This window comes from Coprococcus sp. AF16-22, assembly GCF_003461545.1.
GTDB classification, from domain to species: Bacteria; Bacillota; Clostridia; order Lachnospirales; family Lachnospiraceae; genus Coprococcus; species Coprococcus aceti.
The window spans coordinates 37,618-152,960 of record NZ_QTXH01000006.1 but is presented as its reverse complement, the minus strand read 5'-3'; the positions used below and the strand labels follow the sequence as shown (position 1 = coordinate 152,960).

97 protein-coding genes, 2 tRNA genes, 3 pseudogenes and 1 riboswitch (1 of these 103 running past the window's edge) are annotated in these 115,343 nt (G+C 43.0%); of the genes and pseudogenes, 87 read left to right on the top strand and 15 right to left on the bottom strand.

Features of this window, described 5'->3' with window-relative positions:
- Window positions 1-75: the 5' portion of an Hsp33 family molecular chaperone HslO gene (gene hslO / locus DWW60_RS08565; protein WP_015533929.1), read on the bottom strand. The gene continues 810 nt to the left of window position 1, outside the view; only the first 75 of its 885 coding nucleotides appear in the window; the start codon lies at window positions 73-75; its stop codon lies off the left edge, out of view.
- Window positions 76-217: 142 nt separating this feature from the next.
- Entirely contained in the window at window positions 218-1,021 is an 804-nt protein-coding gene (locus DWW60_RS08560; RefSeq protein ID WP_117875043.1) for a class I SAM-dependent DNA methyltransferase, read from the bottom strand.
- Window positions 1,022-1,212: 191 nt separating this feature from the next.
- On the opposite strand from DWW60_RS08560, the gene DWW60_RS08555 reads away from it, so the two are divergent.
- Window positions 1,213-1,713 carry an NUDIX hydrolase gene (locus DWW60_RS08555; protein WP_055273312.1) on the top strand — a complete coding sequence of 167 codons (501 nt, stop codon included), beginning with the start codon at window positions 1,213-1,215 and terminating at the stop codon, window positions 1,711-1,713.
- A gap of 133 nt (window positions 1,714-1,846) precedes the next feature.
- Window positions 1,847-4,264, top strand: coding sequence for a leucine--tRNA ligase (gene leuS / locus DWW60_RS08550; protein ID WP_117875041.1), 2,418 nt, complete (start codon window positions 1,847-1,849; stop codon window positions 4,262-4,264).
- Between the two features lie 78 nt (window positions 4,265-4,342).
- Here the strand turns inward: leuS and DWW60_RS08545 are convergent, their stop codons facing one another.
- The 4 genes from DWW60_RS08545 to DWW60_RS08530 all read right to left on the bottom strand — a co-directional run bounded on the left by DWW60_RS08545 (window position 4,343) and on the right by DWW60_RS08530 (window position 6,043).
- Window positions 4,343-4,684 (bottom strand): helix-turn-helix domain-containing protein, encoded by a 342-nt coding sequence (locus tag DWW60_RS08545; protein ID WP_158565897.1) that lies wholly within the window; start codon window positions 4,682-4,684, stop codon window positions 4,343-4,345.
- 164 nt (window positions 4,685-4,848) lie between these two features.
- The gene (locus DWW60_RS08540; protein WP_117549296.1) at window positions 4,849-5,103 is read right to left on the bottom strand and encodes a hypothetical protein; all 255 of its coding nucleotides are present in this window, start codon (window positions 5,101-5,103) and stop codon (window positions 4,849-4,851) included.
- A gap of 2 nt (window positions 5,104-5,105) precedes the next feature.
- Window positions 5,106-5,588 carry a hypothetical protein gene (locus tag DWW60_RS08535; protein WP_015533924.1) on the bottom strand — a complete coding sequence of 161 codons (483 nt, stop codon included), beginning with the start codon at window positions 5,586-5,588 and terminating at the stop codon, window positions 5,106-5,108.
- A 167-nt stretch (window positions 5,589-5,755) separates the two neighbouring features.
- Window positions 5,756-6,043, bottom strand: coding sequence for a chorion class high-cysteine HCB protein 13 (locus DWW60_RS08530; protein WP_117549292.1), 288 nt, complete (start codon window positions 6,041-6,043; stop codon window positions 5,756-5,758).
- A 244-nt stretch (window positions 6,044-6,287) separates the two neighbouring features.
- On the opposite strand from DWW60_RS08530, the gene DWW60_RS08525 reads away from it, so the two are divergent.
- From DWW60_RS08525 to DWW60_RS08515, 3 genes are read left to right on the top strand one after another with little or no spacing between them, the layout of a single operon-like run.
- Window positions 6,288-7,271 carry a hypothetical protein gene (locus DWW60_RS08525; protein WP_187115852.1) on the top strand — a complete coding sequence of 328 codons (984 nt, stop codon included), beginning with the start codon at window positions 6,288-6,290 and terminating at the stop codon, window positions 7,269-7,271.
- Complete coding sequence (locus tag DWW60_RS08520) at window positions 7,272-8,147, top strand: TPM domain-containing protein (RefSeq protein WP_117875037.1); 876 nt, start codon at window positions 7,272-7,274, stop codon at window positions 8,145-8,147.
- 30 nt (window positions 8,148-8,177) lie between these two features.
- Complete coding sequence (locus DWW60_RS08515) at window positions 8,178-9,092, top strand: hypothetical protein (RefSeq protein WP_147341853.1); 915 nt, start codon at window positions 8,178-8,180, stop codon at window positions 9,090-9,092.
- A gap of 71 nt (window positions 9,093-9,163) precedes the next feature.
- On the opposite strand, the gene DWW60_RS08510 is transcribed toward DWW60_RS08515, so the two are convergent.
- Window positions 9,164-9,844 carry a hypothetical protein gene (locus DWW60_RS08510; protein WP_117875033.1) on the bottom strand — a complete coding sequence of 227 codons (681 nt, stop codon included), beginning with the start codon at window positions 9,842-9,844 and terminating at the stop codon, window positions 9,164-9,166.
- Window positions 9,845-10,016: 172 nt separating this feature from the next.
- On the opposite strand from DWW60_RS08510, the gene DWW60_RS08505 reads away from it, so the two are divergent.
- From DWW60_RS08505 to hisS, 4 genes are all read left to right on the top strand, one after another.
- Complete coding sequence (locus DWW60_RS08505; protein ID WP_015533920.1) at window positions 10,017-10,286, top strand: hypothetical protein; 270 nt, start codon at window positions 10,017-10,019, stop codon at window positions 10,284-10,286.
- A gap of 30 nt (window positions 10,287-10,316) precedes the next feature.
- Entirely contained in the window at window positions 10,317-12,095 is a 1,779-nt protein-coding gene (locus DWW60_RS08500; protein WP_117875031.1) for a MutS-related protein, read from the top strand.
- A 229-nt stretch (window positions 12,096-12,324) separates the two neighbouring features.
- Window positions 12,325-14,382 (top strand): hypothetical protein, encoded by a 2,058-nt coding sequence (locus DWW60_RS08495; protein WP_015533918.1) that lies wholly within the window; start codon window positions 12,325-12,327, stop codon window positions 14,380-14,382.
- Window positions 14,383-14,543: 161 nt separating this feature from the next.
- Entirely contained in the window at window positions 14,544-15,809 is a 1,266-nt protein-coding gene (gene hisS, locus DWW60_RS08490) for a histidine--tRNA ligase (RefSeq protein ID WP_015533917.1), read from the top strand.
- Between the two features lie 140 nt (window positions 15,810-15,949).
- Here hisS and DWW60_RS08485 read toward each other — a convergent pair whose 3' ends face one another.
- Window positions 15,950-16,456 (bottom strand): YqeG family HAD IIIA-type phosphatase, encoded by a 507-nt coding sequence (locus DWW60_RS08485; protein WP_015533916.1) that lies wholly within the window; start codon window positions 16,454-16,456, stop codon window positions 15,950-15,952.
- Between the two features lie 282 nt (window positions 16,457-16,738).
- Here DWW60_RS08485 and DWW60_RS08480 point away from each other — a divergent pair, with 282 nt between their 5' ends.
- The 14 genes from DWW60_RS08480 to DWW60_RS08415 all read left to right on the top strand — a co-directional run bounded on the left by DWW60_RS08480 (window position 16,739) and on the right by DWW60_RS08415 (window position 31,760).
- Window positions 16,739-17,911 (top strand): hypothetical protein, encoded by a 1,173-nt coding sequence (locus DWW60_RS08480; protein ID WP_117875029.1) that lies wholly within the window; start codon window positions 16,739-16,741, stop codon window positions 17,909-17,911.
- Window positions 17,912-17,938: 27 nt separating this feature from the next.
- Window positions 17,939-18,517 carry a hypothetical protein gene (locus DWW60_RS08475; protein WP_117875027.1) on the top strand — a complete coding sequence of 193 codons (579 nt, stop codon included), beginning with the start codon at window positions 17,939-17,941 and terminating at the stop codon, window positions 18,515-18,517.
- Between the two features lie 12 nt (window positions 18,518-18,529).
- Window positions 18,530-20,179: a vWA domain-containing protein gene (locus DWW60_RS08470; protein WP_117875025.1), complete on the top strand. Its 1,650-nt coding sequence runs from the start codon at window positions 18,530-18,532 to the stop codon at window positions 20,177-20,179.
- Between the two features lie 94 nt (window positions 20,180-20,273).
- Window positions 20,274-20,401: riboswitch (FMN riboswitch) on the top strand.
- Between the two features lie 186 nt (window positions 20,402-20,587).
- On the top strand, window positions 20,588-21,736 hold the full coding sequence (ribD, locus tag DWW60_RS08465; RefSeq protein ID WP_117875023.1) for a bifunctional diaminohydroxyphosphoribosylaminopyrimidine deaminase/5-amino-6-(5-phosphoribosylamino)uracil reductase RibD: 1,149 nt from the start codon (window positions 20,588-20,590) through the stop codon (window positions 21,734-21,736).
- Window positions 21,737-21,760: 24 nt separating this feature from the next.
- Window positions 21,761-22,444: a riboflavin synthase gene (locus tag DWW60_RS08460; protein WP_015533911.1), complete on the top strand. Its 684-nt coding sequence runs from the start codon at window positions 21,761-21,763 to the stop codon at window positions 22,442-22,444.
- A gap of 25 nt (window positions 22,445-22,469) precedes the next feature.
- Complete coding sequence (locus tag DWW60_RS08455; protein ID WP_117549269.1) at window positions 22,470-23,675, top strand: bifunctional 3,4-dihydroxy-2-butanone-4-phosphate synthase/GTP cyclohydrolase II; 1,206 nt, start codon at window positions 22,470-22,472, stop codon at window positions 23,673-23,675.
- Between the two features lie 56 nt (window positions 23,676-23,731).
- Window positions 23,732-24,193, top strand: coding sequence for a 6,7-dimethyl-8-ribityllumazine synthase (gene ribH, locus DWW60_RS08450; RefSeq protein ID WP_015533909.1), 462 nt, complete (start codon window positions 23,732-23,734; stop codon window positions 24,191-24,193).
- Between the two features lie 144 nt (window positions 24,194-24,337).
- Window positions 24,338-25,156, top strand: coding sequence for an HAD family hydrolase (locus DWW60_RS08445; RefSeq protein WP_117875021.1), 819 nt, complete (start codon window positions 24,338-24,340; stop codon window positions 25,154-25,156).
- 45 nt (window positions 25,157-25,201) lie between these two features.
- The gene (locus DWW60_RS08440) at window positions 25,202-26,023 is read left to right on the top strand and encodes a DUF1189 domain-containing protein (RefSeq protein WP_015533907.1); all 822 of its coding nucleotides are present in this window, start codon (window positions 25,202-25,204) and stop codon (window positions 26,021-26,023) included.
- A 37-nt stretch (window positions 26,024-26,060) separates the two neighbouring features.
- Window positions 26,061-26,591 (top strand): CYTH domain-containing protein, encoded by a 531-nt coding sequence (locus DWW60_RS08435; protein WP_015533906.1) that lies wholly within the window; start codon window positions 26,061-26,063, stop codon window positions 26,589-26,591.
- Window positions 26,591-27,136 carry a DJ-1 family glyoxalase III gene (locus tag DWW60_RS08430; protein ID WP_015533905.1) on the top strand — a complete coding sequence of 182 codons (546 nt, stop codon included), beginning with the start codon at window positions 26,591-26,593 and terminating at the stop codon, window positions 27,134-27,136. Before DWW60_RS08435 ends, DWW60_RS08430 begins: the two co-directional genes overlap by 1 nt.
- Window positions 27,136-29,604 (top strand): ATP-dependent DNA helicase, encoded by a 2,469-nt coding sequence (locus DWW60_RS08425; protein ID WP_117875019.1) that lies wholly within the window; start codon window positions 27,136-27,138, stop codon window positions 29,602-29,604. The genes DWW60_RS08430 and DWW60_RS08425 overlap by 1 nt, the downstream gene beginning before the upstream one ends.
- A 105-nt stretch (window positions 29,605-29,709) precedes the next feature.
- Window positions 29,710-31,077 (top strand): UDP-N-acetylmuramoyl-tripeptide--D-alanyl-D-alanine ligase, encoded by a 1,368-nt coding sequence (locus DWW60_RS08420; protein WP_117875017.1) that lies wholly within the window; start codon window positions 29,710-29,712, stop codon window positions 31,075-31,077.
- Window positions 31,078-31,307: 230 nt separating this feature from the next.
- Window positions 31,308-31,760 carry a DUF6465 family protein gene (locus DWW60_RS08415; RefSeq protein ID WP_117875015.1) on the top strand — a complete coding sequence of 151 codons (453 nt, stop codon included), beginning with the start codon at window positions 31,308-31,310 and terminating at the stop codon, window positions 31,758-31,760.
- A gap of 312 nt (window positions 31,761-32,072) precedes the next feature.
- Here DWW60_RS08415 and DWW60_RS08410 read toward each other — a convergent pair.
- Window positions 32,073-33,329 (bottom strand): annotated as a pseudogene (locus tag DWW60_RS08410) (ammonium transporter); the annotation flags it as partial.
- Between the two features lie 311 nt (window positions 33,330-33,640).
- Between DWW60_RS08410 and DWW60_RS08405 the strand changes: the two are divergent.
- Window positions 33,641-34,399: a helix-turn-helix transcriptional regulator gene (locus DWW60_RS08405; RefSeq protein ID WP_158565895.1), complete on the top strand. Its 759-nt coding sequence runs from the start codon at window positions 33,641-33,643 to the stop codon at window positions 34,397-34,399.
- 71 nt (window positions 34,400-34,470) lie between these two features.
- On the opposite strand, the gene DWW60_RS08400 is transcribed toward DWW60_RS08405, so the two are convergent.
- Window positions 34,471-34,809, bottom strand: coding sequence for a P-II family nitrogen regulator (locus tag DWW60_RS08400; protein ID WP_015533899.1), 339 nt, complete (start codon window positions 34,807-34,809; stop codon window positions 34,471-34,473).
- Window positions 34,810-35,112: 303 nt separating this feature from the next.
- Here DWW60_RS08400 and clpX point away from each other — a divergent pair, with 303 nt between their 5' ends.
- The 9 genes from clpX (at window position 35,113) to DWW60_RS08355 (ending at window position 43,561) form a co-directional block, all read left to right on the top strand.
- The gene (gene clpX / locus DWW60_RS08395) at window positions 35,113-36,600 is read left to right on the top strand and encodes an ATP-dependent Clp protease ATP-binding subunit ClpX (RefSeq protein WP_015533898.1); all 1,488 of its coding nucleotides are present in this window, start codon (window positions 35,113-35,115) and stop codon (window positions 36,598-36,600) included.
- A 276-nt stretch (window positions 36,601-36,876) separates the two neighbouring features.
- On the top strand, window positions 36,877-37,443 hold the full coding sequence (locus DWW60_RS08390; protein WP_015533897.1) for a manganese efflux pump MntP: 567 nt from the start codon (window positions 36,877-36,879) through the stop codon (window positions 37,441-37,443).
- 97 nt (window positions 37,444-37,540) lie between these two features.
- Window positions 37,541-39,379 (top strand): DUF885 domain-containing protein, encoded by a 1,839-nt coding sequence (locus DWW60_RS08385; RefSeq protein ID WP_117875011.1) that lies wholly within the window; start codon window positions 37,541-37,543, stop codon window positions 39,377-39,379.
- A gap of 138 nt (window positions 39,380-39,517) precedes the next feature.
- Window positions 39,518-41,179, top strand: a complete 1,662-nt coding sequence (locus DWW60_RS08380; protein ID WP_117875009.1) for a S8 family peptidase — start codon at window positions 39,518-39,520, stop codon at window positions 41,177-41,179.
- A 9-nt stretch (window positions 41,180-41,188) separates the two neighbouring features.
- A complete protein-coding gene (locus DWW60_RS08375; RefSeq protein ID WP_015533895.1) occupies window positions 41,189-41,599 on the top strand; it encodes a hypothetical protein in 411 nt (136 codons plus the stop codon).
- Window positions 41,600-41,700: 101 nt separating this feature from the next.
- Window positions 41,701-42,303 carry a bifunctional phosphoserine phosphatase/homoserine phosphotransferase ThrH gene (thrH, locus tag DWW60_RS08370; RefSeq protein WP_015533894.1) on the top strand — a complete coding sequence of 201 codons (603 nt, stop codon included), beginning with the start codon at window positions 41,701-41,703 and terminating at the stop codon, window positions 42,301-42,303.
- Window positions 42,304-42,317: 14 nt separating this feature from the next.
- On the top strand, window positions 42,318-42,812 hold the full coding sequence (locus DWW60_RS08365) for a hypothetical protein (RefSeq protein WP_015533893.1): 495 nt from the start codon (window positions 42,318-42,320) through the stop codon (window positions 42,810-42,812).
- Window positions 42,813-42,853: 41 nt separating this feature from the next.
- The gene (locus tag DWW60_RS08360) at window positions 42,854-43,207 is read left to right on the top strand and encodes a hypothetical protein (RefSeq protein WP_117549243.1); all 354 of its coding nucleotides are present in this window, start codon (window positions 42,854-42,856) and stop codon (window positions 43,205-43,207) included.
- A gap of 24 nt (window positions 43,208-43,231) precedes the next feature.
- The gene (locus DWW60_RS08355; protein WP_117549241.1) at window positions 43,232-43,561 is read left to right on the top strand and encodes a DUF308 domain-containing protein; all 330 of its coding nucleotides are present in this window, start codon (window positions 43,232-43,234) and stop codon (window positions 43,559-43,561) included.
- A 74-nt stretch (window positions 43,562-43,635) separates the two neighbouring features.
- Here DWW60_RS08355 and DWW60_RS08350 read toward each other — a convergent pair whose 3' ends face one another.
- The gene (locus DWW60_RS08350; RefSeq protein ID WP_117549238.1) at window positions 43,636-44,184 is read right to left on the bottom strand and encodes a hypothetical protein; all 549 of its coding nucleotides are present in this window, start codon (window positions 44,182-44,184) and stop codon (window positions 43,636-43,638) included.
- A gap of 140 nt (window positions 44,185-44,324) precedes the next feature.
- On the opposite strand from DWW60_RS08350, the gene DWW60_RS08345 reads away from it, so the two are divergent.
- From DWW60_RS08345 to DWW60_RS08220, 26 genes are all read left to right on the top strand, one after another.
- Window positions 44,325-45,206: a polysaccharide deacetylase family protein gene (locus tag DWW60_RS08345; RefSeq protein WP_238051350.1), complete on the top strand. Its 882-nt coding sequence runs from the start codon at window positions 44,325-44,327 to the stop codon at window positions 45,204-45,206.
- Between the two features lie 19 nt (window positions 45,207-45,225).
- Window positions 45,226-46,530, top strand: a complete 1,305-nt coding sequence (locus DWW60_RS08340) for a bifunctional folylpolyglutamate synthase/dihydrofolate synthase (RefSeq protein ID WP_243002937.1) — start codon at window positions 45,226-45,228, stop codon at window positions 46,528-46,530.
- A complete protein-coding gene (locus tag DWW60_RS08335) occupies window positions 46,530-47,021 on the top strand; it encodes an HD domain-containing protein (RefSeq protein ID WP_117875005.1) in 492 nt (163 codons plus the stop codon). Before DWW60_RS08340 ends, DWW60_RS08335 begins: the two co-directional genes overlap by 1 nt.
- A gap of 59 nt (window positions 47,022-47,080) precedes the next feature.
- A complete protein-coding gene (folP, locus tag DWW60_RS08330) occupies window positions 47,081-47,890 on the top strand; it encodes a dihydropteroate synthase (protein WP_117875003.1) in 810 nt (269 codons plus the stop codon).
- A 19-nt stretch (window positions 47,891-47,909) separates the two neighbouring features.
- Window positions 47,910-48,728: a 2-amino-4-hydroxy-6-hydroxymethyldihydropteridine diphosphokinase gene (gene folK, locus DWW60_RS08325; protein WP_117875001.1), complete on the top strand. Its 819-nt coding sequence runs from the start codon at window positions 47,910-47,912 to the stop codon at window positions 48,726-48,728.
- A gap of 34 nt (window positions 48,729-48,762) precedes the next feature.
- Complete coding sequence (locus tag DWW60_RS08320) at window positions 48,763-49,740, top strand: prephenate dehydratase (protein WP_117874998.1); 978 nt, start codon at window positions 48,763-48,765, stop codon at window positions 49,738-49,740.
- Between the two features lie 26 nt (window positions 49,741-49,766).
- Window positions 49,767-51,299, top strand: coding sequence for a Ppx/GppA phosphatase family protein (locus DWW60_RS08315; RefSeq protein WP_117874996.1), 1,533 nt, complete (start codon window positions 49,767-49,769; stop codon window positions 51,297-51,299).
- A 3-nt stretch (window positions 51,300-51,302) separates the two neighbouring features.
- A complete protein-coding gene (locus tag DWW60_RS08310) occupies window positions 51,303-53,423 on the top strand; it encodes an RNA degradosome polyphosphate kinase (RefSeq protein WP_015533883.1) in 2,121 nt (706 codons plus the stop codon).
- Window positions 53,424-53,719: 296 nt separating this feature from the next.
- The gene (gene infC / locus DWW60_RS08305; RefSeq protein ID WP_015533882.1) at window positions 53,720-54,214 is read left to right on the top strand and encodes a translation initiation factor IF-3; all 495 of its coding nucleotides are present in this window, start codon (window positions 53,720-53,722) and stop codon (window positions 54,212-54,214) included.
- Between the two features lie 39 nt (window positions 54,215-54,253).
- Window positions 54,254-54,451 (top strand): 50S ribosomal protein L35, encoded by a 198-nt coding sequence (gene rpmI / locus DWW60_RS08300; protein ID WP_004849138.1) that lies wholly within the window; start codon window positions 54,254-54,256, stop codon window positions 54,449-54,451.
- Window positions 54,452-54,473: 22 nt separating this feature from the next.
- Entirely contained in the window at window positions 54,474-54,830 is a 357-nt protein-coding gene (gene rplT / locus DWW60_RS08295; RefSeq protein ID WP_004849136.1) for a 50S ribosomal protein L20, read from the top strand.
- Window positions 54,831-55,004: 174 nt separating this feature from the next.
- Entirely contained in the window at window positions 55,005-55,310 is a 306-nt protein-coding gene (locus tag DWW60_RS08290) for a hypothetical protein (RefSeq protein WP_015533881.1), read from the top strand.
- 83 nt (window positions 55,311-55,393) lie between these two features.
- Window positions 55,394-55,477: transfer RNA gene (locus tag DWW60_RS08285), tRNA-Leu, on the top strand.
- Window positions 55,478-55,548: 71 nt separating this feature from the next.
- Window positions 55,549-55,632, top strand: a tRNA-Leu gene (locus DWW60_RS08280).
- A 139-nt stretch (window positions 55,633-55,771) separates the two neighbouring features.
- Window positions 55,772-56,803, top strand: coding sequence for an efflux RND transporter periplasmic adaptor subunit (locus tag DWW60_RS08275; RefSeq protein ID WP_117874994.1), 1,032 nt, complete (start codon window positions 55,772-55,774; stop codon window positions 56,801-56,803).
- Window positions 56,803-59,253, top strand: a complete 2,451-nt coding sequence (locus DWW60_RS08270; RefSeq protein ID WP_117874992.1) for a biotin/lipoyl-binding protein — start codon at window positions 56,803-56,805, stop codon at window positions 59,251-59,253. The genes DWW60_RS08275 and DWW60_RS08270 overlap by 1 nt, the downstream gene beginning before the upstream one ends.
- Window positions 59,254-59,268: 15 nt before the next feature.
- Complete coding sequence (locus DWW60_RS08265) at window positions 59,269-62,100, top strand: ABC transporter permease (protein ID WP_117874991.1); 2,832 nt, start codon at window positions 59,269-59,271, stop codon at window positions 62,098-62,100.
- 3 nt (window positions 62,101-62,103) lie between these two features.
- Window positions 62,104-62,784, top strand: coding sequence for an ABC transporter ATP-binding protein (locus DWW60_RS08260; RefSeq protein WP_015533878.1), 681 nt, complete (start codon window positions 62,104-62,106; stop codon window positions 62,782-62,784).
- Window positions 62,774-63,892, top strand: coding sequence for an ABC transporter ATP-binding protein (locus DWW60_RS08255; protein WP_308936782.1), 1,119 nt, complete (start codon window positions 62,774-62,776; stop codon window positions 63,890-63,892). Before DWW60_RS08260 ends, DWW60_RS08255 begins: the two co-directional genes overlap by 11 nt.
- A 76-nt stretch (window positions 63,893-63,968) precedes the next feature.
- A complete protein-coding gene (locus DWW60_RS08250) occupies window positions 63,969-65,540 on the top strand; it encodes a hypothetical protein (RefSeq protein ID WP_055146884.1) in 1,572 nt (523 codons plus the stop codon).
- A gap of 233 nt (window positions 65,541-65,773) precedes the next feature.
- Entirely contained in the window at window positions 65,774-66,109 is a 336-nt protein-coding gene (locus tag DWW60_RS08245; RefSeq protein WP_022216248.1) for a metal-sensing transcriptional repressor, read from the top strand.
- 65 nt (window positions 66,110-66,174) lie between these two features.
- Entirely contained in the window at window positions 66,175-68,727 is a 2,553-nt protein-coding gene (locus DWW60_RS08240) for a heavy metal translocating P-type ATPase (protein WP_117874989.1), read from the top strand.
- Between the two features lie 13 nt (window positions 68,728-68,740).
- Entirely contained in the window at window positions 68,741-70,273 is a 1,533-nt protein-coding gene (gene cls, locus DWW60_RS08235; RefSeq protein ID WP_117874987.1) for a cardiolipin synthase, read from the top strand.
- A 15-nt stretch (window positions 70,274-70,288) separates the two neighbouring features.
- Complete coding sequence (locus DWW60_RS08230; protein WP_117874985.1) at window positions 70,289-72,070, top strand: O-antigen ligase family protein; 1,782 nt, start codon at window positions 70,289-70,291, stop codon at window positions 72,068-72,070.
- Window positions 72,071-72,216: 146 nt separating this feature from the next.
- On the top strand, window positions 72,217-73,437 hold the full coding sequence (gene tyrS, locus DWW60_RS08225) for a tyrosine--tRNA ligase (RefSeq protein ID WP_117874983.1): 1,221 nt from the start codon (window positions 72,217-72,219) through the stop codon (window positions 73,435-73,437).
- 107 nt (window positions 73,438-73,544) lie between these two features.
- Window positions 73,545-74,867, top strand: coding sequence for an MFS transporter (locus tag DWW60_RS08220; RefSeq protein ID WP_117874980.1), 1,323 nt, complete (start codon window positions 73,545-73,547; stop codon window positions 74,865-74,867).
- 4 nt (window positions 74,868-74,871) lie between these two features.
- Here DWW60_RS08220 and DWW60_RS08215 read toward each other — a convergent pair whose 3' ends face one another.
- Entirely contained in the window at window positions 74,872-76,902 is a 2,031-nt protein-coding gene (locus tag DWW60_RS08215; RefSeq protein ID WP_117874978.1) for a hypothetical protein, read from the bottom strand.
- Between the two features lie 334 nt (window positions 76,903-77,236).
- Here DWW60_RS08215 and DWW60_RS08210 point away from each other — a divergent pair, with 334 nt between their 5' ends.
- The 19 genes from DWW60_RS08210 (at window position 77,237) to DWW60_RS08120 (ending at window position 103,784) form a co-directional block, all read left to right on the top strand.
- Complete coding sequence (locus DWW60_RS08210) at window positions 77,237-77,971, top strand: LytR/AlgR family response regulator transcription factor (protein ID WP_158565893.1); 735 nt, start codon at window positions 77,237-77,239, stop codon at window positions 77,969-77,971.
- Window positions 77,968-78,936 carry a DUF5050 domain-containing protein gene (locus DWW60_RS08205; RefSeq protein ID WP_055273363.1) on the top strand — a complete coding sequence of 323 codons (969 nt, stop codon included), beginning with the start codon at window positions 77,968-77,970 and terminating at the stop codon, window positions 78,934-78,936. The genes DWW60_RS08210 and DWW60_RS08205 overlap by 4 nt, the downstream gene beginning before the upstream one ends.
- Window positions 78,937-79,061: 125 nt before the next feature.
- Window positions 79,062-79,787 (top strand): PP2C family protein-serine/threonine phosphatase, encoded by a 726-nt coding sequence (locus tag DWW60_RS08200; protein ID WP_158565891.1) that lies wholly within the window; start codon window positions 79,062-79,064, stop codon window positions 79,785-79,787.
- 26 nt (window positions 79,788-79,813) lie between these two features.
- Window positions 79,814-81,910 (top strand): serine/threonine-protein kinase, encoded by a 2,097-nt coding sequence (locus DWW60_RS08195; RefSeq protein WP_117874972.1) that lies wholly within the window; start codon window positions 79,814-79,816, stop codon window positions 81,908-81,910.
- A 21-nt stretch (window positions 81,911-81,931) separates the two neighbouring features.
- A complete protein-coding gene (locus DWW60_RS08190) occupies window positions 81,932-84,898 on the top strand; it encodes a PASTA domain-containing protein (RefSeq protein WP_117874970.1) in 2,967 nt (988 codons plus the stop codon).
- Window positions 84,899-84,921: 23 nt separating this feature from the next.
- Window positions 84,922-87,258, top strand: coding sequence for a PASTA domain-containing protein (locus DWW60_RS08185; protein WP_117874968.1), 2,337 nt, complete (start codon window positions 84,922-84,924; stop codon window positions 87,256-87,258).
- Between the two features lie 15 nt (window positions 87,259-87,273).
- Window positions 87,274-87,642, top strand: a complete 369-nt coding sequence (locus DWW60_RS08180) for an FHA domain-containing protein (protein ID WP_117874966.1) — start codon at window positions 87,274-87,276, stop codon at window positions 87,640-87,642.
- A gap of 26 nt (window positions 87,643-87,668) precedes the next feature.
- Entirely contained in the window at window positions 87,669-89,123 is a 1,455-nt protein-coding gene (locus tag DWW60_RS08175; RefSeq protein WP_117874964.1) for an FHA domain-containing protein, read from the top strand.
- A 5-nt stretch (window positions 89,124-89,128) separates the two neighbouring features.
- Window positions 89,129-90,445 carry an FHA domain-containing serine/threonine-protein kinase gene (locus DWW60_RS08170; protein ID WP_117874963.1) on the top strand — a complete coding sequence of 439 codons (1,317 nt, stop codon included), beginning with the start codon at window positions 89,129-89,131 and terminating at the stop codon, window positions 90,443-90,445.
- Window positions 90,442-91,290 (top strand): PP2C family protein-serine/threonine phosphatase, encoded by an 849-nt coding sequence (locus DWW60_RS08165; protein ID WP_117874961.1) that lies wholly within the window; start codon window positions 90,442-90,444, stop codon window positions 91,288-91,290. Before DWW60_RS08170 ends, DWW60_RS08165 begins: the two co-directional genes overlap by 4 nt.
- Before the next feature lie 50 nt (window positions 91,291-91,340).
- Window positions 91,341-91,994: an FHA domain-containing protein gene (locus DWW60_RS08160; RefSeq protein ID WP_022216231.1), complete on the top strand. Its 654-nt coding sequence runs from the start codon at window positions 91,341-91,343 to the stop codon at window positions 91,992-91,994.
- Between the two features lie 2 nt (window positions 91,995-91,996).
- Window positions 91,997-92,905 (top strand): FHA domain-containing protein, encoded by a 909-nt coding sequence (locus DWW60_RS08155; protein ID WP_055146854.1) that lies wholly within the window; start codon window positions 91,997-91,999, stop codon window positions 92,903-92,905.
- Between the two features lie 26 nt (window positions 92,906-92,931).
- Window positions 92,932-93,873: an FHA domain-containing protein gene (locus DWW60_RS08150; protein ID WP_022216229.1), complete on the top strand. Its 942-nt coding sequence runs from the start codon at window positions 92,932-92,934 to the stop codon at window positions 93,871-93,873.
- 109 nt (window positions 93,874-93,982) lie between these two features.
- A complete protein-coding gene (locus DWW60_RS08145; protein ID WP_055146851.1) occupies window positions 93,983-96,757 on the top strand; it encodes a leucine-rich repeat domain-containing protein in 2,775 nt (924 codons plus the stop codon).
- A gap of 48 nt (window positions 96,758-96,805) precedes the next feature.
- Window positions 96,806-99,034, top strand: coding sequence for a leucine-rich repeat domain-containing protein (locus DWW60_RS08140; RefSeq protein WP_158565889.1), 2,229 nt, complete (start codon window positions 96,806-96,808; stop codon window positions 99,032-99,034).
- A gap of 103 nt (window positions 99,035-99,137) precedes the next feature.
- The gene (locus DWW60_RS08135) at window positions 99,138-100,127 is read left to right on the top strand and encodes a hypothetical protein (protein WP_055146845.1); all 990 of its coding nucleotides are present in this window, start codon (window positions 99,138-99,140) and stop codon (window positions 100,125-100,127) included.
- A 197-nt stretch (window positions 100,128-100,324) separates the two neighbouring features.
- Window positions 100,325-101,680, top strand: coding sequence for a hypothetical protein (locus DWW60_RS08130; protein WP_055146842.1), 1,356 nt, complete (start codon window positions 100,325-100,327; stop codon window positions 101,678-101,680).
- A 182-nt stretch (window positions 101,681-101,862) separates the two neighbouring features.
- Window positions 101,863-102,780 (top strand): hypothetical protein, encoded by a 918-nt coding sequence (locus DWW60_RS08125; RefSeq protein ID WP_055146841.1) that lies wholly within the window; start codon window positions 101,863-101,865, stop codon window positions 102,778-102,780.
- A 29-nt stretch (window positions 102,781-102,809) separates the two neighbouring features.
- The gene (locus DWW60_RS08120) at window positions 102,810-103,784 is read left to right on the top strand and encodes a hypothetical protein (RefSeq protein WP_117874957.1); all 975 of its coding nucleotides are present in this window, start codon (window positions 102,810-102,812) and stop codon (window positions 103,782-103,784) included.
- A gap of 256 nt (window positions 103,785-104,040) precedes the next feature.
- Here the strand turns inward: DWW60_RS08120 and DWW60_RS08115 are convergent.
- The 3 genes and pseudogenes from DWW60_RS08115 to DWW60_RS08105 all read right to left on the bottom strand — a co-directional run bounded on the left by DWW60_RS08115 (window position 104,041) and on the right by DWW60_RS08105 (window position 106,128).
- Window positions 104,041-105,262: pseudogene (locus DWW60_RS08115) on the bottom strand (IS256 family transposase).
- Window positions 105,263-105,379: 117 nt separating this feature from the next.
- The gene (locus tag DWW60_RS08110) at window positions 105,380-105,754 is read right to left on the bottom strand and encodes a hypothetical protein (protein ID WP_147341852.1); all 375 of its coding nucleotides are present in this window, start codon (window positions 105,752-105,754) and stop codon (window positions 105,380-105,382) included.
- Between the two features lie 113 nt (window positions 105,755-105,867).
- Window positions 105,868-106,128 (bottom strand): hypothetical protein, encoded by a 261-nt coding sequence (locus DWW60_RS08105; protein ID WP_117874953.1) that lies wholly within the window; start codon window positions 106,126-106,128, stop codon window positions 105,868-105,870.
- A gap of 337 nt (window positions 106,129-106,465) precedes the next feature.
- Between DWW60_RS08105 and DWW60_RS08100 the strand changes: the two genes are divergently transcribed.
- The 9 genes and pseudogenes from DWW60_RS08100 (at window position 106,466) to DWW60_RS08065 (ending at window position 115,106) form a co-directional block, all read left to right on the top strand.
- The gene (locus DWW60_RS08100) at window positions 106,466-108,151 is read left to right on the top strand and encodes a hypothetical protein (protein ID WP_117874951.1); all 1,686 of its coding nucleotides are present in this window, start codon (window positions 106,466-106,468) and stop codon (window positions 108,149-108,151) included.
- A 39-nt stretch (window positions 108,152-108,190) separates the two neighbouring features.
- Window positions 108,191-108,313, top strand: a complete 123-nt coding sequence (locus DWW60_RS13795; RefSeq protein WP_255415663.1) for a hypothetical protein — start codon at window positions 108,191-108,193, stop codon at window positions 108,311-108,313.
- Between the two features lie 86 nt (window positions 108,314-108,399).
- Complete coding sequence (locus tag DWW60_RS08095; protein WP_199414452.1) at window positions 108,400-108,927, top strand: CinA family protein; 528 nt, start codon at window positions 108,400-108,402, stop codon at window positions 108,925-108,927.
- A 23-nt stretch (window positions 108,928-108,950) separates the two neighbouring features.
- A pseudogene (locus DWW60_RS14040) lies at window positions 108,951-109,085 on the top strand (AAA family ATPase); the annotation flags it as partial.
- 108 nt (window positions 109,086-109,193) lie between these two features.
- Window positions 109,194-110,315 (top strand): hypothetical protein, encoded by a 1,122-nt coding sequence (locus tag DWW60_RS08085; RefSeq protein WP_055146832.1) that lies wholly within the window; start codon window positions 109,194-109,196, stop codon window positions 110,313-110,315.
- Between the two features lie 58 nt (window positions 110,316-110,373).
- Entirely contained in the window at window positions 110,374-111,324 is a 951-nt protein-coding gene (locus DWW60_RS08080; RefSeq protein WP_055146829.1) for a DUF3137 domain-containing protein, read from the top strand.
- A gap of 249 nt (window positions 111,325-111,573) precedes the next feature.
- On the top strand, window positions 111,574-112,083 hold the full coding sequence (locus tag DWW60_RS08075) for a CinA family protein (RefSeq protein WP_117874949.1): 510 nt from the start codon (window positions 111,574-111,576) through the stop codon (window positions 112,081-112,083).
- Between the two features lie 26 nt (window positions 112,084-112,109).
- Entirely contained in the window at window positions 112,110-112,829 is a 720-nt protein-coding gene (locus DWW60_RS08070) for a metallophosphoesterase (protein ID WP_117874947.1), read from the top strand.
- 168 nt (window positions 112,830-112,997) lie between these two features.
- The gene (locus DWW60_RS08065) at window positions 112,998-115,106 is read left to right on the top strand and encodes a glutamine synthetase III family protein (protein ID WP_015535089.1); all 2,109 of its coding nucleotides are present in this window, start codon (window positions 112,998-113,000) and stop codon (window positions 115,104-115,106) included.
- The last annotated feature ends 237 nt before the right edge of the window (window positions 115,107-115,343 follow it).

Sequence of the window (115,343 nt, the reverse complement as noted above, 5' to 3'; positions counted from 1 at the left end):
GATATCTCTTGTTGTACCGGCGAAGAATCTTACCTGATTGTTCGCTGCCATACCTCTTATTATATGATCGCTCATGTTGTATACCTCGCTATTCTATGTTGATTAGTTTTGTTACATTTTGAAATCTGTCCGGTTATCTCTATATATAATCGCATTATAATAATGATATATTGGACAATCTTCACCATTTTATATTATGAATGATGATAAGACAAGCCTATTCATAGTGTTTGTTATCCTGTCGTGTCTCCCTCGCAACCACGTACACCCGCTCACTTGAATCTGTGGCGGGCTCAAATGTAAATGCATCGTACATGGCGACAAGTTCCATACCTGAATCAGCAACGCATTTCCTCATGTCATCAAGGGTCAGGCCTCGCTGATAATGGAATTCCTGATACTTCCTGTAAAGAGGACACTCATCATCCGGTTCAATGCCTGATTCTGGGTATTCTGGGAGAAACAGGCTGAGAGCCAGCTCATTTATATCGGTTTCCGTATCGTAGTAGTTATCCCAGATAAAGCTCACGTCGTCCCTGTCCTCGGCTATGGTGCTGTCGGCAACCACATCCTTGAAATAGTGGCGGGTCTTGAAGTCGCAGATAAATATACCCTGAGATTCGAGATAGTTATTTGCCAGCCTGAATACGTGGGTTATGTCGGCAAGCTCCGTAAGATAGTTGATGCTGTCGCACACGCACACGATGGCATTCACCGTGCCGAAGAGCTCAAACTCCCTCATGTCCTGCATGAGATATAAGATGGATTCATGTCCTGTATCCAGCTTTTTCTCATTTGCCACCTCAAGCATCTCATATGAATTGTCGATACCGATCATGTCGTATCCGGCATCCGCAAGCCTTTCCGTTATCTCTCCGGTGCCACATCCAAGCTCACATATGAGCCCTTCGTCCACTCCGTATTTTCTCAAAACTTCTATTATATATGTGCACCAGTCATCATATGGAATGTTGTCCATCAGTTCATCATAGACACTGGCAAATACCTCATAAGCGTTCATGCTTCCTCCTTCAGCCTGCGCTGGTCAAATCTCTTGATAACAGTTTGAATTGTACCACAGCTTAAGTTTTATAGTAAACTGCAATAAATAATTATGCATAAAATTCGAATGATTGTTGAAGAAACTTAAAATAGCATTTATTATGTTACTGGGCAGAACAAATATAAAAATCAGAAAGAGGACAAGCAGAGATGGAATACTGGGATATTTACGATGTGAACAAGCAGCCTACAGGACGCACTATGAAGAGAAATGACTGGAATATGCAGCCGGGGGATTATCACCTCACAGTGCTCGGTGTGCTCCAGAACAGAGAGGGAAAGTATCTAATTACCAAGCGTGTCATGACAAAGGCGTGGGCAGCAGGCTGGTGGGAGGTATCCGGCGGCGGAGTGCAGGCAGGAGAGTCATCCATAGAGGCTGTCAGACGAGAGGTGATAGAAGAGACAGGCATAGACGTAAGTGATTTCGATGGAGGCTTGCAGTTTACATATAGGAGAGATAACCCGGATGAGAAGGACAACTACTTTGTGGATGTCTATAAGTTTACTGGAGATTTTTCGGAAATAGATATCAGGCCTCAGGAGGCGGAGACCGATGGTTTTAAACTGGCAACGCTGGATGAGATAAAAGAATATGCAGAGCAGGGAATCTTCCTTCATTATGACAGTATCAAGAAAGTGTTTGAATAAGCCGGGCTGCTTATACCAAAAAACAGTTTGAAAAACACAGCATATATGCTAATATAGTTAAGATTAGAGAGGAATCGGGCGAAAAAGCGTTATAAAGCCTGAAAAGATAAATTTCAAGGAGGCATTTTCAAAAATGGCTGAGACATACAACCACAAAGTCGTTGAAGGAAAGTGGCAGAAGGTCTGGGATGACAACAAGGCATTTGCTGCTACAGATGATTATTCAAAACCAAAGTATTATGCGTTAGTTGAGTTCCCATACCCATCAGGACAGGGACTTCACGTAGGTCACCCAAGACCATACACAGCGCTTGATATAGTAGCAAGAAAGAGAAGAATGCAGGGCTACAACGTTCTGTATCCAATGGGCTGGGATGCATTTGGTCTCCCTACAGAGAACTATGCGATCAAGAACAAGATCCATCCAAAGGAAGTAACCAAGACCAATGTTGCAAGATTCAAGAAACAGCTCCACTCACTTGGATACTCATTCGACTGGGACAGAGAGATCAACACAACTGATCCTGAATATTACAAGTGGACACAGTGGATATTCCTCAAACTCTTCAAGGCTGGTCTCGCATACAAGAAGGAGATGCCTATCAACTGGTGTACATCATGTAAGGTTGGTCTTGCAAATGAGGAGGTTGTCAACGGCGTATGTGAGCGTTGTGGCAGCGAGGTTGTCCGCAAGGTTAAGTCTGAGTGGATGCTCAAGATCACAGATTACGCAGACAAGCTCATTGAAGGACTTGACGGCGTGGATTACATCGAGCGTGTAAAGGTTTCACAGAAGAACTGGATCGGACGTTCAACAGGAGCTGAGGTAGATTTCTCAGTAAAGGGCAAAGAGGACAAGCTCCGCATATATACAACAAGATGCGATACATTATTCGGAGTAACATACATGGTTGTTTCACCAGAGCATCCAATCCTTGACAAGTACAAGGACGAGATCGGCAACTGGTCAGACATCGAGGCATACCGTGAGCAGGCAGCGAAGAAGAGCGACTTTGAGCGTTCAGAGCTTGCAAAGGATAAGACTGGTGTATGCATAGACGGACTCACAGCCATCAACCCTGTAAATGGCAAGGAGATCCCTATATACGTATCAGACTATGTACTCATGAGCTACGGAACAGGTGCTATCATGGCGGTTCCTGCACATGATGACAGAGACTGGGAATTTGCAAAGAAGTTCGGACTTCCACTCATTCAGGTTGTTGCAAAGGATGGCGAGGAAGTAGATATAAATGAGGCTGCATTTACAGACGTGGCAACAGGAGTGCTCATCAACTCAGATTTCCTCAACGGCCTTGAGGTAAAGGATGCAAAGGAGAAGATGATAAAGTTCCTGGAGGAGAAGGGTATCGGTCAGGCAAAGACAAACTACAAGCTCCGTGACTGGGTATTCTCACGTCAGAGATACTGGGGTGAGCCAATTCCTATCGTTCACTGCGATAAGTGTGGTTATGTACCTATCGACGAGAGCCAGCTTCCGTTGCTTCTTCCAGAGGTAGACAGCTACATGCCGACAGACAACGGCGAGTCACCACTTGCAGCTATGACAGACTGGGTAAACACCACATGTCCATGCTGCGGCGGTCCTGCAAAGAGAGAGACGGATACTATGCCACAGTGGGCTGGATCATCATGGTATTTCCTCAGATATACAGATCCTCACAACACAGAGGCTCTTGCAAGCAAGGAGGCACTCAAGTACTGGCTTCCTGTTGACTGGTACAACGGAGGAATGGAGCATACAACACTCCACCTTCTGTATTCAAGATTCTGGCACAAGTTCCTGTACGATCAGGGCGTAGTTCCTACACCAGAGCCATACCAGAAGAGAACATCACATGGTATGATCCTCGGTGAGAACGGCGAGAAGATGAGTAAGTCAAGAGGCAACGTTGTAAATCCTGACGACATCGTAGATGTATACGGTGCAGATACACTTCGTACTTACGAGATGTTCATCGGAGCATTTGACCTTGCAGCTTCATGGTCAGAGGATGGTGTCAAGGGATGTAGAAGATTCCTCGACAGAGTATGGAAGCTTCAGGACAGTGTGACAGACGAGAAGGGCTACTCCAAGGATATGGAGACCAAGATGCACCAGGTTATCAAGAAGGTTTCAAATGACTTCGAGAACCTGAAGTACAACACAGCTATCGCAGCCATGATGGCACTTCTCAACGACTTCTACAAGAAGGGAAGCGTTACAGCAGATGAGTTCAAGACACTGCTCATCCTGTTAAACCCTGTTGCACCTCATATCACAGAGGAGCTGTGGTCTATCAAGAACTACGGCGGATATGTATATCAGCAGACATGGCCAGAGTTCGATGAGGCAAAGACAGTAGAGTCAACAGTAGAGATCGCTGTACAGATCAACGGTAAGACTAAGGCAACACTTGCGATCGGCAAGGAGGATCCAAAGGATGAGGTTATCGCAAAGGCTAAGGAAGTGATCGCCGACAAGCTCACAGGTAACGTTATCAAGGAGATCTATGTTCCTGGACGTATTGTGAATATTGTTATGAAATAAAAAAACTATAAACATGAGAAAGCCACATGGAGAAAAATCCATGTGGCTTTCTTGATGTTTAATATATCGGATTATCATTTATTTCAGATAAGGCAGCAGATTCTTGAGTGCGCTGTATGCACTGTCACGTTTGTACAGCGGTATCGATTCCACCAGTCTGTCAAGATCATCATGAGTGATATAATCCTTGTTCTCGGGGGTGGTGACGGGTTCCTTTCCGAATACCAGAAAATCCAGTGGCGCATCAAGAACAGTTGCGATATTGGCAAGAGTATATATACTCATACTTTTATATCCGTGCTCAATCTCGTACACGTAATGGGGAGACACTTTTATTTTCTCGGCAAGCTGTTCCTGAGTAAGATTATGAGCCTTTCTCACATTTCTTATCCGCAATCCCAAGTCAAAGATATCTATCACAATAACCTCCATCTTGCTGAAATAATATCTATCAGCTACATTTTATGCAAATAGTATCTGTCAATAACGGTATCGCCAGCCAGAAACTATCAGGTACAAAAATATGAAACTATAGCCGACAGCCACAAAAATATAATTGTGTTACATTTATTGAAATGCATTTTTTACAGCATGGACTTTATCATATTTATCTTTTGTTTTTCCTGTGGAGACATGCCTTCGCTCAGCACATCCAGAACGATCTCGGACTCTGCTCTGCTGAAGGAGAGATCCCTTTTCTGCAGTTCTTTGTTGATCTCCATTAGCTGGGGGAGCATCTGTTCCGGTGTCATGGTTGACTGGGAGTTGGATAATCTGAGAAGAATTTCCCTTTTTAGCGGGTGCATGCTTTTAAGTCTTGGGTCATTTTGAAGATTCATGTTTAATATCCCTCCATATCATATTTTTCAAACAGGTCTTTGACGGAGCTGTATATATCCTGGGATGACTGGGATTCAGTGTTGTCGTAGTTTTCTTCGCCCTCGGTTTCAGAGGCAGTTCTGCTTTGATAGTGCCGGTACAGAGAATCCGTGGATTGCTGTGTATTCATGGCCTCCATGGTCTTCATCATATCCATGGCTTTTTTCATGCTGGCAAACTGGTCCCTGATATCGGGAAATCCACACCCGGCAAGGGATGACAGTATATCATCCTGATTGTTTATATCTTTGTGGAGTCCACAGGAGTTTACATAATTTGTATCGCGCAGGGCATTCAATATGGTCTGAAGTTCCATGATCTTTATGTACATTGCCAGAGGAGCTTTCATACGGTCATCCACAAATGGGAGAATGGCCTCCATCATGAACAGGCGGTCATCTTTTATTAAGTTGTCCAGTGGATGATGGAAGTTGCCATTAAACATATGAAGCTCCGTTTCATGCAGTGATCACTTGGTAAGACAGCTATACTATATTCTATTGATTTTCAGTAAAAAAATACCAGCAGAATTGCTCCTGCTGGCCACTTTTTGCGGATATCGGACAGTCATTCTGCCCGATATCCCGTTTATAGATCGTGGTGAGTCCGCTTTTAGCAGCAGCCGCAATCATTGCCACCGCAGCCGCCGCAGCCACATCCGTTATTATTGCCACAGCCACCGCAGCAGAATAAGAGAAGGATGATCCAGATGCAGCTGTTGTCATTGCCACAACCGCCATTAAAACCGAAACCATCGCCGCCGCAGCCGCCACAGCAGAGGAGAAGGATGATGATCAGAGTGCAACTGTTGCATCCGCAGGAACCTCCGCAAGAAAGTCCATTTCTGCCGCCACAGCCACAACCGCCACAGGCACACTGTGTTGCCGATAAATCACTCATGGTAAGCCTCCATTATTTTGTTCATGGTTTAACATATTCGCATGAACATGATGTGTTACACATTTGTTCAAAAAATATTTTGTTTAATGTAAGATATCTAAAATGTGTTATAAAGCTGCCTTAAGGCATCCAATTCGATGTTCTAAAAACAGACTTACTATGCTATAATAAGCGCAAGTACGCTGGGAGATAGCGTAGGAAGTTTGGAAGGAAAAACGATAAAAAAGGACAGGGGGAAGATAACTTGCTGTATCGTTGTGTAAATTGTGGGGGTAACGTAGTGTACGATCCTGCAAAGAAAAAGATGGTGTGCCTCAGTTGCGGAGGGAGCGACTGTCAGGAGCTGGTTCCGTCACAGGAGCCTGTAATATGTATAAACTGTGGTTCGCAGATACCTTACACTGAGTATCAGTCTGCGGGAAGATGTCCTTCATGTGGAACATATCTGCTCAGGGATGACAAAGTAAATTATCCGTATGGGGCTGATGTGATACTTCCATTTAAGATATCAAAGCATGAGGCTGAGGAGAAGCTGAGGAATGAATTTGGTAAAAAGCTATTTATACCGGGAACATTCCTCTCACAGAAGACGCTTGAGGCGCTTAAGGGAGTGTATGTCCCATTCTGGATGTACGATTATGATTCGGATGTGGCTTATGAGGCCATAGGAACAAAGGTCAGATCATGGACGTCTGGAGACAAGAGATATACAGAGACTTCATATTTTGATGTCGGAAGAAGACTGCATGTGAATTATGAGGGCATACCGGTTGATGCATCCATAGCCATGGAGGATGGAATCATGGATCTCATGGAGCCGTACAACTACAAAGAGCTCATGCAGCATGACAACAAGTACCTCTCGGGATTCGATGCGGAGACTTACAATATGCCGCCGAATGAGGTGGAGCCGAGGGCTCAGGCAAAGGCAGAGAAGGCAAACAGAGATTGGGTGAGAAGCACCACAACCGGATATTCATCACTTACAAATGAGAGATTCAGGAACAACAACAGACTCACGGGAACAAAGTTCGGACTCATGCCGGTGTGGGTATATGAGTACCGTTTCCAGGGCAAAAACTATAAGTTCTATGTCAACGGACAGACTGGAAAATGTGTCGGAACAGAGCCGAAGAGCATGAGTAAGGCAGTTGGACTTACCGCACTTTTGTTTGGCGCAGCATTTGTATTGCTTGATGGCTTGTCTATGTTATTGGGGGTGTTGTAAATGAATGCAGTAAAGAAATTTATCGTGGCAATGCTCGTGGTACTTGGACTTGGAATAGTGTTCTTTATAGGATACTTTGTGAAATCAAATGCCAATCTCAAGCATGACGCCAGAAATAATACAGAATGTAAGACAAATGAGAGAGTGTTTGACTATGCAGATAAGCTGTCTGATTCGGAGGAGGAGACTCTCCGCGGGGAGATAGCAGAACTGGAAGATAAAGTGGGTATGGACTTTGTTGTCGTTACCATGGATCAGTACACAGATCTGTCAGAATATGATGCCGATGCAGTTTCATATGACATAGAGTCTAACACAAAGGATATAGCAGAGAAGATCTGTGATTATTACAGATTCGGCTGGGAAGAGTGGCCTGCAGGAACATATCTTGACGGCAGGGATGCCAGCACAAGCGTAGTTATAGTTGCCAACTGGCAGGAGAACGATGGATATGTTTATCTGTGCACAGCCGGCAAGGCGAAGAAGAGAATAAGTGATTCCAAGGCGACATCCATAACGGAATACGGTGGAAAGATACTCAGATCGGATACTCTTGGAGCATTTGAGAGAATGATGTCAAGAACAGAGACGGCTATGAAGAGCAGCACAGGAGGATTAAAGTTCCTGTCACCATTTATATGCTTCCTTGTATCTCTTGGAGCAGCCATCGCATTCTGCATCGTGAATCTGTCGAAGAAAGCAGGAAAAGATACCACAACAGCTTCTACATACAGCGATGGAAATGCCAAGGAGCTTGACAGAAGAGATATATTTATACGTAAGGAAGTAACCAGCGTGACTATCCAGAGCAGCTCAGGAGGTTCTGGTGGATCAGGCGGTGGCGGTGGTCATGGCGGTGGCGGAAGCCATTTCTAAAAATCTGACCGTACGCGGGAAAGACATATTATGAAGAACAGGAAGTTTGAAAGTTATATTCTAAAAAACAGAATACCCGGGATCATTCTATCACTGATCATGGTGGGATGCATGATCATCATGGCGTGGCATTTCAGTCTGCCGGACAGGATAAGGAGCAGGACATACAGGAGCATAGCTGATATAGAGTCCAGAGCGAATCCAAACGACAGGGATGTGACGATAACCGTGGATCGGGCGGATTATATCGGATACGATTATTTTGTGGACTCCGAGAGACAGGGCAGATATTACTACTGTCAGCAGGATGGCAGATATGCCATCCTGCTAATCAGGAGCAATGAGGATGTACTGCTGAATTATACGCTGAGAGGCAGAGTAGTCTCTGCGGATGATGTGTATACATCGATAGTTGATGGCCTTGCACAGGACATGGGGATACCATCCCAGCAGCTTGAGAGCAAGGTATACCCACTCATAATAAGTGAGGTGGATTTTCCGAGGATCTATTATAATATGATGCTGCTGGTTCTTGTGCTGACGGCTCTGTGGGCGTTATATAATATAGTCAGATGTATATACAGTGTGTGCTGTCCATGGAAGGTGTCAGGAATGCAGGTCGTATCGGGCGGAAAGGCAGACAGGAATACTGTCAGGGATATAGATGAACAGCTCAGATACAATCTCTACTATGATCAGGATGGTATAGCCATAACAGACAAATATCTGGTATATCACGGAACCTGGCATACGGATGTGGTGGAACTCAGCACCATAGAGACGTTCAAGAAGCTCAGAACATCGGCGAATATAGGGCCGGCAGACAAAAAGATATACAAACTACTCATGGTGGATGTGGACGGTGTGACATATGAGCAGGACTTCAAGACGGAGGCTGCCATAGATGAAGCATTGTCATATCTGAGAGATTCAGGGAAAAAATAAAACAGTATATGCGGTTCGTTATCAAACGGATCGCATATACTGTTTTTGTTTTGCCTATTATACCGTGCAGACTATACGTCAAGCTTGTCCTGATCGGAGAGCACTGATGGATCCTCAGATACATCTGAAAGTCCCATGTACTCATCGCCGATTACCTCTGAGGTCTCGGCGTCAGCGGCATTTGCAACGGCGCCGGTTGCCTCGGCGAGAACATCCTCAGCCTCAGCTACGGTCTCGGTTACGGCCTTTGCGGTTGTCTCATCCGGAATATCCGCTGTGGCTTCCGGGGTTACAGCATCCTCGGTTGCGGCTTCTTCGGATGTGGTTTCTTCTGCTCCGGTGGTGTCTTCGTGAAGTGTGAAATATTCACGGTCGCCATCTTCGGTGGAAGCAGCTTTTTCCTTAACCTTGTCCTTGAGCTTGTCATATGTGTCGGATACTGTATTCTTTGCTTTCTGGACTGTCTCGGAATCTTTTACTTTATTGTAGGTATCCTTGATCGTACCCTTTGCCTTTTGGACTGTCTCAGAGTCCTTTACCTTGTGGTATGTTTCAGAGTCCTTGATCTTTTTGACTGTCTCGGAGTCCTTTACTTTGTGGTAAGTATCTGTAGCTGTGGCTTTTGCCTTCTTTACAGTATCATTGTTCTCAACTGTCTGGTAAGCTTTCGTTGTCTTGATCTTGTCTTTGAATAAGTAGCAGACACTTCCTGCAGCGGCAAGAGTGAGCGCCATTTTTGCCAATTTGTTCATGATAAAAATCTCCTTCCCATAGAATATAACCTGTCCATTTATTTTAATATGTATTCGTGTCAAATGCAATAAGTGTGGTGGATTGATTCACAGGAATTAATATTTGCGAATGATATACCGTGTATGATATATTCATCTATAATGGAATGGATATGTGGAGGTAAAATGGAACATGAATAATAGTGGACAGGATTACAACAAAGAAGAACAGGCGATAAAGGCACTTCAGAAAAACTATTTTCTATGTGCGGCACTCACACTGGCAGTGGGAGTTGGAATGCTCGCATTTACATCATATAAGGTGATCGGAATAATATGCATCGTGCTGTGTGTGGTATTTGGGGTAATGGGTATCGTGCTCGTTGTCAAGCCGGACATGATAGATGTATCAGAGGATGGTGTGATGTCATATAAGAAGAAGGACAAGCCGGACAAAAAGTAAATATATTGTTTTTTATGAAAGGACGATAACATGAACGAATACAAGGACGAAAGGGACATTTTGGAGAAGGACATCAAGGCGCTTGAGGGGAAGTCTGCAACATATTCAGGGGTTAGATTTGTGATGTTCCTTGCAGCTCTGGCAGGGCTGATAATAGGCATATATGACAACAGAGTGACAGTGCTGATCCTGGGAATAATAGCCGCTGCGGCATTTGTCGCAATGGTGTTTATCCACGGAAAGCTTAGTGAGGAGCTGGAATATAAGAAAGCCAAGTCGGAGGTGCTCAGGAGGTATATAGAGAGATTCGGCGACGGCTGGAAGAAGTTTGAGGACAACGGTGCACAGTATCTCGGCGATGACGATCTGGTTGCAAGGGATATGGACCTTCTTGGACAGAGCTCTCTGTATCAGTTTATCTGTGTTGCGGGAACCGAGGAGGGAAAAAGGGCTCTCGCCGAGAGTATACGCGATCCGAAGTACGATATAGCAGACATAGAGAAGCGCCAGGAGGCGATAAAAGAGCTCACTTCAAAGAGAGAGTTCTCGATGGATTTTGAGACCCTCGGTGTGAAGACCGGAATGGGCAAAAAGAAGAAATATACCGCGGATGAATTTGTGGCATACTGCAATGGCGATGACCATATACCTGCGGTGTTCAACATATTGAGATTTTTACTGCCGGCGATAACACTGGTGGCATTTATACTTGGAATAATGGGTGAGATAAACATAGGCTGGACGCTTGTCTCATTCTTTGTTGTGCTTTTGTTCTCCTGGCTTTTTGGCGGAGTTGCGGGTCAGGCTGTCATGCCGATGATCTCATTTGGCTATGTGATAGAGGACTATATAAGAATGTTCGAGCTGATCTCCGGGGAGAATTTCGACAGTGAACTTTTAAATGATATCAAGTCGCATCTGTCAAATGACTCTGGTGCCCTGGCGGCTATAAGAAAACTGAGGACGATAAGTGCGGCGTTCAATATCAGATACAATCCTATAGTTCATCAGATACTGTGTGGACTTATAATGTGGGACTTCCACATAGGCAGGATGATGGACAAATGGAAACAGAAGAATGGACAGAGCGTTGAGGGCTGGATAAAGGCTGTCTCTGATATGGAGGAACTCATGTCATTTGCTGTCCTTTCAAGAACGAGGGAAGTGAGCTATCCACAGGTCGGCGCAAATGCCAGAGTTCATGTCACCGCCAGGGATATGAGACATCCTCTGATAAGCCCTGATACAGTCGTGGCAAATGATGCGGACTTCAAGGGCGGTGCCACGATAATAACCGGAAGTAATATGTCCGGAAAGACGACTTTCCTCAGAACACTGGGTATAAATCTGGTGCTTGCATATGCGGGCGCTCCAGTGTGTGCGGGCTATATGGAGGCTGACAGGATGAAGATATTCACATCCATGAGGGTGACCGATGATGTCAGCAATGGAATATCAACGTTCTATGCAGAGATACTCAGGATAAAGACGATGGTTGAGTACAGGAAAGAGAACAGACCTATGCTCTGTCTTATAGATGAGATATTCAAGGGAACAAATTCTGCTGACAGAATAGTGGGAGCAACACAGGTCATCAGAAAGCTTGCGGGAGCGGGTTCAATGACACTGGTATCGACACACGATTTTGAGCTGTGTGATCTCAAGGCGGAGGACGGAACACCTGCTGCGAACTATCATTTCGAGGAATATTACGAGGGAGACCAGTTGAAATTCGACTATAAGAAGAAGGATGGCAGGTGTACCACGACAAATGCCATGGCGATACTTCACATGGCAGGACTCGACTGATGCTGAAAAATGGCATTATCTGGCATAACAGTAAAAATGCACAAAAAATGCGATTTTTTTAGTGCTATAATTTTTGGGTAATTATGCACAATGACAGTTATCAGTAATAACCAAAAACTTTGTTGAATGATTTTACCAAATATGTTATATTTGGAGTAGTGATTTGAGGGGGATAGTACAAGAATATTCGTAAGCCAGACATACGAAAACAAAAGGAGGTAGACATATTATGTTACCAGCAAATATAGGACAGGCAGGGGATAACGCATTATCAATAGCGGCATCCAGTAATAAAGGAACACTTATTCGTTATCTGAATGATCAGGTTGAGGACGGATTCTATACATTGGTTATAGACAGCCTGAAGGATTCTAATTTTGATCTGTCGACCATGACAGTGGATGACGAGGTTCGTGCTCAGTGTACAAAGCTGTATGAGCTTGCAGAGTTTGTAGACTTCAATATAAAGGCGACCGGACACTATGCGATCGAAGAGTGGATAGAGCCTTTATTCAGATTTGTATATGGTGATATTGACCCTACTGATATAGATGCGCCTGTATCAGCTACAGGTGTTTATCGTTACAGTGTATGGCTGCTGTATCTCTTACAGCTTGAGAAGATACCGGAGTGCATGAGACTGATCGGGGATAAGATCGCTCCACTTCTCATCAACATTTCATACCAGATACTTGAGGATGATGACAGACCAAAGAACTTTGACAAGGCTCTGCTCGGATACCTGGATTTGATCAATGTGGTTATGGAGATGGATATCTCAGCCAAAGACATAGGATCTGATTCATATATCAACAACCTCGAGGTACTTTATGATTACGTCATCGAGGATGCACATGCACCTAACGATTACAAGATACAGTTATCTATCAATCTCTTCTCTATCTACATTGCGAACAAGCAGTATGAGAAGGCATTTCAGTTCTACGGACTGAACGCAGAGTACATACCTATAGATAACCTGTCAGTATACTCCAACTTCAAGGAGCTCATCAAGAATGTCACAAGCACAGAGGCAGCAAAGATCCTCAGCAGCAAGGTGGCTTCAGAGATCTCCAAGCAGGAGGTATACAACAAGAGGATAGATTCACTGCTTAATGAGACCTGCGCATTTACCAAGAAGGTATATCAGGCCATCGAGAATGAGCCGGAGGTCAAGAAGGTACTTCAGACACTTGGTTCAGGAGCACAGCTCAGCGGACGTCAGAACATTCCTGAGGGAGCATATGAGTACAACAAGCTCTTCATAGAGTGTGGAATCAAGGCATATGTTAACTCTGATATAACACAGAAGTCATATGAGGAGAAGTATGAGAGTCTGGAGATCCTCTCCAAGGCACTCAATGTACTGTTTGAGGGATACAGCTTGTATGAGGTATCGAACAAGATCGAGGATCAGTACATAGAGCTCACATGGTGCTGCAACTTCCTGAACGCCAATCCTTCAATGCTGAAGGCATTCTTCAGTGTAAAGGAGAAGGTAAAGGTATTTGATGTCAGAAAGAAGTCAATTGTTGAGAAGAACAACAAGAACAAAGAGGTTTACTCAATGCTTGACAATAGACAGAAGATCCTTCTGTTCATGGCTGCTGAGGATATGGTCGTTAACGGACTCAACAGTACCAAGAAGATGGTTCTTGCATCAAGCTACGATATCAACACAGCCAAGAAGTACCTGCATGAGACATATGTCAGAACAGCTCTTCCTGAGAAGTATAAGGAGGAAAATGAGCAGGGTGGCGGTGGTCTCTTCGGTAAGAAGCAGCAGGCTATGCCGGCTGATCTGGTATCACTGTGTAAGGTAGCTATTGTTGAGGAGATGCTGTGCAAGTCAGAGTACCTGTACCATCAGCACACTCTCAAGGGAATAGACAAGCCATCAAACGAGGAGATGACATACTCTGTAGCATGTCTGATCAAGTGTATCAACCATATGATCAACAAGAAGAGCAAGGCTGCTGCAGCTCCTAACAAGAAGGTCATCATAACCAAGACAGGTAAGGTTATAGAGCTCAACGATGAGTCAGGACAGGCACTAGAGAAGCAGGAGTCAGGAATCATCGAGGCTATAGACAATATAGTTGTCCAGCTCAAGGATAAGAGTGAGAGCAACGTCAAGTATGTAAAGGATTACATTGAGGATCTTATGAATACACTCATGAAGTACAACTGGGATATGAATGTACAGCTTGATGAATTCTCAGGTGAGGAACTCAGAAACAAGGCCTTCCTTGTTATCAAGAAGCTCAACTATGATCTTCTCAAGTAATCTGATATTACAGGACAATTAAAAATATCAATATATTATGTGAAAAGCACCGGAACAAACTATAAGTTTGTTCCGGTGTTCTTTTTAAGGGTGGAAAAATATAGTTGTATATGCTAGAATAGGTTGGATTTAATAAAGATATAAGATCAGGAGGATAAGAAATGGCAAAATTCATCAAGACACCGGTAAAAGGTATGTGTGATCAGCTCCCGGCTGATATGAGGCTTAGAGAGCATGTGCTTTCAATGATCAAGACAAGTTATTCCAGATTTGGATTTACACAGATAGAGACTCCTGTTATGGAACATATAGAGAATCTTACAAGCAAGCAGGGCGGTGACAATGAGAAGCTTATCTTCAAGGTGATGAAGAGAGGCGCAGACCTTGCGAGAGCCATCGATGCAGGTAAGGGAGAGTTGGCAGACAGCGGACTCAGATACGATCTTACACTTCCACTCTCAAGATATTATGCGAACAACAAGGAGCAGCTTCCAAGCCCATTCAAGGCACTCCAGATCGGACCTGTATTCCGTGCGGATCAGCCACAGAAGGGACGATTCAGAATGTTCACCCAGTGCGATATAGATATACTTGGTGACAATACAAACCTTGCGGAGATAGAGCTTGTGGCAGCCACATCCGATATGCTCTCAAGAATATTCTCTGAGGTGGGAATAACAGATTTTACTATCCACATCAACGACAGACAGATACTCCGTGGTGCTGCGAAGAATGCGGGATTTGCAGAGGAAGACATTGCTTCAATACTCATCAGCCTTGACAAGTATGACAAGATAGGTCTGGATGGCATAAGAGCAGAGCTCACAGAGAACGGATACGACGCAGAGATGGTGGACAAGTATCTTGAGATATACCAGAACCTTGGAGATATGAGCTGCGCTGAGTTCTGTAGGGACATAGACGCTGAGTGCCTTGATCCAAAGGTTATAACCAATATGGACGAGATCATATCAAGTGCAAAGACCATGGTTGCAGATGGCGTAAAGATCGTATTTGACCCTACTCTTGTGAGAGGTATGGGATATTACACAGGACCTATTTTTGAGGTTACAATAGATGACTACAACTTCTCCATCGCCGGCGGCGGAAGATATGACAAGATGGTTGGAAACTTCTGTGGACAGGATGTCCCTGCAACAGGATTTTCAATAGGTTTTGAGAGAATAATCACCATACTCAAGGACAAGCTTGAGAATGGATACAAGATAGATTCTGACAACGTGGCTATCCTCATTCACAAGGATGTGACACTGGACAAGAAGCTTGAGATCTTCAAGGAGGCAAAGGAACTTCGCCAGGCAGGTAAGACAGTGACTATCCAGATGATGAGAAAGAACATGAAGCAGCAGATAAACATGCTGGAGTCAGAGGGATACACAGAGTTCAAGAAGGTGTACAACGACTAACATACGTTCTGTGGATCACACAGATGTGTAACATCATGACAGAACGTATATGTTACTGAGATATTTAATAAAAGGCTGTATTCACATATCAGGCAGATATGTGAATACGGCCTTTTGTGTTGCGTTATGAATAACAGAAATTATCTTACCATGCCATGCTTTTTCCTGAAGTAGAAAATAAACGGCTTTTCAATGATCCTCTTGAGGGTGATCTGTATCTCCTCGTGGCTTGTGTCTATAGGCTTGACAAGGATAGTGTGTATGCCAAGGCTGGCACTTCCGATGATGTCAGTGTAGATCTGGTCGCCCACGGCGATCGTGTTGTCTATGTTGCAGCCTATCTCGTTCATGGCACGGATGTAGCCCTTTTTCGATGGTTTGCCGGCTTTGAATATGTAATTCACCTTCATCTTTTTGTTGAAAGCGGCAACCCTTGGCTCCTTGTTGTTGGATACCAGACATACCTTGAAGCCCATGGCCTTGAGCTGTTCCATGAGCTGGATCGCTCTGGATGTGGCCGGCTCATTATGTCTCACAAGAGTGTTGTCTATGTCGAACAGTATACCTCTGTATCCCATGTCGTAATACTTTTTGAAATCTATCTTGTATGTGGATGAATAGTATTCATCCGGCAAAAATCTGATCATAGATATCCTCCCAGTTTGTTGTCGATTCATTATACCACAGGTGGACAGACAGTTGTATAAACACTTAATAAAATAATAAAATACCATATCCCGTCACTTTTATGTTTTTAATTTGTGGCAAAACATGTATAATAAAAATGATTAAGTTCAGATATAAGTAAAAATGATGATGGGCATATCAGATATGTATGCCAGTTTGCATATTGGATTAAGAACTTATATAGAATGAGGTGTGAGATATTGCACAGGGCGTATGTTCTAAGAAAAGAAAATAATAAATATATGCTGGATGTTATCAGTCCGTATGAAGCACTGTACAGTTCTGTATTTGGGGTTCAGGCGGATACGCTGTCCTATTCACAGGATGGTATGTGCAGGCGGATGTTCGATGAACTCATAGACAAACTGAATTACAGGGAGAAGATAGTGATAGATAAGCTCTATGGCTACAGACATGACAGATGCAGTGTGCCGGAACTTGCCTGTGAGCTGGAGACCGATGAGGAAGGTGTGAACAGTCTGAAGAACAGTGCGCTGGACAGACTGAGGGATCCGGATAATTACAAATATCTGGAGAAACGGTGGTATTCAGGAACGGATATAACCAACACTGAGTACGAGCTTGATTTCAGGAGAAAGCTCAGAGCGGAGCTTCAGAGATATCTGGCCGGTCAGAAGTCAGATATTGACATTTTAAGTGCGATAATGAGGAGAAATAAGATCTCTGTACAAAGGATATACAGGAATGTGCAGGCGGCAGCTACGGATCAGGGACGGTTTGAGACCTCTATATCAGGGAAGAAGAGTATAGATGATGCTGTAAATGAGCTGAAGGCGTTCAAGATAGCTGCACGTCCTGTTGAGAGCATCAGGAAGAAAAAGTCTGTAAGGGGAAATGTAGAGACCGTGCTCATAACAAATGATGGGATTGAGCAGGCGTATAAATACAGCGGACTCAGCGATGAGGATATAGCGGAGTGCGTGTGTCATGTACTGACGGACAGTGACGAGGGACATGGCTGTATACTTGACTTCAATATGTCAGATGGACTTATGGGACTCCTGTTGCTGAAGGGCTATCTGTATCTCGACAGTCTCATGGAGGACAGAGACAGGATATTGGCGGAGCTTCAGAGTGGAGGCTTTCAGACTCAGGCGGAGGAATTTGCAAAATTTGCGGACAAGGCGGAGATATACATAGCGGATAAGACGCACACGTCCATGACGTTTATTGTTGTGCCGGAGGCTGTTGCGCTTCGAATATATGAGGATAGGCCGGTGGATTACCATGAACTGCTGTCCTGCGCGGAGGAGACGGACAGGGAGTTTGCGGTCATGCTCATAAGAAATGAGAAGAAGGAATTTGCTGACTTTTCGGGACTTACGGTCACCGATGCTGCAAAGCGAAGGCTCAGCGTATTGCAGAGAGACAATGAACATGCAGATGCGGTGTGATATATATTGACTTTAGGAGGAAAAACGATGGGATTGATAGCGGTCAATATCATAGGCTTGATAATGTTCATACTGGCAATAGTAATGTTTGTGCTGGCTGACAGTATGGTGGGAATAGCTATAGGTGTTGCAATCAGTGTAGTGTGGCTGACATTCACCATAACAGCAAATGTACATATACTCAAGGGAAGACGCTCGACGGAGAAGCTCAAGGACAGTGCCAGGGGACATTTGTTTGATGCACAGATAGAGAGACTCAACAGACAGTATGAGAGCATAATGTCCAGGGAGGAATACTTCCAGGAGAATGTGGAGGAGGGCAGTGGTATCCGCAATCTGTACGAGGATATAAAGCAGCAGGCACAGAGCAACATGGACAGTGCCATAGGCTTTATACAGACATACGATTATTACACTAGACCCCAGCCGGTATACCTCGACAATCTGTGCAGACAGGGCGACGAGCTGGTGAGAAAGTTCAATATTCTGGTGGAGAAGATGGTTGATATTGACACCAACCTGAGTTCGCTGGATATGAAATATGTGGATGATGTCATAGAGTGCATGAATGGCATGAGGCAGGATGTCCACAGTCAGGGAATGTAAAAGGAGGAAGAAATGGATAAGAGGACAAAAGGATTAGTGGTAGTCGGAGTGCTGGTGATAATTGCGATGATCGCGGTCATTATCGGAATAGTCGGCAGGAAGGTTATCAACATAGCAGGCGGTGGAAATGGAGGATCATCAAGATCGGATATGACTCTTGATGAGTTATATGCAGATCTCGATGTAAATGAAGCGACCCCTGTAAAGGGTACGGTCACTCTGGACACTCCGGATCTGTATGCGGAGCTGCCTGAGATAGACAAATATCCACTGGCAGTTGAGGGTAATGGAGACATAGATATAGAGATATTTACATCAGGTGAGAAGGCGGGAAAGGACAACGACTCATGGCTTATAGATGTGGCAAATTCCTTCAACGGTTCTGGTGTGAAGACAGCGGACGGCAAGTCGGTATCGATGAGCGTGAGATCAGTGCCATCCGGTACAGCCGCTGACTATATCATTTCCGGCAAATATCTCCCGGATCTGTACACCCCGAGCAACACCCTGTTCGGAGAGTATGCGATGTCGAACAGTGGCAGCCTTGAGCTTTACGCGGACAGGCTGGTTGGAAATACAGCGGGAATCCTTGTGAAGAAGGACAGCGGTTACACTACTGCTGCCGATGCCATAAAGGCCGTTCAGGATAACAAGATCACCATGGGATACACGAACCCACAGACAAGTGCCACAGGACTTAACCTCCTGCTCACGCTGCTTCAGGACGGAGAGGATAACTTTACAAAGTTTAACTCAAACATACCATACGTTGCATATACAACACAGCAGATGAGAGATAGTGCATCAAACGGAACACTCGATGCTATGCTGTCAGAGTATCAGGCATATATCAATGACAGCAATCTCGTGTCAATGTATGATTTCATTGCATTTGGCGTGAGACATGACAATCCTGTATACATATGTAACAAGTCGGGAAAGTCTGCATCAGAGCTTGAGGCCATACAGCTCGTTGTGGATTACTGCAAGAGTGATGATATGCAGACGATCGCGACAAAGAAGGGCTTCAATGCCAACGATGATTATACTGCGGCGGAAGAATTCTCCGGTGCACAGGTCACACAGGGACTCAAGACATACAAGAAGACAAAGGATAACGGCAAGGACATCATCGCGGTGTTTGTTGCGGACTGCAGCGGTTCCATGGACGGAGATCCTATGAACCAGCTCAAGAACAGTCTGACAAACGGTGCGCAGTATATCAATGACAACAATTATGTTGGGCTTGTCAGCTACTCAAGCTCAGTTACAGTGGAGGTTCCGATCGCCCAGTTTGACCTGAACCAGAGATCATATTTCCAGGGATCGGTCAACAATCTGATGGCTTCAGGAGGAACGGCTTCGTATGATGCCGTTGTGGTTGCGATGAAGATGATAACCGATGCAAAGGCAGAGCACCCGGATGCAAAGTGTATGCTGTTCCTTCTCAGCGATGGATATGCCAATGTGGGATATTCCATGGATGAGATAACAAGTGCGCTCAGACAGTCGAACATACCTGTATACACGATAGGTTACGGCGGAGATGCTGACACGGATGAGCTTGCAAAGCTCTCAGGAATAAATGAGGCGGCATCTATAAATGCGGACAGTGATGATATTATCTACAAGATAAAGAGCCTGTTCAATTCACAGCTTTAAAATTTATCGGTAAAATACATCATAAAAAACAGTTGCATTCCGTTGGCATATGGAATACAATATAGTCGTTTTTAAGAGACAACTGCATATGATGATAGATCTTCGGGGGTGAGTGCAATTCTCCACCGACGGTGTTAGGGAAACCTTAAGTCCGTGAGCCATGAGGCATGATCCGGTGTGATTCCGGGACCGACAGTATAGTCTGGATGAGAGAAGTATTATATATTCAGAACAGGGTATCTGATGGAAGTCCGTTGTGATGGATTTCGGTGATGGATACCTGAACAAGAGAAAACCCCGAAGTTATCTTCGGGGTTTTCTCTTGTGTTTCGAACAGATACTTCGGAGGCTTGAATGAGCAATATCCGATAGTCTGTCTGTAAAGGTATTAAGTAGGATGGTGGTCATATGGAAAAATATGATATAGATGATGGATTTGATCCGTCATATATGAGACGTGCCATAGAGCTTGCAAGGCGCGGCACTGGAGCAGTGAATCCAAATCCGCTTGTAGGTGCTGTCATAGTGAAGAATGGCAGGATCATAGGAGAGGGATATCATGTGAGATATGGAGAGCTCCACGCTGAGCGCGCAGCATTTGCCAGTCTTAAGGATCAGGCAGATGCCGAGGGCGCAGTCATGTATGTGACGCTTGAGCCGTGCTGCCATTTTGGCAAGCAGCCTCCATGTGTGGACGCGATCATAGAGCACAAGATCAGAAAGGTCTACTGTGGTTCCGATGATCCGAATGCTATGGTGGCAGGAAAAGGTTTTAAGAGACTGCGTGATGCCGGGATAGAGGTGTACACACACTGCCTCAAAGCCGAGTGCGATGCCATAAACGGCATTTTCTTTAAGTATATAGTAAATAAACAGCCGTATGTGACCATGAAATATGCCATGACCATGGACGGCAGGATCGCTACCCACACAGGGGCCAGCAAGTGGATAACCGGTGAGGCATCAAGGGCGTATGTCATGGAACTCAGAAACAGACATAAGGGTATTATGGCGGGCATAGGAACAGTGCTTGCGGATGATCCGATGCTGACATGCAGAATAGAGAAAAGCACGGACAGGGATACTGATAATGTCAGAAATCCGATCAGGATAGTTTGTGACAGCAAGCTCAGGATTCCGGAGGATTCACAGATCGTACAGACAGCCGGGGAGATAGAGACCATAGTTGCCACGACGGCAGCGGGAGCTTCAGACTCAGCAAAGTGTGAGAGACTCAAGGATAAAGGTGTAAGCATCATAGAGATTGAAGATGTGGATGGACAGGTGGATCTAAGGCAGCTCATGACGATCCTCGGCGGGAAAGGCATAGATGGAATACTGCTTGAGGGCGGCGGCGAGCTCAACTACAGCATGGTGTCTGAAGGTCTTGTGGATGAGGCATGTGTATTCATTGCTCCGAAGATATTTGGCGGCGAGGGCAAGTACAGTCCGGTATCCGGAACGGGTGTTGATGTGCCTGCGGATGCACATATGTTTGGACTTGACGAGGTCAGAAGATTTGATGAAGATGTGATGCTCAGATACAAAAAGGTTTAAGAACTTATAGAAAAGAGGTCATACATGTTCACAGGAATAGTAGAAGAGATAGGAACTATAAGAAAGATAGATAAAGGCGTAAGCTCCTGCAGCATCACGGTGCAGGCAGACAAGGTTCTCCATGGAAGCCAGGTTGGAGACAGTATAGCGGTAAACGGTGTGTGTCTTACTGCAACCGGCATATCGGGGAATATCTTTACTGCGGATGTCATGCCTGAGACTTTGAGACGAAGCGGACTTGGACAGCTTACCGGTGGCAGCAGGGTGAACCTTGAGCGTGCCATGGCGGCCGGAGGAAGATTTGGCGGACATATAGTGTCAGGACATATAGATGGAACCGGAACGATCAGAGAGCTCAAAAGGGAGGACAATGCAGTGTGGGTGACAATAGATTGTTCTCCGAAGATACTCAGATACATCATTGAGAAGGGCTCAATAGCCATAGACGGTATAAGCCTTACGGTTGCGTATGTCGATGATACATGCTTTAAGGTGTCGATCATTCCGCACACGGCGGGAGAGACGACGCTGCTGGATGGCAAGCCGGGCAAGGTGGTCAACCTTGAAAATGATGTGGTTGGAAAGTATGTTGAGAAACTGCTTATGCCATACAAAGGTGACGATACAGATGAAAAGCTTTCAAATGGAAATGCTTCAGATAGATCAGGACTTGATATGAAGTTTCTGGCAGAAAATGGATTTATGTAGACAGATATTTTAAGGAGGTAGAGTGATGAGTTTTGAATTCAACTCGATAGAGGAGATCGCTGCAGATCTTGCGGCGGGAAAGCCGGTTGTCATGCTCGACAACGAGGACAGAGAGAATGAGGGAGATGTAATCTGTGCAGCAGAATTTGCTACAACGGAGAATGTCAACTTCATGGCAAAGTGGGCGAGAGGTCTCATATGCATGCCTATGGATGCGTCGTATGCGGATAAGCTGAATCTCCCACAGATGTGTATAACCAATACAGATAACCACTGCACAGCATTTTCAGTATCAGTGGATCATGTGGATACAACCACAGGAATCTCAGCCGAGGAGAGAGGCTACACAGCCAGAAAATTTGTGGATGAGAATGCAAAGCCTGATGACTTCAGAAGACCGGGACATATGTTCCCACTTCAGGCAGTTGCAGGCGGAGTCATAGAGAGAAACGGCCACACAGAGGCTACAGTTGATCTTATGAAGGTTGCAGGACTTAAGCCTTGCGGACTGTGCTGTGAGATCATGAAGGATGACGGAACCATGGCGAGAAAGGATGACCTTGTGGAATTTGCAAAGGTTCATGACCTTAAGATATCGACCATAGAGAAGCTTGTGCAGTACAGAAAAGAGCATGAAGTATTCGTTGAGTGCGTAGCCAAGGCAAAGCTTCCAACAAAGTATGGTGAGTTTACGATCTGTGGATATATCAACAAGCTGAACGGTGAACATCACGTGGCACTCACAATGGGTGATATAGCTGACGGCAAGCCTGTTCTCTGCCGTGTGCACAGCGAGTGCCTCACAGGCGATTGCTTCGGCTCACAGAAGTGTGACTGCGGACAGCAGCTCGATGCGGCCATGAAGGCCATTGCCAAGGAAGGCAGAGGCGTGCTCCTGTACATGAGACAGGAGGGCAGAGGAATCGGCCTTATCAACAAGATCAGGGCATATGCGCTTCAGGATCAGGGGCTTGACACCGTTGAGGCAAACCTCAAGCTTGGTTTCCCTGATGATGCAAGGGATTACACCATAGGAACACAGATACTTGTGGATCTCGGAATCAGACAGATCAGACTCCTCACCAACAACCCACTCAAGGTATACGGCCTTGCAGGCTACAATCTTGAGATCGTGGAGAGAGTTCCTATAGAGATAGAGCCAACCAAGTTTGACGCATTTTATCTCAAGACAAAAAAAGAGAAAATGGGTCATATGTTACACGAAGTCTAATATTTCATAAGAAGGGGCTGGGTAAGCTCCGATATAGAATAAGGAGGATAAATCAGATGAATAAGGTAGAAGGAAAGTTAGTAGCAAATGGAGCAAAGATAGGTATAGTGGCAGCAAGATTTAATGAGTTCATAGTTTCAAAGCTCGTAAGCGGTGCAGAGGATGCACTTCTCCGTCATGATGTAAATGCTGACGACATCACAGTTGCATGGGTTCCGGGAGCATTTGAGATCCCTGTGATCGCAAAGAAGATGGCTGCAAGCGGCAAGTATGACGCTGTTATCTGTCTTGGTGCTGTTATCCGTGGTGCGACAAGCCACTATGATTATGTGTGCAACGAGGTTTCAAAGGGCGTTGCCTCAGTATCACTTGAGACAGGTGTACCTGTAATGTTCGGAGTTGTCACAACAGAGAATATCGAGCAGGCAATCGAGCGTGCAGGAACAAAGGCCGGCAACAAGGGTTATGACTGCGCTATGGGAGCTCTTGAGATGATCGACCTCATGAAGCAGTTGTAATGCAGACTGCAGAAAATGCGATATAATGAAGCATGCTGATGCATGCGCAGGTTATCAAGTGAAAATATAATGCGTACAGAAGATACAGGCACGTGTAGTTATAATACATGTGCCTGTAAATATATGACAGGATGGATATAATATATGAAAAGCACAGACAGGAAGATATTGTTCTTTGATATAGACGGAACGCTTATAACCGAGGACGGAAGGAGATACTTCCCGGACAGCGCAAGGCATGCGCTGGCGCAGGCGAGAGCCAACGGACATCTGGTGTTCATCAACACTGGCAGGGTTTACTGTAATGTCACTGATGAGATCAAGAATGCGGGTTTTGATGGCTTTGTGTGTGGCTGCGGAACATCCATTTACTATGACGGCAAAGAGCTGTTCCACAATGATGTCAGCAGGGATGTGTGCAGGGATATAGCTTATGCATGCCGCAGATATGACATGTTTGGAATGTATGAGCACAGAGACAAGGTGTACGTGGACGGTCAGAACATGGGAAATGAACTCCTTGCAGAGATGGTCAGATACTTCCGGGCAAATGGAATATTTGTTGGGGAGGATGTGGACTCGGATGACTTTGAATTCGACAAGTTCTGCTGCTGGTTCGCGGATGACAATAAAAATGTTCCTGAGTTCCGCGCGTATGTATCACAGCATTTTGACTATATCGACAGAGGTTCAAATTTCTGCGAGATAGTTCCCAAGGGATTCAGTAAGGCGACAGGTATACAGTATCTTCTGGATTATTTTGATATTCCGCTTGAAAATGCATATGCATTTGGTGATGGCAACAATGACGCACCTATGTTATTATATTGTCCGAACAGCATAATCATGGAGAAGGGGCCGGAGGAGCTCAAAAGACAGGTTATGATGGTCACAGACGATGCGGAGAATGATGGAATATATAAGGCTATGGTGAAGCTTGGGATCATAGAGCCGATGGAATAGCTGGTTCATTTTGCCGGTCAATAATTATTAGAGTTGGAGATTTATATGGAAGAACAGGAAGAGAACAAGAAGGTGACGCTGCTCGATCAGTTGTCGATAGCGGTCAGCAGTCCGAAGAATTACAAACAACTGGTTAAGCTGAAGACGGGACGCCTTGTGTGGTTTGTGGTGATCATATCCTTTTTACTGGCATTTATAGAGTTTGGAATAGACGCCATATTCTGGGTTGGCAAGGTCGGAGGTCTGAGGAATCTCATAACAAATAAGATCCCGGCATTCACATATCATGACAATAAGCTCGACATGGAACATGATATGCAGCTTGAGATAGGAAATGCTACTCTGTACATCAACACGGAGAATGCGTCAGTGAACCTTGACTCCATGGAAACGGATGGAGTGTACATCGCCATAGGAAGTGAGAATATAGTCATGGGAATGGTCTCAGATGGCAAGGGCTATGATTACATGGAGACACCGCTCAAATACATGTTCCTGCCGGATGGCTTCAACAATAGCAAGCTGGCGGTACTGACACCGGTATTTTATATGTACATGGTGATCATGTTCATTGCGGTGATGGTGGCATCGGCGGGCAGACAGCTTCTCCTTGCGCTGATATTCAGTATAGCGGGCAATAGACTTGCAAGAATTCTCAACACGGGACTGTCCTACGGCAAGGTATTTACGATATGTGTCTATGCACAGACTCTGGCGGTGTTCATAATGTCGGTCAACACTGCTCTTGGATATCTGTTATCCTCGTTTGTTGTATGGATCATCGCACTTGTCGTGTCCATGGTATTTATGAACAAAGCTATAGGAAGCTATGTGAGTGGAGATATACCGCCGGGAGATGTGTTCTGATAAGGCGGTCATTTGGTTTGAATAGGTGGAGGCATATATGGAGATAGAGAGAAAATACCTTGTACATGAGATACCTGTCGATCTGACAAAATATCAGGTGAAGCACATGGAACAGATGTATGTGTCCGTGAAGCCGGTCATAAGGATCAGGAGAACGGACGACAGACGTGTGCTCACGGTCAAATCCAAGGGACTGCTCAGCAGGCAGGAATTCGAGATGGATCTGGACGAGGATGAATACAGGAATCTCAGATGTAAGGCAGACGGCAATATAATAGAGAAGGACCGGTATATAATACCGCTTTCCGATACAGACGGAACCTGTGGTGACAGTGAAGTGGACAGGGAACTGAAGATCGAGCTGGACGTGTTCGACGGGATATTTGGCGGACTCACCTATGCTGAGGTTGAATTCCCGGAGGAGAAATTTGCAAATACATTTGTGCCGCCAACGTGGTTTGGCAGGGATGTGACTGAGGACGGTATCTATCAGAACAGCGCCCTGAGCGGCATGGACAGACGTGATATAGACAGTTTTGTAAAGAGTGCGAATAAGGAGGAAAAGTGATGAAGGCAAGAGTTTTATTTGCAACAGGTTATGAAGAGGTAGAGGCTCTCACGGTGGTGGATCTCTTGAGGAGAGCCGGAGTTGAGTGCCTGATGGTGTCGGCTGACGATCAGGATACAGTGACAGGAGCGCGCGGCATGGAGGTCACGATGGATGAGAAGTTATCAGAGATCGATGACCAGTGCGATCTTGTAGTTCTTCCTGGAGGTATTCCGGGGGTTCCGAACCTCAAGACAAATTCAAAGGTTCAGGCCATGGTCAAGGCACAGAATGACAGAGGCGGTTATGTGGCTGCTATCTGTGCGGGACCTACAGCACTTGGCGCATTTGGCGTGCTTGCGGACAAGAATGCAACATGTTATCCGGGATGTGAGGATCAGCTCATGGCGAAGCGCCACAGCACGGAGCCGGTAGTGGTGGACGGAAATGTGATCACCAGCAGAGGAGTGGGAACAGCCATAGAATTTGCACTTAAGCTGGTTGAGATACTCATAGACAGACAGACTGCGGACGATCTCGCAGAGAAGATAGTATATAAGAGATAATGAATATAAAAATATCAGTTAGGAGCCTGGTGGAATTCATCTTCCGCAGTGGCGATATAAGTGATAGCAGTAGTGGGACTCTGTCCAGAGAAGCGATGAATGCGGGTAGCAGGATTCACAGGAAGCTTCAGAAAAGGGCAGGGTCTCATTATAATTCAGAGGTGCCGCTCCGGTATACAGAGGAGCTTGGCGGACATCTGATAACTGTGGAGGGCCGGGCTGATGGAATCATAGACAGATGCGGTGGCGAACAGGAAGAGTCCGGGGATATTGACGACGGCTTTGACATGGCAGAGGGGTATGCTGTGGACTTCCATGACAGCGATGTGCTTATAGATGAGATAAAGGGCATATACAGGAACCTCGATGACATGGAGAGCCCGCAGCGCGTCCACGTGGCCCAGGCGATGTGCTATGCGTATATATATTCAAAAGAGAATAATTATAGCTGGATAGATGTAAGGATAAGTTATGTAAACCTTGACAGCGAGAAGGAGAAGTTCTTCAGGCGGAGATATTCATTTGGCTATCTGGAGAAATGGTTCAGCTCAATGATGGCGGAGCTTTGCAAATGGATTGATCTGGTGGAAAAGCATCAGCTCATGAGAAATCAGTCCATCTCGGACATGGAGTTCCCATTTGAGTACAGGAAGGGCCAGAAGGAGATGGCTCTGTATGTGTACAGGGCTATTGAGCAGGAAAAACATCTGTATGTCCAGGCACCAACTGGAATCGGAAAGACCATGGCGGCGGTGTACCCGTCCATAAAATCCATGGTTCAGGGACATGTGTCGAAAATATTCTATCTGACAGCCAAGACCATAGCCCACACTGTGTCGAGAAATGCGGTGGAGCTGCTGGAGGACAGAGGTCTCAGGCTTAAGACTGTAATACTCACGGCAAAAGAGAAGATATGCTGTCAGGAACAGGTGGACTGCAATCCTGCGGTATGTCCGTATGCCGAGGGGCATTTTGACAGGGTAAATGATGCGCTGTACGACGTGGTATTACATGAGACGGTGGTTGACAGAGATGTGGTAATACGGTACGCACAGGCTCACAGGGTGTGTCCGTTTGAGTTGAGCCTTGATGTGAGTCTGTTTGCTGACATGGTGATATGTGACTATAATTATGTCTTTGATCCGAGGGCGAGCCTCAAGAGGTTCTTTGCGGCGGAGGGCGGTAAGCCGGGAGATTATGTATTCCTTGTGGATGAGGCGCACAACCTTGTGGACAGGGCTTCGTCCATGTACAGTGCGGAGATTGTGAAGGAGGACTTTCTGGAGCTCAAGAAGCTCACAGCCCAGTATGGCGGCCGTATGGCAAGACATATAGGAAGCTGCAACAGAGAGCTGCTTACGATGAAGAAGGAGGTTCCTGAGGGGGGATACAGGGTGCTCTCGAGCATAGCACCTCTTCACCTGAAATTGCTCAGCCTCCATGAAGCAATACAGCTCTTTCTGGAGGAGCACAGGCAGATCCCGGAGAGAAAGGAAGTCCTGAACTTTTATTTTAATCTCACTTCATTTCTGAACATTGCGGAGATGATGGATGAGAATTATGTCGTGTATGACGAGATAAGGGATGACGGAAGATTTGTGGTGAGACTGTACTGCGTCAAGCCTGCAGTTAACATAAGAAACTGCTTGGACAAAGGGCTTGCCACGGTGTTTTTCTCGGCTACGATACTTCCTGTCAGATATTATATGGAGATGCTGTCGGACTGCCCGGAGGACAGGGCAATATACATCCCGTCTCCATTTTCTGCGGAGAACAGGAAGATAATGATAGCAAATGATGTCACGACCAGATACACGAACCGTAATGAGGCGATGTACAGGAACATTTACAGCTATATAGAGCGCGTGATAAGTGCGAGACCGGGCAACTATATGGTGTTCTTTCCATCGTATGCCATGCTGGAGAAGGTGCATGTGCTCACTGAAGAGCTTCCAGAGTCTCTTGGGGTGGAAGTTATAGCCCAGGAACAATACATGACGGAGAGCGACAGAGAGAGCTTTCTGAGGGCATTTGAGGAGAAGGACAATGTGCTGGCACTGTGTATCATGGGCGGAATATTCTCCGAGGGAATCGATCTGACTGGTGACAGGCTGATAGGAGCAATAATAGTCGGACCCGGTCTTCCCCAGGTGTGCACGGAGAGAAAGCTGATGATGGATTACTTCGACAGCAGAACCGCGGCGGACAAAAAAGAGGCTGCATCCGACAGGAATGGATTCAGATATGCGTACCAGTACCCGGGAATAAACAAGGTATTTCAGGCTGCCGGAAGAGTCATACGGACGGAGACGGATCAGGGGATAATACTTCTGATAGACGAGAGATTTGCCACCAGGCGTTACACGGAGCTGTTTCCTGTGGAATGGAATGACAGCGTGATATGCAACATGCAAAATGTGGACGGGATCCTTGAACAGTTCTGGGATTATAAAAGTAAAGAGATTTAAATATACAAAAGCATAATACAGTGCTATAATGGACACCTGATGAAGCCGGAGCGGCGGTAAAGCCCGGTTGTATATATTTTATCAATATGAAAAAAGGGGATAGTGATGGTAGATATAACAGTAAAAAATATTCTGGAAGCTACAGGAGGCGTACTCCTCTGCGGAGATGAGAACACTGTTCTCACTGACATCTGTATAAACTCTAAGGAGGCCAAGGAGGGCGATCTGTTCGTGCCGATCATAGGAACAAGAACCGACGGACACAGATTTATAGAATCAGCACTTCAGACTGCAGCAGCCACACTCACATCGGAGCATGACAATGTTGTGGTGTCGGACAAGGCGTATATCAGGGTGGATGATACTGTTAAGGCATTGCAGGCCATTGGAAAGTATATAAGGAACAGATACGATATGCCTGTTGTGGCGGTTACAGGAAGCGTGGGCAAGACCACGACAAGAGAGATGATCACAGCGGCTGTCAGTGCTGGAATGAAGTGCTTCCACACAGAGGGCAATTATAATTCGGTGTACGGCGAGCCTATCACGGTGTCAAGGATGACAGACGAGTACGATGCGGCTGTTCTTGAGCTTGGAATCGGCGAGCCGGGTGAGATGGACATCCTCACTGATATAGCTCAGCCGGATATATGCGTTATAACGACCATAGGCGTTGCACATATAGAATATATGGGTTCACTGGAGAACACCCGCAAGGAGAAGCTCAGCATCATCAATGGCATGGGCGAGAATGGAACACTGTATATCAACGGTGATGATCCTATGCTGTATGCGGTCAAGGATGAGATACCATGTAAGGTATACACATATGGCTGCGGCGAGGGCATGGACTTCAGAGCGACTAACATCCGCATGGAGGATGGATATTCTGTATACGATATGGTACATGGGGATGACGTTGTAACTGTCAAGGTAGGAGTGATGGGACTGCACAACGTGCGCAATTCATTGGTGGCCATGGCTGTGTCGCATCAGCTTGGAGTTCCATATGAGAAGTCGTCGAAGGCATTTGAGAATTTCAGAGGCCTCAGACAGAAGGTCATCAAGCTTCCTGGCAAATACACGATCATAGACGATACATACAATGCAAGCCCTGATTCCATGAAGGCCAGCACCGATGTCCTCTGTGACATGAAGTGCGAGGGCAAGAAGTATATCGTGCTCGGCGATATGCTTGAGCTCGGAGAGAAGAGCGATGAGTACCACTATGAAGTCGGAGAGTATCTCAGAGATAAGAAGATAGATGAGGTCATAGTCATCGGAGAGCATGCCCAGAAGATCAAGGAAGCTCTGGATGCCTGTGATACGAAGTATGCCAAGACTGTGTCATTCACTGACACGGAGGAGATCGCGATATACCTTATGGCGCTCATGAAGCCTGAGGATATAGTGCTTTTGAAGGGATCAAACGGAATGAAATTGAGTGAAGTGGTTAATATTCTCACGAATTAGTGTGCGTATTTGTACAAAATGACAAAAGCGGTCACGGATTTACAACGATCTGTGACCGCCTTTTTGTGTAAAGTGTTGCCATTTATTGTAAATCAATTCCCAAAACGATACAAAAGGGAGAAAAGAATTTGGTTATATTGAAAAAATATAAAAAATGGAGTAATATCAACCTAGCTTGAAAATAAATACATAAGATTACATAGATACTTTTTATTTGGGAGGAAAGAATCATGGCTACAGCAAAGAAGGCAGATGAGACAAAGAAGGTAACAAAGGCAACACCTGCAGCAGCACTTGCTAAGGTTGAGGCAGTTAAGAAAGAGGAAGCTGCAAAGAAGACAGCAGCTACAGAGACAAAGGCAGCACCTGCAAAGAAGGCAGCTCCAGTTAAGGAAGAGCCAAAGGCAGCACCTGCAAAGAAAACAGCACCAGCTAAGAAGGAAGAGACAAAGGCAGCAGCACCTGCAAAGAAGGCTCCAGCAAAGAAGGCAGCTCCAGCTAAGACAACAGAGAATGTATTTGTTGAGTTCGCTGGCGGTCAGATCGAGATGGCAGCAATCGTTGCTAAGGTGAAGGAAGTTATTGGCAATAAGACAGTTAAGGAATTGAACGTATACTACCAGCCAGAAACAGGCATGGTATATTATACAGCTGATGGAGAATCAGGTTCTTACAGTCTTTAATCTATAGATGTTTGTTTTAAGACGGATCCCGGTCGTAATGACTGGGATCTTTTTTCTTTGTGCAATATTGTGTTGTATATAAGTGCCTTTCTGTGATAATATGTCATAGGTTAGGACAATCTAACCAATGCTTTTACAGGGGGTAAGAGATGACAATACACGAGTATGGAGACAGGAAGAATCCGCATATACTGCTTATACATGGCATGTGGATGTGAATATATTAAAAAGCCTGTGATATGAACTTTGATTCATACCACAGGCTTTTTGCTTGCAGATAATACTATATATTATGAATTACTTTGTTGTCAGGAAATCTGCGTATGCTGTAGGAAGACCATGCTCTGTAGGATCAAGTCCCTTGATCTCTTCCTCCTCAGATACTCTAAGTCCCATAGTCTTCTTGATGATCAGGAATACGATGGTGATCGTAACTGCTGTCCATGCTGCAACTGCTGCAAATCCAAGTAACTGGATGAGAAGTGGATGAATGCCACCGCCGTAGAACAGACCGTTTAATGTATCATTTCCAGGAACAGTTGTTGTGGAGAAGAGACCTACAGCGATTGTTCCCCAGATACCATTTACACCATGTACGGCTACGGCACCGACAGGATCGTCAACATGTAATGCGTGGTCACAGAGCCATACTCCGAATACTACGAGAAGTCCGGCAACGATACCGATGATAGCTGAGCCGAAAGCATCGACTGTATCACAAGGAGCTGTGATGGCAACGAGACCAGCGAGTGAAGCGTTGAGACACATTGACACATCAGGCTTGCCATATTTGAGCCATGTAAATATCATACATGAAACTGTTGCAAGTGCAGGTGCGATAGTAGTAGTGAGGAAGATAGAACCTAACTGCTCAACAGATGTTGCGGCTGCACCATTGAATCCGTACCAGCCGAACCACAGGATGAATACACCGAGTGCGCCGAGTGGAAGGTTATGACCTGGGAAGGTGTGAACCTTTACTACTTTGCCATTCTCATCCTTATTGAACTTTCCGATACGAGGTCCAAGTAATGCGGCACCAATCAGTGCTGAGATTCCACCTACCATATGGATGGCACATGAACCGGCAAAATCATGGAAGCCAAGTTTTACAAGCCAGCCACCTGGATTCCAGATCCAGTGAGCCTCAATAGGATATATCAGCAGTGAGATGATAGCTGAGTATACACAATATGCAGAGAACTTTGTTCTCTCTGCCATAGCTCCTGACACGATGGTTGCTGCTGTTGCACAGAACACAAGGTTGAATACGAAGCTTGACCAGTCATAGTTTTCAAAGTGAAGGAACAAATCCCATGATGGTTTTCCGATGAAACCTCCGAGTGCCCAGTCACTGCTGCCGAGCAGAAGTGATGAACCGAGGATCATGAATGAAACTGTACCGAGACAGAAATCCATGAGATTCTTCATTATAATGTTTCCGGCATTCTTGGCTCTTGTGAAACCGGCCTCAACCATTGCAAATCCGGCCTGCATCCAGAATACCAGTGCGGCTCCGACAAGGAACCATACTCCAAATACAATTGTGCTTACGTCTTCCATAATCATTCCTCCTTTTAATACATTGTAGTTGTGGAAGTGATCAGATAATAAAAAAAGATGCGTCCCGCCAGGTATGCTCCTGACAAAACACATCTTTGTGCACATTATATCTGATCGTACGTCACTGAGATATGACTGATAATAAGTATCTCAGTGCCACACCTCAATTACTAACTTGGGTTGAGTATAGTATTGAGATATGGTAAAATATTGAAAAAATCGGACGTGGAACGATAAACCTTATTATATTTTGCGCGGACTTAATATAATAAAGCAAAGATACGGTAAAGATAAATAAAGTTATGCGGAGATGGCGTATGGATAGTCAGCTTTTATTGAATGTTAATTTTTGCAGTGAAGTACATACTAATTTAATAGAAAAGAATGAGAAGTCTGTGTATGTGAGAGCTGGTTACAGCTTGGGTGGGCTGAGAATAGTGCCACAGGAGAATGCTGGGATATGTGTGATATGTATGGATGGACACATCAAAAGGGTGTATCCGGGTGAACTGGAGGCGGCTGTTTGCATTGAGGAGAGTTGCAGCTTCATATCTGTGGAGCAGGATCTTGGATTTGGCAGGGAGACTCTGGATACCCAAGATATGCGTCTGCTTGAAAAACTGCTGACGGCTGATCATGCATTTACAGGAAATGGTGCAGAAGATCCGATAGAGAGTGCGACAGAGGAGATCACGGAGCATATAGAGAAATGCGGATCGTTGTGGCAGAGGAATGGCATGGCTGATTCGGACATCGTGAAACAGGCGGATGTCATATATGCGGCAAAAGGGAAGATAAGCATATTAGAGCTTGCTGAGCAGATGGGATGCACCGTTAGACATGTGCATAGGAGATTTGTGGAGGAGCTGGGGGTCAGCCCCAAGAGGTTTGCCCGCATCGTGAGGATCAGGGAGACTGTGAGAAAAATGCTGGAGCATCCGGGCGGACATGTCACGGATTATATGGATGACATGGGATATTCTGACCAGGCGCATTTCCAGAGAGAGTTTAAGTGGTATACAGGGATGACCCCGGGGAGTCTGCTGAAGATACTGGGAGACAGAGCTGAACGATAAAAAACAGGCAGTGGACAAATGCCACTGCCTGCCAATTTAGAAAAAGGAATGATACTGGATACCTGTGCTTATTAGAGCGCTGTCTCTCCACGCTCGCCTGTACGGATACGAACGACATCTGCCACATCATATACGAAGATCTTACCATCACCGATCTTACCTGTGGATATTCTCTCGCAAACCTTGAAAATGATCTTGTCCGCAACATCGTCTGCTGCTATGGTCTCGATCTTTACCTTTGGAATAAGGTTTACAACATATTCGCTTCCTCTGTAAGTTGTCTTATATCCCTTCTGATTACCGTAACCCATGATGTTTGATACCATGGCACCTGTTGATTCACACTCATCAAGTATTGACTTTACATCATCAAGCTTTTCTGAACGAACTACGATTTCAAGTTTCTTCATAATTACAGTCCTCCTTTTACCCGTTGGATTTATTTTTTATGATTATAGCATAGCGAAAAATCCAATTCCATAGCACTTCGCAAATGCCGAAATTTTAAAACGATTCGAAAGATGCCAGCGGTAAAATAATACAAAAAACAGACAAATGACTTAATAATATTAAGGACAGAAGCGGGGCGGCGCTGCGTGCCAGCGGTTAATTTACAGTAATTTCATATTTGCAGGTGTTGGTAAATGTGGTATATGTGTGTTATTATATTTCTGACTGAGACTATATGTATAATCAGGAAAGGAAAATGAGATATGGCAGAGAATTATGATGATATAGATAAGAAGACACCGGATACGGTGGATACCGATGGACATGCATCGGATGATAAGGACAACGATGACGACTACGAGAAATACTGCTACCTGTGCAGGAGACCGGAGAGCGTGGCCGGCAAGCTGATACATATGCCTGGAGATATAAATATATGTGCAGACTGCATGCAGAGATCATTTGACAGCTTCAACAATTCCGGGTTTGGCAACATGCCGGGGCTTGGCAATATGCAGTTCATAGATCTGACAAATATGCCATTTGGCAATATAGATATGTCCAAGTTCAAGGCACAGAATGACGTGCCAAAGTCACAGAAAGTCAAGAAGAAGGCGCCAAAGGAAAAGAAGCAGGAGGAAGAACTCACGCTTAAGACAATTCCGGCTCCTCATAAGATCAAGGCTATGCTGGACGAGTATGTTGTGGGACAGGAATATGCCAAGAAGGTTATATCCGTGGCTGTATACAATCATTATAAGAGGGTTCTCACAGATTCCATGGATGATATAGAGATAGAGAAATCCAACATGCTGATGGTGGGACCTACAGGCTGTGGTAAGACATATATAGTCAAGACCATAGCAAGACTTCTCAAGGTGCCTCTCGCAATAACTGATGCGACAACTCTTACAGAGGCCGGTTATATAGGCGATGATGTAGAGAGCGTTCTGTCAAAGCTTCTCGCCGCCGCCGACAATGATGTGGAGAAGGCAGAGAGAGGAATCGTGTTCATAGATGAGATAGACAAGATCGCCAAGAAGCAGAACAGCAACAGCAGGGATGTGAGCGGTGAATCCGTACAGCAGGGACTGCTGAAGCTCCTCGAGGGCGCGGATGTTGAGGTACCTGTGGGATCGGGCAGCAAGAATGCTATGGTTCCCATGACGACCATCAATACAAGAAACATACTGTTTATATGTGGTGGAGCATTCCCTGATATAGAGGAGATTATAAAGCAGAGAATAAGCAGGCAGGCGTCCATGGGCTTCAAGGCTGAACTCAAGGACAAATATGATGATGATCCGAATCTGCTGAGACAGGTTACAACCGAGGATCTCCGTGAGTTTGGCATGATACCTGAGTTCCTTGGAAGACTTCCGGTACTCTTCACACTTGATGCGTTGGATAAGAATATGTACGTGAGCATACTCAAGGAGCCTAAGAATGCGATATTAAAGCAGTATAAGAAGCTCCTTGCACTGGATGAGGTGGATCTTAGATTTGACGATTCGGCATACGAGGCGATAGCCGAGGAGGCGATCAAGAGGAAGACGGGAGCCAGAGCTCTACGTGCCATCATAGAGAAATTCATGCTGGATATCATGTACCAGATCCCAAGGGATGACACCATAGGAAGGGTGACAATCACAGGTGATTATATAAAGGGCAAGGGAAGCCCTATCATAGAACTGCGCGGAACACCGGCACTTGAGGAGGCAAGCGCAACTCAGATCGATAAGCAGGACTGAACAGATCTGTAATGACAATAATGCGATAACAGGGAAATGCTACTTGATAATATTTTATCAATATGCTAGAATATCACCGTTCATTAAGGGAGTAGTCAGCGCAGAGCTTGCGTTGTGATATCAACATAATGATTGGCAGCCATCGGTCGATGATGGCGTGAATCTGGTATTACTGTAGATGATGAGACTTTCTGGACAGCTTTTAGCTGCCCGGGAGGTCTCTTTTTATATGTGTCTGTGACTGCATCCGTCAAATCTATATCAAGGAGAAAAATTATGAGTATTGCAGAGTTATTCCTGTTGGCAGTTGGTCTTTCAATGGATGCATTTGCCGTGTCTATCTGTAAGGGGTTGTCCCTGCGCAACATCAAGGTGAAGCACATGCTTATCGCAGGTGCGTGGTTTGGAGGATTTCAGGCACTTATGCCGACGGTAGGATATGTCCTCGGAAGCTTTTTTGCAGATCTGGTAAGCAAATGGTCACACTGGATCGCATTTGTGCTCCTCCTGTTCATCGGCGGAAGTATGATCAAGGAGTCGTTTGGCGAGGAAGAGGAAGTAGATGCAGATATGAGCTTTAAGGTCATGTTCCTTCTGGCGGTTGCAACCAGCATAGACGCACTGGCGGTTGGAGTGTCATTTGCATTCCTCAAGCTGTCCACTCTGTATATCATACTTGCGGTATTATTCATAGGATGTATCACATTCATATGTTCAGCGGTCGGAGTGAAGATCGGAAGTATATTCGGAACAAAGTACAAGTCAAAGGCTGAGCTTGCCGGAGGTATCATACTTATACTCATAGGAGTAAAGGTTGTTCTGGACGGACTCGGTATATTGTAACCTTAACATAAAATAAATGGACAATAGTATGGTTTATGGCATACAATGTGTAGATAGGTTATGTGAAGGGAAAATATATTAAGTAAGGAGTAGATGTATGACCAGATTCAAAAAGAATATGAGAAGATTTGTCGTGGCTGCTGTTGTCGGAGCCATGGCCATGTCGATGACTGCATGTACTTCTCATATGTTTGATGAGAAGACTATCACAGGAACAATAAAGGATAATGCGGACGACTACACAAAGGTGCAGAAGGAGTTCGAGGAATATCTGCACGATGAGTATGTGGACAGTGTGACATCGGACACACTCTCGTACAACTATGAGATAAAGGATGGGGATGCCCTTGGTATTCCTGAGCCGGAGGTATCTCTGGGCGATTCGGATATGAGCGATGAGGGAATCAAAAAACGTAAGGCTGAGTTTGATGAGTCCTTTGACAAGCTCAAGTCATTTGACAGGGACGATCTCACGGAGAGCCAGCAGCTCACATACGATATACTTAATCAGTATCTGGAGACGGAGTCAGAGGGTTATCTGAACATATACCTCAGCGAGCCGTTCTCACCTATGAAGGGACTGCAGTCGAATATATCCACATATTTCACAGACTACCGTTTTGACGACAAGGGTGATGTGGAGAGATATCTCCAGGTGCTTGGAATGGTAAGGGATTATTTTGATGACAATCTAGAGTTTGAGAAGACAAAGTCCGAGAAGGGATATTTTATGAGTGATTCCGTGTGCGATAAGGTCATCGAGCAGTGCGAAGACTTCATCAAGGACAAGGACAATCACTTCATGATACAGGTGTTCAACGATAACATCGAGGCGCTGGACTTCCTGACTGCGGACGAGATAGCGGACTTTGAGGAACAGAATAAGAAGGCCGTTGCGGAAAGTCTTATACCTGCATATGAGGATGTTATAGATGTGCTGTCATCGCTCAAGGGAACCGGTAAGAACCAGGGCGGTGTGTGTGGCTATGAAGGTGGTAAAGAGTATTACGCTTACCTTTTGAAGGACGCTGCGGGAACTGATAAGACACCTGAGGAAGTGGCACAGATGCTGGATGACAACCTGTCAGATCTCATGACAGATCTGTATTCCATAGCCATGACACAGTACGATTCATATGAATATTTTGTGGAGCACTACGATGACCTCTTTGGAGACAGTGACTCAAAGGAGCCTTCAGAAATAATAGATATACTCATGAATACAGCCACCAAGAACTACCCAGACTTTGGAGAGATAAAGTATCAGGCGAAGAAGCTTGATAAGAGCCTTGAGGATATTCAGGAGAATACGCTGGCATACTATATGTCACCTGCGATCGATGACCAGGACAACAACCTTATCAGGGTAAATGGCAAACATACGGATGGTATGTGGACCACACTTGCCCATGAGGGATATCCGGGACACATGCTGCAGAATGCATACTACATGTCAACAGATCCTGAACCGGTACGTACCATATTAAGCTTCCTTGGATACAAGGAGGGCTGGGCAATGTATGCGTGCTATGATGCCATAAACTATTACACATTTGATGGGGCATCTGATTCGGACACCGTTGCAAAACTGTACAGGTTAAACGATGAGATCAATTATCTCATAAGTGGAAGGATCGATATAGGAATCAACTATGAGGGCTGGTCACTGCAGGAAGCAAAAGATTACCTGAATGAAAAGGGATTCAACGGCGATGCTGCCGACGATCTGTATACTACCATGATAGGTGATCCTGCCGTATACCAGAGTTATTCAACAGGCTTCTATGAGATGAAGGAGATCAGGGATTATGCTGAGGAACAGCTTGGATCAAAGTTTGACCTGAAGGAGTTCAATACAGTCGTTCTCGAGACAGGTCCATGCCAGTTCAATATCCTGAAGCAGCAGGTTCAGAAGTATATTGATACAAAACAATAAAATAGAATATAGCCGGTACATATAATGGACAGATGGAGACATACCGCAGCCGGAGAAATTTCCGTGCTGCGGTATTTTTGTGTAAAGATTCGGAATTTGCTGCATATACTATATAGATTGCCCCTGGAGGGATGTGCGGTGATATCAGATGCTGTTTACTCAGAGGATTATGTGGAATATATAATAGAATACAACGGAGACAGGGAAGTTCTGATGGATCTGTATCAGCCATACGGGCTCAACATAATAGACGACAGATATGCGGTGGCATATCAGCCGTTTCCGGCCGGGTATATGGAGAGTTTTTCAAGGCTTGAGTACAATCTTTTCCCCAAAGTGTACGGCCTGATGGACGATGTGGGGGCTCTTGAGGCTATAGGGGTTATCAATATCCAGCAGGAAAATATACTCGGACTCACCGGAAAGGGGATACTGCTTGGCATCGTCGATACGGGGATCGATATATTTGGCAGTTCATTTGTGCGGGATGGGGGTAAGACAAAGATACTTGCGGCGTGGGATCAGACAGTGGAGGAGGCTGACAACGCATCATACGGCTACGGCAGGGAGTATAGCACGGAGGAGATACAGGCTGCTGTGGATGAGAGACAAAGGATATTGACGGATACCACCGGGCATGGAAGCTTCTGCGCGGGAACGGCTGTGAGTGTGGCTCCGTCGGCAGACCTGGTGGTGGTGAAGTTAAAGCAGGCAAAGGAGAATCTCCGCAGTTTTTATGGTATTCCATCGGATGCAAATGCGTACAGTGAGGTTGACATAATGACAGCGATAGCATATCTGCTTGAGCAGCAGAAAAAGCTGCGCATGCCTATGAGCATACTCGTGACGCTTGGGACCAACAGTGGAAGCCATACGGGGGCGGGAGCGCTGGACAAATATATAAACAACATAGGAGATCTTCAGGGGTTTGCGGTATCTGCTGCCGGTGGCAACGAGGGGAGAGCAGGACATCATTATTCCGGGATCGTCACAGGGGCATATGATGTCGTTGAGATCGATGTGGCAGATCACAACAGCTTTACACTTGAGATATGGGGTAAGTCCACCAATACCTACTCGGTGGCCATAGAGATTCCCGGCGGGGAATTTATAGAGAGGATATCGCCGAGGTATGACAGGAGCTCGATCATCCGTCCGATATTTGGAGGTGGGATGATATATGTCGACTATTTTCTCGTAGAGGATTCTGCTGGGCAGGAGCTCATCATGCTCAGATTTATAACCCCGGCAAATGGTATATGGCGGATAAGGGTGTACGGTGTTGGAACCACGGAGCTCAGCTTTAACGCGTGGCTGCCCATAAGCAGCTTTGTATCCCCGGGGACGAGATTTGTGTCAAGTGATCCGGGAGTGACCATAACCAGCCCGGCGGTGGCGGAGACTGCGATATGCACTTGCGCATATGATCACTCAAATGGTAATCTGTATATCGACAACAGCAGAGGCTATACGGCGGACGGCAGGGTGAAACCGGATCTTCTCGCTCCTGGAGTGAATATAAGGGGAGAAGGAGCCAGCGGGGAGACGGTTATAAGAAGCGGCACCTCAGTGGCGGCTTCGTACACTGCGGGCTGCAGTGCCATCATGCTTGAGTGGTCGTATGGGAGAAAGATGATAAGGAATATAAACGGCAACCAGATAAGGGGCTACCTGATAAGGGGAGCGGTGAGACCGGGAAGTTCGGGCGGGCTTTTGGAGATTAGGCAGTATCCGAATCCCGAGTGGGGATATGGCCTGCTGAACATTTACAATACATTTGAAAGTCTCAGGAATGTGTGAGGATAAGTTATGGGAAGAACATGCAGAGAAGAGCTGGCGAGCGGCGGTACGCTAATAATAAGTGAGAATGACTTCAGGATAGAGTATTTCTTCCCGGGGCCGGATGGACGCTATGGTGGAGTGAGGGTCAATATTCCGGGAAGGAAAGTTGAGACCTATATGAGGGCATGGCAGAAGAATTATGAAAGGTACGAAGAGCTTCAGAAGGCGGCGGGGGCAAGTGTGGTGAAGAGACCGGCTGCGATGAGAGGTGAGTGCGGAATGACGATACGGACCGGTTTCATGGACGGAGTATACCTGAAGGGAAGCCACATGAGAGTGACGGAAAGGGTGCAGCTCGACATGATAATCCGGGATTATGGATACGCTCTGGACAGATGGAAGAAGTCCGGGCAAATGCCTGAAAGTAGTGATTGTTAGTCTGCGTGATACTGTGCTATAATGCATCTGTGTGGTCAGAAACGGGAGGAGTATGACATGCATTAATTCACACTATTTATAAGAACGGAGGATAATATAATATGTATATAACATGTCTTGATTTAGAGGGAGTACTGGTGCCTGAGATTTGGATCGCATTTGCGGAGGCAAGCGGAATACCTGAGCTTAAGAGAACAACAAGGGATGAGCCTGACTACGATAAGCTCATGAACTGGAGACTTGGTATACTTAAGGAGCACGGACTTGGACTCAAGGAGATACAGGAGACTATAGCAAAGATAGATCCTATCCCTGGAGCAAAGGAGTTTCTGGATGAGCTGAGATCCATAGGACAGGTGATAATCATAAGCGATACATTTTCACAGTTTGCAGGCCCTCTCATGAAGAAGCTCGGTTACCCTACAATATTCTGTAATGAGCTGATCGTTGCAGATGACGGTGAGATCACAGGCTTCAAGATGAGATGCCCACAGTCGAAGCTCACAACAGTCAAGGCTCTGCAGTCAATCGGCTACGACACTATAGCAAGCGGTGACAGCCACAACGATCTGGGAATGATCTATGCGAGCAAGGCAGGCTTCCTGTTCAAGAGCACAGATCAGATCAAGGCGGACAATCCTGATCTTGAGGCATTTGAGACATACGATGAGCTTCTTGCGGCCATCAAGAAGGCAATGGACTAGTTGGAGATACAGATATGAAGTACAAGAGTGTAGATGAGATCGAGACGCTCTCTTTCAGGGATGCGACTCTGATCAGATGCATATATTCGGAGAAGCAGGGAATCCTGGAATTTGAATTTGACGGCGCGGTAGTCAGAGAGGACAACTCTGCAAATGAGCTCTATACTGACAGATATGCCAGTGATATGCAGGTCAGATTCACTGAGCCTGAGATCGAGGCACTTCTGCTAGAGGGTCATAAGTATTACGATGCGAACGATGTCCTCCAGGAGTCAGTACCGGATAAGCCTGTGGACAGGGCGGACTATGAGGATGTGCTGAAGAGCTTTGAGGGCAAGGTTGTATTTTATTCGGGTCAGCCAAAGGAGATGCTCAAGTCTTCGGAGAATGCTGACAGAAAATGCTATCAGATGATAATAGATGTGGATGAGGAATCCTATGTTCTGAGTTTTTACTATGATAAGGTGATCGCACAGTGGGAGCACTTTATGAACAAGGTGATGAACTAGCCTGACGGTTCGGCAGGGATCAGGAAAGGAAGATGCGGCAGATGGCAAAGAGGATACGCCGGTATATAGCATATATTGATGAGCTTTTAAAGAGGAATGATGTGGACTTTGCACGGGAGGCAGAGAGACATCTCACGCAGGTAGGATTTTTCATGCATGAGAGACTTATCCACCTCATAGTGCTGGTATTGTTTGCCGTATTGACGGTTGCAACATGTATAACATTTGTAGTGACGGACAATATATCGCTGCTGATACTTGCACTTGCATTCATGGTGCTGCTTGTTCCATACATAATGCACTATCATCTTCTTGAGAACAGTGTCCAGTATATGTATGAGCAATACGACAGAATGCTCGAGAAGGCGGGCATAGATGCGTTTGTAAACAGATGATTGGTGAAAGGCGGTAAAGCATATATGTTCAATTTCGTTATGGGTATCGTGATGATCGGAATAGGCGCAATAAGTGTGGCTCATGCATTTTTTTCAAAAAATATGGCGGGCTTCATATTCTTCGGCATACTGATGATCGGATTCGGAATAGTGGAGCTGGTCAGATCCAGGGGCGTAAAGGCCAGAAAGAAGGCTGCCAGAGACAGAGAGTTTGACATGTACAATCTCATTGCGTCGGAGATGGGAGTCAAGATCAATCCGCTCACAGGAGAGATGCTGAGCTCAGACAAGAAGGGTGAAGACGAACCAGTGACTGTTACTGAAGCTGATGATGCAGCGGATGTGGCAGAATAAGAACATAGAATAAAGCGGCATGGAGGTTTTCAGATACCTCCGTGCCGCTTGTTTTTTCATGCGGGATATTTCATCTATTTATAATCAGAGAAATCATACTCTGCAAATGTCTTCCCGTGCTCATCGGATCTGTACACCTTGCCATCGCTGGAGTCGATATAGAAATCACCGACCTTGGTGTCGCCCTCTTTATTGTTGTCGTGGAGCTCGATGTGGTAGCCTGTTTTTCCACCGGAAAATTCTGTGAGATCCTTGTCACTGTTGGCAACCTCGAATCTTCCGTCACCTGCGGGAAGCTGATCCATGAACCAGTCCTGGGCATCATCGAATGAACCGAAGATGCCTGACACGGTGTTTCCCACGCCGTCAGCGACATCCTTTACACCGTCGGCCACGCCGTCAGCGACATCCTTTACAGCGTCGGCTGCTCCGCCTACAACGCCTTTGTCAGATGAGTCGGTGCTGTTTTCCTCAGAGCTGTTACCATTCTGAGCCTCAGATGTTGTCTGGGTGCTGGCTGCTGAAGATGAGCCAGTGCTTGAAGCACCGTTTGAATTGCCACAACCACAGAAGAGGATCATGGTGAGTGTCATACACGTCACAAGTAAAAAGTATTTTTTCATTGTACATGTTCTCCTTTTTTTAATATTTGCTATTTATATTCTCCGTATATCTGAGAAATATTCATGGCATAAAAAATAGACACATAATTAAAAATAAAAAATAATATAATAGAAAAAATGCTATAGGCGGCGAGGATCATTTGAAAAAAATTGACAATGTGCAGGAGGTGACTGACAGATGGCAGTATATTATGCTGGCGGTTGCCATATTTCTTGCCATAATTTTCTGTTGTTATTACATAATCAGCCAGTCGAGGTGGGGCTTTTATACTGCCGGAGGGCCGGTCAGGCAGCAGGCAAATGTCCTGGGGGCGGATGAGAGCACACCATCGGAGGTGGATGGGGCAAATGATACCGGGGAGATGCAGCCGGAGAAGGATGAAACGGAGTCTGATGCGGAGCCGGAGATAACGAAGAGGGCGTATCTCACATTTGACGATGGGCCATCCGGGAACACAGTGGAGATACTGGATATCCTTGATAAATACGATGTGAAGGCGACATTTTTTGTCGTGGGGCGCGACAAGAGCTATTATGATGCCTACCGGGATATAGTGGATAGGGGACATACACTGGGGCTTCATTCGTACACCCATGATTACGATAAAATATATGGAAGCCTTGCTGATTTCTCCGAAGATATTGAGGAATTGCGAAATTTATTGTATGATGTAACAGGTGTAAATTGTGTATATTACAGATTCCCGGGCGGCAGTTCAAATACGGTATCCAGAGTGGATATGAACACCCTGATAGACTATGTGAATGCCGAGGGGCTTATATATTATGATTGGAATGCGCTGAACAATGATGCCGTGTGTGGCAGCTACACGCCGGAGCAGCTTGTCGACAATATCATGAAGGATGCACTGCAGCACGACGATGTGGTCATATTGATGCATGATCTTGAGTCGAGGCACACCACGGTGGAATCACTGCCGATGCTCATTGAAAGACTCCGGGATGATGGGTATGAGCTGCTGCCTATAGATGAGAATGCACCACTTATCAGGCACAGATGAGAAGGGACGGATATATGCCATGACTTATGAAGAGGCAAGAAGTTATATAGAATATACGGACACCATGGGAAGCGTTCTGGGGCTTGACAGTATAAAGGAGCTGCTGAGAAGGCTGGGCGATCCGCAGGACGCAGTCCCGGTTATACATATAGCAGGAACAAATGGCAAAGGTTCGATATGCGCATTTCTGGACGAGATACTTGAGAGTGCAGGATACAGTGTGGGAAGATATATATCTCCGACGATATTTACATATCTTGAGAGATTTCAGATAGATAAGGAATATATGTCTGAGGAGGATTTTGCCGTATATCTTGAGACGGTGAAAGATGCAGCGGATGACATGGTGTCGGACGGCTGGGGAAGACCCACATCGTTTGAGACGGAGACAGCGGTGGCGTTCTGTTATTTCTGCGACAAAAAGGTCGATTTCCTGTTGCTTGAGACCGGAATGGGAGGCCTGGAGGATGCCACAAATGTGTGTAGCCACCCGGTCTGTACGATAATAGCAAGTATAAGCATGGATCACATGCATTTCCTCGGGAATACCCTGAGGGATATATACAGACAGAAGCTTGGAATATTGAAAAAGAACTGCCCATGTGTGGCGTACCCGCTTGCCTCAGAGCTTGAGGATATGTGGGATATGGCATGTGAGCAGAATAATATATCGGACTTGGCGGTACTTATCAGGGAGAAGGATATAGAGATATGCAGAGAGTCAGTAGGTGGAAGTGAATATATATATGACGGACAGAGATACGAACTTCAGGTTCCGGGCATATATCAGATATATAACAGTGCCACAGCGGCTGCGACCGCACATGTTCTCATGAGGCTTGGATATGAGCTGACTGAGGATGACATAAGGAGAGGACTTAAAGCGACGTTCTGGAAGGGAAGATTCCAGAAGCTTATGGACAAACCTCTCTTGTATGTGGATGGCGCACACAATCCGGGAGGCTGGAGAGCACTTAGACAGAACATAGATGAGTATTTTGCCGGAAGAGACCTCATATATATATGTGGGGTGTTCAAGGACAAAGACTATGAGCAGATGCTCAGGATCATGATGCCGGGGGCTTCTGCGTTCATAGCAGTTGAGCCGGATAACCCGAGAGCACTTTCAAGGCATGAGCTGAAAAGGCTGGCAGGGACATATATAGATGAAGTCTATGAGCAGGAAGATGTGGACGATGCCGTGAGGCTGACGATGACGCTGGCTGATGACAGGCAGGATCCGGTGGTGATTGTATTTGGCTCGCTGTCATTTATTGGGCCGATCATAGACCGTGCGGAACATGGAGGATATATAGAAAGCTGATGCAGACAGAGATGGACAGAGTGGACAGGATCATATACAACGATGAATATAGACGTCTCATGGAGACTGTGCGGAACAAGGAGACCGACAGGATATTCTGCAGGCATGGACTTGAGCACTGCCTGGATGTTGCCAGGATAGCGTATATAATGAATATCGAACAGGGATATGCGATAGACAAGGAGATCATATATGCCGCGGCACTTCTTCACGATGTGGGACGGGCAGATCCTGATGACACCGGCAGGAAGCATCATGAGCTGAGTGTTGAGTATGCGGGCAGGATACTGGAGCAGTGCGGATTTTCCACGCAGGAGAATGAGCAGATATGTGATGCCATAGGCTCACACAATACAGACGGTGCTGAGCGGGAAGGACTGGCATATGTGTTGTATAATGCGGATAAGCTGTCTCGAAACTGTTTTGACTGCAAGGCATCAGACCAGTGTTACTGGCTGGAGAGTGCACGCAATACAGGGATAAAATATTAAGGGAAGTACCAAGGGGTCGCACGTCATGTGCGGATATTTTATATCTGGAGGATAAAAGGATGATAATAGGAAACAAGACATTTGAGAGTGGAAAAGAACCTTATGTGATGGGGATACTGAATGTGACCCCGGATTCATTTTCGGATGGAGGACAGCATAACACCATGGACACAGCTCTGTTTACCACAGAGAAGATGATAACTGAGGGTGCTGTGATAATAGATGTTGGCGGTGAGTCCACAAGACCTGGATATACAAAGATATCGGGTGAGGAGGAGATAGATAGGACCGCACCGATCATAGAGGCGATAAAGAGAGATTTCGACGTGGCAGTATCACTCGACACATACAAGTCTGCGGTGGCTGAGGCGGGTATACATGCAGGTGCAGATCTCATAAACGATATATGGGGACTGAAGTACGATGAGAAGATGGCGGCTGTCATAGCGAAGTACGACAAGGCGTGCTGTCTTATGCACAACAGGGAGAACACAGATTACACAGACTATCTGGCTGATGTTGTATCAGATCTGGATGAGTCGGTTAACATGGCTCTGGCAGCAGGCATAGACAGGGACAAGATCATGGTGGATCCGGGAATAGGATTTGCAAAGGATCTGCATCAGAATCTGCTCCTCATGAACAATCTGGAGCTGCTCCACAAATGGGATCTCCCGATACTCCTCGGAACGTCGAGAAAGTCGATGATAGGACTTACACTTGATCTTCCGGTGACCGAGCGCGAGGAGGGAACAGTTGCCACATCAGTGCTTGGGCTTGTGAAGGGCTGCGATTTCTTCAGAGTACACGATGTGAAGAGCAACTACAGAGCACTCAAGATGACGCATGCGATGCTGAGTGCCAGATAACATATAGCGGAGGTGCGGTATGGACAGTATCAATATAAAAGGACTTGAGGTATTTGCACATCACGGAGTGTACAGGGAGGAGAATGTCCTTGGACAGAAGTTCGTGGTGGACGTATCCATGCAGGTGTCGACCCAGGAGGCCGGCAGAAGTGATGATATAAGAAAATCTGTGAACTATGGCAGCGTGTGCGATGGCATACAGAAGGTCATGAAGAACAGAAATTATAAATTGATAGAGACTGTGGCTGAGGAGATAGCAGACATGATACTTCTCACTTACGATGATGTGAGAGGGGTAAATGTGACGGTGAAGAAGCCGTGGGCTCCGGTCATGGTACATGTAGATACAGTGTCCGTGTCCATAAGCAGAAAAAAGCACACAGCATATCTTGGACTTGGGTCAAATATCGGCGACAGGGAATCATATCTGGACATGGCCATAGATGAGCTGAACAAGGATAAATACACCAAGGTGACAAGAGTATCAGATTTTATAGAGACCGAGCCGTATGGCGGCGTTGAGCAGGACGATTTCCTGAACGGCTGTCTGGAGATAGAGACGCTCAGGACTCCTGAGGAACTGCTGAGACTGGTGAATGGAATAGAGAAAGCGGCGGGAAGAGAGAGGCTGATCCACTGGGGACCGAGAACTCTGGATATCGATATCCTGCTTTATGATGATGTCGTGTATGACAGTGAGGATCTTCACATACCACACGTGGAGATGCACAAGAGAGAGTTTGTACTTGAACCGTTGTCCACGATAGCGGGATACAAGAGGCACCCGCTGCTTGGCAAGACAATATCCGAGCTTCGTGCCGGGCTGGACAAACAGTGACAAAATTGACACTTCAAGTGGAAGGATAGATAGAATGAATACATTGGAAGAGATAAACAGTCTGGAGGAGCAGATACAGCAGCTTATCACCAGAAAGAATGAGCTTATCGACAGAGCGTGTGTTGAGGGCAGAGATATTGCGCTGGCACATATAAGCTCTGATGTGGTGAGCGGGTTTATGCCCGTGGATCATCTGAAGGTCGATAAAGACACGGTGGTTGTATACCAGGGTGTTCCGGGGGCTTACAGTCATCAGGCTATGCATGACTATTTTGGCAAGGATATAAAGAATGTAAATGTTGCAAAATTTGAGGATGTCATAGAGACGGTGAAGAGCGGCAAGGCTGATTATGGAGTCCTGCCCATAGAGAATTCCTCTGCCGGATTTGTGAGTGGTATATATGATATGGTTGGCAGCAGCGGCCTGACCATCGTGGGCGGAGACGAGGTCAAGGTGGCACATATGCTCATGGGAGTTCCGGGCTCAAAGCTTTCTGATATACAGACTGTATATTCCCATCAGCAGGGGCTTCTGCAGTGCAGTGAATTCCTAAACAGAGCCGGATACTCACAGTGCTCGGTTGCGAACACTGCAGTGGGTGCGGTGAAGGTCAGGGATGAAGGCGATATTACCCAGGCTGCCATAGCGAGCGCTCTTGCCGCAGATATATACGGACTTGAGATACTCAAGGACGATATAGTCAACAATGAGAACAACACAACGAGATTTATCATACTGTCAAAGAAAAAGGAGTATGTGAAGAGTGCGGGAAATATATCCGTATGCTTTGCACTGCCACATGAGAGTGGAACCCTTTACAGTATACTTGGACATATAAAACATAACGGGCTCAATATGACAAGCATTGAGTCGAGGCCTCTCAGGGGAAGAAAATGGGAATATTCATTCTTCATAACTCTTGAGGGAAGTCTCATGGACCCGGCGACGATAGATGCGCTGGACCATATAAATAAGGATTCTATGGATTTCAAGATAATTGGAACATACTGATAAGTAACATGAAAGGTGGGGTAGATATGGTAAGTAAGGTATTTGCAGCCATCGATGTAGGTTCTAACGAGCTGTCAATGAAGGTGTATGAGATAACTCCCAAAAAAGGGGCGAGGGAGATCGATTACGTCAACAGCACAGTTGAGCTCGGAAGTGATACCTACAACAGTGGCAGGATAACCGAGGATTCCATAATGAAGGTATGTGAGATCCTCAACAAATTCCGCAGGAAGATGAGGGAATACGATGTGCGTGAATACAAGGCGTATGCATCGTCCGCTGTGCGTGAGGCGGAGAATTCAGTCATGGTCCTTGAGAGGATAAAGCAGCATACAGGCATCGATGTCTCAGTGCTCAGCAACTCGGAGCAGAGATTCATGAACTACAAGGCGTATGCGGCAAAGTCGAAGTTTGAGGATGCCGACACGAAGAACAGGGCGCTTCTGGACATAGGAGCGGGAAGTCTTCAGATATCTATATTTGACAAGCAGAATCTGATCCAGACACAGAACCTTCCTATAGGAGCCGTGAGAATAAGGGATTATCTGGCAAAATACGGCGCAGACACGGTGGCTCTGGAGAATATCATGGAGGAGTTTGTATCGAACTTCATAGAGGAGTTCAGGAACCTCTTTATAAACGATAAGGACATCAAGAGCATAATAGCCATAGGAGACGGAATCGCAAATCTGAAGAAGGTCGGACCGGAGCTGAATATCACAGACAAGATCACAAGAGATCAGTTCCGCGTGCTTTATCACAAGGTAGTTGAGACCACCCCGGAGGTCCTTTCAGAAAAATACGGTGTGCCATACGAGAGGGCGACACTGATGCTTCCGATGGCGATCATTTACCAGTCATTCCTCGACAACTCAAGGGCGGAGGATATCATCACGCCGGATGTTACGTTCTGTGACGGAATAGTTGCCGATTATATGGATAAGAACGGAACGCTTCTGCTGAATAAGAATTTCGACGAGGATATCATTGCATCGGCAAACAGCATAGCCAAGAAATATAAGGTCAACAGGAAGCACACACAGAATGTGACGCAGAACGCACTGGATATATTTGATTCCTTCAAGAGCGTCCACGGACTCGGAAGGAGAGAGAGACTGCAGCTCCAGATCGCAGCCATGCTCCACAGTTGTGGCAAATTTGTAAATATGAACGTGGGCACCATGATGTCCTATCACATAATCATGTCCACGGAGATACTTGGACTGTCCCACAAGGAGAGGGAGGAGATTGCAAATATTGTGAAGTTCAACGAGTATTATCTCCCTTCACAGACAAAGGCACAGGTATCGCTGATGACTGCGGATTACATGAAGGTCGCCAAGCTGGCATCCATACTGAGACTTGCGGATGTCCTTGACAAGAGCCACAGGCAGAAGATAAGTGATATGAAGTTCAGCTTCAAGGACTACGTGCTCACGATGACGGTAGATACACTGAATGATATTACGCTTGAGGCAGGGGTGTTCAAGACCAAGACTGAACTGTTCAGAAAGGTCTTTGGAGTGAAGCCTGTGTTAAAACAGAAAAGGGGGTTGTAAAGGATGGCAGATAAGAATCCGATATTTTATAACAGAGAGCTCAGTTGGCTTGAATTTGACAAGAGATGTCTGTCCGAGGCGAAGGACAGGACCATTCCTCTGTTTGAGAGAATAAAGTTCCTGAGTATAACGGCATCCAATCTGGATGAGTTCTTCATGGTAAGAATAGCATCACTCACGGATATGGTGCATGCCGGATACACCAAGAAGGATATAGCCGGAATGACGGCGCGGGAGCAGCTTGACGCACTCCATGCCAGCACCAAAGAGTTCATGAAGAACCAGTATCAGACACTGAACAGATCCCTCATCCCTCAGCTTGCCCAGAACGGATTGAAGCTTGTGAGACACCATGAGGATCTCACTCCAAAGCAGGCAAAGTACGTGGACAAATACTTTGAGAAGGATGTATACCCGGTACTCACACCTATGGCGGTGGACTCGTCCAGACCATTCCCGCTGGTGCGCAATAAATCACTGAATATAGGTGCACTCATATACGATAAGAAAAAGGACGTGACGGATATAGCGACCGTCCAGGTTCCATCTGTACTTCCAAGGATCGTGAGACTTCCTTCTGAGGAGAAGGGCGTTACCGAGATAATTCTTCTGGAGGAGGTTATTGAGAAGAACCTTGACAAGCTGTTCCTGAACTACGACATAGTGTGTGCATATCCATACCGTATCATGAGAAATGCAGACTTCTCCATAGATGAGGAGGAGACCGCAGATCTGCTGAAGGAGATCGAGAAGCAGCTCAAGCAGAGACAGTGGGGCGAGGTCATAAGACTTGAGGTGGACGAGGCCATGGACAAGAAGCTCCTTAAGGAGCTCAAGAAGCATCTCGGAGTCGATGACGAGGTCGTATACAAGATCAACGGACCTCTTGATCTCACATTCCTCATGAAGGTGAACGGCATAGATGGTTTTGACCATTTGAAGTATCCTAAGTACAAACCGCAGCCTGTACCTGGAATGGGCGATTACAGCCATATATTTGACAGGATAAAGAAGGGAGACATCCTTCTGTTCCATCCATATTATGAGTTCACTCCGGTCATAGAGTTCATAAAACAGGCGGCAAATGATCCTGATGTCCTGGCGATCAAGCAGACACTTTACCGTGTCAGCGGCAATTCACCTATCATCGCGGCACTTGCACAGGCTGCCGAAAATGGCAAGCAGGTAACTGTTCTCGTCGAGCTCAAGGCAAGATTTGACGAGGAGAACAATATAGCGTGGGCCAAGAAGCTGGAGCAGGCGGGCTGTCATGTTATCTATGGCCTTGTGGGTCTTAAGACACATTCCAAGATCGCACTGGTTGTCAGACGCGAGGAGGACGGAATCAGAAGATATGTGCATCTGGGAACAGGAAATTACAATGATCAGACCGCAAAGCTTTACACTGACATGGGACTTCTCACCTGCAGCGATGCCATAGGAGAGGACGCGACGGCGGTGTTCAACATGCTGTCAGGATATTCAGAGCCGAAGAAGTGGAACAAGCTTGCAGTTGCCCCGATCTGGCTGAAGGACAAATTCCTCATGCTGATAGGCCGTGAGGCAGAGAATGCGAGACAGGGCAAAAAGGCAAGGATAGTTGCCAAGATGAACAGTCTCTGTGATCCGGTGATCATGAATGCGCTCTACGATGCCTCAAAGGCAGGCGTAAAGATCGAACTCATCGTCAGGGGAATATGCTGTATCAAGGCAGGAGTTCCGGGACTTTCAGATAATATATCAGTAAGATCCATAGTTGGAAATTATCTTGAGCACTCGAGAATATTCTATTTCTATAATGACGGATTTGAGGATATATACATGGGAAGTGCGGACTGGATGCCTAGAAATCTGGACAAGCGAGTTGAGATAACGTTCCCTGTAGAGGATCCGGAGCTTAAGAAGAAGATAAAGAATATCCTTAAGATACAGCTTGAGGATACACTCAAGGCTCACATCATGCAGCCTGACGGCTCATATGCGAAGCAGGATCTCAGGGGCAAGGCAAAGCTTGATTCACAGATGTATTTTGTGAAGCTTGCGCAGGAGAGTCAGAAGCCGGTGAAGGAAGAGGACAATGACAGGGTGTTCATCCCGGTTGAATCCCACGGCGATAATGAGTGATATAAAGGCAGCACAGAGGCATATCGACAAAAGAAAAATAACAGTTGACACACGGCTGGCGATGTGGTATTCTACCATTGCTGTGTGAAACAGTGAACATAGAAGCAGAGTATCCACTCTCACCTCAGCATGGTCTGGCATGACTCGGGTTAATATTTAGCTTAGAAGATTTACAGGGTTTTCCTGAGTTTGAATATGCTTTGTATTAAGAAAGTGGATAGATGGTTCTATCCACTTTTCTTATGTCAGAGAATTGAATTTTAAAAGTGTGGAGGTAGAGAGTCATTAGCGATTTAATGATCAACGAACAGATTAGAGACAGAGAGGTACGACTCATCGGAGAAGATGGTCAGCTTGTTGGAATAATGTCATCCAGGGATGCATACAAGATGGCTCAGGATGCAGGACTTGATCTTGTGAAGATAGCACCTAAGGCACAGCCACCGGTGTGCAAGATAGTTGACTATGGTAAGTATCGTTATGAGCAGGCCAGAAAAGAGAAAGAGGCCAAGAAGAAGCAGAAGACCATGGAAGTCAAGGAAGTCAGACTTTCACCGAACATCGATGCGAATGACCTTAATACCAAGATCAATCAGGCAAGAAAATTCCTTGAGCATGGCGATAAGGTTAAGGTTACACTGCGATTCAGGGGAAGAGAGCTTGCGCATGTAGAGCAGTCAAAGGTTATTCTTGACAACTTTGCTGAGAAGCTTGCAGAGATAGCAGTTATCGATAAGCCTGCTAAGTTTGAAGGAAGAAGCATGATAATGTTTTTAACACAAAAGCGTTAAATTATTATAGACATATAATTCAAGGAGGAAGTAAGTAAAATGGCTAAATTAAAGACAAAAAGAGCAGCAGCTAAGCGTTTCAAGAAAACAGCTAACGGCGGTTTAAAGAGATCTAAAGCTTATAAGAGTCATATCTTAACAAAGAAGACCACTAAGAGAAAGAGAAATCTTAGAAAGGCTACAATGACAGACGCAACAAACGAGAAGGTAATGAAGAAGATATTACCTTATATCTAATAGATCAGGAGGAAGAAAACCAATGGCAAGAGTTAAAGGCGGAATGAACGCAAAGCAGAAGCACAATAAGGTATTAAAGCTTGCAAAGGGCTACAGAGGAGCAAGAAGCAAGCAGTATAGAGTAGCAAAGCAGTCAGTTATGAGAGCACTTACATCTTCATACGCTGGCAGAAAGCAGAGAAAGAGACAGTTCAGACAGCTCTGGATCGCTCGTATCAACGCAGCAGCAAGAATGAACGACATCTCATACAGCAAGCTTATGCATGGTCTTAAGCTGGCAGGTGTTGACATCAACAGAAAGATGCTCTCAGAGATGGCTATCAGCGATGCTGAGGGATTTGCAAAGCTTGTTGAGGTTGCAAAGGCACAGTTATCATAATATAGAATATAGAATCTTCTATATATAAGTAAAAAGAACCGGATGTGGTATAAACTTACACATCCGGTTCTTTTGTTGCGCGAAAAGGTTTTATAATTCGGAGGCGTATGCTATAATTATAGAGGTTAAGGGGATATGACCAATGAGAGTAAAGACACAGAGTAGGAGGCACATATGTTCGTAGAGAGAATAACAAAGGATCAGATGAAGATGTTTCTTGAGACTTTTGCTTGCTGTAGTGAGCAGAAGAACCTCGTTATGAGACTTAACTATGCAGGAAAGGAACCGTATCTGGATGTGACCAGGTTCAGCAATGGTCTGGTATATACTGATTCATATTATGATTTTGACAGTACATACTGCAGTAATCTTTGGAATAAGTTCCTGTATACACAGTTCACACATGAGTATTACACAGCGTTCAAGGAGTACCTTATGAAGGATGTGGACAGAAAGCTCACTAATATGATAAAAATCTGAAAAAAGTTGTTGACTTTGTATTCGATAGATGGTATTATCTTATTCGTTGGTGACGAGCACAGAAGTCGACATCACATAAATATGCGGGAGTGCTGGAATTGGCAGACAGGCTAGACTAAGGATCTAGTGCTGGAAACGGCGTGTGGGTTCAAGTCCCATCTCCCGCATTTTTATTTTGAAAGTCCTATGGAATTTCGGATGTGAGAGAATGGGCGGTTATCAATTACATATAGAATATGCGGGAGTGCTGGAATTGGCAGACAGGCTAGACTAAGGATCTAGTGCTGGAAACGGCGTGTGGGTTCAAGTCCCATCTCCCGCATTTTTTATTTCGAGAGAAAGCTTAAAACATAAGCTTTCTCTTTTTTTTTAACTAATATTAACTCCCGGGAGATTTCCTTGATATATGGGCTGACAGGGGGTAGAATCAAATATATTCATAAAAACAGGAGGAATAGAGCGTGTCAAAAGCGATATTCAATAAGAAGGTTCTGGCGGCAGCGATTGCCGGTCTGATGTCCGTGTCGCTGGTTGGCTGTGGAGGCAGTACCGGTGGACAGACAGGAAGTTCCAGAATAAATATAGAGCCGTATAGCAAGGTGGAATTCAATACGGAACAGGTTAAGAGCGGAGATATCCAGTCCTCATTAACATTGGAGCTCAAGCCTGATGGTTACAGCAGCAATGATTACTCGATACAGCAGTCTGACTACAAGGTTCAGGAGGTCAAGGTAAAAGAGGGCGATAAGGTGGCCAAAGGCGATGTGATGATCCAGTTTGAGGCCAAGGATATCCAGAAGACCATAGATCAGTATACGGATCAGAAGGAGCGGGATCAGCTTCTTATAGACCATTACAACAGGCTGGCGAGCATAGACAGCAGCCAGGATTACTCCAGTGACATATCCGCGGCGAAGGAGGATATGGATCTGGCGGATACATACATCAAAGAGCAGAACGAGAGAATGAAGGAGTATCAGGTCATTGCAGACAAGAACGGAACAGTGACTTATGTCAACTCAGATCTGCAGTATGGATATGTCACAGCGGGTGATACGCTCATAACGGTGGATTCGGGTTCGTCTGATTATGTATCAGAGACTGCGGATTCATACGAATTCAAGGAGGGGCAGACCTACGATGCTGATTTTCAGGAGGCAACATTTACACTGAAGCTCACGAAGTGTGAGAAGTATACAAGCTCTGCCACCGGAGAGGAGATGCAGAAACTTACATTTCAGCCTGTCAGTGATATGACCGGAGTGACCGAAGCGGATACCCTCAAGATGGTCATAGATAAGCCGGTTGTAAAGAACGTTGTATATGTGAATAAAAAGGCTGTGTTTGACGGCTCGGATGAGAAGAAGTATGTGTACACTGTAAATGAGGACGGATACAGGAATGCGGTAGAAGTTACCGTTGGAGATACGGTGGATGATTATACAGTTATCAAATCAGGACTGAAGGCCGGAGAGCAGGTGGTGATAAATTGATGAGACAGAATATTATGCATAAAGGCAGCACACGGACAAAAAAGAATATGACCGCCAGAATAGCATGCCTTGTAATGTCATTTGTCATGGCAGGAGGAATGGCGGGCTGTGGCAAGGAGAACAGCGAGAAGGTTCCTGAGCTCGTTGAACCAGTAAGTACAAACGAGGCATACAGACCGGTCACATATGGAGATATAGGCAAAAAGGTCATCAAGACCGGAACGATAGTCCCAACTGACTATTGTTATTACTATGACACATCTGTGACTCTGTCAAAGGTGTATGTGAATGTGGGCGATGAGGTCAAGAAGGACACGGTTCTTGCAGAGACCGACAGCAATGCATCCACAGCATCGGGAGACGATGGCAGTGATACAGATTCAGGCTCAATAGTGGATGATTCTTCAACATCGATGGATGGGGACGACAGCTCGGGAGCTGATTCCCAGGATGTGAAGAAGTATTCACATGAGATCAAGCAGAAGATATATGAGCAGAATCAGGCTGAGCTGGACTGGAAGATAAAGGCGTGCGAAGAGATCGGTGATTCAAAGGGCGCTGCAGAGGCCAGAACAGAAAAAGCCATAAATGAGGAGAACAACAGGTACGATAATCTTTTATATGAGTATGAGCAGAAAAAGCTCACACAGCAGGACGAGGATGAGGACAAGGTCAAGCAGAGCGGAACGCTCAAAGCAGACCGTCCGGGCACGGTAACATACGCCAAGAAGATAAGCGGCAGTGAGAATACTGTCGGCGGCGGTGAGAACGTGGTCGTGGTTTCAGATTACAGTGATCCATATATAGAGATAACCGGTGAGAGCTTCAAGAAGAATACATACAGCATGTATAAGAACATGTACACTGTGATAAATGGAAAGCAGTATGACATAGTGCCATACAACTACACCAATCAGGAGATTGCTGTGGCACAGAGCATGTCAAGTCTTCCATACACAAGATTTAAGCTCAAGGGTGTGAAGGATGCAGATAAGATCCTCAGCGTGGGCAACACGGTGTCACTGTATTTCAGTACATCCGATGCAAAGGACGTACTCACAGTGGGAAATGATTCCATATACGAGGAGAACAACCAGAAATTTGTATATGTCAAGACAGATTCCAGTGAGAAGGAGCGCAGGGATATAGAGACCGGTGCCAGCGACAATAACTACACAGAGGTAGTCAGCGGACTCAAGGAAGGCGATCTTGTCTACTACGCTTCAGATGCGGTCATGCCTAGTGATTACACAGAATACACGGTGGCACTCGATTCATATACGAAGACAGCAACGGTGAAGAGCGATTCGTTCTCGGTGGAGGACCTCAACAGTGTCAGCTACACTGCACCATGCGATGGACGCTTCACGTCACTCAACGTCAAGAAGGGCCAGAAGGTTAAGAAGGGGGATGTGCTGTTTGTCATTGACAGTGGCGGCGGAACAGCGGCGGTCAAGGATATAGATAACCAGATCAGCGAGGAGAACCAGACTTACAGTTCGGATCTCAAGGATTTTGATGATCAGATAAATGAGCTTACAAATGAGATCACGAGATACCAGAAGGGTAAGGTGGCAACGCCGACGGATGCAGAGAACACTCTCTACATGGCGGAGCAGCTCGTGTGTCAGAGAAATGTTGTTACATACAACAAGGATCTTAGGATATATACACACAATGCAACCATTAAGAGCTTAAACGCACAGAGAGAAAAGCTCAACAAGAACAATGATGGAAGCGGAAAGATAACTGTCTACGCTGACCAGGCGGGAACAGTCCTCTCGGTTGGCGCGAAGACTGATGTGGCTGTCAAGGAAGGTGCAAATGTACTCACAGTCGGAAGCAACGACAATGTGATCCTGGCGATATCCATATCAGAGGGAAAACTTGCTGTAAACCAGAAGGTTTCAATATCAAATAAGAACAACAGCGGTAAAAAGATAAGCGGAGTGTGTGTCGGAAGCACCGGAGACAGCTCCAAGTCATATATCAGTACTGATTCAGAGGGCGGGGTTCACGTAACCAAGTGTTCAGGCAGTGATGAACTGAAGTATTATATAAAGGTTGATGATGCAAGCTTTTACAAGAAGCCGAAGTCATATCAGGTCAGCTACCCGACAAAGTCCTATGAGAACGTAGTCATGATACCTAACAACATGATCTATCATGAGACGAGCAAGAACAATTCAAATGAGTATGACTATGTATGGCTCATCAAGGATGATGAGATCATAAAGCAGTATGTCACTCTCGGCGAGGCAGACAAGACCAAGACGGTTATACTGTCAGGTCTTTCAGAGGGCGATGTCATAGCTAAGGAATCAGGAGCAACATCCACCGGTGGCTCATCGAGTTCATCAGATGGTTCCGATAATTCAAAGTCAGGCGCAGACAGCCAGTCGGATGGCGGATCGGATTCATCTGGCGGAGATGCGACAACAGCAGAGTAGCAGAGAGGAGATATAATGTTTAAATTTTTATCACATAAATTATTGAACAAGAAGTGGTTAAATGCATGTCTCCTGCTTGGAATCATATTGCTGGTGGCTGTTGCATCGTGCAACCCAATGTTCAAAAACGGAGCGCTGGATATGCTCATGTCGTCCAAGTTTGACGCGGCGATGGTAGAGCAGAACAAGTATCCGGCAACTATCGGCAGATCAGGCTCATGCGCGGTAGACGATTATGCCGATGCCGATGCAGTGCTTGGCAGGATCGGCAAATATGAGGATATGTGGAACTACTACATGGAGATAGATGCTCTGCAGAAGCAGACCAGCCTGTCACTTCAGGCGGGTTACACCCAGAGCAACCTGAATCACAGGACCAGCTTCAACATGACATATATGCCACAGATAGAGGATCATGTGAACATAACATATGGGACGTCACTCGAGGATGCCAAGACAGAGGATGGTGTGTATCCTTGTATCATCTCACAGAGAAACCTTGACAAATACGGCCTTGTCGTTGGAGAGGTATTCAGCATAGATACCGGACTCAGCGATGCCGTTGACTCACAGGGCAATCCTATGAAGTATCAGATCGTAGGTGTATTTGAGGAGAAGGATTACTCAGACAGCTTCTGGTATGACCAGCTTGCAGATCTCGACAGCGAGGTATATGTGAAGAAGGATGACTTCAACGACATGATAGGCAAGTACGGCTTCCTCACAATATACTACGTGGATCACGTCATGCTTGACTACTCACAGATAACACACAAGAATGCCATGGACACGCTGTATTATCTCCAGTCATTTGAGAAGTCAGATAAATATTTTGAGCAGAATTTCAGCAGTGTGCTCATAGATTATAAAGGCGATGCAAGAACCATCGGTATAATCATATGGGTTCTGGAGCTCCCAATACTGGTTCTGCTTCTGGCATTCATTTACATGGTATCAAGTCAGATACTTGAGATGGAGGATGGAGAGATCGCCATGCTCAAGAGCCGTGGTACCAGCACGAAGCAGGTTCTCGGAATATACCTTGGACAGTCGGCGATACTGTCGGCGATAGCCATAGTGATAGGAATCCCTATAGGATATCTTCTGTGTAAGCTTGCGGCAAGCACGGATTCGTTCCTGCAGTTTGGATTTAAGGATACACATTTCTATGGAGTAGATCCGTGGATGATAGTATACAGTCTGGCTGCCGCTGTTATAGCTATATTATTTGTGACACTTCCGGTGTTCAAATACGCCAAGAACTCCATAGTAGAGCAGAAGAGCAGAACAGGAAAGGTAAATTACAAGCCATTCTGGGAGAAGTTCTTTGTGGACGTCATCCTTGTGGCACTTTCAATATACCTCCTGTACAATTACAACAAGCAGAAATCGACGATAGCACTCGATATACTTGCGGGTTCAAGACCTGATCCGGTCATCTTCCTGAACTCCTCACTCTTTATATTTGCAGTGGGACTTCTGGTGCTCAGACTCATCAAATACCTGATAAGACTGATATACAGGATCGGAAGAAAGAGATGGTCACCGGCTGTGTACGCATCATTCCTGCAGATCACACGTACGGTCAAGAAGCAGGGATTCATATCAGTGTTCCTTGTAATGACAATAGCCATGGGTATGTTCAACTCGAACATGGCAAGAACCATAAATAAGAACAAGACACAGCGAATAGATTACAATCTGGGAACGGATCTTGTGGTACAGGAGCAGTGGACCAGAGGAACATACATAGACAAAGACAAGAAGACCCACTGGTATTACACAGAGCAGGATTTTGAGAGATTTACAAAGCTCGAGGACAGCCTGTGTGACAACGTGACAAGAGTCATATACGACGACAATACCGTCATAAAAGCGGGCGGCGAGGAGTTGGCGGGCAGCGTACTCATGGGTATCAACACCAAGGAGTTCGGTGAGACGGCCAGACTGCAGAGCGGACTCAACAAGGAGCACTGGTACAATTACCTGAATGATCTTGCAACAGTGTCGAATGGAGTCATCATTTCATCAAACCTTGCAAAGAAGTACAATATAAAGGTTGGAGATTCCATAAACTATGCGAGATACAGTCCTATTGCAAGCAAGGAGAAGGAGGAGATCGCATCTCCTAGCGGAACGGTATGTGCCATAGTGGATGCATTCCCAGGATTCCAACAGTATGTGTATGAGAAGGATTCCGAGGGAGAGATGCAGGAGGTGGAGAGATACCTCGTAGTTGCCAACTATGCATATGTTGTTGGTGCATTCAGTCAGACACCATACCAGGTATGGATGCATCTCAAGGATGGTGTGGACTACAAGGATGTACTTCAGGCACTCAGTGATGAGGATGTCAATATAGTGCAGTATGAGAGTGTGGATAAGGATGTGTCAGAGATGCAGGAGTCACCTCTGGTGCTCATAACAAATGGTCTGTTCTCACTGTCATTTATCATAGCGATCATACTTTGTACGGTGGGATTCCTGATATACTGGATAACATCCATCAAACAGAGAGAACTTCTGTTTGGTATCTACAAAGCTATGGGTATGAGCATGCGTGAGATCAACAAGATGCTCATAAATGAGCAGATATTCAGCTCGGTACTTGCCAGTCTGGCGGGATACGGAGTTGGTGCTGCGGCTACGGCGCTTTTCGTCAAGCTGGTTGCCGTGGTTTATCTGCCGGAATCACACAACATAGCGATATCGATAGCTGTGGATCCTTACGACATCATAAAGCTCACAGCGGTTGTTGTATTTATGTTTGTTGTATGTTTCGTAGTCATAAGAACTATATTGAAGAAGATGAATATAACACAGGCATTAAAGCTGGGGGAGGATTAATCTATGGATGAAATTATGATAGAGGCACATGGAATCAAACGCTGTTTCAGACTTGGAAGCGGAGAAGATTTCTATGCACTCAAGGGAATAGATATAACAGTCCCGGCTGGAAAGCTCACTATACTCAAAGGTCGTTCAGGATCGGGTAAGACGACACTGCTCAATATCCTGAGCGCGCTGGATGAGCCTACTGAGGGCGAAGTGATAGTCGGCGGCCACGTGTACAGCGAGATGAACGAGAAGGAAAAGGAGAAGCTGAGAAGATACAATATAGGATTTGTATTCCAGTCGGTTGCCCTGATCCCGATTATGAGTGCATATGAGAACGTCGATTTCGGACTCAGACTTGCGGAATATGAGGGCAACAGGGATGCCCGTATAAAAGAAGTGCTCGATCTGGTGGGACTGTCATCCAGAATGACGCATTTCCCAAATCAGATGTCAGGTGGTGAGCAGCAGAGAGTTGCCATAGCCAGAGCGGTGGCTCATAAGCCAAAGGTAATATTTGCGGATGAGCCTACAGGAGCCCTTGATACGGCTTCGGGACTTGCAGTCATGAAGCTGTTCCAGGAGCTGGTGTACAAGGAAGGAATAACGATAGTCATGACGACACATGATCCGAAGCTTATGGAGCTCGGTGATGTAGTATATGAGATAGAGGATGGTGAGATAGTTGAGCGATAAGCATTTATTCAGAAAAAAGAAGAACGATGCTGTGGAGCCTGAAACTATAGCACCGGATGTGGAGACACAGGACATGGAGAACACGGATGGCCAGGAGACGCAGGAGTTCGTGTACGGCATGGATCTTCAGGAAGACGAGGGCACTGACAGCGGGAAAGCCGTGGAAGCAGATCCTGAGGCTGGCACAGATAAAGAAGCCGGCGGGGAACGCCTTGGTTCTGAGGAGAATATCATAGAGTGTGACAGCCTTGTCAAGATATACAAGACTGACGATGTGGAGGTCATGGCTCTTCAGGGCCTGGAGCTCAACATCAAATACGGCGAGCTCATGGCGGTCATCGGAAAGTCGGGATCAGGAAAGTCCACACTCCTCAATATGATCGGAGGACTTGAGAGACCTACGGCCGGAAAGCTGTATGTCGACGGCAAGGATCTGTTTGCGATGACGGATAAGGAGCTTGTGGAGTACAGAAAGCACACTGTAGGATTTGTGTGGCAGAAAAACTCCAGAAACCTTCTGCCATATATGACAGCCATAGAGAATGTTCAGGTACCTATGTACTTCGACAAGAGCAACAAGGAAGACAAGTATGCAAGAGCCCATGATCTGCTCTGCAGAGTGGGACTTGAGGACAAGATAAATTCATATCCATCTCAGATGTCAGGTGGTGAGCAGCAGAGAGTTGCCATAGCCATAGCCCTTGCGAATAATCCGAAGATACTTCTTGCGGATGAGCCTACAGGAGCCGTGGACAGCAAGACATCCAACATGATACAGGATCTGTTCAGAAAGCTGAACGAAGAGCTCGGGATAACGATAATCATAGTTACACATGATATAAGTCTTGCAAATAAGGTGGGACGTGTGGTTATGATTGCGGACGGCAAGATTAGCACAGAGAAGATCATGAAGGAATCTTACAAGGACAGAATGAACGAGCTGACGACAGATGGCTTCTCATCTGATGATTCACATGAGGAGTTCTCGATACTCGATAAGGCGAATCGTGTACAGATAAGCCCTGATATGCTGGCTGCTGCCGGAATCGACAGCAATAAGGTCAAGGTTCAGGTTGTTGACGGCAAGGTCATCATCACAAAAGAGTGATAGCAGATGGTGTTGTGTCAGCGGGGAAAATATATTATAATTACTTCAATTAAGTAAGGAAAGGTTGGTATTTTATATGAGAAAAGCGGGTTACAAAAAAGCAGCGGCGCTGCTTTTGGTGACATCACTTGTGGCAGGAACTGCGCTCACAGGATGTGGCAAGAAGAAGGTGGATTACAACATGGGAGACGACGAGAACGGCGGTGGCGGCGGTAAGCTGGCATCAAGACTAGACGTACCAGAGTCATACAATGGCAAGCTTGAGGGTATCAATGCAGATACAGGTCTCACAGATGTATCCATAAATGCCACAGAGATAGAGGTGCCTGACACAGATAAGATGTCAGTGCTTTACTATGAGCTTAACAATGTAGACAATGACTACAAGAAGCGTGTGTGCGAGAATATATTTGACGTGAGCGCAGGTGTATATGTATATAACTGGGATAAGCCGTACAAGGAGGATATACAGAGAGAGATAGATTCACTTCAGTCCATGATGGAACAGGCTACATCGGATGATGATAAGAGCTATTATGAGGATTACATGAAGTCACTTAAGGATCAACTCAAGACAGCGTCTGATACGAGAGAGGGAGCCGGAGATTACAGTGGAGACACATTCATCGGATCTGTAGGGGACAACGAGTTCATGGTAACATTCTATGGAAGTGGCGATGACATGTCCACAGGCGGCGGATTCTCACTGGATTACTATCCATCGGATCAGCTTATACAGTACAGACCTAAGGATGGCGCAACAAGTGTATACTGCTACAGCAGTGAATATTCTGACGAGGAGGCTTCCGCAAACACAGCTTCCATCAGTGCGGCAGATGCTGAGCAGAAGGGAACAGATTTCCTTGCATCATGTGGAATCTCAGATGTCATAGAGACAAGTAATTTTGATCTGCTGTGGGATTACAGCGATGCATCAAACAGCACAGTTGCCGCAGAGAAGAATGGTTACATGGTAACATATAAGCGTTCTGTGGACGGCGTGGCTCCATATACACCTAATATATACGGCCTTGACACACTCGCAACAAGTGATGAAACGTGGTATGACACCATGGATGAGACATTCCAGCTCGGCATTGATGACAATGGACTTATCTCAGCATATTGCCTTGATTCCTTCAGAGCAACAGGAGACAAGAAGGACAATGTTGATCTTATAAGCTGGGATGATGCACTCAAGAAGCTTCCGGAGGCTGTAAATAAGTATTACACAGACAACAAGACACAGTACAGCACCATTGAGTTCAACGATGTAAGACTTACATACTACAAGCTCAAGGATGGAGATAAGTACACATACAGCCCTGTATGGGTATTTGCACAGTGCGACAAGATGGAGGATGGAAGCCTCGATAAGGATTATCCAATACAGCTCATCATGTTAGATGCTACCACAGGAGATATGATAGATCTTAAGGATGTCCTGAACCAGCAGACATATGATTCATCTGTAGTTGATTCTGTTATTGACAGTGATTCAGATTTTGATATAAGTGACGACAGCCTCATTGATGAGACTGATATAACTGATACTGACGATGCAGACAGCAGTGATGAGTCAAGCGCAGATGCGATTGATATCGGAGATGCTGATATCGACATGGGCGATCAGGATACAACAGAGTAAATAAAACTCAGACATATAGGTTAAAGGAGAAAAAACCTCATAGACTGATAAAGTGGTATAAATATTGGTCTATGAGGATTTTTTATTGTTGACACATACCCCTAGGGGGTATATAATCCGTGGATGAAAAGAGAATTGTCAAGTTTTCTATGAAAACTTGACATGTAGCTCCAGCCATTTGCCGAAGGCAAATTTTGCATGGCTGGAGTTCAATAAGGATGGAGGAAAGATATATGGAAGAACAGAAGAAATGCTGCTGTCATCATGGCGGAGAGATAAGCGACGTGGAAGCCAGGGTGAGGACAAGGACAGACGAGGAGTATAAGAAGCTTCTCAACAGACTGAACAGGATAGAGGGGCAGATAAGAGGCGTGAAGAGTATGCTGGAAAATGATGCATATTGCACAGACATCGTGCTCCAAGTGTCGGCGATCAATGCGGCACTCAACAGCTTCAACAGACAGCTCCTTGCCGAACATATCAGGACCTGTGTTGCAGACGATATAAGAAATGGCAAGGATGATACTATAGAGGATCTGGTAAATACGGTTACCAGACTTATGAAATAGGTATGTCAGTTATTGGCAAGTGCGGTTACGAACTGACTGATGCTTGATAAAGGAAGGTGAAATATATGGACAAGTACAATGTGACAGGAATGACATGCAGTGCATGCAGTGCAAGAGTCGAGAAGGCCGTATCCAATGTTGAGGGAGTTACCTCGTGTCAGGTGAATCTCCTGACCAACTCCATGATGGTGGATGGAACAGCCGACAGCGGAACTATAGTGGCTGCAGTTGAGAAGGCAGGATACGGTGCGAGTCTGGCGGGTGGAAGATCTGCTGGCGGAAATACTTCACATTCAGGTGGGAAGAGCAGCGGTTCCGGTGAGAGTGAGGCGGACAAAGAATTTGGAAAAATGAAGAAGAGACTGGTGGCATCAGTTATAATTCTTATTCCCCTCATGTATATATCAATGGGACATATGATGTGGAACTGGCCACTGCCAAGCTTCTTTGACGCCAATCATGTGGCGATGGGACTCACGCAGATGCTGCTAACCATAATTGTGATGGTGATAAATCAGAGATTCTTTGTGAGTGGATTTAAGGGAGCTATACACGGCTCGCCTAATATGGATACACTTGTTGCCATGGGCTCAGGTGCCTCATTCATATACAGCGTGTACGTGCTCTATGCCATGACAGCGGCGCAGACAGCAGGTGACGGTGAGCGTGTCATGACGCTCATGCATGATTTTTATTTTGAATCTGCGGCCATGATACTGGCGCTTATAACAGTCGGCAAGACGCTTGAAGCATATTCAAAGGGAAGAACCACGGACGCACTCAAAGGTCTGATGGATCTTGCCCCGAAGACAGCCGTTCTCATCAGAGATGGTGAGGAGGTCACCGTGGATATAGACGAAGTTGCGGTTGGAGATATATTTGCCGTTAGACCGGGTGAGAGCGTTCCTGTGGACGGAGTAGTCCTTGAGGGGGATTCCGCCGTGGACGAGTCAGCTCTCTCGGGTGAGAGCATACCTGTGGACAAAACTGCAGGAAGCCGTGTGTCTGCGGCGACGATCAACCAGTCGGGTTATCTGAAATGCAGTGCTACACAGGTAGGTGCGGATACCGCACTGTCCAAGATAATAGATATGGTAAGTGATGCGGCGGCTACCAAAGCTCCAATAGCAAAGCTTGCTGATAAGGTTTCGGGAGTGTTTGTACCTGTTGTCATACTGATAGCATTTATCACGATGATAGTGTGGATAATAGTGGGCAAGGATGCCGGTTATGTGCTGGCGAGAGGAATATCAGTGCTTGTTATAAGCTGCCCATGTGCCCTTGGGCTTGCCACACCTGTTGCAATCATGGTGGGAAATGGAATAGGTGCCAAGCATGGAATATTGTTCAAGACGGCGACCGCCCTTGAGGAGACAGGAAAGGGCAGCATAGTGGTCATGGACAAGACCGGAACGATCACCAAGGGAGAGACGGTAGTGACGGATATACTGGCGGCAGATGGAGTAAGTGATGACGAGCTGATGCAGAAGGCTGCGGTTCTGGAGAAGCTGTCAGAGCATCCTCTGGCAAGGGCTGTGGTTGGATATTACAGTGAGAATTACCAGACAGGTGATGCACAGAAGGATAAAAATTATGAGGTATCCGATTTCAAGGCTGTTGCGGGCAACGGTCTGATGGGAAGTCTGAACGGCAGAAAGATCATCGGAGGAAATATGGATTATATAAAGGGCTATGCGGATGTACCTGAGGCGATGAAGGATAACGCAGAGAAGGTATCACAGCAGGGAAAGACACCTATGTTCTTTGCCGAGGAGGCTGACGGAGATTACAGAGTCCTTGGAATAATAGCCGTGGCGGATACTGTGAAGGAGGACAGCGCTGAGGCCATAAGCCAGCTTCAGTCAATGGGACTTTCAGTAGTTATGTTAACCGGTGATAATGAGAGAACCGCAAAAGCCATAGGAGAGCAGGTCGGCGTGGACAGAGTAATAGCGGGCGTGCGTCCGGACGGCAAGGAGAGCGTTGTGCGCGATCTCATGCAGAAGGGGCATGTGATCATGGTTGGTGATGGAATAAATGATGCCCCTGCACTCACAAGGGCAAATATAGGAATAGCCATAGGTGCAGGCACGGATATAGCCATAGATGCTGCGGATGTTGTTCTCATGAAGAGTGAGCTCACAGATGTTCCGGCGGCCATAAGACTCAGTAGGGCAACAGTTAAGAACATAAAAGAGAATCTTTTCTGGGCATTTATATATAATATAATTGGAATACCACTTGCCGCCGGCGTGTGGATCCCGATATTTGGCTGGACGCTCAATCCTATGTTCGGAGCGTTTGCCATGAGCCTGTCAAGTTTTTGTGTTGTTACAAATGCGCTGAGGTTGAATTTGACAGACATTTATGATAAAAATAAAAGGTATAGAATCAAGGAGGACAAAGTTATGACAAAGACAATGAAGATCGAAGGTATGATGTGTGGACATTGTGAAGCCAGAGTCAAGAAGAGTCTTGAGGCCCTTGACCAGGTGCAGGAGGCTGTAGTCAGCCATGAGACAGGAACAGCGGTTGTCACTCTCAAGGCAGACGTTGATGACAGCGTGCTCAAGAAGACAGTAGAGGATCAGGATTATAAGGTGACATCAATTCAGTAAAGGCAGGAAATATATGAAGAAGATACTGAACAGATTGCTAAGCAGAATGGTAATAACGTGCTTTCTTGTGGTCGTCCAGTTGGCGATCATGATACTGGGGGTTGTTTTTCTTCAGGACAGATATATCTATATATCGGGTGCTCTCAAGCTGCTCAGCGTAATAGTTGTAATGTATCTTATAACAAAGGATACTAACCCTATGGTAAAGATGGCATGGATGGTGCCGATACTCATATTCCCGGTGCTGGGAGGTCTCATGTATGTGCTCTATGGACATGTGCTGATACCTAAAAAACTCAGAAAGAATTTTCTGCGGGTTCTCCAGCAGGAGGTATATGAGAACGTCAAGGGGGACAACTGGGTCCCAGCGGAGAAGTTAAAGTCGGAGCCTACATACAGGATATGTAATTATATGGAGAATGTGGCTGAGGCGCCTCTGTATAAGCACACCAGTGTAAAGTATTATGCCATAGGCGATGATGTGATGGAGGATCTCATCAGAGACCTGGAGAGTGCGGAGAAGTATATATTCATGGAATATTTCATCGTGGACAAGGGTTATATGTGGGATACCATACTTGAGATATTGAAGCGCAAGGCTGCGGAGGGACTTGATGTCAGGTTCATGTATGATGACATCGGATCTGTGTTCAATGTGCCGAAGTATTACTGGAAGGAACTTGAATCCTACGGTATCAAATGTATGGCGTTCAATCAGGTGGTTCCATTCTTTGCCACTATCTTCAATAACAGGGATCACAGGAAGATCACTGTTATTGATGGCAAGATAGCTCACACCGGCGGTTACAACATGGCTGACGAGTATATCAACAAGATAGAGAAGTACGGCAAATGGAAGGACAGTGGAGTGAGACTTGAGGGCGAGGGCGCCTGGAGCTTCACTGTTATGTTCCTTCAGATGTGGAACAGCTTCAGATATTCAGAGGGAAGCTACAACAACTATAGACCGGCGGAAATCGACTATAGTGGCGTAAGTGACGGATATGTTCAGCCGTACAAGTCCAGTCCTCTGAGCGGAGAGAATGTGGGTGAGAATCTGTACATGCAGATGATAAATGATGCACAGGAGTACATTTATATATTTACCCCATATCTTATCGTGTGTAACGAGCTCATGATGGCACTGAAGCTGGCAGCCAAGAGGGGCGTGGATGTGCGTATTGTTACGCCGGCCATCCCGGACAAGAAATATATATACAAGATGACCCAGTTCAGCTACAAGGAGCTGCTTCTGGCGGGTGTGAAGATATATCAGTACACGCCTGGATTTATACATTCAAAGACTTTGCTCATGGATGGCAAGCTTGCATCTGTGGGATCCATCAATCTGGATAACAGGAGCTTCTATCACCACTTTGAGTGTGGAACTCTCCTGTATGACTGCAAGGCCATAGAAGATGTGAAGAAGGATATGATGGATACATTTGCCGAGTCGGAGGAGATAGATATTCCGTGGTGCAGAAATAACATAAGCAGGGTGAATATACTTGGTGCGATACTCAGATTATTGTCACCGCTTTTATAAAAGGAGTATAGCCGTATGGGCAGAAAAGACAACATTGCAGGAGACGGCAGGCGGGAACTTCAGAACGGAATAACCACATTATTTCTTATATATATGGGGGCTGCATATCCCCTGATAATGCATGACAAATATTTTGATATAACAGTAACCAAGTACAGGGCGTTCTATATTGCGCTGTGCATATATGCGGTGCTTATGGTGCTTGCGGTGCTGGTGGATGTGCTTGGACGAAATGTCAGCACAGGGAATGGGTCGCAGAGCTCAGGCGGGAATGTGGATGCTTCAGCAGGGGTGGCACATGGCAGCAGGTTTATCGGACGCCTGAGACATTTTATGGATATGCATAATATCATGGCCATGGATATATTCATGGCAGGATTTGTTCTGGCAAATGTTCTGGCATTCTTTATGTCAGGGAATAAGGCAGCAGCATATACAGGCGAGGAGGGCAGAAGGTGCGGACTTCAGTTCGTGCTGCTGGCCTTTTTCCTGTATGTGTGTATGGCGAGATATTGCAGGATAAGGCGGTATGTGGCGGTAATATTCATGCTTTCGGGCTCGTTTGTGGGAGTGGTCGGTATATGCCAGTTCATGGGATATGACTTCCTTGGACTCAGGGAAGGACTGATGCAGAGCATAAGAAATGTATACATATCCACATTTGGCAATATCGATATATTTGCAAGCTTCCTGTGCGTGCTGGTTCCGGCGGCAGCAGGAGCGTATATCAGTGTATCAGGCAATGAGAGAATAGTGATACGTATATGCGCTATGATAACTGTATTTATAGGAACAGGAGCGGTGATCATATCCAATGCCAACCTTGCATATGCAGGCGTGGGTGGTGCTATGATTGTGGCATGGATATGGGCGTCATATCGCGGAAGAATAAGAGAATTTGCAGATGTATGCTTGGTTATGGCATGTGGAGTCCTGGCGATCAGCATTATGCTGGGAAGAACGGATAACGGATATTCAGAACTTGACGGACTGAGCTGCTTTGTGAGTGACAGCCGGATGGTGTGGATAGTGTCAGTGGTCGTTCTCGTTGTATGGGCGGCCATAAGGCTGGCTTCAAAGTGGACTGTAAAGTTCCGCGGAAAGGCAGCTCTTGCTGTATCGGTTGGCGTATCGCTTGCAGGCATCGTGGCTGTTGTTATATATGCGGTGCACAACCACATGGGTATATTTTCATTTGAAGATTCCTGGGGAAACTACAGGGGTTTTGTGTGGAGGAGACTCATGGAGGCGTACAGGGATTTCAGTGTTCCACAGAAGCTGTTCGGTTATGGAAATGAATCGGTGAAGGCGGTCATGACCGACAGATACTATGACGATATGATGAATACGGTGGGTGTTATATATGATAATGCTCACAATGAGTATCTGCAGTATCTGATAACCACAGGAATATTCGGTGCAGTGAGTTACGTAGGACTGCTGGTTACCACAGGTGGTGCGCTTGTGAGAACTGCGGTATCAGGAGCTGTGATGAATGAGAATGAAAACGCAAGCGGACAATCTGCAGGAAAAAGATCGAAGGAGAAGAAGACATCGAGAGATTCAAGAACTGTAAGAGGTTCAAAGACAGGGACTGGCTTGGAGTGCCTGCTTGGATATGCTGAGGATGAGGGCAGTATGATAGCTGTTCTGCTCGGGATAACCGGGTATGCCGTTCAGGCATTTGTCAATCTTAACCAGTCGCTCACAACGCCATACATATTCCTGCTCATAGCCATGGCAGGAGGACTGTGCCGCAGATACAGGTGTCGATCAGAAATCGGCGGCAGAAAATGATGTGTGAAATATGATTTATAAGAAAATAATACAGGGAATTGTGTGTATATACTTGCCACAGTGCATAGCAAAATGTTATAATATTTGCCTGTGTGGTGCTAGTGAACCGCACATTGAATAAATAAATACAGGAGGTCTAGAGGGACATGCAGATTTATGACGAGCTTGTAGCCAGAGGGCTTATAGCGCAGACAACAGATGAAGATGAAATTAGAGATTTAGTAAATAATGGTAAGGCAGTATTCTATATTGGCTTTGATCCGACTGCTGACAGCCTGCATGTAGGCCACTTCATGGCGCTCTGTCTGATGAAGAGACTTCAGATGGCAGGCAACAAGCCTATCGCGCTGATAGGTGGAGGTACAGCCATGATCGGTGATCCATCAGGCCGTACAGATATGAGACAGATGATGACAAAGGAGACTATCCAGCACAACGTTGACTGCTTCAAGAAGCAGATGAGCAAGTTCATAGACTTCTCAGAGGACAAGGCGCTTCTCGTCAACAACGCAGACTGGCTTCTCAACCTGAACTATGTAGATGTTCTCCGCGATGTTGGAGCATGCTTCTCAGTCAACAACATGCTTCGTGCAGAGTGCTACAAGCAGCGTATGGAGAAGGGACTCAGCTTCCTTGAGTTTAACTACATGATCATGCAGAGTTACGACTTTTACGCACTGTACCAGAAGTACGGCTGCAACATGCAGTTCGGCGGCGATGACCAGTGGAGCAATATGCTTGGCGGTACAGAGCTCATCAGAAGAAAGCTTGGCAAGGATGCATACGCCATGACAATCACACTTCTCCTCAACTCAGAGGGCAAGAAGATGGGTAAGACACAGAAGGGTGCTGTATGGCTTGATCCTAACAAGACATCACCATTTGAGTTCTACCAGTACTGGAGAAATGTGGCAGATGCAGATGTTCTGAAGTGCATCCGTATGCTCACATTCCTTCCACTTGAGGAGATAGATAAGATGGATAGCTGGGAGGGCAGCCAGCTCAACCAGGCAAAGGAGATCCTTGCATACGAGCTTACAAAGCTTGTACACGGCGAGGAGGAGGCTGTGAAGGCTCAGGAGAGCGCAAGAGCACTGTTCTCCAAGGGTGTTGCAGCAGACATGCCATCAGTAACACTCACAGCAGATGACTTCAAGGACGGCTCGATCGATATCGTGTCAGTTCTCGTTAAGTCAGGTCTTGTTACATCACGTAACGAGGGCAGACGTGCCGTAGAGCAGGGCGGTGTTGCTGTGGACGGCGAGAAGATCACAGATGTCCAGACTACAATTCCAGAGGAGAAGTTCGATGGCGAGGGCGTTGTTGTGAGACGTGGTAAGAAGAACTTTAGGAAGGTTAGTAAGTAAGAGACGTTGACGCTTTGAGTGATATCAAGGCGAACGGCCAGTGGTTATTCAAAAAGGGAAGCGATGAGCTTCCCTTTTTATGTACTAAAGAAGGGGATTAGAACTTGATGAATGACAAAACGGCAGATTCAAATAAAAGACGTTTGGCAGTCGCAGCCATCTCGGCTGTGGCACTCATAATACTTGTACAATTTGTGGATTCCTATTGCACTGAGATGTTCGGCAAGACGCAGTCACTTTCTGTTAGGACATTTCTCATGGATCCGCGTGGTATGAGTTCTGAAGCGGCGGTTGCATATATGAGCAGAGGCATGCTGCCATTTTATCTTATCGGAGCGCTCACGCCATTTATCAGGTCATATACGGATATCATAGGCAGGAAGAAGATGATGATCATAAATGTGGCGCTTCTGGCTGTTGGAAGTGCAGTATGCCTGCTGGCAAACAATATGTGGATATACCTGCTTGGCAATGGAATTCTCATACTGGGATATTCGCTGGACATACATCTGATATACATAGTCGATGCGGTAGATAGAAAACATCGAGGAACTGTCAGAGGAATCTGTGGTGGAGTGTCCATGGCAGCAGCCATGTGTATACCTCTGCTCAGGTCATTGTACGTGGATGGCGGCGGACATAATTGGCAGATCCTTTACGCTGTTGGAATTGTTGGCGGAGTAATAGGTCTGGTACTGGTTATGTTGTACAGATTCCCGAATATAACTGGTTCTAAAGCTGCACCGAGTGTTGGCGGATCGGCAAACAGGAGTGAGGGAAAATCTGTGGACAGTACAGAATGTAGCACAGATGATGGACATATACATTTTATAAAAACATTCAAAGATATATGCAGAGATCATGCAACCAGAAATCTTCTCATAAGCATAAGCGTGGTGGGGCTGGCGACAGCAGGCATAACATATTACAATGAACCTTTGTGTGCCTTCTCAGGTATGGGAGAGGGCAATGTGAATACAGTGTTGCTCATACAGCCCATAGCATCACTGGTTATAAATGTTCTGACAGGAATACTTGCAGACAAAATGGAACGGAGATATGTGGTGCAGATGGGAATAGCGCTTAGCCTCATATCAGGTATGGCATTTACACTTGGAGTAGGGCATGGAGTTTCATCGGTGTTGCTGGGAATACTCTGGGGCTGCATGAATGGATTTTACTTTTCTGCGGAAGAACTGATAAATCTTATGGTCATGGAAAGTGTAGATATATCGGTCAGAGGAAGGGCGTCAGCCATGTCCACACTGTCATATGGAATAGGAGATCAGCTGGGGATATTTGCAATAAGTCTGGTTGTGGGAGCCCTTGGCATGAGATGGGCAAAATTGGTATTTCTCGTGTCGCCTCTTGTCATAGCGATGGTGGTTCTGAGAAGAAAAGAAATAGAAAAGAGAAGGAAACACGCTTAGCTGTTCAGCGTGTTTCCTTCTCTTTATGTTCAACATTCAGCTTGCGGATGCTGGATTTGATCTTTCTGTATTTGAATAGTGGATACATTGCAAATGTCCACAGGGCATATACTGCGACAAGAATGGGCAGGCCTATCAGATTTCGGAGATTATTTGCGTGCCATACTGCCGTGCTCAGGTATGCGACAAATATACACAGCGCAACATCTGTGATGAGATGCAGCTTCTGATTCACGATATACATAGGATGATAACGGTCGTCAGGTGGCTGGATGTCCGATGTGGACAGGCCCTGTTCAAATTGACACAAATTATAGTTATATATTCCTCTGGCAATTGCAAGCTCAGATATGCTGCCGGCGTACAGGTTGTGTCGGAACAGCGTTGCTACCTCGTAATTATCAGAGTCAGGATTGCCGGCGTAGAATGAGAATTCGGCCATTTTCTGATAATGGGATCTCGCACGGAGAAGTATAAGTATGTTAAGAACACCGTTCAGCAAAATAAGGATCATTGTGACGGAATAGAGCATGGAAGCATTTGGCATTCTGAAATACTCCAGGTCAGGATTCACAAGCTGAAGAATCTCGGCGATCACACCTATGGATGAAAGAGTGACAATGAAAGCGGTGAGAGTAGCCCAACTGTATTTGGACGAATCCGCTACCTGATCATATATATGCCGGATGCAATCCTCACTGTAGTTTGTGAGCTTGTTGTAGCTGGTGTGTCTGAAAGAGTTCAGTCTGGAATCGTAATCCCATGAGCACATGCGTGCCACTCCGAATCTGGACGCAGGAACATGACCTGGCAGATTTGCGGAGAAGAATGCATCATACCTTTTGTAGGTAATATGGTCATGAACCATGCTGTCGATAAGCATAACTCCACCAAATGATAAACTGACGAGAGCCACCAGCAGAGGAAAGCTGTTAAATACAAATGACACAACAATATACAGAATACTCACCATACAGAACAAGGTGATGATGACTCGTCTCCCCTGTTGTATATCATTAAAAGATCTCGAACAGTTCTGAAAATGATTATATGTAATGCTATAGGTGTTACTGTTCTCATCAAGCACGGAATGTTCAAGTATCAGGCTTAGCTCCGAATACTTCTTGTGCAATGAGAATGGAATAAATCTCAAAGCTGTTAAAATGATGGATGCACACAGCATGACAATACTGAACAGCGTCCCCTTTGTGCTTGTCGCCTCATAGGAACTGATCCAGGTAGAAGAGAAGATGGTTGCAAGCATCTGCACAGAGTAAAGGACTATCAGTGTATATGTTGCAAATGCCTGTAGCTTGTCAACCCTTCTGGCATCATTCATTAGCTTCTGAAAATGTGGGTTGTTCAAGTCAATCGCGGGATGTGCGACCTTAGGCTCTTTGATATTTCTTGTAATTGCAACCTCCGATGCATATGCAGGAAAATTCACATCATCAAAAAGCGCATACAAAAGGATCGTAGCAAGGTATTCTGATGGTGATGTGCATTTGAACAAAGAGCAATAATGTGTAAGCTGGTTGTCTGTTGACAGGACGTTGCTCAGATATGACTGCAGTGAAACTATAAAATCAGAGTCCAGTGCGCCTTTTGTTTCTATAAGATTGTCAAGATGAGCGCACAGCTTGTCGTAATCTATCGCATTCAGCAGAGCTCTTATAGGAAGAGGCTGCTCGTTTCCGGAAAAGTTCTTATTTGCCAGGTTGGAAAAGAAAACACTCAGCTTCGTGCCTGTAGGATAGCTCTCGTCAGGATGGATGAGATAGTACAGAGGTTTCTGGGCTGAATCTGCATCCTTCTTAAGCCATTCTATATCCGCATCCTTGAAGACGGAAAATGACATTGTTTTGTCAATATCGTCATATTGGTTCGGATTCTGTGAAAAGAATAATTGGCTGAAAGTATGTTTGTTGGAGTATGAAGACGTCTGTGGAACAATGGGAATGTTAAGCCCCAGATGCTCTGTGAAAAGTTCCTCCAGAGAGCATATGTGTTCCGCCGGTCTGGTACGATATTTCATCTTTTGTTTCCCCCTCATGGAAATGAAATAGGTTGGTTTAGTAAATATATGTGCTAAGCACTATATGAATATATAACAAAAAATGAGCTATTTCAACATAACAAAGGATATATTTCAATAAAATAGAATAATGAATTCTCAATAAAGAAAATAGGCAATGAAACGTGCAATATAGACAATGGTATGTCTGGAGTACGGATTACATTGCCTGAAAGTCATATTACTTCAGACTCTATAATATCAGGTAATAATTGATAAAGATCATTTATTTCTTTAAATTGATATGCAATGAGGCGGAGAACCGCATAGATAAATGAGGGGGAGAGAATTCAATATGACAATAGGCGTATGCGATGTAAATCCAGACGAGACGCAGAGAACAGTATATTTCCTGCGCTCTCAAATTAAAAACAACATTATTGATAACGAAAATGTGAGATTTGTTTCATATAACCTTGATTCAGTAATGCTGGATATCGACTATCAGAAGTTCGACTGTGACATCTTTATAACGGAGCTTCTGTATCCAAATGGCAAGAATGGTGTAAAACTGGCAAAAAGGATCAATGCCGTAGCCCCATCTTGCAAGATTCTTTTTTATGCAAACAAAATCCCTGAAGAACTGGACATATACGAGGCGAATCATGTGAATTGTATGCTTAAAGGCAGGCATGATGCAAGACTTGTGACATTCATGAATGATCTTGTGGAGAAGATGAGCAATGATGACAAGAAGCAATTCATCAAAATCCGATATGACAGGAGCGTAAATATCCTTGATTGCCGCGACATAATGTACATCAAAATAGAGAACAGAGTCACGATATATTACACAAATAAAAAAAATGACCAGCGTGATGGCAAATATTACGAATACAGACCTCTCAGCGAGATCATGAAAGACCTCCCAGATAATTTTGTGAGATGCTCAGCCGCTGCGGTGGTTAACAGGGACTATATCAGTAATTATAATCACCAGACAGTTACGATGGTTGATGGGGAGGAGATAAAGATTGGTAGACGGTATGGAGATGTTAATGCAAATAGAAAGGAGAAAGTAGTTCAATGAAAAAAAGAGAAATAAGAAAGTTTATTGTGATGATTATGGGCATAATACTGCTGGTTTCAGAGGTTCAGTTGTTTAGTGGTGATAATGTATATGCCAGTACAAAAACAAGTAGGTACGAGCAGCTATATGTGCCGTCATATGCGGCAATGAGTGGGAAGATGCTGTATTACGCAGTGGGATCAGGGGCTCAAGGAGGGCGGTTGTATATGTACAATACATCTACAAAACGTCAGAAAAAAATATCTGATTTGCGCTGTACGGATCTGACAATTACAAAAAAAAATATATATTGCACTGTAAATAAATATATTGGTTCCGATGCCCGTAACAGGTATGTATATAGAATGTCAAAGGATGGTAAGAAGACGAAAGTCCTTGCGGAAGGCTATAGCCCTGTTGTTGTCGGAAAGTATATTTATTATATAGGTGTTAAGAAAGGCTCTGCTCCGTGGAATGCAAACGTTAAGGTTGAATATGGCTCTACGGGCATATATAGAATGGATTCCAACGGAAGAAACAAGAAGTGCATTTATCGATTCAGTGGGAAGGTTTCAACAGATAAGCTCATTGCTGGAAAAAATCGGGTCATATTTACTGGAAGTAATTCTGTCACATATGCAATAGGAACAAACGGAAAGATGACTCGTGCGAGTATTTCAACTTCAAAAAACAGAATTAGTACATTTACATGGCTTACAAGTTCAACAATTAATAAACTTCCGATATCAAATAATAAATATGGTTACATATATAAGATACAGGGAGCCGCACTTGTCAGGTGTAAAGGAACAAGTCGTAGAACCATATTTAAAGTCCCTGCACAGTATGTTAGAAATGGTGGAATAAATTATGTAATAGATTGTGGAGATTATCTGTTTGTTGTTTCGGGTTACACATATGCGTTCGTTGTTAGTAAGAGTGGAGCGGGCGTAAAAAATGTTGCAGCAGCTTTGATTGGATATTGATGTTGTTATTACGGAGTTTGCCGAAAAAAGCAAAATACAGACATGGCAAAACGACATACAGACATGCAAAAACGTGGAGATATATAGTATATGATATAATTTCACAAGAGATGGAGGGGATTAGAATGATAACATATAAGGTATATTCCGACATAGGAAACAGGGAGAAAAACGAGGATTCCGTTGGAAATTTCCATGTAAATCAGAGAGATATATTTGTATTGGCTGATGGACTCGGCGGTCATGGACGTGGTGAAGTTGCTTCTTCAAAGGCGATAGAAACAGCCAGAGATCTTACACAATTAGTTGGAGACAGTAACGCTGACCTTTTGTCAGATATATTTGAAGAAGCTCAAAAACGAGTAATGAATATTCAAGAGGGTACATTCGCAAATGGCATGAAAACGACTCTTGTTGCGTTAGATATATGTTGCGATCAGATCAAATGGGCCCATATAGGCGATTCACGTCTATATTATTTTCAAAATTGTAAGTTGGTTGAAAGAACTTTGGATCATAGCGTTCCTCAGATGTTGGTTCTGGCGCACAAGCTAAAGGAGAAAAAAATCAGAGGGCATGAAGACCGGAATAAATTGCTGAGGGTTATAGGTAGTCCATGGGAGACTAAAAAGTATGATTGTTCTGAGATTATAAATAAAAATGGATTTCAGGCATTTCTTTTGTGTTCAGATGGGTTTTGGGAATTGATAGATGAAAAAGCAATGACTAAGACTTTGAAGAAATCAAACAGTGTTGATGAGTGGTTGGATGCAATGGTTGAGATAGTAAGGCAAAACGGTAAGTGTACGGATATGGATAACAATTCGGCGATTGCCGTTTGGGTTAAGTAGGTAAATATTGTTGGAGGATATATTGAATGCAGAGAAGATGTCTAAATTGTTTTAATTTATTTGACATAGTATATAGCGATAAGGAAGAGAGAGAGGTCTGTCCATACTGTGGATATTGCGAGGGAACACCACCTAAAGAATTATATCATTTATATCCGGGAGTTGGTTTATACAATAACAGGTATGTGATAGGTACATGTATAGGATTTGGCGGATTTGGTATTACATATAAGGCTTGGGATAATGTACTTGAGACGGTTGTGGCTGTGAAAGAGTATTATCCAACTGGTCTTGTGCAAAGGGTTCCAGGAAAGCCACAGGTAATTATTTATACTGGTGAAAGTAAAGAAGAGTATATGCAGGGATTGGAAAGATTCTTGGATGAAGCAAAAAATATGGCGAAATTTGTCGATAATCCAAATATTGTTCATGTTGATGCTTTTTTTGAGGAAAATAATACTGCGTATCTTGTTATGGAATATTTGCCAGGAATGACTTTGAAGAGTTATTTAAAGTCAAAGGGAGGTCGTATAGGCTGTGAAGAGGTTATACCTATAGCTGATGCGGTAATAACAGCTCTCAAGGAGATACATGCTGGCGGAATAATACACAGAGATATCAGTCCTGACAACATAATGTTGTGCAACGATGGGCGGATTAAGCTCCTAGATTTTGGCGCTGCAAGATTTTCAGATGCTGATCAGGAAAGAACCAGATCTATTATTTTGAAACCTGGATTTGCTCCACCAGAGCAGTATCAGGCAAAAAGTAAGCAGGGACCATGGACAGATATATATGCGTTATGTGCAACTGTATATCGCGCAATAACAGGAGTATTACCGGACGAATCTGTTAATAGAGTTATAGAGGATACAGTACAATCTCCAATTCAGATATACAGTGATATTCCTGAAAGAATAAGTAATACTGTTATGAAAGGAATGTCAATATATCCTGAAATACGATTTTCAAATGTAGACGAATTAAAAAAGGCTCTTGATGGAGAAAAGAAAGTTATGGAGCCAAAGAAAGAACTTCGTGTACGCAGAATGAAGCGAACGATAACAGTAGGAATTGCACTTCTTATCGTCGTGTCAATGTCACTTTATGTGTACAACATGTATAAAAATAAAAAAGCTGATGTGGTTATGAATGCTGCTGATATATCGATCTGGATTGCAGTGGATGATCAAATGAATGAAGATGGCGCAAAGGCAATGATGGATAGTGGAATAGAAGCATTCACAAGTAGTCAAGAGAAGGTAAATGTTAATTATAAATTTATACCAGAAGATCAATATGGCAGTGAATTATTAAAAGCATACGAGAATGGAGAGATGCCTACAATATTCCAGGCTCAATATGCAACAAAAGAGATTATGGAGGATGCGGCCAGCGTAGATAAAGTTTATGAATATATGGAAAAGTCGGGATCTGACGATTGCTATCTGTTAGAAAATTATAAAAATTCTATTGAAGAAAGCAAAAAAATTCCATTAAGCTTTGAGGCACCTGTTGTATATGTAAAAAGAAGCTCAGAAGTTAAGAATATAGATAATCTGACTATAAGCGACTACAAGCAGATAGAAAGCATGAGTGATGATAGTTTCTATATATCAGAATCTGCGGAAGATATGCTTCTGAGTTCGCTGAATAGTGATGAGAATAGTCAGAATATTGATGATAAAAGAAAAAAAGAATGGAAAAAATTAGGTGGAAGTGAAATATATAAGCAGTTTTTATCTGACGATAAACTATTATACTATTTCGGTTCAACGGAGGACTATAAATTTGTAAATGACAGTTGGGCTGGAAGATATAAGATCGTGAAGATAGAAAGTGATTCAGTTTATGTAGAACCAACTAATGAATTGTCGATAAGTGGAACAACCAGTGATGATGAGAGCAGAGCGGCTTCTTTGTTAATAAGCTATATGTTAAAACAGGGAGCTCAGGAAGCGTTGTTCTTAGGAACATCTTATAGCGATAATGGTGTGGATAAATTGCAGAAAATTGAAGGATTACCAGTTAATAAATCTGCGTTGAAGTCATATACGGATACTAATACTGAATTACAGATTATAGATTCTTACACAGATAACATGAAGATAAAACAGCAGTAAAGTGGGAAGGAGAATATACAGATGCCTGAAAGAATATGTATGGGATGTATGGAAAAATACAATGACAAATACAGTATATGTCCGTATTGCGGTTATAATTCCGAATCTTCAGCTCAGGAGCCATATCATTTAACTCCAGGAACTGTTATTGGAGGAAAATATATTGTTGGTAAAGCAATAGGGTATGGAGGATTTTCTGTAACATATATAGGCTATGATTACAGTATTGATAAAAAGGTAGCGATAAAAGAGTATATGCCTTCTGAGTTTGCAACAAGATCTCCAGGATCTTCACAGGTTGTAATTTTCACAGGTGATAGAGAAGAACAATTCCGTGGAGGAATAGAAAAATTTGTTGATGAAGCAAAACGATTGGCAAAATTTCGTGGAACTCCGGGAGTAACAGATGTTTATGACGTGTTGGTAGAGAATAATACTGCATATATAGTGATGGAATTCCTTGAGGGAGAGACACTCAAAGAGTATCTGGGAAAAAACGGAAAGATTTCACCTGATGAAGCGATAGAAATGATGCTTCCTATAATAAGAACGTTAAAGACGGTAAATGCTCAGGGAATCTTACATAGAGATATTGCACCAGATAACATTTTTATGACCAATAATGGTGAAGTAAAACTCATTGATTTTGGCGCTGCAAGACAGGCTACATCTACAAATCATAGCAAGAGTTTATCTGTAATAGTGAAGCCGGGATATGCACCACCAGAGCAATATAGAAGTAGGGGAGATCAGGGTTCCTGGACAGATGTATATGGATGCGGTGCCGTGTTATATAAGATGATAACTGGAGTTACCCCTGAAGATTCGATGGATCGAGATGCGAAGGATTCACTGAAAGATATATCAAAATTTAATATAGATATTACGACTAATCAGGAAAATGCAATTATGAATGCTCTGAATCTGGAGATAGAGGATAGAACACCAGATATGGAGAGATTGGAATATGAGCTTACTACGGATGAAGAAGTTGCAAGAATAAAGGCTAAAAAGAAGAAAATGGATTTTGGACGTTGGCCATTATGGTTAAAGATATCGGTGCCTGCAGCGGCTGTTTTACTATTGACGCTGGGAACTTTATTGGTCACAGGCGTGATAAATTGGAAGATGTTTATACCGGGGGCGACATCTAAAGTCAGGGTGCCTAATGTTGTAAATCAAACGCTCAATGATGCAGAGATAATGATTCAAGAAAAGGATATGCTGATTCAGATAGTTGATCAGGTTGAATCTGATACGATTCCTAAAGGTGCGGTTTTGTCACAAAACATTCCTTATGGTACGGAAGTCAAAGGGGGAATGGTGTTAGAGGTTACAATATCTGGAGGCGTAGGACAGGTGTATATGCCTGATGTTGTTGGTTTATCTAAAGAAAAAGCTGAACAGGAATTGAAGGATCTGGGTTTGTTTGTAAAAACAGATACGGCTGAGAGCGAAATAAAGAAGGAATATATTTGCGCACAGCAGTACAAGTATGGCGAGGCTGTAGATAAAGGTTCAGAGGTTAACCTTACGGTGTCATTGGGTAAAAAAGAGTATGACAATTCGAAGAAAACAGAAGTGCCGAATGTTGTAGGTGAAAAATGGGATGATGCAAGAAAAATGGCATCTGATAAAAGAATATACATATATAAATCAGATATAAAGAACAGTGATACTGTTGAGAAAGATATAGTTATGAAACAGTCTTTGAAAGCTAAGTCAAAGGTGGAAGAAGGTTCTGACTTAGGCGTTGATGTGAGCCTCGGAATAAATACAACGCATGTTCCAGATGTTGTATATAAGAGTTTTGATGAAGCTTCAAAACTTATGAATGACAGTAAGATAAAAATAGAGGTTACATACAAGAAGAGTGATGTGGTAGCTAAAGATCATGTAATATCCCAGAGCGTTGAGGCGGGAACAGAGGTGAAAGTATGGTCTACAGTATCGCTGTGTATAAGTGAGGGCAGTGATAAGATTGATGCTGCACCTAGATATGAAGATACTGATAAGAAGAATACAACATCAGAGCAAACAAAAACAACAGAGAAGACAACGGAGAAAAAATCAGAGAGTAAGAAGAAAGATAAGAACACTGAGGACAAAAAAACAGAACATGCTACAGAAGAACAGCGCACAGAGAATAAGACAGAAAGAACAACTGAGAATGTAAAACCATCAAAAGACGATACTATGGTAGAAGTTCCTAGTTTGGTTGGAATGTCTCTGCAACAGGCCGAAGCAACGCTGGAAAGTAACGAATTAAGTGTTGGCAATGTGGAATACAGGTCTTCCTCGTCTTCCAGTACAGGTATGGTTTTGGATCAGGGAATTGGTTCGAATCAGAAGGTAAAAAAAGGAACCCAGATCTCATTGATAGTTTGTTCAAATGATACTGTGACAATGTATCGATATAGGGATGTTCAGGATTATGACACCAAAAAGACTAACAGTAACAGCACTCCAAGTGGTTATACATATTACAAAACGGAAGAAAGCCAGTCTTATGGAGATTGGGGAGGTTGGTCTGCTTGGAGTCCAAATTATGTTCAGTCTAGTGACACATGTAACATGGAGGCAAAAGATGGAGCTGTGTTTGGAAGATATGATACATACAGGGCAGATGGTTCTTATGTATCAACAAATGACAAATGGCAGAATTCAGGATCTGTAAGACGTGAGTATTATTTACCATGGGATGAAGTATCACGTGCAGATCAATTTCAGTGGCCTGGCAGTTCGACTGAAAGATGGGTATTTAATAGTAATGGAGAAGTTAATTACAGAAATGTTTCAGGCACTGGTGAGTGGTCGTGGACGGGTACTGTCTACAGATATCAGACCCGGTCTGTGAATAAGGTATATACATACTGGTACAGAAAGCCAATTTACGGTTCGTGGTCTGAGTGGGGCACATCAAGAGTTAGCGAATCTTCAACAAGACAGGTTGAGACAAGACAAGATTATGTATATGAACAATACTAGGAAGTAACAGGAGGCTGTATGGTATGGCGGAACAATTATGTATGGGATGTATGAATAAGTTTGATGAAAATGATAGCGTATGTCCATATTGTGGATATAGGGTGGATACTCCGCCCGCAGAGCCATATCATTTAGCTCCGGGAGTAATACTTGGCGGGAAGTATATTGTAGGAAAAACCATAGGATATGGTGGATTTTCGGTTACATATCTGGCATATGATTATAGTCTTGAGAAGAAAATAGCTATTAAGGAATATCTGCCATCTGAATTTGCAACAAGGGCTGTTGGCTCATCAACGATATCTATCTTTAGTGGAGATAGGACTGACCAGTTTAACGGAGGAATAGAAAAGTTTATTGATGAGGCAAAGAGGCTTGCAAAATTTAAGGGAACAACAGGAATAACAGATGTGTATGATGTGTTCCGTGAAAATAATACAGCATATATTGCTATGGAATATCTGGAGGGACAAACGTTAAAAGAATTCCTTCAAGATAACGGGAAAATAGATTATCAAAAAGCTGTTGATATGATGATACCTATAATAAGGACTTTGAAGAAGGTTCATGAAAAAGGGATATTACACAGAGATATAGCTCCAGATAATATTTTCATAACTTCAAATGGAGAGGTAAAGCTTATTGATTTTGGCGCTGCAAGACAGGCGACATCAACAAATCACAGCAAAAGCCTGTCGGTTATAGTTAAACCGGGATATGCGCCGCCTGAACAGTATAGAAGCCGTGGAGAACAGGGACCGTGGACAGATGTATATGGTTGTGGTGCAACTTTGTACAAAATGATAACTGGCGTAACTCCGGACGATTCAATGGAGAGATGTTCTAAAGATACACTGGAATTACCATCAAAGTTTGCAGGGAACATATCAGAGAATGTTGAGAATGCTATATTGAATGCTTTAAATATAGAAATCAATGACAGAACTCCGGATATGGAAAGACTGGAATATGAACTTACGACAACGGATGTTGTACACAAAAATCGTGTAACATCAAAATCCAGAGATCTTGGAAGATGGCCAACATGGTTGAAAGCAGTGGTAGCAGCATCAATATTAGCTGTACTGGTAGTTGGGACCTTATTGGTAACTGGTGTAATAAATTGGAATTCATTTATTTCCTCGGATGACAGATCGGATGCAAGAGTGCCAAATGTTATAAATCTTACAGTTGATGATGCTGAGAAAATACTGGCCTCTGAAAATATAGATATGAAAATTGTTGATAAGCAGGAGTCGGAAGATATACCTAAGGACTCAGTATTATCACAAAATATAAGTGGTGGAAGTCAGGTACAGAAAGGTATGACAGTAGAAATAGTTGTATCGAGTGGAAAAGGACAGGTGTATATGCCTGATTTCACTGGATTAGGACAGACTGAAGCCGTGGAACAAGTTGAAAAGATGGGGCTGCATGCGAAGATTGAAACACAAGAAAGTGAAATAGCTCAGGATTATATATGTGACCAACAATATAAAGAAGGAGAAAAAGTAGATAAAGGCTCAGAGATATTATTGAAAGTATCTATTGGCAATAGTAGTTATGATGAGAGCGCAGAAACTACAATTCCAGATGTTGTTGGTGAAACATGGGAGAATGCAAGAAAGTGTGCAAGAGAGAAAAAGATATACATATATAAGGAAGAAACACTTAATGACAGCAAGGTTGCTCAGGGAAACGTGATAAAGCAGAATCATAAGTCTGGAGAAAAAGAAAAACAGGGGTTTGTGTTGGGGGTAAAAGTTTCTCTTGGTGTAAAAATGACTCATGTTCCTGATGTAGTTTATAAGAGCCTTGAAGATGCCCGGAAACTTATGGATGAGAGTAATCTTCAGATAGAGGTCGAATATGAACAGAGTGATAAGGTTGAGAAGGATCATGTAATATCGCAAAGTATAAAACCAGATACGGAGGTTGAGAAAAAAACAATTATAAAACTTGTGGTGAGTAAAGGCAATGGCTCTGAAGATAATTCAGAAGCAACTAGTGATACAGAAGAAACAACAGAAATTACTACAGAGGATATACCTACGACAGCCCAGGAGACTACTACTGAAGAAGAAACGACAGAAGCACCAGAACCAGATGATGAACCGACAAAAGCAATCGTTCCAGATTTATCTGGATGTAGTGAAGATTCTGCTATATCGATGTTGTATGATGCGGGGCTTTCAGTTGGAAGCATAGAGTACAGGTCTGATCCTAATTCATATGATGGTGCTGTCTTAAGTCAAGGTGTTTCTGCATATTCCGAGGTCGATTATGGAACATCGGTTTCACTGATAATTTGTAATAATGAAAAAGATGAGAGCGGAAATTATATTTGCCCAGAATACTAACAGTAGAGGATAAAAATGGAGAATGTTAAGAAAATCAATTCAAGACAGCAGGTTCTAAATCATGTTCCACAGGATGGAGGTGCGATTATCGGTGTCAGAGGGTATCTGGCAGGGGTTATTATTGCTGTGAATTATGGAAATATCATAACTATAGGCAGGGATCCGGCAACATGTAATTTGATCATGGAGGGAGATTTCATCAGTCGTACACATTGCAGATTAAGCTACAACAATGGTACTGGTTTGTACACAATAGAAGACCGATCAACAAATGGAGTAATCCTTCCGGATGGTCAAATAACAAAAAAAGGACAGGTTGTTTCAGTTGCTGGTGGAACACATATATGTATCGGAACATATAGTGAAGAACTTTTATTACGATAAATTTTGAGAAATGGAGAGTGGATGAGATGAGTGAAAGCTGTCTATTAAGATATTTAAAAAAAATAGGCCTGAGCGTGCTGATAACGATGGTCTTTGTTATGAATGGTCTAATAGGTTCGGTCATAACTGCGTACGCTGAAAACACTGTGGTTAGTGAAAGCAATGAAGATATAACGGACGATGGTGGCGTAAATTATTACATTTTTTGGGATTTTAAAAGATCAATATATTTGGACGAGTATGATGCAAGAAATGACTCAGGAAAAAACTTGGAATATGTTGGAACTCTAATTAGTAATTTTGCAGAGAGAAGCGGAGATTTGACAAGAAATATAGAGGTGTATTATATAACATCTTCTGAAGCTGAAAAGAAAACCGGAGATTTTACGACCATAAAGAACAATACAGGAGTGGTAAATCTGTCGGATGTCATCAGCCAGTCTCGTAATACTAATGATTTTGTGGATTCTGAAAATAGGGATCCTGATGAATTTAATAACGAATTGTATGCTGTATTGGAGAATAAAGAAAATACAGACAATACAAATGTGTATATATTGCTAACCGATGGTCAGGAAAAGTTACAAAAGGAAAGTAAGGAGCTTTTAAATGAAAGTAATAGTTTAGTGTATTGGGTCGATATATCCAGATATAAGGCTACTCCGGACACTACACGTAAAAGATATGATTCGATGAAGGGGATAGACAACTTCTTTAAAGAGGATTGCATTGATGCGGCACCATTGGATGAAGCTGCTGATGATGTGCTCCTAAATATAGAGACAGATGTAGCAGGAAGATTAAATATCGATTATTCAATTAATAATGAAGAATCAATAACAGAAAATAGTACAACATCTGACAATTGGACGGGATATGCAACAACAGAAGTCGTTGAGGTAACAGCGGTAGAATTATATGGTGTTGCAACACCTACAGATGGCGGCGTTGGAAGTAATAACGATGGATTTATCAATAAGCTTAAGTCATGGTGGACGAATGGAATAGTTGGAAAGCTGATAATTATATTTTCAGCTCTAGTTGTGGTTGTAGTTATTACTTTAGTGATTATTTTGACTGTTAATCGTAGGCAGAAGAAAAAACGCAAAATAGAATGCCACAGAAAAAATGTACAAATAACAAATAATAATGATGTAGGCATGGATAATGGACATAACTACAATAATTCGATTGATGTACAGATAGAGGTTATAGGAAGAAAGCCTGATGTGAAAAATGTTCATATAAATGGAAGTGCATTTATAGGCAGGGCAAACACCTGTGACGTTTTTATCAATGAAGTTACAGTTTCAAGACAGCATATTGTATTGGAATGTAAAAATGGAGAGTTATTCGTTCAGCCGTTGATGACTGCGACAAACAGTACAAAATTAAATGGCAAGCAGATAACTGACAGACATCAGTTGTTTTCGGGAGACAGACTGATGATCGGTGCAGTAGGAATTATAGTAAGGTGGTGATGTGAATGAATATTACATATGCATTGGGTAAAGGAACATATTTATCAAGTCGCTATCGTATAGATGAAATTATTGGCCAAGGTGGATTTGGAATAACTTATGTGGCATATGACGAAGCAGAAGGCAAAAAGTGTGCTGTGAAGGAATATTTCCCGAGGGATAGTGCCGTAAGATTATCAAATGGAAAAGAAGTAAAAACGGTATCAGATGAGAAAATAGAAATTTTTAATCATGGCCTTACGAGATTCATGGAAGAGGCAGATGTTCTATGGAAGCTCCAAGGCGTTGAATCTGTTGTATCAGTGTATGACAGGTTTAAAGAAAATGGAACCGGATACTATGTGATGGAATATGTTGACGGAGTTACATTAAAAAAACTTGTCAGGGAAAATGGTAAATTAAAGTTTAAATATGTAAACAAAATTTTATTTGATGTCGGAACTGCGCTTATTCAGGTTCACGCATTGAATATATTCCATAGAGATATAAAGCCAGACAATATCATGGTGGATAGCACCGGTGTAATAAAGCTCATTGATTTTGGAAATGCCAAAAATATAAAAAGACAATCTGGTAACGAACAATTGTCAGTGATGCTTACTCCTGGATTTGCTCCTTTTGAGCAGTATTCATCAAAGTCTGAGCAGGGTACATTTACTGATGTGTATTCACTTGCAGCAACCGTATACTATCTACTTACGGGAAAGATGCTATTAAACCCTAATGAAAGACTGCTATCCAGTGAAGATATAGTTCTGGATGACGAGGACATTCCAGAGTATGTAACTGATGCTTTATATAAAGCATTGAGAGTAAATTATAAAGAACGAACGCAGACTATTTATGAATTTTTATCAGATATGAGGCTGATAAATGAGACTGTATATTCTCATGATGATAACCAAAATGCGGATATCTTAAAAAAGAATAATGAGAATAAGGCCAACGGAATACATGCGATTACGGATAACCTTATTTCTGCAACACATGGACGAATTCCGCATCCATACATAGTTATTATTTCTGGAGACAATGAAGGTACTACCATTGATATACCTCTGGATAGAGGAGTAATTGTTGGCCGAACCAAGAATTATGCCCAGATTATATTCAAACAGGATGAATTTATAAGTAAAAAACACTGTGAGGTCTACTACGACAGCCTAGAAGATTTGATATACATTACGGATTTATCTACGAACGGAACATGGGTTAATGGGTACAAGCTTAATCCAAACCAAGTATATTCCGTGGATAAAGGAAGTGTGGTGACACTGGCAAATCAGAAATGTTCTTTTAAGGTAGGAGTGACATATTTATGAGAGAAGAAGCGGCAAGACAAAATGAAGTTACAACAGTCAGACTTACTGAAGAAATAAGCTGGGAAAGTATAGATCGTAAAGAAAATGCATTGCATATTGAAATCGGGCAGTCATCAATAATAGGAACAAGGAGTTATCAACAGGATTCTTTATTTGTGGCAAAGTATGAAAACGGAATGACTTTAGCTGTAATTTGCGATGGTATGGGTGGTTTGAACGGTGGTGAATTGGCAAGTAATACAGCGGTGAAAATGTTAGTGAATGATTTTAAGTCAGTGAATGATTTTAGTGAGGTTCCAATATTCTTAGAGAGGGAAGTTGTACGTCTCGATGAGTGTGTAGCAGATCTCGAGGATGAGTATGGAAATGCATTGGGAGGCGGTTGTACTTTAGTGTGCGTTGTTACAAAAGGGAATGGTATGTATTTCATATCAGCAGGTGACAGCAGAATTTATATAGTGAGAGACAATGATATACAAGCAATAAACAGAGATCATAATTTCAGACTGCAGTTGGATACAATGCTGAGAAATGGACAGATAACCGAGAAAGAGTACGAGATGCAGGAGAATCAGGCCGAAGCGCTTATAAGTTATTTAGGAATGGGCAATATCTCGTTGACGGATAGTAACACTGAGCCATTTTATCTGGAAGAAAATGATCTGATACTATTATGCAGCGATGGTCTTTATAAGAGACTTAGCAACGAACAGATATTAGATATTGTTTTGGATAATCAGAATAGTATGCAGGTGATAGCTGAACGATTAAATAAGGTTGTTATGCAGCTAACACAGAGAAATCAAGATAATACGTCGGTAATTCTGCTTAGATATGGCAGATAAAGGGCAGAAAGATGCCGTCATAAATATACAATCAAGAGGAGGACAAATTTATGAATTTAACAAGATGTGCGAAAGGTCATTACTATGATATGGACAAGTTTTCAATGTGTCCACATTGTGCAAGTGCAAATGAAGGTATGGGACAGACAATGAGATATACTCAGCCGGTAAATGATTCTGCATTTTCAGGTGGAACATCAGTTTCCAGCAATGCGACTGATGATACTGTAAATTATACAGATGCCGATACATCATTCACAGACATGATAAATGATGCAAAAAACAAGCCGGAAAAAGATGATGACGATTCAGTGACAATAGGTTTCAGTGGAAGTTCAGGAAAATCAGAAGTTGTAGGATGGGTTGTTTGCATTGAGGGAAGTGATAAAGGAACCGGATTCCCATTAAAGACCGGAAGAAATTTTATAGGTAGAAATGCAAATCAGGATATAGTTCTTGCAAAGGATAGAACAGTATCAAGAGATAAGCATGCGATAATCGTATATGAGCCAAGACAGAGAAAGTTTATTGTTCAGCCTGGAGATTCCAGAGGTCTGTTCTACTTAAATGATGAGGTCGTTTTGGGATCAAAAGAACTCAATGCATATGATGTAATACTTGTGGGCGAGACAAAGCTGGCGTTTATACCTTTCTGTGGAAAGAAGTTTAGCTGGGATGATGGATTACAGAGTGAGGAGGAGTAAATATGTATACTGGAAAAATTACATTTATTCAGGGAGAATTACAGGGAAGTAGTATAGATCTTCAGCCTGGTAAGCAGCAGGTTCTGGGACGAAATGGAGCGAATTGTAATATTTTCTTCCAGTCTGACAGAGTCAGCAGGGTTCATTGTGCAATAACATTTGACGAAAATACAGGACGGCTGAGTTTGCTTAATTATTCAACATCGGGAACAACAGTAAATGGTAATGAATTGGGACCACAGCAGACAGTAAATATAGATAATGGAGCAAAAGTAAAGCTTGGTCATTCAGACAATGTGTTTACGTTTTCTGCACAGCTTGTAAATACGAATGTCAGTACACCTAAAAGGACGGGAGTTATCAAAAGATTGTCTAAAAAGTACACGCCTCGACCAGATAATGGTGCATCTATATTTGAAGATTACCTGGTAGAAGATGATGAAAAAGAAGTGCTTACACTGTCTAATGATCGTGTACTCAATTTCTTTACTGGAAAAGGATTGCTTAAGAATAAGGCAGTGCTTACAAATAGAAGATTATACATAAATGAGCATAAAGGAATTATATCATATGCATATTCAAGAGAGGTAGTAGAGCTTGATGAGATTACAGGCACATCGATAGTGAAGAGAAATCCTATATGGAGTTTGGTTATGGCCGGTGTTTGGCTTGTTGTAGGAATTATTTCGATGTCGATTACAGGCGTTGCTGCTACATTCTTGCCATTCCTTGCGCTGACACTTATACAGGCGTATACATACCTAAAACTGTGGGGAAATTGGTTTGTTGTTCATTTCCCAGGAGGAAAATATACCTTCTCGATTAAAAATATTTCATTGTATGAAGTAACAGAATTTCAGAGAGCAATATGCGCTTTGAAGAGAAAAGAATTGAAATATAGCGATATGTAGGCATTTGGTGTAAGAGGAGAGTATATATGGCGAATAATAATGCAAAGATAAAATTTTTATCCGGGCAGTATGCCGGATCAGAAATCGAATTGACACCGTTTACAGCAATAGTGTTGGGAAGAAATCCTGCGGTATCAAATTTTGTGTTCAGTAATGAAAATATAAGTAGAAAGCACTGCTCGATACAATACAATCCAAATGACAGAAGATTTGCTGTGAGTGACTATTCTTCATCAGGCACATACATAAATAATGTGAAGAGAATGCAGCAGGGGAGCGTGGAGTATCTGAATGGAGGAGACACTATTAAGTTAGGTCGTACTGATGAGATAATCCAGCTTATCGCACCTCAGAGATTTGAAAATGAACGAGGGGCAAGTGATCAGGATATTTATGATGATGATGACGATGACAGAGCAACTCAGAAGATGTCGGCATCTCAGGCAGCAGCTCAGCCGCAATTAACAGTGAGAGGCGGTTCTGAAGATAGCTATAACGCTGGAAATAGCGAAGCATCTGTTCAAAATCAGGTCAATAATAATCAATATAATGGTCAGTTTGTACAGAAAGTGTCGTGTACATTGGGAACAATTGGTTTAATTTTTGCGGGTGCAGCATTTTTGGTATGTCTTATATCACTTATTTATATCTTGGCTACAGATGCACAACATTTTGCACCAGCATGTGTAGTTTATATAAATAATTGGGGTGGCTCATTTGAATTCATTGCAGTATTTGCCTTTGTCGGTTTAATACTTGGAATAGTTCAATTATCAAAAAATGTTACAAAGGATGCCAAAATAAAAAATATAGGAACTGTTGCTATTGTGTTGGCTGTAGTTGCAATGTTGTTGTTCAGTTATATTTATATGTCTGCTGCATCATGCCCGAAGAGGGAACTTATCGAGTATGGAATTGGACAGGCTGGAGAATCTTTAGATGATATGCTGAATGAGCTGTTTCAGTAAAAATAAAACTTGAAGATATGAGGTGATGGTGACATAAGTGGAATTAATTTGACTGATAGAGGTTTACAAATAGTCGCCATCACCGAATTTATTAAAAAGGGGATTTATTATGAGAATTTTACGAGATGTATTAGGTGCTATTATTACTACTATTATTGTATTTTTTTCAATGTCAGTATGTGCTATGGCTGATGAATATGAAAGTGGTGATTATAAATATGAGATAAATCCAGACGGTAATACAGCAACGATAACGCAATATATGGCTGAAAATGAAATTGTAGAAATTCCAGCATATATTGATAATTATAAAGTGACAATAATCGGTGAGGGAGCTTTTTTTGGTAAATTAATTACAAAAGTGAGTGTACCAGATACTGTTGAAAAAATATCTTCTAGTGCATTTCGCAGTTGCAGTATGGAAGACATACAATTACCAGACAGCTTGAAAATTATAGAGGATAATGCATTCGAACAATGTGTTTATTTGAAAAAAATATATATCCCATCGGGAGTAGAGGAGATAAGAAGCGAAGCATTTTATCATTGTGAAAGTTTAAATGAAATATATATATCTTCTGGTGTTAAGGAAATAGGCTCTTATGCATTCTGTGGATGTGGTAATATAAATTCTATTGTGGTGGATGAAGCAAATACTTATTTTGATAGCAGGGAAGAGTGTAATGCGTTAATTGAAACGAGTAGCAATTCTATCCTGCGTGGCTGTATAAATACGGTAATACCTAAAAGTGTAACGTGTATAGGGGTATGCGCATTTGATCATTGCAATAATTTAAGCAGCGTAGAAATTCCATCAAATATCGTGAAAATAGACAGCGAAGCTTTTTACAATTGCCCAGATCTGAAAAAAGTTGTTATTCCGGAAAACGTAGTAGAAATGGGGGCTGGTGTTTTTTCTCATTGTGAAGCATTAACTAGTGTAGAATTATCAAAGAATATAAAAGAATTACCTAAAGAATTATTTTTTTTGTGTACAAGCTTAGAGTATATAGAATTGCCATCTGGGCTTATTTCTATAGGAACAAGAACATTTAGAGAATGTACGGGGTTAAAAAACATCTATATACCACAAAGTGTTAAATATATAGGAGATGGAGCCTTTGAGGGGTGTTCCTCTTTGAGCTTTGTTAAACTTCCGAATAATATTGAAACAATTGATAGTTGTGCGTTTGCCGCATGCACAAATTTAAAAAACATTACAATTCCAGAGCATGTAAAAAAATTAGGAATGTCAGCATTTGCTTATTCAGCGTTGACTAGTGTAGTAATACCATCGGGGATAGAAATTCTTCAGAGTGATATTTTTAGTAATTGTGTAGATTTAAAAAAAATAGAAATATTAGAGGGATGCTCAGAAATATCAGAAGGGATGTTCAATGGTTGTATAAGTCTGATGGATGTTCAACTTCCGGATGGAATTAAATATATAGGAGAAAAAGCATTTGCAGAATGCAAGAACTTATCAAGTATATTAATTCCGAATAGTGCCATTATAATAGAACCTGATGTATTCAGTCAGCACAATAATATGTTTGAAATTAAATGTTATGATGGTTCGGTTGCATACAAATATGCCGTTAATAATTCAATTAAATACACAATTATAGAGGCTCCACTACTTGATATATCACAGGCAGAGATTTCGGGTATAAAAAATAAGAATTATGATGGAATTTCACAAAAACAGGATAGTATAAGTGTTAAATTGAATGATGTTCAGCTTCTGGAGGGAACGGATTATATATTATCTTATGAAAATAATATATATCCAGGAGAAGCAAAAGTAATAATATCTGGAATTGAAAAGTATTGTGGTTCTATAGAGAAAACATTTTTAATTATAAAGCAGATTGTAAATATCGGGACAAATTCAAATATCAGCATTTCAAATATTCCGAGCAGTGTAACATACAGTGGATCACAAATAACATTCCCTAATTTGAAGGTTACAATATCTGACACTGTTTTGGAGGAGAAAAAAGATTATATTGTTACTTATACTGGAAATATAAATGTTGGAAACATGAATATTATTATCACCGGAATAGGTGATTATACAGGAAGTATTACGAGAAAAGTAAGCATCAAACAGCGAGAAATCTCAGAAAAATCATCTTCAGTAACTGTAGCTGGAATTCCAAAAACTGAGGTATATACAGGCAAAGCGCATACATATTCTAAAATTGTTGTTAGATATAACAATGCGATGTTATCTTTGGGGAAAGACTATGATGTAAGATATTATAATAATAGAAATGTGGGAATTGCCAAAGTTGTAGTGTTAGGGAAGGGAAATTATACGGGAAGTATAACAAAAACATTTATTATAAAAATCCCTGTTGGAAAGGTGTATGTATCGGGTGGACTGAAGTACAAAGTTATGAGTTTTGGTTCTGATGGAAAAGGAAATGTAGCATTGATCGGAAGTGTGGATAAAAAAATTAATAAGAAATTCACAGTATTAAATGTAAAAAAATATGTGAATATTGGTGATGCTAAAATGAATGTGGTCGCAATAGGGGATAATGCATTCAAAGGATATATTTATCTGAAAAAGTTAATAGTAGGATCAAACGTAAAGTCGATAGGAAAAAATGCTTTTTATGGATGTAAATCACTTTCAAATGTGGCGATTGGTAAAAATACAAGGAGAATAGGTGACAACTGCTTTTCGAAATGTTCAAATTTGAGAAAAATGGACATATATTCGACATATCTAACAAAAACGTCTGTTAGAAAATGCGCATTTAAAGGTATATACTCCAAGGCTTTAATAAAGGTGCCAGCAAGATGCTTAAAATCGTATAAGAGTTTAATGGTACTAAGGGGGATATCAAAAAAAGCAAAGATAACAAGTAGATAATGGTTTGAGAACTGTATAAATTGCGATGATATATAGAGGTGAATGATTGTGAAGAAAATTATCAATGTAATATGGGTACTTCTAATATTGGGGGCTGTATTAGATGGAACTCAGATGAGAGTGAAAGCAGGGAATCTAGTATATGGAGATTATGAATATAGCCAAAATCCGAGTGATAAAACAATTTCTATTATAAAATATAATGGAAAAGATAGTGAAGTGGAAATACCTCAAAAGATAAATGGAATGAATGTTGTGAGTATAAGTGAAGAAGCATTTCAGTTTAAAGATACTATAGTTGACGTAGTTATACCTGAAGGGGTTACAGGTATAGGTTCTAGTGCTTTTTCATGCTGTAGTAATTTGAAACAAGTTTCATTTCCTGACAGTCTTGAGAAAATTGGATTTACAGCATTTTATAACTGTGAAAGTCTGGAAAACATATATATACCTGAAAATGTTAACACCATTGCAACGGAAGCCTTTTCTGGTTGTTCCAATATAAAAAAAATACAGGTTGCAGTCAATAATAAAGTTTTCGATAGTAGGAATAATTGCAATGCAGTAATAAATACAAGTAATGACGAATTGATTGTAGGGTGTATGAATACAAGGCTTGAATATGGGCTAAAAAGAATTGGGCAGTGTGCTTTTAGAAATGTTACCGGCTTGTATGAAATCAATGTTCCGTCAAGTGTGGCAAGCATAGGAGAATCAGCTTTCTATGGCTGTATAAATTTACATAATATATCATTGTCAGAAAATTTACAGAAAATTGGGGAACGCGCTTTTGGCAGTTGCGAGGGAATAACAAGTATTGAATTACCAGATGGACTCAAAGAAATCGGAAGTTATGTTTTTTCATTCTGCGGAAATTTAAAGAGTATATACATTCCTGCAAGTGTAGAAAGAATGGGCGCAATGGTGTTTGATGAACATAGTGATGATTTGATAATAAGATGTTACAGGTGGTCAAATGCATATAAATATGCAATAGACTGTTCAATACAATATGAAGTATTAGAAGTGGTTAAAACTGATATATCAGATGCTATAATCCAAGGAATAGAAGATAAAACGTATGATGGGGCTTTTCAAAAACAAAGGAGTATTACGATTTTTCTAAATGGGATTCAACTTCAGGAGGGAAGAGACTATACTTTAACATATGAAAATAATAAAAATCCTGGAAAAGCAAAAATAATTATATCTGGTATAGAAAATTACACAGGTACAATAGATAGATATTTTTATATAATAAAACCAATTGTAGATATAGGTAAAATATATGATGTAGATATTATAGGTATACCAAAAAGTGTTATTTATGAAGGTGGAAGAATAACATTCCAAAATGTACAAGTGAAAGTTGAGGGAACTGTTTTAAATGAAAAAACGGATTACATATTGACGTATAATAACAATATAAATGTTGGAAATGCTTCTATAGTTATTACTGGTAAGGGTGATTACAGTGGTACTATTAAAAAAAATTTTTTGATAAAATCTAGAGATATTTCGTTAAAAAATAATCAAATTTCGGTTTGCGGAGTTCCTGATTCTGATATATATACAGGAAAAACATGCGTATATCCTGAAATTGTAGTGAAATGTGGAAATACAATTATGAAGGTCGGAAAGGATTATACTATTGGATATCATAATAACAAAAATATTGGAATCGCAAAGGTAATAATATCTGGAAAAGGGAACTATTCTGGAAGCATTACAAAGAGAGTTAAAATACGAATACAAACCGGAAAAGTATATAATGTAGGAAATTTAAAATATAGAGTTACAGATTCCAGATTAGATGGATGCGGTATGGTATCTCTGACAGGGGCTGCATCGAGAAAAAACTCAAAAAAGATAGTTAAGCTAATTATACCAAACAATGTAGTAATAGGTGGTGTTAGATTTTCAGTTGTTTCAATAGGAGATAATGCATTTAGAGAATATGTAAATATAAAAAGCGTTTCTATTGGTTCTAATGTGAAATCAATAGGTAAAAGAGCATTTTATGGATGTCGAATGTTGAGTAGTGTGAAAATTGGAAATAACGTGTGTGTAATAAACGAAAGAGCATTAGCTGGTTGTAGTGAATTAAAAAGATTAACAATAACAACAACAAAGCTAACGATAAATTCAGTCCGTGCAGGAGCATTAAAAGGCGTAAATAGTAAAATCGTGATCAGAGTACCTGTCAGGAAATTGAAGGAGTACAAAAAAATATTGACATTAAGAGGTGTTTCAAAGAAAGCAAAAATTATAAAATAGAATTATGGAGGATTATACGATAAAGCGTATAATTAATGAACTCATCCGAACAGATATGTGATGGTGAAGCTGGCAGAGGCAACGATAAGGATGGTAGATAAGTATGAGAAGAAATAGGTATTGGCACATAATGGGTTTGATTCTATCTTTGACAGGTACGGCGTGTGTTGCATCAGGCTGTCAGAGCATACATGATAAATTTGATATTATACAATCTCAAATTACAACAAGTGAATCGAACAGTACAGAACCCGGTTTGTATGAGGATAAAGATGCTCAGTATACAGAATCGGAGAAGCAGAGCAGTATATCTGATAAGCCGACGATGGAAGCTTATACGCAAGAAGATAAAAATGCAAGTGAAATCACGAAAACAGAGATAGATGAAGCTGAAGTAGCAGCAACTGAAAAAGAAGTTAATGAGAAGCGTGGACAGACGCTCTCTTATGAGGAAGCCGAGGAAATATACTGTGATCTGATCTATGAGCATGCGTGTAAGAGGGATGTATGCAGAGAGGATGATGGAACCTTGGGAGACTTTTCAATGGATAAATATCCTTATGGGGAAGACACCGATGGGCGGTACAGTATATATATAATGGATAAAGGTTTTTCAGATGTTGGCTATAAAATTTCAGATATAGATGGTGATGGTATATATGAGCTTCTGCTGGCAGATATAAACTCATCGATGATATATGAAGTGTTTACCTTGGAAGGTGACACTCCGAAAATGGTGCTTGACAGTTGGGAACGCTGTAGGATTGATTATTGCGGAGATTTTATATTAAGAACTGGTTCAAATGGGGCAGCTAATCAGGAGATAATTATGTATTCGCTGGATGGAGACATAGAGAGAGCAGAGTTATTAGAAGTTTTAATGGAAGGCAATGCGGGGAGGCCGGATGATTCAATCATGTATGGGTACATGAGTTATAAAAATGATGAAAATGATCTTGGACAAATCACAGAGGATACTTTTGATAATTACCAAAATGAGTGGAATTCACATAAATGTATTGTCCCAGATCTGAAATCTGCCAATGATTATCTCACAGATAGAATTACAAAAGCTGCGGCGGAATTAAACTAATTGTAAGATGATAAAAATAGTAAAACACAAAAATAGACATAAAAAGAGACAATATGGACATGATAGTAAAGATGCATGGGATAATATGGTAAAATATAACAAGACAGATTTAATTTGTTTTATATCGCCAGCTTTGGCATACGGAGACCATAATTATTTAGAATATTAAATATAAGAAATGAGGGAGGATTAAGTTTATGATAATAGAGAAATTAAAGCGGATAACAGAGAATATTGTTGTTGTACTTTGCATATTAGTTGTGTTTATAGGGGGAGGTGCAGTTACTGTTATAGCGTCTGATAATATAGATATAGCGGAAGGTAGAGCAGAGTTGGCTTTATCTGATGAATATCTTACTCTTGGAAAAAGTGTAGATGGAATTTTGACATCGAGTCAGTCAAGTTATGAATATGAATTTAGTATAACAAATGCAGGAAGAGTTTCAATTAAGTTTACAGCATATCAGATGCCATATACAATCAGACTATATGACGATGATGGGGATTGTATTGCATCTGAAAATATGGAATATAATTATGATTTGGAATTCGGAAAAACAAATTTTCATTGGGATTTATCAAAAGGGACATATTATATAGTGGTCTATGGAAGAAAAAATATTTATGATGGGGAAACTGCAAATTATAAGATAGAAACTTCGTATAAAAGTGTGGGAACAAGCGAGGGAGAACCAAATAATAGTTTTGAGGAAGCTACCCTTGTAAAAATACCATCAACAATAACTGGTATGTTGGCTTTAAATGACAAAAAAGATATATACAAATTTTATTTGCAAAAGTCGACAGAAGTTGAAATTATATTCAAAGTTATAGATGCGGATACTTGTGGACTTAGTATCTATGATGAAGAAGGCGACAGAGAGGCATATGAATGGCAAAGCAGAGAAGATAACAAAAAAATATATAGATATATGCTTTCGGCGGGAGTACACTATATAGTTATCGTTCCACCTATGGTGCCTGCAGCCGATTGGTCTGGATCGTATATGTTTACGATTTCCAGTGGTATAGCAATGACTTCAAAGAATGTACGTTTATCCACAGAAAAGTGTATGTATAATGGAAAAGTAAGAAATCCATCGGTGATCGTTAAGGATAATAGTGGGAATCGCCTTGTAAAAGGAAGAGATTACACAATATATATTCCGTTGGGAAGAAAGAGTATTGGCACATATACATATAAAATTGTGTTTAAAGGTGCATATAAGGGGACAATAAAGAAAAATTTCACAATTGTTCCAGCGAAAACAAAGATTACATCTATAAAGAATAAGCGTGCGGGTATAAGAATCACGTGGAAGAAATCAAGCTCGGCAAATGCAACAGGATATTTAGTATATAGAAGTATAAATGGTGGTGGATATAAGCTTGTAAAGACAATAAAATCCAATCGTATTACATATTATAGTGACAGCAAGGCTAATAGACTATGGTCAAATTACTCGTATAAGGTTGTTGTATACAAAAAAGTTGGACGTAAGACGTATAAGGCAGTTGGTAGTAGTTCCAAGAGGATTTATAGGTATAATTGACGGGATGCATATATTACTTGGTGATTTCATATATAATGATGTCCATATGCTTGGTATTGCAGCAAATAAATGAATTTTGTATTCTAAGAGCCGTAGATTGATTATGCTCTACTACTTTTTGTAAGCAAAGCTATGGTTCAATGAACAGAAATAATATATAAAACCAGGCTAGCGGAGATAAGTTGGTAAAATCAGAAAAGTACAATAATACCATATTGGCAGTGGCAGAAGACGACAGTGTAGATGAGGTGGAATGCATGATGCGAAACAAAAGTGTACAGATAGTGGGGGTGTTGCTGGCTTTGACAGGAATTACATATGTTGGTTCAGGTTGCCAAAGTATACAGGATAAGTTGGACGTGATTCAATCTCAGACAACGACAAGAGAGGTGAGCATCGCGGAAGAAATGATATCAGAAGAGAAAAATACAGAGAAATCAATTGTGACCGAACAGAAAACAGAGACCGATGTAGCGGATGATATTCCGAGTGAAGAGAATATTGATGATGCTGTTTATTTAACACAATATGAAGAGATAATAAGCAGATATATCGAACTCAATCATCAGAAATTAGAGTATGGGGATTTGACCAATATTGAATTCCCATATGAGACGGCGGATGATGTGTATGCTAGATATAATGTAATGTTAGTATTGGAAGAACTGGACAATGTGGGATATGTAATTGATGACATTGATGGTGATGGGGTAAAAGAACTTATTATTGCAGATATGACATCACCATTGATATACGACATATACACAATGGATGGAGACGTTCCAAAGCTTGTTGCGGCAAGTTGGGAAAGAAGCAATACAACTTACTGTGGAAACCATTTTTGTACAGAAGGATCAGGAGGAGCGGCTAATTTTATAGTATCCTATAAGGTGTTTAAAGGAAACGAAATGCAAACAGAGTATTATCTTTATACAGACTTGTTAGAAAATGGTGAGAGTGTTTTTTTCTACACTACAAATAGCATTATGGACAAAAATAATGATAATCTCATAACACAGGAAGAGTACAATGGTATTAAGGAAGAAACTGAGTCTGGGGGATGTGTATATCCTGGTTTGAAGACTATGGTAGAACAATGAAAGATCTGTGAATGAGGAGGACAATACATATGAGAAAGAAGATTTTGTTGGCAATGGCGCTTACGGGGCTGAGTGCATTGATGATAACAGGATGTGCTTCACCAGTAATAGAAAGTAAAAAAGCAATACTTGAATCAGAACTGGGCAACAAGAATCTGCAGGATTCAGATGAAGACTCAGATGATGGAAAAACTACAGAAGAGACAGAAATGGTTACTACAGAAGATACAACTGTAGAAGAGGAAGCGAGTGCTTCTTATACATCTATAAAAGAACAGGTGCTGCTTGACAAGGATGGTGTAAAGGTTACAGCCACTGGTTATTCTGTAAACGAATACGACGAGGATCAAATAGAGGTTACAGTGGAGAATAATACAGATAAGGACCTGACAATCGGAAGCGAAAAGATAGTTATAAATGGCTATATGGACTGGGTGTTCTGGGGAGTCGATGTGGCTGCTGGAAAGAAATGCAATTCATGTGTAACGCTTTCTGATGATACAACAAAAATTGCAGGGATCACAAACATAGGAACAGTTGAATTCTATTTCTGGGCAGAGGAGAAAGACAAGGACAGTTACGAGGATATTTTCAAGGATGAATATTATAAGCTGGAGACATCGCAGGTTGGCGAAGAAGTGGATGCAAACACGGATAAGCAGGAAATATACAGTGCAGATGGAATCCGAATAACAGCACTTGGAAATGAGACTGATGAATATGGAAATACTAATCTATATTTCTGCATGGAGAACAATACAGGCAAGAATGTGTATATAAATCTGGAGGATATGTCAATAGATGGTCTGATGTTCAATGCATATGTGACGCTTACTGTATTTGATAGTAGGAAGGGAATTGGCGTGATTACCATTTACAAAGATGATTTGGAAGAAAGCAAAATAAGGGAAATTAAGAATGTTGAGTTTAAACTTGAGATGGAAGACACTGATACTATGGATGATATATTGACGACAGATGTTATCAAATTTCCTGTGGAATAATACTGAACGCAAGAATGCTGGTCAGGTTTGGTATTGCGGCAAATAAAATAATTGTGTATTCTAAGAGCAGTAATGGCACGATCGAAACAACTTGGATTACGAGAGACCGTTTCAAGTTTTGTGTAAACGTTAAAAACTGATATAAGATTTGTGAATAGTTACAAATGGGCAGAGCCGATTTTCCGGATTCTGCCCATATCTGCATTATACAGTAGTTTTTAGGCATGTCAATAAAACCTGCCTAAAATTGACTGCTTTACAGGTTCCGTCCTGCCAGACGTTCTTCAAAATAAATTTCAAGCTGGGAATGGATCTGTCCCCAGTCCTGCCTGTGTCCGGTCCATTTTTTCGTGATATCCATGGTTGCCAGATACATACAGCATTTTCAAAAGGCTGTCATCCGACGGAAAAACCGTCTTGCTTTTGGTCACTTTCCGGAGTTGGCGGTTGAATCATTCAATGGCATTTGTGGTATAAATCAGCCGTCTTACTGCCTCCGGATATTTGAAATAAGTGGACAGGGTTGCCCAGTTATCATTCCAGGATTTATAGATTTTCGGGTACTTGGAATCCCATTTATCCTTGAACAGTTCCGGTTCATTTAAAGCGGTTTCTTCCGTTGGAGCTGCATATACAAGCTTCAGATCAGCCATCAGTTTTTTGATGTCTTTGTATGAAACAAACTTCGTTGAATTACGGATCTGATGGATGATACACTGCTGAATCTCTGTTTTTGGATAAACAGCCTCGATTGCCTGTGAAAATCCATTTAAACCATCAACGCATGCAATCAGGATATCCTCAACGCCTCTGTTTTTTTATCCATTCATGATAGAAAGCCAGAATTTCGCACTTTCGTTTTCTCCAACATACATTCCAAGAACATCTTTTTTCCCATTCATATCGATACCAAGGGCAATGTAAACCGCACGTTTTACAATACGTCCTTCACTGCGGACGTGATAGTGGATTGCATTCATAAATACTACAGCATACACTTCTTCCAAAGGGCGTTCCTGCCATTCTTTTACAATCGGCAGGATTTTGTCTGTGATCCGGCTGATTGTGCTGTCAGAAATATCAATATCGTATAATTCACGCATGTGGGATTCAATGTCTCCGGTTGTCATTCCTTTGGCATACATAGAAAGTATTTTTTCTTCCATGTCCTGAGTTGCTGTATTTTGATACTTCTTAATCAGCTGTGGTTCATAATCACCATTACGATTCCTTGAAATGGCTACATCCATATCTCTATAACTGGTATGCATAGTTTTACGGGAATGTCCATTTCTACTATTGTCCGTTTCTTTGTTTCGGTAGTCATACTTGGAATATCCTAACCCCTCATCCAGTTCTTCATCCAAGGCACCTTCCAAAAGGACAGACATCATGTCGCGCATGATACTGTTTACATCGGTGCCGTCTTTGATGCTGATATTATTATTTTTCAGATAGTCACGCATCATTTCTCTCATTGCTGCTTTTTGTGGGCTGTCTTTTCTTCTTGCCATAAAAATAACCTCCAAACTGAGTAATTTTATCTTACATCAGTTTGAAGGTTTACACAAACTTTGGGATGCTCCCGAAAAGCTTTATTTTAAGTATTTTTGAATACCACTCTTGCTTACCGGGTGCATTTTTTTAGACACATTCTTCTTGTTGACCTGGGTTCTAGTTTTTCTGAATGTTGTTAAGCTTATTTTCTTCCCAGTTGAGGATGTGCATTTGTTCTCGATTACTTTTCCGTTTTTATATCTGATATTTCTGTCGATGTCATAATACATGGTGGTTTTGCTAAAAGTATAGTTTTGTGAGATTTTTCCATGCTTACTGAATTTGTATGTGGATAAAGTGTGATAACGTACAGCCCCAGCGGAACTGTAATCATCCTCAATTGTATAGATGCCTGCATTTGACACACCGTACAGGCTTCCTCTTACAGGAATAGCTTTATACTTACCGTTCACATGCATATAAACCTCTGAATAAGTCATAGTTCTGAGACCTAATCGACCTGTTACAATGATATCCTTGTGTCCGTCTCCATTGATGTCATAAACATAGAATTCTGGATTATACATTATTCTATGTGGCGCTGGGGCATATACATGATGTCATAAACATAGAATTCTGGATTATACATTATTCCTTGGGTTTTGCTTTTGTAATATGTTCCGTATTGAGTTTTGGTGATTCCGTTGAGCAACCACTTGGTATATACTTTCCTTTCAGCTTGTGTCATAGTTGCGGTAGCTGCCTCGCTTTGAGTTATGGATGCAAACAGCAATACACAAGTCATAAGTAAAATACCTAATGTTTTTTTGATTTTGTTCATCTTCATGGCTATTCTCCTTTGTATTATTAGTATTTTTTTATTTTAGCACTCCATCTTAGCGATGCGTTTTTAATTGACTAATCTGCAGAGTTTAATGCTTATAGTTACATTACATTTGAAGATTTCCGAGCTTGAAGTCGGGAAGAAGCCACCAGAGCAGCAGATTTCAATCTTACATTGTTAAGTAATTAAGTTCTGTGTATAATTTAATATATTAAAAAGTGGCGCTTGATTCTATAAGCCACAATACAAAAGAGGAGAGACATATAGTGCAGCGATAGTGAAATTCTTGTCTTAATAAGACAAAAACTAACTACAAAAAACGAGGAAAAGGAGAGAGCAAGTGGAAAAAACCAACGAAGATTCAACAGAGATTTCAAATGAGACTTCAAGCAGAACTTCAACTGAAAAAACGAATGATATATCAGAAGAGATGTTAGATGCTGATGACAGAGTTTGCCAGTTTGATGAAAAAGCTTACAAGGAGAAGCAACCAATAACATCCAGAAGTTACAAGATAAAAGCAGCAGTTATCATAGTACTGCTTTTGGTTGCATTTGTGGTAAAAGACTTTATTATATTCAAGAGAGTATTCAGTTTTAACGCTGAAGCAACCGGACTTGCGCAGTTCCTGCCGTGGTGGATTAGGGATCAATGGCAGATGCTAGTCATCGGCATGGTATTTATTTTGATCCCGTGGGAACTCATGTATAAATTTTATCTTTATATTTGTAAAGAGAGAAATCCGAATCTTAGGCAATCAAGAGTGTTTTTAGTTACCATACTTGTGATTGCCTCGCTGATTGCCATTTTTTGTTATATCCCTTATACGAAGATTAGCCGGGCAGGCTTGTACATATTTTGCGTGATTGCGTTGAGTCTTGCAGTATGTTATATATGCAGGCAATTCTTTGAGAGTGGTATTGTATGGTTTATCTTATCGGTAATTTATCTTGCCGTTATTACATACATATATGCAAACCGGATTTGTGAAAAAGCAGATATGTTATTTGAAACTTCATTATCTTCTGCCTGGCAGATGACTGGATATGCCATATGGGTTCTAATTGTGCTGTTCAGTGCAGCTGTGGAAGTGCTTATGATATATGCATTATATAATAGCGAGTCGATAGGAGAATGGCTGATTTATATAATCATTAATGTGATGCTGGGGATAGCTTATGGATATGTTGTACTTCCTGTAATGGATAGATTCGAGAACGGATTGCGCAGAAATGTATCAGGTGATTATTCGTTTGTGGGCGAACCGTTGAATTCGCCAGTTGTTATATGGATGATTGCATTGCTGGCATTTATTATCGTTCTGCTGGCATGTGCTTCGAAGACAGTTGAACGTTATTCACATAAAAGAATGTGGATGATGATATGGATAGATGTAAGTGTTTTGGGACTTCTGATATTTGGAATATGTGCAAAGGCAGGAATTGTGGACAACAGTTTCAGCAGTCATTCATTGTTTGACATGGGTAGTATGATAGCAGTGTTTATAGCTGTCAGACTATTGATCATTCCCATTAAGCCACAGCCGGATCTGAAGTGCAGGTTCATAAATACTGATCAGGAGATAATCGATAGCGGGTATGATAGAAAAGTATTGGAGATTCAGATACTCAGCCTTCAGGAACAGCTTAATGTTCTAGTGAAAATGACAAGGCTGACAGATATAAAAGTAGACATGGCACACAAAGCACTGGTGATTCCTGACGATAAAGATGAGGGTGAAGAGGAACGTCACGACTTTTTTGATTTTGTAGAAAAAGCTGATAAGCTTGTGGATGAGAAAAAGGAAAAGGGAGAACCGGTAAACTATAGTGAACTTTATAGTAGACTTATGAAGATCAGAAATGAGGAGTATGAGCAGATCCACAAGATTATGGAGGCGAAATATGCTGATGAATGTGTGGACCTTGATGACCTTGGTGATTTTGATGATACAGAGGATGAAAGTGATGAGGATAGAGAAGCCACAGTGGATGAGGACGTAAACTGTGATGAGGATGAAAACTAGGAAGATGAACGTACACTTCAGGATACAGCACTTGCAGCTTTGACTCAGATAAATGAGAAAGAATGTGATACAGAGCTTGTGGATGAGGGGATAAACAAAGACCATATTGTACATTACGGATTTGCATTTGAGGGCAAGAAAGTGCTTATTTTGGCGGGATAAAAGGCCTAAAGACTGGTGGCGGGGATGAGTGTCACTGATATGTTAGATAGACTGCTAATATTCAACTAATAAGGTGGTGTTAATCTATGATTGATAATAAAGTGAATAATTACAAACAGTATAGAGAAAACAATATAAGAGAGAACTATAGAAAACTTACCAGGTTACTTATTTCCAAAGGACTTACCATAACTACCATGGAATCTGCCACCTCGGGGCAGATTGCATCCCTCATCACAGACACGGAAGGTTCATCTGCTGTGCTTAAGGGGGCATTTGTCACCTACTGCAATGAGGCGAAGATCATGCAGGGGGTTCCGGCGGAGATTATAGACAGGTACACAGTCTATTCAAAGAAAACCGCAGGTGCCATGGCGAAGGCGTGCAGGAAGGCGTATAATGCGAATATAGGGATCGGAGTGACTGGGACCATGGGCAATGTGGATCCGGCAAATCCGAACGCATCGGTTCCAGGACAGGTGTATTTTGCCATAGATATAGATGGCGATGTGCGGACGTATTATGTTGAACTTCCGCCTCAGCCGACAAGACTTGCATATAAGCTGGCTGTGGCGGAGGAGATTTATGAGGAGCTTGTGAAAAGATTGGTATAATACTGAATTATTTGAAGGTTTTATTTCAGAATGACATAGTAAGTTTTGCGAATAAGGATGATGTTCTCACTTGCCTGATCCATCTTGGATATCTGGCTTATCAGAGGAAGAGTAATTCTGCATTTGTGCCAAATGAGGAGATAAGGCAGGAACTTATAAGGTCGCAGTGTATACGGTGACCTTATTTAACCTTATTAAGCCTTTTTAAACCTTTAAAAAAAGGATGATTTACAAATAGAAAAACTGATATATGGAGGCGGAGAAAGATGAAAAAATACGATCAGAAAATTCTAAAAACTGCAATACCGGCATTTGTAATATCAGCTATATGTTATGCGGCCATGTGGGGAATAATGACAAGAATGGAGAATACAATTTTTGCTGGATACATAGGCGGCGGAGGTGCAGTCAGCCAGATAAGGAATATTCTTATATGTATTCTTGTAGGGGCGATACTTTTTGTTTTGCCACTTGAGAAGATATGTGATAAGACATATGGCGCAGTGCGTTATTGTGGATCGCTTTTTACAGATAAAAAGAAATTTAGAGATGCGGCGGTATTGTTTGTGCTTACGTTTCTGTATGTCGTTATCTGCTGGGCAAGTGTGACGTTTTCAATACATACCGACAGTGGACTCGATGATGGAGGACATTGGGGATTATTCGGCTCGGGAAGTGACGAAATATATGCTGTGGTGATAACGATACTCGCTTTTGTGGTTATGGTAAAGGGAGTTGACCTTGTAAAGAAAAGTTGGAGTGAAGTTTGGTTTTGGTTCCTTATCGAACTTGCAAATGTTGTGAGTGTAAAACTTGTGACGGCCAAAGATGATCTCACATTTGCTATCGTATGTTCAGAAACGGTTATGTTTATTGTATACATGGCTGTTCAGCACAGGTTGAATATTGTGACTTGTCTATTATCACTGCTTTTTGGAGCAATACTTATATTTGCTGGATGTGATGAGGTATTTACCAGTAAGAATAAGATTTCAGGTTCGTCGATCATGGATGAACTGGACCAGGCTGGAAGTATGCCGGACCAGATTTTTGGAGCCAGATATAATATTACGATAATTGAACATCAGGCTGGGATTGGTTTGTGTATATTGTGGTTCATATTGCTTGTGATTTTGTCAATTGCTGTCATTCTGTCTGCAGCAAAGCTTATGAAGGTATCTGCCAGACGTGGAACGTTTGTGCTTGGAATATATATGATAGAAGCATTTCTGATCATATATGCTATATTGGCGGAACTGGGATTTATCAAGCCGGCAGTGACTCTTTTGCTGCATATGAACGAGGTGGTTCCGGTTATGATATTGGGATTTAGAATGTTTTTCATAGAAGATGGCAGCCACAATGAAAAATCCTGCTTCAATGTGTAAATGTCAATGAAAAAGTTTACCAGTTGCATCATTGATTATTACGGAACAAGGAGTATATATGAATAAGCAGATAGTTAATTATAAAAATGATGAAGAAATGCAGAGTATAATAAAAGCAAAACAAAGAAATATCAAAATAATACAAATCCCCATGTATTTGTCGTTAGTGGGAATACTCCTTCCGTTTGTGGGGGTAATATTTGATATATATGGTCCAATTATTGATACTGTTTTTAGAGTGGTGCCTGTAGTATGCATATTTATTGGCTTCTTACTTGCTATACTGTGTAATAAAAAAATGAAAGACCTCAGGGTGTTTATAGGACAGAATATTGTGCTCGGGGTTCTCGAGGAGAGAATTCAGGTTATTGATTATTCGCCAAGTGGTTATGTGGATGAATCTTTTTTAAAAAAATGCAGTATTCTTCCAACTTATAATAGAGCAACAGGTTCAGATTATATTCATGGAATATACAGAAATGTAGAATTTACATACAGTGATCTTGAATTGAAAACAGAAAGTCAGGATTATACTGCAAATGAAAACAACCTGAAAACTACTATTACAGAGTTTTCAGGACAGTTTATGACAATGGCGTTGAGTAAAAGCGTGAATGGATTTGTACAGATAATGGGCAAGAGTAATTCTGGGAAAATGAGGCAAAATAGAAAGGCCGTATACATAGATGAAAAAAACAATATATCAAGCTACTTGAAAACGGGAGATCGCGTATTTGATGACCGGTTTGAGGTTAATGCATCGGGGGATGACCTTGCGTATTCTATTTTGACCCCTCAGTTTATTTCAGGCTTGAAGAAAATGGGAAAACGTACAAGAGTTCAACTTTCTGGAAATATGGGCGTGATTGCCTGCTACAACGAGAAAAATTCATTTGAATTAATTGGAGAAATTAAAGATAATAGCGATATCGAATTATATAGGAAAAAGTTTAGAAAAGAATTATCAGATATTTTAGCGATCCTTGATATAATGATTGATTGTTGCTAAGGGATGATTCGGAATTTAATGTATTATAGAAAACTAGTAAAAGAATCTGTTACACTTATATTTGAAAACAGTCCGAGAGAGTTGAAGGAGAAGCAATTTTTTAATACATATGTCCATATTGGGAAAACAAAATGCAATACCGGATTGGGGTTGGATATGCTTCAGGAATAGTATATCATCTCGTTTGACGAATTTGAGGAAAGTTACTATTCTAAAGGTGAAAAGAAAAAGAAGGAGAATAGACGCTTTATGGAGAATGAATGCAATATAGAGAATAAGATCAGAATGAATTACCGGCATCTCACACAACTTCTTATCTCCCGACACCTAACCATAACCACCATGGAATCTGCCACCTCAGGGCAGATTGCATCCCTCATCACCGACAAGGAAGGTTCCTCTGCAGTGCTGAAAGGTGCATTTATCACCTACTGCAATGAGGCGAAGATCATGCAGGGGGTTCCCGCAGAGATCATAGACAAGTATACAGTCTATTCAAAGGAAACTGCAGGTTCAATGGCGCAGGCGTGTAGAAAGGCGTATAATGCGAATATAGGGATCGGCGTGACTGGAACCATGGGAAATGTGGATCCGGCAAATCCGAACGCATCAGTTCCGGGACAGGTGTACTTTGCCATAGACATAGATGGCGATGTGCGGACGTATTATGTTGAACTTCCGTCTCAGCCTACCAGGCTTGCGTACAAACTGGCGGTCGCTGAGGAGATATATGAGGAGCTTGTTAAGAGGCTGGACTGATAGAACGATTATCAAAGGAAGAATAAATGCTATATCTCATATCCGACATTCACGGGGATGTCATATCATTTAAAAAAATGTTGAAAAAGATAAGCTTTGACCCAGCCACGGATCAAATGATAGTCATGGGTGACATATTCGATTGGAATGATGAGGGAATCCCTCTTCTTGATTTTATGTCTGACTATCTTGTGGATGGTTCGATGCAGCTCATAAAGGGTAACCATGAACTGTTTGCCCAGATGTACATAGAGGGAAGCATGTCAGAGAGACAGTGGATCATATTCGGCGGTGGTGGAACAGTCAGAGATATCAGGAGGCTCAATGTGGATGAACAGATGAAGCTGCATGGGTATCTTGCACATCTGCCACATTACACAGAGATACATTCGCCAAAGTACGGAGTTTGTGTTGTCACCCATCCGGGCATTCATTGTGGCTCGTATGTCAGAAATGCTGACAGGACGATCAACATTACCGAGTCTATTACGAATGCCGTGGGAAGAGATGAATACAGGTTTCTCATATCGCCGGATATCCACAATGTTCCGTTTTCGGATAAGAAGGCATTTGACAGGTATGTGTTCTGCGGACATGTGACGACGAACAGACTCAATGAAGATCATTCATATAACGCTTATGTGACATCATACTATACGGATCTCGACTGCGGAAATGGAGAGAGAAACAGGGGCGGAAAGCTGGCGTGCTATTGCGTGGACGACGACAGTATTTTTTATATATGAGATTTTTTTTAAATTAGGGGTTGATTTTTGAAAGAATATAGAGTATTTTATATTCAACAATTAAATGATACGAAATGGACAAAGGTGTTCTCAAGAAGGAGGACACCTTTCTCTTTTTTTGAGGATACGTTAAGGATTCATTTTTAATCAAGAAAAGGAGTAGTAATTATGATGAACAAAATTTCGGCCGTATTTGGCTCACACGTATTCTCAGATCAGGTCATGAGAGAGAGACTTCCAAAAGCAGTTTACAAGTCACTCAAGGCGACTATTGACAAGGGCGAGCCTCTCGATACATCAATCGCAGATTCAGTTGCAGCAGCCATGAAGGAATGGGCAATGGAGCTTGGTGCAACACATTATACACATTGGTTCCAGCCACTTACAGAGACAACAGCAGAGAAGCACGACTCATTTGTAAGCACAGTCGGTGATGGCGGTGTTATCCTCCAGTTCACAGGCAAGGAGCTCATCAAGTCAGAGCCGGATGCTTCATCATTCCCTTCAGGCGGTCTTCGTGAGACATGCGCAGCAAGAGGATATACAGCATGGGATTGTACATCACCTGCATTTGTAAAGACAACAGATGAGGGAACATGTATCCTTTGTATCCCGGCAGCATTCACATCATATACAGGAGAGTCACTTGACTACAAGACACCTCTTCTCCGTTCAATGGATGCCATCAGCAAGGAAGCCCTTAAGGCTCTTGCAATGTTCGGCAACACAACAGCCAAGAAGGTTACTTCATCAGTTGGTCCTGAGCAGGAGTACTTCCTGATAGATAAGAAGAAATTTGCAAAGAGAACAGATCTTAAGCTCTGCGGACGTACACTTTTCGGAGCAATGCCTCCAAAGGGACAGGAGCTTGATGATCAGTATTTCGCAGCGATCAAGGATAAGATCGCATCATACATGACAGAGTTGAACGAGGAGCTGTGGAAATACGGCATCCTTGCAAAGACACAGCACAATGAGGTTGCACCTGCACAGCATGAGCTTGCACCAATCTTCTCAACAACCAACATCGCCACAGATCAGAACCATCTGGTTATGGCAACCATGAAGAAGATCGCTGCAAAGCATGACCTTGAGTGCGTACTCCATGAGAAGCCATTTGCCGGTGTAAATGGTTCAGGTAAGCACAACAACTGGTCGATCTCAACAGACGAGGGCGAGAACCTCATCGATCCAGGCAAGCATCCTGAGACAAATCTTCAGTTCCAGTTCTTCCTGGCAGCAGTTCTGGCAGCAGTAGATAACAACGCTGAGCTCCTGAGACTTTCAGCATCATCAGCAGGAAACGATCACAGACTTGGAGCTAACGAGGCACCTCCAGCAATCATCTCAGCATTCCTTGGAGAGCAGCTCCAGTCGATCGTTGAGCAGATCATCGAGAAGGGTGAGGCTACAGAGTCACCAAAGGGCAAGACATATGTATCAGGTGCATCAACACTTCCTACATTTACAATGGATGCCACAGATAGAAACAGAACATCACCATTTGCATTCACAGGTAACAAGTTCGAGTTCAGAATGGTTGGTTCAACACAGTCCATCGCATTCCCAATGATGGTACTTAACACAATAGTTGCAGATCAGATCAAGAAGATGACAGATGAGCTTGAGGGTGCAGACGATTTCGAGACAGCATGCAAGGCACTCATCAGAAGAGAACTCACAGCACATCAGAGAATCATCTTCAATGGCAATGGTTATTCAGATGAGTGGGTTGAGGAGGCAGCAAAGCGTGGTCTTCCAAATATCAAGTGCATGGTTGATGCTGTTCCTTATCTTGCAGCAGATAAGAGCGTTAAGATCTTCGAGAACCTTGGAGTTATGGATAAGGCAGAGCTTGAGGCGAGAGCTGATGTAATGCTTGAGAACTATGCAAAGAAGATCAACATCGAGGCACTCACTATGATAGAGATGTCTAATGAGGAGATCATTCCTGCAGTTATGGAATATCAGGCAGAGCTTGCAAAGGGTGCAGCTGAGATCAAGGCTCTTGGAATTGATCCTACAGTTCAGGTATCACTTTTGAACACCATCTCAGAGAAGCTCACAGAGCTCAAGAGCGCTACAGTAGCCCTTGAGGAGCTGGTTGCAAAGGCATCAGATTACGAGGGAGATACAGAGGCCTGGGCTAAGTATTTCCACAACACAGTATTTGCAGCATTTGACACAGTGAGAAAGCCTGCTGATGAACTTGAGAAGGAACTTCCAAAGACAGCTTGGCCATTCCCAACATACGAGCAGCTGTTATTCGAGCAGTAAAACATAGATTGAGTTTGCTAATCCTACTAAATTCTATATAAAATAGCTTAGAGGCATCCTGTCTGCGGTATCGCAGGCGGGGTGCTTTTTGCGCGTTAAAATCCCGTCAAGCGCGCACATGCGAGAGCTTGCTCGCGGCATGTAGCGCATTTGACGGGATGACGCGACATGAACACGAAGGCCGACAGGCCGGAGTGTGAATGCCGCGCAGAATTGCGGGAGCACGAAGTGCGGAGC

Bases quoted from the DNA above. Each gene is read 5' to 3' on its own strand.
- DWW60_RS08560 (WP_117875043.1), bottom strand. From the start codon at position 1,021: ATGAACGCTTATGAGGTATTTGCCAGTGTCTATGATGAACTGATGGAC.
- DWW60_RS08555 (WP_055273312.1), top strand. From the start codon at position 1,213: ATGGAATACTGGGATATTTACGATGTGAACAAGCAGCCTACAGGACGC.
- leuS (WP_117875041.1), top strand. From the start codon at position 1,847: ATGGCTGAGACATACAACCACAAAGTCGTTGAAGGAAAGTGGCAGAAG.
- DWW60_RS08540 (WP_117549296.1), bottom strand. From the start codon at position 5,103: ATGAATCTTCAAAATGACCCAAGACTTAAAAGCATGCACCCGCTAAAA.
- DWW60_RS08535 (WP_015533924.1), bottom strand. From the start codon at position 5,588: ATGTTTAATGGCAACTTCCATCATCCACTGGACAACTTAATAAAAGAT.
- DWW60_RS08530 (WP_117549292.1), bottom strand. From the start codon at position 6,043: ATGAGTGATTTATCGGCAACACAGTGTGCCTGTGGCGGTTGTGGCTGT.
- DWW60_RS08520 (WP_117875037.1), top strand. From the start codon at position 7,272: ATGAATGCAGTAAAGAAATTTATCGTGGCAATGCTCGTGGTACTTGGA.
- DWW60_RS08515 (WP_147341853.1), top strand. From the start codon at position 8,178: ATGAAGAACAGGAAGTTTGAAAGTTATATTCTAAAAAACAGAATACCC.
- DWW60_RS08510 (WP_117875033.1), bottom strand. From the start codon at position 9,844: ATGAACAAATTGGCAAAAATGGCGCTCACTCTTGCCGCTGCAGGAAGT.
- DWW60_RS08505 (WP_015533920.1), top strand. From the start codon at position 10,017: ATGAATAATAGTGGACAGGATTACAACAAAGAAGAACAGGCGATAAAG.
- DWW60_RS08500 (WP_117875031.1), top strand. From the start codon at position 10,317: ATGAACGAATACAAGGACGAAAGGGACATTTTGGAGAAGGACATCAAG.
- DWW60_RS08495 (WP_015533918.1), top strand. From the start codon at position 12,325: ATGTTACCAGCAAATATAGGACAGGCAGGGGATAACGCATTATCAATA.
- hisS (WP_015533917.1), top strand. From the start codon at position 14,544: ATGGCAAAATTCATCAAGACACCGGTAAAAGGTATGTGTGATCAGCTC.
- DWW60_RS08485 (WP_015533916.1), bottom strand. From the start codon at position 16,456: ATGATCAGATTTTTGCCGGATGAATACTATTCATCCACATACAAGATA.
- DWW60_RS08480 (WP_117875029.1), top strand. From the start codon at position 16,739: ATGCTGGATGTTATCAGTCCGTATGAAGCACTGTACAGTTCTGTATTT.
- DWW60_RS08475 (WP_117875027.1), top strand. From the start codon at position 17,939: ATGGGATTGATAGCGGTCAATATCATAGGCTTGATAATGTTCATACTG.
- DWW60_RS08470 (WP_117875025.1), top strand. From the start codon at position 18,530: ATGGATAAGAGGACAAAAGGATTAGTGGTAGTCGGAGTGCTGGTGATA.
- ribD (WP_117875023.1), top strand. From the start codon at position 20,588: ATGGAAAAATATGATATAGATGATGGATTTGATCCGTCATATATGAGA.
- DWW60_RS08460 (WP_015533911.1), top strand. From the start codon at position 21,761: ATGTTCACAGGAATAGTAGAAGAGATAGGAACTATAAGAAAGATAGAT.
- DWW60_RS08455 (WP_117549269.1), top strand. From the start codon at position 22,470: ATGAGTTTTGAATTCAACTCGATAGAGGAGATCGCTGCAGATCTTGCG.
- ribH (WP_015533909.1), top strand. From the start codon at position 23,732: ATGAATAAGGTAGAAGGAAAGTTAGTAGCAAATGGAGCAAAGATAGGT.
- DWW60_RS08445 (WP_117875021.1), top strand. From the start codon at position 24,338: ATGAAAAGCACAGACAGGAAGATATTGTTCTTTGATATAGACGGAACG.
- DWW60_RS08440 (WP_015533907.1), top strand. From the start codon at position 25,202: ATGGAAGAACAGGAAGAGAACAAGAAGGTGACGCTGCTCGATCAGTTG.
- DWW60_RS08435 (WP_015533906.1), top strand. From the start codon at position 26,061: ATGGAGATAGAGAGAAAATACCTTGTACATGAGATACCTGTCGATCTG.
- DWW60_RS08430 (WP_015533905.1), top strand. From the start codon at position 26,591: ATGAAGGCAAGAGTTTTATTTGCAACAGGTTATGAAGAGGTAGAGGCT.
- DWW60_RS08425 (WP_117875019.1), top strand. From the start codon at position 27,136: ATGAATATAAAAATATCAGTTAGGAGCCTGGTGGAATTCATCTTCCGC.
- DWW60_RS08420 (WP_117875017.1), top strand. From the start codon at position 29,710: ATGGTAGATATAACAGTAAAAAATATTCTGGAAGCTACAGGAGGCGTA.
- DWW60_RS08415 (WP_117875015.1), top strand. From the start codon at position 31,308: ATGGCTACAGCAAAGAAGGCAGATGAGACAAAGAAGGTAACAAAGGCA.
- DWW60_RS08405 (WP_158565895.1), top strand. From the start codon at position 33,641: ATGGATAGTCAGCTTTTATTGAATGTTAATTTTTGCAGTGAAGTACAT.
- DWW60_RS08400 (WP_015533899.1), bottom strand. From the start codon at position 34,809: ATGAAGAAACTTGAAATCGTAGTTCGTTCAGAAAAGCTTGATGATGTA.
- clpX (WP_015533898.1), top strand. From the start codon at position 35,113: ATGGCAGAGAATTATGATGATATAGATAAGAAGACACCGGATACGGTG.
- DWW60_RS08390 (WP_015533897.1), top strand. From the start codon at position 36,877: ATGAGTATTGCAGAGTTATTCCTGTTGGCAGTTGGTCTTTCAATGGAT.
- DWW60_RS08385 (WP_117875011.1), top strand. From the start codon at position 37,541: ATGACCAGATTCAAAAAGAATATGAGAAGATTTGTCGTGGCTGCTGTT.
- DWW60_RS08375 (WP_015533895.1), top strand. From the start codon at position 41,189: ATGGGAAGAACATGCAGAGAAGAGCTGGCGAGCGGCGGTACGCTAATA.
- thrH (WP_015533894.1), top strand. From the start codon at position 41,701: ATGTATATAACATGTCTTGATTTAGAGGGAGTACTGGTGCCTGAGATT.
- DWW60_RS08365 (WP_015533893.1), top strand. From the start codon at position 42,318: ATGAAGTACAAGAGTGTAGATGAGATCGAGACGCTCTCTTTCAGGGAT.
- DWW60_RS08360 (WP_117549243.1), top strand. From the start codon at position 42,854: ATGGCAAAGAGGATACGCCGGTATATAGCATATATTGATGAGCTTTTA.
- DWW60_RS08355 (WP_117549241.1), top strand. From the start codon at position 43,232: ATGTTCAATTTCGTTATGGGTATCGTGATGATCGGAATAGGCGCAATA.
- DWW60_RS08350 (WP_117549238.1), bottom strand. From the start codon at position 44,184: ATGAAAAAATACTTTTTACTTGTGACGTGTATGACACTCACCATGATC.
- DWW60_RS08340 (WP_243002937.1), top strand. From the start codon at position 45,226: ATGACTTATGAAGAGGCAAGAAGTTATATAGAATATACGGACACCATG.
- DWW60_RS08335 (WP_117875005.1), top strand. From the start codon at position 46,530: ATGCAGACAGAGATGGACAGAGTGGACAGGATCATATACAACGATGAA.
- folP (WP_117875003.1), top strand. From the start codon at position 47,081: ATGATAATAGGAAACAAGACATTTGAGAGTGGAAAAGAACCTTATGTG.
- folK (WP_117875001.1), top strand. From the start codon at position 47,910: ATGGACAGTATCAATATAAAAGGACTTGAGGTATTTGCACATCACGGA.
- DWW60_RS08320 (WP_117874998.1), top strand. From the start codon at position 48,763: ATGAATACATTGGAAGAGATAAACAGTCTGGAGGAGCAGATACAGCAG.
- DWW60_RS08315 (WP_117874996.1), top strand. From the start codon at position 49,767: ATGGTAAGTAAGGTATTTGCAGCCATCGATGTAGGTTCTAACGAGCTG.
- DWW60_RS08310 (WP_015533883.1), top strand. From the start codon at position 51,303: ATGGCAGATAAGAATCCGATATTTTATAACAGAGAGCTCAGTTGGCTT.
- infC (WP_015533882.1), top strand. From the start codon at position 53,720: ATGATCAACGAACAGATTAGAGACAGAGAGGTACGACTCATCGGAGAA.
- rpmI (WP_004849138.1), top strand. From the start codon at position 54,254: ATGGCTAAATTAAAGACAAAAAGAGCAGCAGCTAAGCGTTTCAAGAAA.
- rplT (WP_004849136.1), top strand. From the start codon at position 54,474: ATGGCAAGAGTTAAAGGCGGAATGAACGCAAAGCAGAAGCACAATAAG.
- DWW60_RS08290 (WP_015533881.1), top strand. From the start codon at position 55,005: ATGTTCGTAGAGAGAATAACAAAGGATCAGATGAAGATGTTTCTTGAG.
- DWW60_RS08270 (WP_117874992.1), top strand. From the start codon at position 56,803: ATGAGACAGAATATTATGCATAAAGGCAGCACACGGACAAAAAAGAAT.
- DWW60_RS08265 (WP_117874991.1), top strand. From the start codon at position 59,269: ATGTTTAAATTTTTATCACATAAATTATTGAACAAGAAGTGGTTAAAT.
- DWW60_RS08260 (WP_015533878.1), top strand. From the start codon at position 62,104: ATGGATGAAATTATGATAGAGGCACATGGAATCAAACGCTGTTTCAGA.
- DWW60_RS08250 (WP_055146884.1), top strand. From the start codon at position 63,969: ATGAGAAAAGCGGGTTACAAAAAAGCAGCGGCGCTGCTTTTGGTGACA.
- DWW60_RS08245 (WP_022216248.1), top strand. From the start codon at position 65,774: ATGGAAGAACAGAAGAAATGCTGCTGTCATCATGGCGGAGAGATAAGC.
- DWW60_RS08240 (WP_117874989.1), top strand. From the start codon at position 66,175: ATGGACAAGTACAATGTGACAGGAATGACATGCAGTGCATGCAGTGCA.
- cls (WP_117874987.1), top strand. From the start codon at position 68,741: ATGAAGAAGATACTGAACAGATTGCTAAGCAGAATGGTAATAACGTGC.
- DWW60_RS08230 (WP_117874985.1), top strand. From the start codon at position 70,289: ATGGGCAGAAAAGACAACATTGCAGGAGACGGCAGGCGGGAACTTCAG.
- tyrS (WP_117874983.1), top strand. From the start codon at position 72,217: ATGCAGATTTATGACGAGCTTGTAGCCAGAGGGCTTATAGCGCAGACA.
- DWW60_RS08220 (WP_117874980.1), top strand. From the start codon at position 73,545: ATGAATGACAAAACGGCAGATTCAAATAAAAGACGTTTGGCAGTCGCA.
- DWW60_RS08215 (WP_117874978.1), bottom strand. From the start codon at position 76,902: ATGAAATATCGTACCAGACCGGCGGAACACATATGCTCTCTGGAGGAA.
- DWW60_RS08210 (WP_158565893.1), top strand. From the start codon at position 77,237: ATGACAATAGGCGTATGCGATGTAAATCCAGACGAGACGCAGAGAACA.
- DWW60_RS08205 (WP_055273363.1), top strand. From the start codon at position 77,968: ATGAAAAAAAGAGAAATAAGAAAGTTTATTGTGATGATTATGGGCATA.
- DWW60_RS08200 (WP_158565891.1), top strand. From the start codon at position 79,062: ATGATAACATATAAGGTATATTCCGACATAGGAAACAGGGAGAAAAAC.
- DWW60_RS08195 (WP_117874972.1), top strand. From the start codon at position 79,814: ATGCAGAGAAGATGTCTAAATTGTTTTAATTTATTTGACATAGTATAT.
- DWW60_RS08190 (WP_117874970.1), top strand. From the start codon at position 81,932: ATGCCTGAAAGAATATGTATGGGATGTATGGAAAAATACAATGACAAA.
- DWW60_RS08185 (WP_117874968.1), top strand. From the start codon at position 84,922: ATGGCGGAACAATTATGTATGGGATGTATGAATAAGTTTGATGAAAAT.
- DWW60_RS08180 (WP_117874966.1), top strand. From the start codon at position 87,274: ATGGAGAATGTTAAGAAAATCAATTCAAGACAGCAGGTTCTAAATCAT.
- DWW60_RS08175 (WP_117874964.1), top strand. From the start codon at position 87,669: ATGAGTGAAAGCTGTCTATTAAGATATTTAAAAAAAATAGGCCTGAGC.
- DWW60_RS08170 (WP_117874963.1), top strand. From the start codon at position 89,129: ATGAATATTACATATGCATTGGGTAAAGGAACATATTTATCAAGTCGC.
- DWW60_RS08165 (WP_117874961.1), top strand. From the start codon at position 90,442: ATGAGAGAAGAAGCGGCAAGACAAAATGAAGTTACAACAGTCAGACTT.
- DWW60_RS08160 (WP_022216231.1), top strand. From the start codon at position 91,341: ATGAATTTAACAAGATGTGCGAAAGGTCATTACTATGATATGGACAAG.
- DWW60_RS08155 (WP_055146854.1), top strand. From the start codon at position 91,997: ATGTATACTGGAAAAATTACATTTATTCAGGGAGAATTACAGGGAAGT.
- DWW60_RS08150 (WP_022216229.1), top strand. From the start codon at position 92,932: ATGGCGAATAATAATGCAAAGATAAAATTTTTATCCGGGCAGTATGCC.
- DWW60_RS08145 (WP_055146851.1), top strand. From the start codon at position 93,983: ATGAGAATTTTACGAGATGTATTAGGTGCTATTATTACTACTATTATT.
- DWW60_RS08135 (WP_055146845.1), top strand. From the start codon at position 99,138: ATGAGAAGAAATAGGTATTGGCACATAATGGGTTTGATTCTATCTTTG.
- DWW60_RS08130 (WP_055146842.1), top strand. From the start codon at position 100,325: ATGATAATAGAGAAATTAAAGCGGATAACAGAGAATATTGTTGTTGTA.
- DWW60_RS08120 (WP_117874957.1), top strand. From the start codon at position 102,810: ATGAGAAAGAAGATTTTGTTGGCAATGGCGCTTACGGGGCTGAGTGCA.
- DWW60_RS08105 (WP_117874953.1), bottom strand. From the start codon at position 106,128: ATGAAGATGAACAAAATCAAAAAAACATTAGGTATTTTACTTATGACT.
- DWW60_RS08095 (WP_199414452.1), top strand. From the start codon at position 108,400: ATGATTGATAATAAAGTGAATAATTACAAACAGTATAGAGAAAACAAT.
- DWW60_RS08085 (WP_055146832.1), top strand. From the start codon at position 109,194: ATGAAAAAATACGATCAGAAAATTCTAAAAACTGCAATACCGGCATTT.
- DWW60_RS08080 (WP_055146829.1), top strand. From the start codon at position 110,374: ATGAATAAGCAGATAGTTAATTATAAAAATGATGAAGAAATGCAGAGT.
- DWW60_RS08075 (WP_117874949.1), top strand. From the start codon at position 111,574: ATGGAGAATGAATGCAATATAGAGAATAAGATCAGAATGAATTACCGG.
- DWW60_RS08070 (WP_117874947.1), top strand. From the start codon at position 112,110: ATGCTATATCTCATATCCGACATTCACGGGGATGTCATATCATTTAAA.
- DWW60_RS08065 (WP_015535089.1), top strand. From the start codon at position 112,998: ATGATGAACAAAATTTCGGCCGTATTTGGCTCACACGTATTCTCAGAT.